This is a genomic window from Paraburkholderia sp. Cpub6 (assembly GCF_014201065.1).
GTDB lineage: Bacteria > Pseudomonadota > Gammaproteobacteria > Burkholderiales > Burkholderiaceae > Paraburkholderia > Paraburkholderia tuberum.
The window spans coordinates 115,344-230,686 of the sequence record NZ_JACHDM010000010.1; the positions used below are offsets into that span (position 1 = coordinate 115,344).

Sequence of the window (115,343 nt, forward strand, 5' to 3'; positions counted from 1 at the left end):
CGCGGTCGCCCCGCACTACGCCGCATCGATGCTGCAGGAAGCCGGTCAGCGTGTCGACCTCGCGCCGCAACTGCGCGTAGCTCATCGCGGCGCCGTAAAAGTAGATCGCGGTTTTGTCGGGATAACGAGTGGAGGCCACCTCGAGGTTGTAGTAGAGCGACGTTTGTGGCGCGCTCAGATGTTGCGAGAGTCTGGCCGGCCAGAATGGTGATCGACTCACAATATCCCTCCATGGTGCGATCGGATACGTTAGCGGTTATCGCCGGGTACGAGGTGTCACGATAGCCGCGCCCCCTTCGCGACAAATCCGTTCGCGCAATCGCTGTCACGCTGGACGTAGCGCGCCGTTCCCCACCTGAGAACGAAGAAACGGAACGACGGCGCCCGCGACCGCTTCGGGATTATCGATGAACGGCCAGTGTCCGCTGTCGGGAAAGACCGGGACCTGGGCGCGCGGAAATACCTCCCGTTGCCGCTCGGCGTGGCTGAAGGGGATGTAGCAGAAACTGGATAGTGACAGTATAATACTGTGTATTCATACAGCATGGATCACGGATGACGATGGACGCGAAACTCGAAACCTGAGTTCGATTTCTTACCGCTTTTGTCCGGTGGCGGTCCAGCGCCGGGCAAATCAGCCCATTCCGCATCGTGACCGATGGAGCGTCCATGACAACACAAGCAGACAAGGCGCGGTCGTTTCACGCGCTTCACGAGGCAAGCGCGCCGTTCGTCATTCCCAACCCGTGGGACATCGGTTCCGCACGCCTGCTCGAAGCGCTCGGTTTCAAGGCGCTGGCGACGACGAGCGCGGGCTATGCGTTCTCACTCGGCCTGCCGGACAACGCCGTCGGCCGCGAGCAGACGATGCGCCATCTTGCAGAACTCGCGCCGTCGACGGATCTGCCCGTCAGCGCGGATCTCGAAAACGGCTTCGGCGACGCGCCGGAAGACGCGGCCGAGGCCATCCGGCAGGCGGCTGCGGCGGGTGTCGTCGGCGGTTCGATCGAGGACGCGACGGGCCGCGCCGGCGATCCCATTTACGTGCATGATCTCGCCGTCGAGCGCGTGCGCGCGGCGGTGGAAGCGGCGCGTGCGCTGCCGTTCCCGTTCACGCTGACGGCGCGCGCGGAGAACTATCTGGTCGGCCGCGCCGATCTCGCGGACACGATCCGCCGTCTGCAGGCGTTCCAGGAAGCGGGCGCCGACGTGCTCTATGCGCCGGGCCTGAGGACACGCGAGGACATCGCGGCCGTCGTCAGTTCCGTCGACCGGCCCGTCAACGTGCTGATGGGCATGGCGGGCATGCCGTTTTCCGTCGACGATCTCGCGCAGATGGGAGTCAGGCGCATCAGCGTCGGCGGGGCGCTCGCGTGTGCGGCGCTGGGCGCGATGCTGCGCGCCGCTCAGGAAATGCTCGGGCGCGGCACGTTCACTTACACGAACGAAGCAGCCTCGATGAAAGAGATTACCGATCTGTTCGCCGCCGTGCGCAAGACGGCTTGAGCCGATGCGAGCCTGACGGCGCGCGGCGGACCCGGTTATGGCGCCTGGACCTGTACGGGCGAGCCAGGCTTATCCGTCCCTTGGGGACGTGTCAGGAATTTCGTGTGCTGAGGTTGGTTAGAAGTCTCAGCTGATGGCGGCGGTGAATCAGTCTCAGCTGATGGCGGCGGTGAATCGCTCGCCGAACAGGATGGCGAACTGATTGACTGCTTGCCGCCAAGTGATAGGTGGCATCTTCCAATCCTTTTCAATGTTGCGCAAGGCCAAGTACAGCAGTTTGCTGGCGGCTTCGTCGCTGGGGAAGTGACCGCGGTTCTTGACGTTTTTGCGCAACTGCATGTGCATGCTTTCGATCGCATTGGTCGTGTATATGATCTTGCGCACTTCCGGCGGATAAGCGAAGAACGGGATGACCTGCGGATGTGTCGCGATCAGAGAAGTGAGACGCGTGCAATGCGGTATGAATAGGAATGCTTACATGATCAGCGAATAGAACTGCTCGGCCGCAGTTTTGATATCGCGCTCGTCCCGCATCTGTCTTTTGCGAATCATATGCATCAGCTCGATTCCGGACAGGATGATGCGCGCGCACCGGAAACTCTTGAACCCCGTCATCGGCTTGACGATGCGTTTGACGGCACGATGGTCCTGCTCGACGACATTGTTCAGGTACTTGTTCTGGCGGACCTTGATCGGCGTCCCCCGTTCGGTGTTGAGCGCTTCCAGCGCGGCCAGATTGGCGCCGCTCTTGTCCACGGTGATCGTTTCAGGCTCACCGTTGTGCGCTATCGCCTTCTCGAGGTAGCGGCGGGCAGCGGCCTTGTCCCGATGGGCGCGCAACAGGAAATCCACCGTGGCGCCCTCCTTGTCGACAGCCCGGTACAAGTATTTCCAGTGGCCTCTGACCTTGAGTGGAGTAAGAGACAGGGCGTAGTCGAACTATTTCCCTGCCTCTCCTCCCCGAACCGGACGTGCGCCTCTCAGCGCATCCGGCTCTCCGCTGAAGTGTCGTTCTAATCGAAGGCGACACCATGCCATCGTGCCACCAGTTTGCTTTGTATTTCACTGATTATCGAAGGTCTTCACCTCACTACAGTCAGTTAATCAACCAGGCAAACCACTTCAACTGCCTCCCTTCGCCATGTAGCCGGCTTTCCCGACCTCGGACTACTACGGAGGCTCCGCCAGCTTGCACATCATCGGGGGCACACTCCCTTAACATCTGTGCAAGCCTTCCCCAGTTCACATGCTGGACTCAAGCGCACGGGCGAGGCTGCCTGTCGCAGTCTTTATCCTTGCTGGCCGCAAGTCGTCGCGAATACCACGGCCTAGCTGCGCGCTCTCCATGGCTCCCTGCTGATGGGCCTGCATATCCAGTCAGCATTCGCGTTGCCGGGCCGTACATATGATCGGCAACAATCCGCGTCCTGCCTGTTAAGCGGTGTAGGCAGGGGTGACGATTCAACCCTCAGATGCGTTCAAACAGGTTCGTGTTCCTCAACCGTCCCATGCTCAGCCTGGAGGCTCATCTTGGCGTAACCGCTTCGCCGCAAGCCCCGTTTCCCACGGACTTCGTCACCTTGCCAGTGTCGGCAAGTCACCGCCGCTTCGGCTCACTTTCTCTCGCAGCAGAGAAAGGGCATACCCCGGTACCGCAACGACAACTTCTCCGGGTTTTTTGCATTCCAAACATGCTCAAGCAACTTCACCCCCGTGCAGGCAGGCTACGTTGGCTGGGCGTACTGTAGGTCTCGTCCATGCGCCAGCTCTTGCCCACCGCGCGCTTGTTTCGTCGGAATGCCTTATCGAACAACGGCACGAGTTTGATGACCCAGCGGTGCACGCTCGAGTGATCCACCTCGGCTCCACGCTCGGCCATCATCTCCTCGAGATTACGCAGGCTCAACGAGTAAGCCACGTACCACCGAACACACAGCAGGATCACGTCTAAGGGATAGGATAGTGCAGTCGCTTCAGAACTTTGCCAATGCCTGCCGGCAGCGCCTTCCGTGCTGTCTTTGTTTTTCCCATCAGGCTTCGTCGTGCGTTGCGCTTCGACAGATTCTACGGGATCGCGTTAGCGCGACAGAACCATACAGGCTTGGCGGAGGCTGCACATCACCTGCTTTCGCCAGACACAGTCAGAAAGATCAACATCGCACAAAAAATACCCGTCGCCGACAACCATATCATTAGGTCCATCAACTTGAGGAAACGCTCTTCAATAGATTCACGGCATGACGGCGCTGGCGTTTCTTTGGCCTTATATTGCCGCTTACCGTCCCACCCCAGATATTTGCGGAGACCGTGCATACTTGTCCCGTTTTGTGGTCTGAAGGTATTTGTAAGAGTGACAATAAGTAGTCGGCCGCCTGAGACAGAGGCCGATTGAAAATAACGCTACAGCAGTAGAACACTAGTCGACCACTTTCACGGCATAGGGTACACACATCGATGTAATAGACGCCGTGCTTTTACGCCGTAGCGATATTCGACCTGATGGGTAGCGCGGCATACGGGCTGTTTGTCGACGATAGATCGAGCTCATATTCGCGGGCTGGTTACCGCATTTCATCTTTCCATCACGGGGTTGCCTCACTCTTAATAAAGGAGATCACGCAGTCGCTTGCTCAAAAAAACCGAGGATTCTCTTCATCGTACGCGGTGCCGCGTTACCGATCAGACGGAACACGTCAGTTCTGCAATAGCGCCTCCGGAAATCAGTGAATGGAGAAGGGAGCTGCGCGAACGCTCAGGCTTGCTGCAGTCGCGTTCGGATGTCCCAGATGAAGCCGAGTAGCTCGCGGGCGATGGCTGCACACGTCTTGTTCTGGTGAAAGACCTCGAGTTCGCAGCCGGCGGAATCTGTGACAGAGCCGAAGCTGAGCTTTCCGCGCAATGTCAGAGTCGGAACCACGACGGTCCCGACGACCAGAACCAGTCCGAACAACGAAAGGTTATCGCGCCAAAGAGCACGAAGGGATCGCGAACGTGCAAACCAATGACACCGGAACGGAGACAACCGGAATTATCGTGGCGCGCCAGTTTTGTTGGAACAGATACACACCGCGCCTACCACCAGCGGAATGGCAACGCCGATAATTTTCGCGCGCCTCATTCCTTAGCAGGTTGTTGAAAAGCGCCTTGTCATGAAGACGGACGCAATGTTCGGGAGTGTTTCGCGTGCGATTTTCAGCTGAAATCCAGCTGCGTCAGTCAGTTTGTGCAGGCAACCCGCCTGTGCGGCGGTGCGGTGCAAAAGATGGCCACGAAATCCGGGGCGATTCATGCGCAACCAAATCGTCACGGGCGCGAAACATATGGCGAGTACAAGTCCGTACCATGATGAAACGTCCACCTTAGAACGGTGAAGGACGAGGACAGACGGACCTTGTTCGCGGCTAACGTTGGGATAGGTTACATTGCGCGTCACCGCGCGGTGCGTGAAATGAAGACGGACCGGTTTCCGCCAGCGGGCACGAAAGTGCGACCATCGAAGTATCTGAACAACCTGATTGAGCAGGATCATCGCAACAATGCAATGCTCGGCTTCAAACGCTTCCGGAATGCGGCCATTACGATAGCTGGCATTGAATTGATGCATCGCATACGAAAGGTCAGTTCGATCTTTCACGGTTGCGGCTCAAAGATACCATTATGTCCGCTGCTTGAATGGCCGTCCTTTCGGCACGCTGATGCAACAATGAATCGCCCGTTTTTCGCTCGCGAGCAGCAATTTGCACCACAGCCCAAAAAATCAGTCGACAGCTTTCTGATCGTCGTCACACCTGCAGTTGTACCATTCCACTCTTGACCATGCCGCGTGCGCGGCATGGTTGAAAGGGTAGGCGATACATAGGATTCGATCTCTGCACGCCTGAACTGACATGGCCCAGTCCCGCGATGGTTTTTTGACCCTTCTGGCCGCTCCAGCGAATCGATATCGTGTGTGGGATGCAGCCTGGGCGCGCGTCTTCGACGTCATGAAGGGTCGGCCCGGGAGTGTGCGCGCCGCCCGGATTTCCTGACGCCGTATGTGCGTTACGCGTTCAGTTCGATCGCACTGAAGCGTCGCGGTTCGGTGCTCCAGAAGGGACTCGTGCGCGACGTCGAAGCCGTCGAAGCCCTGCTTGGCGGTGACTTAGGTACCGAGTTCGTGCGACTTCGCGGTGCGGTATCTGTGGTGGATGGCGTCGAACTTCATGTGCTGATGTCTTGGCCTCCGGTGCCGCGGCTTGCTGGGATCAACGCAATCCTGATTGATCAAGCTGTCAATCGGCGCGAACAGGAGCGGTTGCTGCGTCTGTCAAGCACGGACGGCAGTACCGGACCGCTCAAACTGTGCCGGCTTTATAAACGCATCGAACAGGCGCTAGCAAATATCGTGTTCCCAGCAACTGCTCTGGCAATGCGAGAGAACTTGGACGGCGTATGACAACGCAACACTTGGAATAAGCGGTACCAGGTACGCGTTAGGATCACGCGCTGCCCGTTTAATGGTCTTCGGTTAATACCAACCTGGTCGAGTCAAAAATGTCAACGGCAGATGAAGAGATGAAGTTCCGAGATTGTCTCCCGTTGTATATAGGATGTGAGCCGCAGTTTGATGATCTGAATGGATATTGTCGCCGCCCGGTGGTTGAGATGGAGTCTCATGCACGGGCCTTTTACGAGAGCATTTGCCGGCGGCGGACCGTGCGTGAGTTTTCGGCGGACCCGGTGCCTGACGAGGTGATTCGACTCGCATTGCGAGCAGCCGCTACGGCGCCCTCGGGCGCCAATCTTCAGCCATGGCATTTTGCGGTTGTGAAAGATCCGGCTTTGAAACGACGTATAAGAGTGGCCGCTGAAGAGGAAGAAAAGGCTTTCTATGAAAGTGGAGCGCCGCAGGAATGGCTGGATACGTTGAAGCCGCTAGGTTCAGACGAAAGCAAGCCCTTTTTGGAGATTGCGCCCGTTCTGATAGCAGTGTTTTCCGTTAATCATACCAGCTTGGATGATGGTCGACGTATCAAACATTACTACGTTCCGCACTCAACTGGTATCGCGACGGGATTTTTGATCGCCGCTCTGCACGAGGCAGGCTTAGCGACTCTGACACATACGCCCAGTCCAATGGGATTTCTTAACGATATCTGTCAAAGGCCGGCCTGGGAAAGGCCCTTTTTGCTTTTGGTTACGGGATTCCCTGCCGACGGTTGCACTGTGCCCCGCTTCGGTGGCATGAAAAAAACGGAGGAGGAGTTCTCAAGCTGGCTATGCTGATTGCGATCGCGGCGTGGGCTGCCCGTTAAGTTACCTCTGCACGATGCGTCGGGAAGAAATGTGCTCCGTCAACGGCGTCTTCGCAGATAGATAGCGTCACATTCCCGACCGCGTGCCGAGCGATTCATGGTACAGAAGACATATTCATTCTTGGTCCTTTCCCGTGACTTTCCGGAAAAATAAAATCCCACCGTCGAAAGCAGAAACACCCCACCGTCAAAGGTAGAAATCAACAGCTCTCGGGCGGCGGTCTCAGGATACGAGCCATGCAGCATGGGACCACTGCGATGGAAAGCGGGGTCGGGCTGCCTTTGGGTGACAACACATTGAAGGCTGGCGTTGAAGAGCAAACTGGATTGAGGACAAGCATGTTGAGTCTTGGCCTTCTTCACGCTCGTATCCTGGAGGCTTTGCGTCACTACCCGATGTTTGGCGACATGCTAATTTAGATCGAACGCGCCGGTCAGCGAAAACGAAGCGGTAGACGTTCTGACGCAGCAACGGTATGGAAAATATGTTCGGTAGTGACGACGTGAAAGACAGTCAAGCGTGGTGTCGGACGCTTGAGATGCTGTCGTCCGGCAGTGATGGCAGGCATGACAGAGTCCGGAGCCGCGTCAGCGCAGAACCAGACACATCATCGGCGTACCGCACGGGCGACAAAGTGCAGGTTCGTATTCTCGAACGACCGACCAACTCCACTCTCATCGTTCTCTGGAGCGATCCAGGTCGGTGCTTCTACGGCCATCAGTCTTGGCGCGTCACCAAAGCGCGACTGGCTGGTCGTTGCGCATTCAGCCAATCAGTCATCCGCGAAGGTGATGAGGTCTACCGGCCGGTCTACACAAGTGTCGAGCCACAAAACTCACAGGCTATGATTCTCGCCTCTGCTGTATACGGAACAGTCGGCCGCCATGCCGAGTAGGCAGACCGGATATGGTGGTCCATTGCAGCTTGCGCAGTGCAACGGCTTTGCTACTAAGCGCTAGGCACTGACGCCCGACGCTTTTTGAGACACGATTTTCAGGTCGATCAATAGTTGTTGTGACCGTTCCTGCCGCTTGATCCAGCCGCAAAGGCCTGCCCTTCCGACGCGTGGTCCGACACCAATCCGGTATTCATGCGCGCGAGCCAAATTGTAAATGCCGAGAACAGCGGCGTTCATCGCACAGTCGCGTGAAGCCGACGAGCGCGACCGTGTCGCCAAGACGTGTCTGTGTGCGCTGTTCGGATACGTCACCGCCGCCCTCGCTAACGAAGGTTTCACTGTCTATGCGCCGGAACGCTCGCGCCTCGAAGCGGCACTGGGGGCGGCGAAGCAAGCCGCTGCGCCGCTTGACGATTCGGAACTGCGTTCCCCGCATCTTTGGCGCTTTATCACGAATCGCTCAACGACGCTCACCACGTTGCGCTCGATCGGTGCGAACGCTGGGTGTCTCGCCCAATCTTTAGGCGTAACACAGACTCCGGCATATCTAGGCTTCTTTGAAGACGACGTCCGGTCGGCGGATGCCTTTCGTTGTGACTCGCCCACCTACAGTCAATCGATGCGCGGTGGCAGCGCAACCCACGACTAAAGCCGCGCTATCAACCTGAAGCCGCCGATGAGCTAACATCATTTGCAATACCCGATGTACAGTCAGTCGCCAGCTCGCCGCTTGTAAGGTGCCTGCGCAGGCGAATGGCCGGGGTGAGCCGACCGCCATCACGAGCCCATCGCCGGCCCGCTCGCCGTCGAGAGCGCACGCACGATGTCGAGCGCGCCTTGTGCTTCCAGCTGGCTTGCTACCTCGCGGCCCAGTTCGAGCGCAGCGTCTATGGTTGCCGCGGGTGCCGATGCTTGCGCGGTCAGCACGCGCTGGCCGTCTGGCGTCGCGACGACGCCACGCACATGCAATGCGCTGTCGCGCCACGTCGCATAAGCAGCGAGCGGCACTTCGCAGCTGCCGCCGAGCGCGCGCGACACCATCCGCTCCGCTTCGACCGCAGCGGCCGTGTGCTCATGATGCAGCGGCGTAAGCCACGCGGCGAGGTCGTCGCGGTCCGCGCGAATCTCGATGCCGAGTGCACCCTGACCCGCAGCGGGCAGGCTGTCGATGGGATCGAGCAGCGAACGGATCCGGTCGCCCAGACTGAGACGCTTCAGGCCTGCCGCAGCGAGAATGATGGCAGCGTAGTCGCCGCGATCGAGTTTGCCAAGCCGGGTGTCGAGATTGCCGCGCAGCGGCTTCACCGCGAGCTGCGGATAACGCGCGCGCAGCATCGCTTCGCGGCGCAGGCTCGACGTGCCAACCACACTGCCGGCCGGCAGTGCGGCGAGCGAGTCGAACGCGTTCGAGACGAACGCGTCGCGCGGATCTTCCCGCTCCATGATGGTGGACAGCACGAAGCCCTGGGCCAGTTCCATCGGCACGTCTTTCAGCGAATGAACAGCGAGGTCGGCACGGCCGTCGGCGAGTGCGTTCTCCAGTTCCTTCACGAACAGCCCCTTGCCGCCGACCTTCGACAGCGTGCGGTCGAGAATCTGATCGCCGCGGGTTGTCATTCCGAGGATCTTTACGTCACAAGACGGATATAACTTGTGCAGAGCACACCGCACATGCTCTGCCTGCCACATTGCCAGCCGACTTTCCCGCGACGCGATGACAAGCGTCGCGGGCGGCGTGGGCGCAAGCGTCTCGGAATTCATTGCTTGAGTGGATAATGACGGGATGTGATAAAAAACAATGTTAGCATGCGCCTCGGCAACCTCTCGCTGGCCGCACGGCCATGCCGAGGCAGGATGGAGCAAACGCCGGCGGGCAGATGCTTCGCGGGCTACTTCAAAGTGGTCGCATCGATCGTGACTCGCGTGGGCGTTTCCCGGCAAAGGAAACACCGCGAACCTGAAGTTCCTTGTATGGCCGTCGAGGGCAACTTCGGGCAGACCGCGCTTCGAATTCGATTCATCTACGCCTACGAATCGTTGGCATCCACTTTTTTCAGCCGAGTCATACTCTTCTTGACAACGTTTGGCGCCAGAACCCGCTTGCGCGGGATCGAAATCAACGGCCTGTTCTGTTCAAACATACCTCGATTGTCGCGATGCGTGCCGGTCAGTGCCGCGACATGTCGCAACCCGAAAAAAACCGCCCGGATTTCAAAAATTCCGTTACGCAGTAACCGATCAGCTTTCGCGGTATCGGATAGCATCCAGCTAGCAGGCGGCTCTTTCAGCAAGACTATCAGTCCGGCGCTGCGGCTTGGATTTGTTGTGGCGCCAATCGGGCTGGCTAACGCATCCTAGGAGGTAGCCGCAACGCTTTGCCCACCGGTAGTGCAACTCGCGGCGGCCATAATGGCCGGCGCGCGCGCGTCGGCTCAAGCGTCGCTACTCCTGGCAGCGTGACCCGTTGTGCGAGCAGTTGCGAATGTGCGAGGCGGAGCGGGTTAATGCCGGCCTTGCGGTACTGCTCAGACGCCCTGACGGCGCACCCGACGCGCGGATCGTTCGGGAGGCAATGGCCGTTGGCATGCCGCCATCGCCTTTGTCCGCATGGTTCGGAACCCCGCCTGGGCGTTACCCGGCCTCTTGCTCGGGGTTGCTACCACGCCTGAACAGCATCTCCGCGCGGCGTGCCGCCGGCTGTTCGAGATCATCCGCCGATATCGGTAACCGTCCCCAGTGGTGGCCTTCCGCTATTCCCGTTTCGAATAGAAGCGCCCGGATCTTTGATTACCGGCGTAATTTCGGTGCGTCTAGACTCGGCTCCATATTGGGCACGTCGGATATTCGCCGTGCCGTAAGCGACATTTCCAATGACGTCGGACGGAGCAGGGAGACAAGATGAATTATGAATCCATTGCCCATGGCGGGCCGGTGGCAGTATCGAGACGCGAAGAGTTGAAGGTGGTAGTCGGCGCATCGGTGGGCACCGTACTTGAATGGTATGATTTTTTTCTGTACGGAAGTCTCGCGGTATTCTTCAGTGGACACTTCTTTCCGGCAGGCAGCGCGACCGCCGGTTACCTCGCATCGCTTGCGACGTTCGGCGTGGGCTTCGTCATCCGGCCAATCGGCGCCGTGGTGTTCGGGCGCTTCGGCGATAAGGCCGGACGCAAAGCGACCTTCCTCGTGACGATCGTGGTGATGGGACTTTGCACTGCCGGCATGGGAGTCTTGCCGACGTTCGAAACGATCGGATGGGCATCACCGGTGTTGCTCGTCGTGCTGCGGATGCTGCAGGGGCTCGCGCTCGGCGGCGAATACGGCGGTGCGGCCACCTACATCGCCGAACATTCGCGGCCGGGGCGGCGTGGCTTCACGACTGGTTTTCTTCAGACCACCGCCACGTTCGGTTTTCTGCTATCGCTTGGCATTACGCTGCTGTGCCGGGCATTCGTGTCGGCCGAAGCGTTCGCTGACTGGGGATGGCGTTTGCCGTTTCTCATCTCCCTCGTCCTGCTGGCGATTTCGACTTATATCCGGACTACGCTTTCCGAGTCGCCGGTGTTCGCGAGGATGAAAGCCGAGCATCGGCTCGCGGTTTCTCCCGTCAAGGAAAGTCTGCTGGTCTGGGCCAACGTGCGCAAGATGCTAGCAGTGATGCTTGGCGCGCAGGCGGCGGTTGGACTCATCTGGTACACGTGCAACTTCTATACGCTGTATTTTCTGACCTCCACAATGAAGGTGCCGCCGGCACTCGCATATGGGTTCATGGCCATCATGCTGGCGATAAGTCTGCCGCTTTATGTGTTCTTCGGCTGGCTCTCCGACAAGTGTGGGCGCAAGTGGATCGTGCTTGCGGGATGCGGTCTCGCGGTCCTGACGTTCGTTCCGATCTATTCGCAACTGTCGAGGGCGGTGAATCCGGAACTCGTGGCATTCGAGCAGTCGGCGAACATTCGCATCGAGGCCGGCAATTGCAACACGGAGCTGTTCGGCTCGCCGTCCACGGCCTGCGATCGTGCACGGGACTTTTTCACGCAGACGGGGCTTTCCTATACCGTCGTGCCGCGCCATGATGGAGCGTTTTCGATCGAGGTTGGAGGCCGTACATTCGACCGCTTCGACGCAGTTGTATTGAAGGCCGCGCTGGTCGAAGCCGGCTATCCGGCGAGCGTCGCGGCCGGCAAGATCAATCGTCCGCTGATGTTCACGCTAATCGCGCTGCTGATGGTCTGGGGGGCGATGGCATACGGTCCCATGTCGGCATACTATGTAGAACTCTTTCCTGCGAAGATCCGCTATACGTCGATATCGATTCCTTATAACCTCGGCGCGGCGGTGTTCGGCGGGCTCGCGCCATTCATGATGACGGCGGTTGCGGTGAAGACCGGAAACGTCTACGGCGGCATCTGGTATGCGGTCGTGGTGGGCGGCATCGCCGTGCTGATCGGTGCGATCTGCATGAGAGAGACCCGCGATACGGACGTTACGCAGTGAGCGCGGGCAGGACCTGTGAACACCGACACGAAACGATAATACGGAGTTTTTGATGAAGCATGTACCAATGGCGGGACTCAGCGAAATGCAGAAGTACTGGCTGATTACAGGGAGTGTGGGCCCGCGCCCGATTGCGTTGGTCACGAGTCTCGCTGCCGATGGCCTGTGCAATGCGGCGCCGTTCAGCGCGTTCAACTACATGGGCGAAGATCCGCCGTTGTTCGCGATCGCCATCGTGCGCTATGGAGAGGAAAGCCATCGTGTCGGCGAGGAAAAGGACACGCTCGCCAATATCATGCGGCGCGAGGAGTTCGTCGTGAACATGGTCGACGATGCGATCGTCGATAAGGCCGTGCTGTGTGGCAGCGATTTTCCCGCTCACGTTTCCGAGCCGGAAGCGGTCGGACTGACGCTCGAGCCTTCGACGATGATCGGTGTGCCGGCCATTGCCGAGTCGCCGATTTCCTGGGAGTGTCGGCTGTTCCGCCTGCTCGATATTTCCGCGCAACGTGCGATCGTATTCGGCGAGATATTGGCGATGAACTTCCGCGATGATCTGCTCGACGAAGAGCGGCTGCGCGTACAGGTCGACCGCTTCTTTCCCACGGGTCGTCTCGGTGGTCCCAACTACTGTTCCACCGGCGAGCGAAAAAGGATTCCGGTGCCGACCTGGCTGCCGTCCGCGGGCAAGCCTCGCGAGTGAGATGGGAGGATGATTGCGGATCGTCGGTGATACCATGCGACCTGATTAAGCACAGCGACGGATGATAACGTCATGAAACCGCACCGGCTTAGCCAGATCGGATTGAGTCGCAGCCTCAAGCTGAACCAGCTGCTGATATTCGACCGTGTGATGGAGACGGGTTCAATCCTGCGGGCCGCCCACGAAATGCGGCTTTCACAGCCCGCGGTGACCAAGGTGATCCAGGAACTCGAAACGAGCTTTCAGGGCGCGCTGTTTTCCCGATCGAATCGCGGCGTGTTTCCCACTGAACTGGGCCATATGGTCGCGCGGCGCGTGAAGTCGCTGCTCGCGGAGTTTCGCTATCTGACCGAAGAACTCGATCAGTTCCGCTTCGGCGAGGCCGGCCATATCGTTGTCGGCACGCTGATTTCGGCTTCGGCGCATCTGTTGCCGCTTGCGATCACGAAGCTCAAGGCACGCTCGCCGCGTGTGCTCGTCACCGTGCGCGAAGGCCCCACCGCGCATCTGTTCCCGGCGCTTGCCACCGGAGAACTCGATGTCGTCGTCGGCCGCCTGCCCGAGACCGGGCTGCCGCTATCCGACGCTTTTCCTCTCGATCATCACGCGTTGTTCGACGACTCGCTCGCGGTCGTGGTGGGCGCCGGTCATGACATCGCGAAAACGACCAGTGCAACGCTGCGCGATCTGGCGTCGTTGCCGTGGATTCTGCCGACGTCCGAATCTCCGTTGCGGCAAGCCGTCGAGCGGATGTTCCGGGCAGCGGACCTGTCGCTGCCGGCGGATCTGGTGGAGTCGATGTCCGTGCTGACCAATCTCGGCCTGCTGCTCGACGCACCGAGAGTCGGTGTGATGCCGCACGTGGCCGCGATCCAGTTCGTCGGGTCGGGACTGTTGACGATTCTGAATATTCGCGAGACCGGCGCCTTCGGCACCGTCGGGTATTCGGTCCGTTCCGGGAAGGTGCTGACGCCGGCTTGCGAACTATTCATCGAATGTTTGCGGGAAGCTGTGCCTTCATAGCGGAAAAGGCGAGCGGGCCAGGCGGGCGGTTCATCTCCATACAAAGGTGACGATGATGTTTCTGGCGTATTCCACGCTCGTGCGCGATGGAGACGGTCGCTCGCGGCGCGCCGTCGAGCGCACGAACGATCTTGATGCAATCGTGGGCGCCGTAACGGACGTGTATTGCGAACACACGGTGAGTCTGAAGTCGGCCTCGTTCGATGCCCGTCTGAAGATCGAGGGCAGCGATGTACAGCCGGTCGTTTCATTGCAGTACGGGGCGCCGGTCACGATCAATGCAGGGCGTTTTCCAGATCTGTTGCTGATGATGACCGCGCAATCCGGCGCGGCGCGCGTCGTGCAGAACGGAACTCCCGCGATGTGGAAGGCAGGGCAGGTCATGCCGCTTTCTCCGGAGCGCGAGACGATTCTGGACTTCGACCGGGCCTTTGCGCAGCAGTCGCTGCGCGTCGATATCGAACGGCTCGAACAGGTTTGTGCGGCGTGGCTCGGCTATCCGCTCGAACGGCCCATTGCGTTCGATCTGCGGGCGGTGCCCGAGCCATTCGAGCGCATCTGGCGCGATTCAATTGCTCTCGCCATTTCGCTCGCGGCGGCGCCTGGCTCCGCTTCGAGACAGGCGCGCGCCGCCTTCGACGAATTCCTGATCTCGGCCATTCTGAACTCGATTCCTCACAACTTCAGCGCCGAGCTGGCGAAGCCGGCGCCCGCGTCCACGCCGCGACTCGTAACGACCGCCAAGCAGATGTTCGAGGACGGCGTGGATGCGGGCGTGGGCGTCATGCAGGTTGCCAACGCGCTTGGCGTGAGCGTGCGCAGTCTGCAGGCGGGCTTCAGAAATGCGGGGGAGACGACTCCGTCCGCGTGGCTGCGCAAGCAGAAGCTGCAGGCGGCGCAAAAGGCGCTGACGGAAGAGGCGTGCTCGGTCTCGGTGACGGATATTGCGTTCCGCTTCGGCTTCAGCCACCCTGGGCGGTTTAGCGCGGCCTATCAGGCGTTGTTCGGCGAATCGCCGGTCGTTACGTTGCGACGCAATCGCCGACGCCGACAAGCCTAGTTGGCACTCCGCAGACCAGCCGCGATTCACGCGGCGAAGGCGGGCGGAGGCGGGGCGCGCCTCGCGATCCGCGCGGCGCGCCCTCGCGCTGATGATCAGAACTTGTGCCGGATGCCGATGCGTGCGCCCAGCTGCCTATCGGTGGACGATGGACCGAATCCGCTGATGTTCGCCACCGCCGATTGGTGGAGCGAGTCGATACCTGTCGCGTGTTGAGCGACGAAGACCGCGTACAGATCCGTCCGCTTGGAGAGGCTGTAGATCGTGCCCAGATCGACCTGCAGATACCGCGCACCGCCGTCACCGTTCACGGAGTTTCGCCGCGTGTAGTCGAATGCGGCGCCGACCAGCCACGACGGAGTGACGCGCACGCTGGCGTTGATTTCGGCGCTCAGGAACTCGGCGTTGCCCGAGTAGTCGACGGGATTCGGACCCGCGGACGAACCGAGATGCTCGAAGCGGGTATCGGTCAGCACGACCCCGACCGTGGTCGAAGAGATCGTGTAGGCCGCCGCGAGCGCCGCGAGTTGCAGCGTTTTTGCCGAAGCGTATCCCGCGAAGACCGGGTTGGACTGCGGCGACGTCGCGGAACCGAACGAGCCGATGTTGTTGGCCGTCGCGCCGCCCTTGTTCGGGGTGTTTCCGTAGAACGACACGTTGGGATTGCGAGCATTCAGGTAGCCGGCGCCGACGCGCAAGCCACCGCCTTCGTAGCCCACGCCGAGTCCCCATATCTGGTTCTGCGTGAAGTTGCCGGCCACGCCGCCAAGGCTGTACATGACGCCGGCGCTGACACCGCCGAACTTCGCCGTGGTGAACTTGATCGCGTTGTTGATGCGGCCAGAGTTGTTCAGGTTGTCGAGGTCATCCGGGTGCGAGCCCGGGAAGCCGGCGAACACCGCATTGGCGCCGAACGGTTGAACGAAGTCGACATACGGATCGTACATGCGGCCAGCGACGGCCGTGCCATAAGGGGACGCGATACCGACGTAACTCTGGCGGCCGAATTCGGCGCCGCCTTGGCCCAGCGTGCCGTTGTTGATGTTGAATCCATTCTCCAGAACAAATACCGCCTTAAGTCCGCCCCCAAGGTCTTCCACGCCGCGCAGGCCCCACCGGCTACCGCTCAGGCCAGTGAAGTTGCCATCCGTCAACGCAAACTGGCTCGCGCCGCGTGGCCTGCCGCCGGGCACTGCCGCTTGCACATTATTCGCGTATTGAAGGCCGGCATCGATGACGCCGTAAAGAGTGACTGAACTCTGCCCGTGCGCGAGCAGACAGGTACAGGCGAGAGGCAACCCCAAGGCCCAATGTTTCATAGTGTCTCCAGAACTTTGTCGAGTGGAATGCCTTCTGGAGGGCGGATCGGCGCCGCACCGGCATCGGGGACGATCGCCCGGATGCTCGGAATTGCCTGATGCGGAGACGGACAGAAGATCTTCCGAAATAAATATCGCGTGAGCACCTGGAATTGTTTGAATGACTGAAATGGCGCCCACGGGTTTATGTTCCGGTGGAAAAATTGCGGGCGAAAGGACGTTTTGCGAAACGATGGCTGAAATGCGCAGCGTCGACACAGAAATCTGCTGCGTCGGGTCGCTGAGCGAGACAAAGACCCCAGGGCGTGCGGTCATGAACGCGCTGGTATTCCGTGTGTGAATACTCGTGATCCGACATTTCATTGTGCAGCGGATGCGCCTGTGTCTAGACTCGAATGGAAATCCAAATACAGAGCGGTATGATTCATTACGTGAGGTGACAACGAATGGACAAAGCAGTACAGGGGCAGCTTCTCGCCCACAAAGCCAGGCCACGAGGGCGCTTTCCGCACGTCGTGCGCGCTGGCGATTTTCTGTTTGTCTCCGGTACCAGTTCGCGCCGGCCCGACAATAGTTTCGAGGGCGGCCATGCCGACGAGATGGGCACCGCGAGCGTGGATATTCGCGAGCAGACTCGCGCGGTGATCGAGAACATTCGCGACATCCTCCGCTCGCAGGGAGCCGACCTGTCCAACGTCGTCGAGGTGACGTCGTTTCTCGTCAACATGAACGACTTCAACGGCTATAACGAAGTGTATGGCGAATACTTCGACGAGACCGGTCCCGCGCGCACCACGGTGGCCGTTCATCAACTGCCTCATCCGCTGCTGGTCATCGAGATCAAGGCCGTGGCCTATCTGCCGCGCGAAGTGGGTACCACGCGGCAGGGCCGCGAAGGAGTCATCGAATGCTGAAGCACGGCAAGCCGTTCAATTTCCACAAGTGGATCGATGATAACGAGCATCTTCTGCGGCCACCGGTTGGCAACCAGCAGGTCTATCGGGATGCGGAGCTGCTCGTCACGGTGGTGGGCGGCCCGAACCAGCGCACTGACTATCACGATGATCCGCTCGAGGAGTTCTTCTATCAGATCAGAGGCAATGCGTATCTGAATCTGATGATGGACGGCAGGCGCGACCGCGTCGATCTGAAGGAGGGCGACATCTTCCTGCTTCCGCCGCATGTTCGCCACTCGCCGCAGCGGCCGGAAGCGGGCAGCGCTTGCCTCGTCGTCGAATTCCAGCGCCCGCACGGCATGCTGGATGCGTTTGAATGGTATTGCGAGCAATGCGACGGTCTCGTGTATCGCGCGGAGATTCAACTGCAAAGCATCGTCGACGATCTGCCGCCAGTTTTTTCGAGCTTCTACGAATCGAAGGAAAAGCGCACCTGTCCGCACTGCGGCGCGCTGCATCCCGGCAAGGAGGCACGGCGCGGTGCTGGGGCGTAATTGATCGCCGAGTGATTGCTGAACAATCGCTGATCTGCCGCACAGCGGCGATTGCTGGAAATAGAGGGCTTGGCCTGCATTCTCGAGGATGCAGGCTTTTTTTATTCTTCAGCTTGCTATTCCCGTTACGAATACCGACGAGTCGATCTTTGATTATCCGTGTGCAAGAGGCTTGCCTACACTAAGGTCGATACATAAGCAGGTCCTAGCACGAACTCTACGCATAGCAGGAGATCACGTGAATTACCAATCGTATGCCGAGATCGCGTTGCCGACGCGACTGCAGCATTTCATCGGAGGAACGTTCGTCGATTCCGGCGACACGTTTGCCAATCACAGCCCGATCGACGGACATGAGCTGTCGCGTGTGTGCGAGGCTCGCCAGAGCGATGTAGAGCGTGCGGTCGAAGCAGCGCGGTCCGCGCTGCAAGGACCGTGGGGCACGATGAGCGTAGTCGAGCGCGCGGCATGGCTGCATCGAATCGCCGATGGCATCGAGGCCCGGTTCGACGAGTTCGTCGCGGCCGAGGTCGCCGACACGGGCCGTCCGATCCACCAGGCCCGGACGCTCGACGTCGCGCGTGGCATTGCCAACTTCCGCACCTTTGCGGATCTGATCAAGACATCGAGCGGCGAGTGCTTTGATACCGTCGGCGCCGATGGTGACGAGTACCTGAACTACGTCACGCGCAAACCGCTCGGTGTGGTCGGCATCATTTCACCGTGGAACCTGCCGCTGCTGCTGTTCACGTGGAAAGTCGCACCGGCGCTCGCGATGGGCAACTGCGTCGTGGCGAAGCCGTCCGAGGAGACGCCGACTTCCGCGACGCTGCTTGCCGAGGTCATGCGTGATGTCGGCTTGCCTGCCGGTGTGTTCAATCTCGTGCACGGTCATGGCCCGAACGCTGCGGGCGAGTGGCTGACGCGTTCGCCCGGCATCGATGCCGTCACGTTCACGGGCGAATCCCGAACGGGCAGTGCAATCATGAAGGCCGTCGCCGACGGCGTAAAAAACGTGTCGTTCGAACTCGGCGGCAAAAACGCGGCCGTGGTTTTCGCGGATGCGGATTTCGACGCGGCGGTGGACGGTGTGGTGCGATCGAGCTTCACCAACGCAGGCCAGGTGTGTCTGTGCTCTGAACGCGTGTACGTCGAGCGGCCGATCTTCGATCGCTTCATCGCCGCGTTCAAACAGAAGACCGAGACGCTCAGAATCGGCTCTCCGTACGAAGCGGGCACGACGACGGGGCCGCTCATTTCGCGAGGCCATCGCGACAAGGTACTGAGCTACTGCCGATTGGCTGTCGAGGAAGGGGCCACTGTCGTAACGGGCGGCACGGTGCCCAGCTTCGGCAACGCATGCGACGACGGCGCGTTCATCCTGCCGACCATCTGGACGGGTCTGCCCGATACCGCGCGCACGGTCACCGAAGAGATCTTCGGACCCGTGTGCCACGTGGCGCCGTTCGATGCGGAGGACGAAGTCGTGCGGCGAGTCAACGACAGCCCCTACGGCCTTGCGGCGAGCGTGTGGACATCGAACCTGTCACGCGGTCATCGCGTCGCGCGGCAGATCGAGACGGGAATCGTCTGGGTTAATGCGTGGTTCGTTCGCGACCTGCGCACGCCGTTCGGCGGCGCGAAGCTTTCGGGATTCGGAAGGGAGGGCGGCCGTCATTCGATGGACTTCTATTCCGAGCTGACCAACGTATGCGTGAAGGTGATCTGATGGCTCGCGTCGATCAAACGCTGGAGCGGGTCGCCGAGGAACTCTGGCAAGCGCAGGTGAATGTTCCCTTTGCGCCGATTGCGCCGGTACGTGACACCATCGTGTCGCTCGGCGGCGACGCGATCGCCAATGCGTATCGCGTTCAGCAAATCAACACACGGCGCCGCGAGGGCGCAGGCCGGCGCGTGGTCGGCCGCAAGGTCGGGCTCACGTCGAAATCCGTGCAGGCGCAACTGGGTGTCGATCAGCCCGACTTCGGTGCGTTGTTCGACGACATGGCCTTCGTCGACGGCCAGGAGATTCCGCTGCACCTGACGCAGCAGCCAAAGGTGGAGGCGGAAATCGCACTCGTACTCGAGCATGACCTTGGCTGGGAGCGTCACACACTGGTCGACGTGCTGAACGCGACCGCCTATGCGCTGCCCGCCATCGAGGTGGTCGGCAGCCGCATCGCCAACTGGGACATCAGGCTCGTCGACACCGTCGCCGATAACGCATCGAGCGGGCTGTTCGTGCTCGGCAGCCGACCCGTCAAGCTCGGCGATTTCGATCCGGTGAACTGCGGCATGTTGATGGAGTCGCGCGGCGATCAGGTGAGCAGTGGTATCGGCGCCGCGTGCCTCGGCCATCCGCTGAACGCGGCCATCTGGCTCGCGGACACGATGGTGCGGTACGGCACGCCGCTGCGCGCCGGCGACGTGATTCTGACGGGCGCGCTCGGGCCGATGGTCGCAGTACGGCCTGGCGACGTAATGACAGCGCAAATCGAAGGGCTTGGGTCGGTCCGGGCCGTGTTCGCGACAGAGGAGTAAGGCGAAGCGATGAAAGATAACGCGAAAATTTCCGTGGCGGTGATCGGCTCTGGCAACATCGGCACCGATCTGATGATCAAACTGATGCGCCACGCGAAGCATCTGAAAATGGCGGCGATGGTCGGCATCGATCCACAGTCCGAAGGATTGGCGCGCGCCGCGCGTCTGAATGTGGCGACGACGGCTGACGGCATCGACGGTCTCGTGGCGATGCCCGTGTTCAAGGACATCAAGATCGCTTTTGACGCGACTTCCGCCGGCGCACACGCGCAGCACGCGCAGGTGCTCGCGCGGCATGGCGTGAAGGTGATCGATCTGACGCCGGCGGCGATCGGGCCGTTCGTCGTTCCCGTAGTCAATCTCGACCAGCATCTGGATGCACCGAACATCAACATGGTGACCTGCGGCGGCCAGGCGACGATTCCGGTCGTCAAGGCCGTCTCACGCGTGCGTACCGTGCATTACGCGGAAATCGTCGCGTCGATTTCGAGCCGGTCCGCCGGGCCCGGAACGCGCGCGAACATCGACGAATTCACCGAGACGACCGCGCGTGCCATTGAATCGGTTGGAGGCGCGAGCGTCGGCAAGGCGATCATCGTGCTGAATCCCGCGGAGCCGCCGCTGATGATGCGCGACACCGTGTACTGCCTCACCGACGAGGACGCCGACCAGGCACTCATCGACGGCTCCGTGAGCGAGATGGTGAAGGCCGTGGCGACCTACGTGCCCGGCTATCGCCTGAAGCAGCAAGTCCAGTTCGATCGCGTGCCGGTGCCGCCGCAGTTTGCCGCGCGGCTGCCGGGTCGCGAATACGCGCTGAAAGTCAGCGTGTTTCTGGAAGTCGAAGGCGCGGCGCACTACCTGCCTGCCTATGCCGGCAATCTGGACATCATGACCTCCGCCGCCGTGCGTGCGGCCGAACAACTGGCGCTGACCGGTCTGCAGGCGTAAAAGGAGATCTCCTATGAATCAGGGTGGAAAGAAAATCTACGTTTCCGACGTGACGCTGCGTGACGGCATGCATGCGGTGCGCCATCGCTATAGCGTGGCGCAGGCCGTACAGATTGCACGCGCACTGGATGACGCTGGTGTGGACAGCATCGAGGTAGCGCACGGCGACGGCCTGGCCGGCTCAAGCTTCAACTATGGATTCGGCGCGCACACCGACCTGGAGTGGATCGAAGCGGTTGCATCGACGGTCCGTCATGCAAAAGTCGCGACACTGCTGCTGCCTGGCATCGGCACGGTTCACGACCTGCGTAACGCGTACGACGCGGGCGCGCGCGTCGTGCGGATTGCCACGCATTGCACGGAGGCGGACATTTCGAAGCAGCACATCGAATATGCGCGCAAGCTCGGCATGAACACCGTGGGCTTCCTGATGATGTCGCACTGTACGGACCCGTTCTCGCTCGCGAAGCAGGCGAAGCTGATGGAGCAATACGGTGCGCAGTGCGTGTACGTCGTGGACTCCGGCGGTGCGTTGAACATGGAGGAGGTCAGACAGCGCTTCCGCGCATTCAAGGACGTGCTCGATCCCGCCACCGAGACCGGCATTCACGCGCATCACAACCTGTCACTGGGCGTCGCTAATTCAATGGTTGCGCTGAACGAAGGCTGCGACCGTGTGGACGCGTCGCTGACGGGCATGGGTGCGGGTGCCGGCAATGCGCCGCTCGAAGTGTTCATTGCCGCGGTGGACCGTGCGGGCCTCAATCACGCTTGCGATGTGAAGAAACTGATCGACGCGGCCGAAGACATCGTGCGCCCGCTGCAGGAGCGGCCCGTGCGCGTCGACCGTGAGACGCTCGCGCTCGGTTATGCGGGAGTGTATTCGAGCTTTCTGCGCCACACCGAAGCCGCGGCGGCGAAGTTCGGTCTTTCGGCATTTGACATCATGGTCGAACTTGGTCGGCGCCGGATGGTGGGCGGCCAGGAGGACATGATCGTCGACGTGGCACTCGATATGCTGCGCGCGAAATCGCGGTCCATGGAGGTCGCCTCGTGAATTTCGCCCTGCTGGCCGAACGTGTGGACGAAGCCGCACGTCACGCAACCGCGATCGAGCAACTCACACTGACCGAATCGTTCTCTGTCGACGAAGCGTATCGCATCCAGCGTGCGTCGATCGAAAGGCGAAGTGCACGCGGTGAGCGTGTGATCGGTATCAAGCTCGGCTTCACGAGCCGCGCGAAGATGGTCCAGATGGGCGTGGACAGTCTGATCTGGGGATGGCTTACCGATGCGATGCTCGAAGAGGACGGCGCGCCCGTCGATCTTGGACGCCTGATCCACCCACGCGTCGAACCGGAAGTGTGCTTCCTGACGGGACGCGATATCTCGGTGCCGCTGACGGCGCTGGAGGCGGCCCGACATCTGGATGGCGTCGCGCCCGCGATGGAGATCATCGACTCGCGTTACCGGAATTTCCGTTTCACGTTGGAAGACGTCGTGGCGGACAACTGCTCGTCGGCAGGGCTAGTGGTCGGGCCATGGTCGTGCCGTGTCACGGGCCTGCGCAATGCGGGCGTGGCGCTGCGCTTCGACGGCCGTGAAGTGCAGACAGGATCGACCGGAGCGATTCTCGGCGACCCACTGCGCTCGGTTGTGCAGGCCTCGCGGCTGCTGCATCGCGCGGGGCTGACGCTGCCCGCAGGCAGTCTGATCATGGCGGGCGCGGCCACTGCCGCGCAGCCGCTTCGCGCGGGTCTGCACGTGCAGTGTATGGTGTCGGGAATCGGCCAGGCCGAATTCACGACGACCCTGATCAACCGTTGACGTCTGTACCGGACGCAAGCGACAAAGGCAGTTCAATCATGTTAAGAAAAATCGACATGCATGCCCACTTCTTCCCGCTCATTACGCGCGAAGAAGCAGCCCGGCTAGGCGCCGACGACGCTCCGTGGCTCACCGTGGACGATGACGGCGAAACCGGCATGATCATGGTCGGCAACCGGCGCTTCCGGCCGGTTGGGCGCGCGCTGTGGGATCCGTGCCGGCGCGTCGAGGAAATGGACCGCCTCGGCATTGACGTCCAGGTGATGTGCGCGACGCCGATCATGTTCGGCTACCGTCATGAGGCCCGCTCAGCCCTCGAATGGGCGAGACGCATGAACGACCACGCGCTCGAACAATGCATTGCCGCGCCAGACCGGCTGAAGGTGCTCGCGCAGGTGCCGCTGCAGGATCTGGAACTCGCCTGCGAGGAAGCATCGCGAGCGTTTGCACAGGGGCACATTGGTGTGCAGATCGGCAATCACGTCGACAAGCGTGACCTGGACGACGACATGCTGGTGGCGTTCCTCACGCACTGTGCTTACGAGGGCATTCCAGTGCTCGTGCATCCGTGGGACATGATGACCGACGGCCGCATGAAGAAATGGATGTTGCCGTGGCTCGTTGCCATGCCGGCGGAAACTCAACTGGGCATTCTTTCATTGATACTCTCCGGCGGTTTCGAACGGCTGCCGCGTAGTCTGAAGCTGTGCTTCGCGCACGGCGGCGGCAGCTTCGCGTTTCTGCTTGGTCGTGTCGACAACGCATGGCGCGAGCGCGACATCGTTCGCGAGGATTGCCCCCATCTGCCGTCGTCCTATGTGGAACGCTTCCATGTCGATAGCGCGGTGTTCGACGAAAAGGCGCTGGGGCTGCTGATCGATGTGATGGGCGAGGACCACATCATGCTCGGGTCGGACTATCCGTTTCCGCTCGGCGAGCAGGAGGTCGGCGGCCTGATCGAACGCCACGACGGCTTCAGCGAAGACACCAAACGCAGGCTCTGCAGCGAGAATGCGATCCGCTTCTTCGATCTCGTGTCCGAACCCGTAACTACGCGCTGAACGGACACGCACAGTCCGCTTTAACCAACCCAACACGATATCCGCCATACTGACCATGGTTCCAAAAGTACTTTCCCTATGCGGCAGCGTCCGCCGCGGTTCGTTGAACCGCCGGCTTCTCGATCTGGCAGCGCGAGGCGTGACGGAAGCGGGCGGCGAAGTGACATTCGTCAATCTCGCCGACTATCCTCTGCCGTTTTATGACGCGGAACTGGAGGCCGATCAGGGCGTACCCGAAGCGGCCCGGCGGCTTCAGCAATGCTTTGCCGAACATCATGGGCTGCTCGTCGCGTCGCCCGAATACAACGGCGGCTATACTGCGCTGCTGAAAAACGCCATCGACTGGGTCAGCCGGCCGCTTCCCGATGGCTGCTCGGGCGTGACGCTGGTATCGGGCAAGGCCGCCGCAATCGTTTCGGCGTCGCCCGGACCGCTTGGCGGACTGCGCTCGCAAAGCGCGCTGCGCACCGTGCTGGACAAGCTCGGTATGCTGGTCGTTCCCGAAAGCTTCGCGCTTGGACTCGCCCACGAGGCGTGGGGCGAGGACGGGAGAATGAGGAGTGAACTGGTGGAGCGCCAGGTGGTTGCCGTGGGTGCGGCTTTGCACCGGGTGGTCGGCCGACTGAACTGAACGACGCTTCTGGACGCTTCGAAAGAACAATCGTCCCGAACACAAACCATAGGACCGGCGCTTGCCGGTTTGCTGATGAAGGAGAACGCCATGTTACCTGGCGGAGACCACAAGCAGGAATTTCTCGACGTCGTGCATGAACTTTGCGACGCGATTCGCGGCATGCCGCTGGATGCCAATCTGCATGCTTATCTGAACGAGCATTATGGTCCGCAGACGGCCGGCTATAAAACGCTCACCCGTCTGCTGAAACTCGGTGTGGAGGAGCAATGGGCAGCCTATGTGGAAATCGAAGGCCCCGATTATCGGCGCGGCCGAATTTCCGAACCGGTCGGGCAAACGGCTGGCATGAGCGTCGAAAGTGGCTTGCTGCGCGACGTAAAAGGTCAATACCACTGCCATACGAACGGTGAGATCAACATGATCATCCCGCTCGAACCCGGCGCCACTTTCTGCGGCACAGGAGCCGGCTGGCGCGTTTTTCCGCCGCTGAGCGAGCATTTCCCGACAGTGCAGGGTCGCGCGCTGATTCTGTTTTTCCTGCCGGGCGGGAAGATCGAATATAAGGTGCCGCCGGCGGAAGGTGTCTGAGCTCGGCTTTTGCTGTTGTTATCGCGGTGCATCCGCCGGATTTCTCTGCTCGTTGCTCTGCTATGAAACGGTCCACTCAAATACGGTGGTAATGCGGCGGCCGCGTTTCGTGCCGAGAACATAACTGGGCGTGGGTGAGCGCGAGCGTGCTCAGTGCACTCATGGCCCATAGGGCCGCAATAGACTTTCTCTTCATACATTGTTGCCCAGATGAAATGAGCGTTGCGCACTGAAGCCGTGGTGCTCATATTGGCAATCACTTAACTGCCCAAGTACGGATTACAAAATCTCGCAGGGCCAACACAGTCATTATTTCATGGGTGTTGTCCGTCGCATCCGCAGCCTGTCGGCCCGTGTCGCTGCTTCCTGCGGAGGCCGGTCCGATACCGCTGTGCTGCATCTTCAGGCGCTCGACCTGCTGCCGGCAGATCGGATCGAAGTCTGGATAGGACGTGTCAGTAACGAAATTCAAGCCGTTGTTCTGCGCATCGACGAATTTTAGGCGAACCTCGGCACGCGTCGCAGCGCGACCTGGCAGATATTCCAGTTTTTTATAGCGAAAACCGAATAATTAATTATGCGGGATGTAATGTCCACTCGTAGAGTGGATGTACTCACGCTTGATTTTCGAAGAAGGGTCCGCCGCTTACGCGCATGTTCCGGCCGCGGGTTGCCGGCGCGGTCGAACTGCAGAGCCGTCTCACGAAATAAAAAAGAACAAATGAAACTGTCCTTCGCAAGAAAGCTTTGGATCCCGCTCATCTTGAGCCTATTGTGTCTCGCCGTCGTCTCGACTTCAGATGCCTACAGGACAAGGGCAATCTCCTTTGATGCGCGAAAGCAGGATCTCGTACATGCGACAGAGTTGGCCATATCGGTTGTCAGGACGTATGCCGATCAGGCCGCGAAGGGCCAAATAACCGTGGACGACGCGAGGAAGAGAGCGGCTGATGCGCTACGCGCGATGCGTTACGGAGCGGATGGGTCCGGCTATTTTTCGATTGTCAGTTCGAAGGGCGTAGTGATCATGCACCCTTTCCGTCCGGACTTCGAGGGAAAGTCGGCTAACGACTCGTCCGCTCAAGGCGGTATCGAGCTTTACCGGTTGGTCGTTAACCAGGTCGAGCACGGCGGCCCGGGATTCGTTCGTTTTTCCTTCGCAAAGCCTGGGTCCAACAAAGTCGTCCCCAAAGTTCTTTACTGCGACACCTATCCGGCGTGGGATTGGATCTTCACAACGGGTTTGTATGTTGATGACATCGATGCGGAATTCCACGCCACGTTGTATCGAAGCCTGGGCATCTTCGCGCTTGTGGCCGTGATGCTTAGTGTCGTCGTAGTGCTGCTGAATCGCGGCACTCTGCGCACTTTGGGTGGCGAGCCCGCCTATGCAGCCGAGATTTCGAGTCGCATCGCCACTAATGACCTGACAGAAGCAGTGAAAACCGCGCCGGGTGACAAAGACAGTCTGCTGTGCTCGATCAGGCGCATGCAAGAACAGTTGTCGTCGACGATCGCCAGGATCAAGACTTCGTCGGAGTCTATCGCGCTGGCCACCAGTGAGATAGCAGCGGGCAACCAGGATTTATCGCGGCGCACGGAAGCGCAGGCTGCATCGCTTGGGGAAACGGCGGCCAGCCTCGAACAGTTGACTGCGACCGTGAATCATAACGCTGACAATGCACGCCAGGCGAGCCAGGTCGCATCTCAGGCGGTGGAGATCGCCCAGCGCGGGCGTGACGTGGTATCAAAGGTTATCGATACGATGACAGGAATACACGGAAGTTCGGACAAGATTTCAAGCATCGTCGATCTCATCGATAGCATTGCATTCCAAACCAATATCCTCGCACTCAATGCAGCGGTGGAAGCTGCCCGCGCAGGTGAGCAAGGACGGGGTTTTGCTGTCGTGGCTGCGGAAGTGCGTTCACTCGCGCAACGTTCTGCGTCTGCTTCGAAGGAAATCAAGGATCTGATTAACGACTCTGTGGAGCGGGTGAAAGCGGGCTCGGAATTCGTTAAGGCCTCGGGTGAAACCATGACGGAGGTCGTACGTTCGGTCGGGCGCGTGACTGACATCATGGGAGAAGTCGCCGCTGCTTCCGTTGAGCAGAGCAAAGGAATCGGGCAAGTGAACGCGGCAGTCTCAGAGATGGATTCGATGACCCAGCAGAACGCGGCGCTTGTCGAGCAGGCCGCTGCCGCTGCGGCTTCACTCGAGTCTCAGACGGACGAACTCCGGTCAACCGTGTCGACCTTCAAACTCCCGTAGTCGTCGTTCTATACGGCACATTCGATGCGGCGCGTCTCGGATTGCCGTCCACTTACACGCGCCGGCTTGCAGTTTTTAGCGAGGCAGACATAGGTGAGTAATTGGTATGGAAACGGCGAATTTGAGGCTTCAGCGCATCAAGCGGTCCTCTGCGTTGCCTGCACCCCGCTTTCGATATACGCCAGCGATCGTGGCTGGCCCGTTCGTGTTCGTTTTCGGTCTGGTTGGCCTCGATCCCGAGACCGGCAAGCTGGCGGTCTCGGGCACGGCGGCCGAAACCGCGCAAATACTGAGAAATCTACGATTGCTTTGCGAAGAACATAGATGGTCCATTGAACGCATTCTGTTTGCTCGCGTGTTCTGTGTCAGCGATGTTTCGGCGGAAGTCAACAGCGCCTGGGAAGAGTTTTTCGCGATCGCCGAACCGTCCGCGCGGAGTTTCATGGTTGTGAATGCATTGCCACTGTCTGCCGCGGTTGAGATCGAATTTCAATTGTTGGTTTGACGAGCCTGGCTCGATCTGAATTCGCGAGCGTAACCTCCCTGCCAGCATGCGTCCCAGAAAAGGTCGTTGGGAATGCATTCGGGCGGGACGCGTTTAATTTTTCGGAGGTTACGTGCCCCAGGTCGATCGATGGCCTGCGTCGCCGCGACTAAGAGGCGCTTCCAGTGCTAGTCCCTCCCTCCAAGCATCGGCAAAAAGGATGGATGTACGCGCGTAGTTACTTCACTGTTTTCCGAGAGCATGCCGTGCAGAGCGTCCGCCACGTTCGATCAAGCAATTCGTCGTAAATTTAGCGTCCGCTGCTGGACTCGTAGGACGCCCGAACGTCTGGGCAGAGAGGGCAGTCAGAAGCCATCGAAGGGCGCAAGCGCGGGGAAAATGCGCGCCGAGGCGACGGGTCGAGAAATGGAGTCGCGAGGCAGGAATTGAACCCCAAAAATAAGCGGGTGATGCGAGCGTAACGATCTGCCCGGGGACGAAGATACGAAGCGTCTGGGTCGCGGAACCTCGTAGGTCAACTTCAGCTAGTTTGCACGCATTCAGGCGCAGCTGAAACTTTTGGCGCGGCGGGCGAGAATAAGCGGAGGGCAATGCCCTCCGCGAATGAATAACATCTCCAGATGTCTTTAGCTTGCCGGCTCAACCACGAAGTAATCGAGCATCTCAATCGCGTCGTCCTGATGTTTGTGCTGGCTCGCTACTTCGTCGCCATGTCCGGATTCATGTCGGTGGCCGTCAGCGACCATTGCCGTTGCCGAAAACCACTCCTCGGCCTCCTCATCGTAGGGATAGTGGCGAAGCGCGGACATCTCGCGGAACATCCACAGTACTGTCAGTCGCCCTGCGTGTAGCGGTCGCGCGTCGTTGAGTGCAGATGCGTTTACGGCGACCTGCCCATTGGCGAGAAGGGCGCACGCGACAGGTGTTCCATCAGGACGTGTGCGTACCTGCGGCGTGACCGACGGCGCACAGTATTCGACGTCGCTCGAGTCACGCGCAGGCATCGCAACTACAACGCAAATTTCATCGGTTCCGATTGCTTCCCCGATAACATGCGAAACGGGAGCTACGTAGACAGTTGGGCCACCCTGAACGATGGCGTGCTGTCGAGTTGACTCAACGAACTCGGTGTTCAGCCGCAGTGAGCGTGTTTGACCATTTGCCGCAAAAAATTGAACCTCTTGCATGAGTTTTTCCTCCGTTATCTCTAAGTTGAATACGTCAACGCTGCCCTGACAAAACGTATAGCGACAGCCAATCGGTGCTTGTCGGTGCTCGCTCGTTTTAACGGACGATTCCACGGGTCACGTTGGTCCACCCAACATGAGGTCCATTCTGTCGCGAATGTAGCCAATGGCCTTAACGCCATCAAGTTCCAGATACCTGAGGTGCGCAGAGTTGCCGGTGCGTTTGAGGTGGTCGTGCAGCAACTCGTAGACGGCGCTATCGTCGTCGTTTGATACCAGATCTTGCGGCAGGGACAGCAGCCACCTCGCAGAATATTCGTCGAATTGTCGGGTGCGAATCGAGTTCACGAGATCTTCGTGGAACGAGCCGCATCCAACGCCCTGCCACGCCATTTCGACGGCCCTCATGTACGCAGGGTGCTGGTTCTCCAGTTCGCTGACGAGTCGCTCTGCGTCGATATTGAGCCAGAAGATCGCGGCCGGTGAGTACGCCCGCGTGATGGCTTCCACAAAATTTCCCGGCAATACCATGTCAGGACTAGTGTGCTGCGGAATGGCTCTCTTTGCGAGTTCTGTCTCGGAGATGGCGGTTGCGGCAACTGGGATGCTCGCGGCGTTCGGAGATGTCGATTTACAGAGTTGCTTCAATGCATCGTCGGGCAGATAGGACTTCAGTGCGATGGCGCGCTCTCGTGCGGCTTCTCGCAGACAAATCGCAAATGACGACCTGTTAGAAAGACGGCTACCGGAAAGATCTGCAAACATTCGAGCGGCCTCGCGTTTCATCCCCGCGATTTCCATGCAGTACGCGTAGTTGAACGAGAAACCGAGCTGGTTGTGGCCCAGTAGTGACGGCCCGGTAGACAGATCATCATTCACGGTGGTGTAAATCTGGTCTGCCGATTGAGTGCTGTTGAGCAAGTTCACCAGCTGACGTCGAACGCCGTTCAGGCCATTTTTGATATCGCCCTCGGTCAACGAGTCAAACATGTGAAGGACTCTCACATAGCCGCTGCAAGCCGGCTTGTGGCCGTCACTCGCCGCAGCATGAGAGATAGCGTCGTCGACGTGGTGAGCGTAGGAAAGGCGGACATCCAAAACGAACGTCGAGGCCGTGCCGAGCTTGGAGAAATGCCAGCTAATCATCTGCCTGAAGCCGGAGAGAACGCGCTCCGCCAGGGAGGATGTGCGCGGGACGAAGCCGAGCGGCGCGAGCTGCCTTTCAAGGAATTCGTTAAACACGGAAGCGACTACCTGTTGATTCATTTCTGTATAGATTCGTCTCGAAAAGCTATTCTTCCGTTCGAACTTTGGAAGTTGACTTCATCGAAGTGATTGTCATGTGATTGCATCGCGTGGCAATGTAGTTCACTTTGTTTGCGCGCGTCAACGTATAAATTCAGGCGCTTGGATTTCCCTGGTGCGTGTATTTGTATATCCATTGATTTCAAACGATATTAGCTTGTTTAACATGACTAACTTAATGCCAAAATGAAATAAAGTTTTTATGGTATATATTGATAAAGGTAGGTCGAGCATGGAGTTGAATCGATATTAGGGAGCAATTGAGACGGTTGCTCAGATTGCGAGTATCTGACGGGAGGCGGTGGCCATGCGTGTGCGTGAACTGATAGCCCTATTGAGTCGCGTCGACCCAGATAGCGTCGTGCTCCTACTCGACGACTACGCCGATTTGTGGGAATCAGAGGAGGTCTTTGACGTCATTATTCCCGCGCAGCCGTGGACACACGAGCGCGGGGAGTGCAATGGTGATGAATATAGCGTGCGATACCCTGATGAGTACGAGCCGCGCGATGAGCGGTACACCGATGTCACGCACGATAGGGAGCGCGTGGTCCTGATTACGAACGGGCCGACGAACTACCGACGTCAAAGTCTTCCAGAGGAGCCGGGCTAATGACTGTTCACGACTCGAGCAGGAAATGTTAGGGGGGAGTCGACCATGTCGAAGGAGAAGGTCATGTCAGACAATCAGCAACAGGAGCCGCCAACGAATCCGATACAGGTATCGGATGGACTGACAATTGAGCAGGCTGCACGACTGCTGTTCGTTTCTCAGGCTCATGTTCGGACACTGCTGGCCGACGGGACATTGATCGGCGCGCGTACGACCCAAGACGGTGACGTGCGGATACCTCGCGCGACCGTGTTGTCCTGCAAGACCCAGATTCGGGCAGTGCAACAAGAGGGGCTCGACAGAATGATAGGGGCCACCGATCGTATGGGCTTGTACGACGCCGAAGCGGCGGACATTCCCAAGCATAGAAAGAAGTAGCGAATGTGAACAATTGGGAAAGTGTGTGGAAGTTTCGGCGCCGAAACCTTAGCGTAGGCGTGGCACACATGTGACTATTTCGACTGACACGTTGGACATGCGACTATGAAATTTAGCCAGATCAAACCCGTCAGTCACCTGAAGACCCACGCGGAGGAGATGGTCAAAACTATCACCGAGAGTGGCGAGCGTTACCTCATTACACAGAACGGTGAGGCGACGGTCGTAGTGCAGGCTGCGCAGGTCTACGAGGGACAGCAGCAGACGCTCGCCCTACTTAAAATTTTAGCCCTCGGGCAGAAAGCCATCGATACGGGCAAATTCCGTGAAGTCGACGATGTTTTCACAGAGCTCGACGAGGAAGACGCGAAGCATGCGTTGTAAGAGGATCTCTGGTTTCGGGGGGCGCATGCAGCCCGCCTCGGTATCATGTTTGCGATGGTTTTTCGGAAGAAGGAAGGGAGTATGCTAGTGTGAGCACGCGGAACAAGCACGTCAGCAGTGGCTGCGGCGCAAACATCCCTTCTGTGAGCTATCATTTGGCCGCGTCATATCGATACCCGGTTATAGATAACGGATTCGAACGTTTCTAGCTATTCCTGAAATCGAGCTCGAGTACGGCTAGTCTTCGATGCCGAGATCGATACCTTTCAAGACTCCTTCTACAAGACGCCTTCTTTCTGCTGTGAGCAGATAGTAGTAAGCGCGGTGCATGTTGACCCATGTGTGCTTGTCAAATGCGTTATATCTGCTCTCCATTATCGGCCGCTGTAAATCGATTGCTTCGCAGATGAGCTCAATATGTCGTCGCCACGAATTATCGGGAGCTGGGGTATATGTGCGGGGTTCCGGAGTGCCATCCCAAGGGTCTTCTCCATTGGCTATTTTTCTGTTGTGTTCCTCGGCCCAAGCCTCGGCAGTATCAAGAAAATTTGTGGTCTTGTCGGTTTCGTCGCTCATATCTGAACTAAGTGATTGCATGGAGGTAACGTTTTTGTGTTTTACAGACACGGGATGCATGATTTGGAAAAAGCTCGATTGTTCATTCTTACGAAAACATATTCGTATCGGAAAGTTTGTTGATTTGTGGCGTTGTGGGTCTCCTGTGGCGATGACCGCCATATGTGAGTCAGCCCTAAGGCGAGCTCGTTCAGATTCGGGCGCAGTCATGCCACGTTCGGCGTGCAGCTTCTATTTGTGGTGTGCAGCAAGAAATGTATCTTTCAGCGTGGTTGTTCCGCTCGTCGTTCGAAGGTCAGTAATATTCGGCAGAACCGCTAGCGGACGATTTCCGGCAAGTCTATTGCTGACCGCAACGTACGCCGAGGAAGCGATGCCTGCATCCTGGGTAGCAGAAATGCTGACAGTTGGCCAATGTCGTGCCGGTGTGTCACTTACGCGGCGCAGGTCGATGAAATGCCTGAAAACATGAAGAGCAAAAGCGCATCGCTCTGCAAAGACGTACATAACAGGAACGTGGCGGCGCCAAGTAAACATCAGCGGCCAGAGAGCATCATAGTCGCAACAGAACGCATGGCTGATGCTTAGAGAGGACAAGCATTGGCCATTCGAGGTGTCTTTGCGGAAAAAAGGCTCCAGCCCGTCATAGTGTGCGAGCGCGTCCAGGTCTTCAAGCCACGAGTCTGGCAGTCGAACAACCAGAGCCTGTTTCTCGTCGGCCACGATGCGGAACACATCGGGCAGAGATGTAACGTCGACCAGGTGACACGTAGCTTCATTTGCCGGCGCTGAACGAACGGCTTCGACCAGCGCATTGGTGGCATCAGACGTATATACCCGCGAGTGCTCTGCGGGGCAGTTGCGCCGTTTGACGATTTCCCAAAGGAGAGCAGCGTAGGTGGAAACTTCAAGCTCGCATTTTGCGAAATTCTCAGCGAATTTACGCAGTAAGTTCAGGGCTTCGTGCTCTCCCTTAACTTGGAGGAGGAGAGCTCGAAGCGGATGGCTGAGGTCTTTCCACATCTCCTCGACGGATATCATGGTTGAACGAAAGTCGGTGATGGCCGCCACGTACAAGGAACTTAAGCCCTTTTTGACGATTTCAGCTGCGACTTCCGGCGCGTCCTGTTCAAGCCAGTCGCAGATTGCGGATGTGTAGACCGCGTCCCAGAAGCTGCCATAGGCAACGTTGTCGCACTGCGTTAACTGGTGCGTGGCGTGAGCCAATGCCGTCCTCGGCAACGAGGCAAGGTCCGAAATGCGAGTAGCTGTGAGCTCGAAAGCTACCTGATTCACCGTGTTATCCGGGAACCATTGTGTGTCGATGCTCAGTTCTATTTCCGGCTCATCGCAGTTGTATTGTTCCGCTAGAGCAAATGCCGCGCGCTGAATCAGAGATTTGGCGGCGGGGTCGTCGCAAGACCAGTCACCGGAGCCAAAAGCTTGCACGAGGTCGTCCGGGGTCAGGTAGCCGAAGTCGTCGTTGTAAATTTGTTCGGCTTCGCAGCTCGCGAAGTAGCGCTCGGATCGTAGTCGTTCTGCTGCGCCGCGCAGTGAACAATATTGAGAGAGCAGTTCCCTAAGTTCGACCGCTTTGCCATGCTCGTTAATCCCCTCAATCAATTCCGGATGCCGTTGTCCCATTGCCCAAATGAGGACCTCCGGGAAAACGGCGGCATTGCCCAGCCCCAGATAGCGATTTGAGTGGTCCATTTCTGTTGCAAAAAGCATCGAGCGTAGGAGGGCTGTGTATAGGAGATTCGGCTCAAAGTTGGGCACGGTGGTATTCACTTTTATACAGACATGGGATTGAGATTCGGGTTGATCCGGTTCGGTGTTGACGATGGTTAATTGCCGCAGAAGTCAACGTAGTCGAAGATGCCTACATAGGTAGCCTGTGTAGCGACGCGCTGCCACGCTTGAACCTCCTCCTCCGTCAGAGGGTTGTGGTCATTGGCAATAGCGTTTGCAATTTTTAGCTCGTCATAGAAATCGTCATTCACTTCATGGCTTGAAAGAAGCGCGTCATCGTCAAAGAGCCAAATAATATGAAATTCGTCATTACGACTCATGTCAGCCCAGTGAGGAGCCATTGACGCGAGGGCGACTGTCTTGTCAGCAAGCATGATGCACGAGACACGCGTGCCGTTTGGACGTGGTACGACTTCGCACGAGAAATACGATTCGACGTTGCCGATGGAGTCGGCATTTTTGCCAAAAAGCGGGATGACGATAATTTTATCGTCTGAGAATTTCGTTTGAACGTTGGTCAGTGCGCTTCCTTCGATAATAAAGCTTGCGTTGACGACTCCGTCGCGCGAAGTGATTCGTATGTCTTCAAGCAACGACGTATTGAAGTCGGGAGCATCGCATTTCATGCCTGTGCAAAGATTCTCGAAATACTTGTTCATTTAAGACGCTGAATTTTACGGTGGTTGAAGATGTTGACGTGTGGCAAATCGTTGCGGTGTCAGTTGATGTTGGGAGATTAGTTTCATGATGCATATAAATCAATAGGTTTTGAGAAATATCCAACTATTTATACGTTTTTCTTGTTATATAAATTAATAGATTTCGACGCCGATATATTGCTGGGCGCGTCGGTTTTCGGCGCAACCGGAGGCCTTCATTGCGCTTGTCCCAGTCATTTGGACCTGTGCGCAAAGGAAGCGCATCTCATGCTGCCCGAACGGGCCTCCACCGTTGGGAAGTGTGTGAATCGGTGTTGCCCTGCGGCGGCATACCATCCGGACCGCGGCGCGACGGCTAGTTTCCGGCGGAAATCTAGAAATTGATTATGCGACGACCGCGAATCTGTGAGTTTCGAACATCCAGGGAAGAATTTCTGTAGCGGGTGCAGATTAATGCCACCGTTATTCGCAGGAATGGCTCAACCATTCGAAGCCCTGCTGACCGATGATGAAGTCGAGAGTGAGATGGATGGACAGAACTGCGCGCAGTGACCCGTGCGAGGTAGATCGTCGCGCCTGCTCGGCGCGAATTGTTCGCTTGTTGGCAAGCGCTCTGGCGATAACCTCTAGTAACAGCGGCTCTGTCGCCGCGAGGCGTTGCTTTTCGCTCGAGCCACTGCGCTGGCGCAGCTATCAGCGTATATCACGGACTTTGATATATATCGCCGACGCGGGTTCGGCCAAGTACGCGGCGTAATGAAGTCGGCGCTTTCGAGTTGCCCATCTCCCCAAGGCGGAGTCGACAAATTCCTCGTAGCTCGGACGTTCTTTATAACCGTCGGTGCAGAGGAGGCGCTATCGCTCGTCGATGCAGTGCCCCTGCGCGGTCGTGCTCGTAAATTCTTCAGTTCACTCGAGTATCGTTCAGAAAACGACCTTTTTGCGCTCGCGACTCGAAATCTGTTCACAAATCGACGCTCGAGGCATCGGCATTCGGAACCTGTCCACTGGTCCGGTATTAGGGTCGTTTCATCGACGTCCTCCCCGCCCTCAGCCTACGGCTGCCGCGCCAGGCGCGGGAAGGACGGGGATTCCTACTGCCAGATGGCGACGTCCCGCCGCGAGAATGTTCACTGCTGCACTGATGTCGCGATGATGATACGCGCCACATTCAAAACAGGCCCATTCCCTTATTCCAAGACCTTCCAGGCCCTTCGGGCCCGTGCGCCTGTTACAGCAGATGCAGGTCTGGGTTGAGTAGCGTTCATCGACCTCCTCGAACCATACGCCGGCGTCATCGCACTTGTACTGCAGCATGGTCCGGAACAGGCTTCAGCCTGCGTCGAGCACGGATTTCGCCATCCGTGTTCTCGCGAGTGCCGAAGCGTTCACGTTGCCGATGAAGATCGCGCCGTACTCCTCCACGAGCGCCGTGGAAAGCTTGTGCAACTGGTCTTCCCGTGAGCTTTTTGATCTTTGCGTGAAGGGCACGTACGCGCTCCTTTCTCTTTGCACGCTGAGCCTTCGCCTGCGCCGCTTCGAGCTTTCGGTAGTGCCGCGCCAAGGTGATGACCCGGCCGTCGCTCGTGGCGGCGAAGTCCTTCAGTCCAAGGTCAAGCCCGACGGACCTCTCGACCTCGCCAGTCGCTGGCTTCGGCGTCTTTTCGATCTTGATCGTGACGTTCAGGTACCAGCGGCCACGCGCGTCCTCGCTGAGGTTACCGGCACCGAGCTTATATCTGGACAGGCCGTAGCTGTCCCACAGCGAAAGCGCCGTGCCGGCGAAGAATAGCTGCCCGTTCCGGTAACGGATGGCACTCGCCTTGAACGGAATCCATCCGAGTGAGCGGCGCGGGCCACCGGACACACGCCAGCGCAGCCTGGTCCTCTGGGCCTGCTTCCGGCGCACTGCGTATTCTTCGCCGATGGCCTGGATGGTCTTCGAATGCAGCCCCAGTCCCGCTTTCGCCTTTGGTGAACGGATGGAAGTAGTAGCCCGACAGGACCTGTCTGAAGCCGACGAGGTGTTCGATGTCATCATTCCAGAACACGCGTGGACCCGCGAGCGTGGAAGTTGCGGTGGTGAAAAATACACTGCCCGTGCATTTGAGCCCCCGACGAGAGTTACACCGACGTCACTCGCAATTCGGAACGTGTTGTTTTGATCACGAATGGACCGACCAACTATCGAGGTATGAATCTGCCTGAACGACGGGATACGTGAGCGTTCGAGTTAGGTCAATGCGTGAGCGGAAATCCAGAGGCGGGAAGGTTGTCGAATCAAAAATTTGTCTGGGAACAGTGATTCTCATGCCCGTTCGAGACATATTTCGCTGGCGACGTCCATCAGGGCGTGATTCCGGAAGCGAGAACTGGGGCGGCGACGTTTCGGAATTTCACCGGATTCAGCAATTTCGACTAATGCTGAAAATGATCAAAACAACGAAACATATATTTTTTGAATTTCACCTCAGAATGACAGCGACAAGTTCGGAACGGGGGAATGCTGATATATCCCGATTGAGGAGTAACATCCAAAGAGATTCTAAGTAGCGGGAGGCTATCCGTGAGTGAGTTTGTACCGAGCGCCGAGCAACAAGCGAAAATTCAGCAGACGCTGAAATCGCGCCGCAAAGCGCAGAGGCATGGGAAACACGCCCCCGCGAAGGCTGGTAGAACGTTGGAACTATGAGGTCGGAATCGAGCCCCAAAGACGCGTCGAACCCGATGCGTGTGAGTCAAAGGCCGAGACGGATATGAAATCCGGAGGGGGACTAGCGCGACTGGTGCGTGGAGGGTTCCGTGTTTAGGCAGAAACGTAGGAGGCGAGGATGACGTTTCGCGAGCAGGTCCAGCTGCAGGCGTCCAAGGAGAGACGGAAAATGGTCCGCACTGGAGCTCTGCTGACGCAGCACGAATTCCTCACACTGCTCGGCATGGACGAGCGGCGGTTCGAGAGGTTGGTCGCAGCGGGAAGTGTGTTTGCACTCGAGGTCGATGACGCGAAGTACTTTCCGGCCGTCCTTGGTGACGCAAAGCGGGACCTCAAGCGGTTGCATTCCATTTGCCGCATTCTCGTCCCAGCGCCGTCAGCATGTCGGCTCGTTTTCCTCGAAGGCAGACAGGCGCCCCTGGGCAATCTTTCTCCGCTAGACATGCTCGACGATCCGCAGCTTTATCGCTCTCTGCGGAAGTTTGCTCGTGCGTGGGCCGCCGAGTGGTCTCGGACCTTCGTGAAGATCTATGCCGCCAACTATCTCGAAGAGCCCGAAGATGTCGAGCCGATACACACAGCAGTGGATGAGGTAGACCCGAGGACGAACCTGTGGACGCGCGCACTAGGTGCCTTGCAGGCCGGTGCCTACATCGTGCCCGTCCGAGGTTTGCAGGCTTCCGAGGCAACGGTTTTCATCACACGAAACGATGTCGGCAATCGTCCGGCGGTGCTGGAAGCGCGCGTTGCATTGAAGATAGCTAGCCACGTTGCTCACGTGGAGGTAGATGTTCCCGGTGCGACCCATGGCGGACTATCTGTTCCATTAGCGCGAAGTGACAATGTCGTCGACGTTGTGATGCAAGCCGTTGAGGTGATTCGGAAATCCGACGGACAACCGGATTGACCATCAGATAGCGTGATTGGTTGTACGCACAAGCAGGCGGAGAGGATATCGCTAATGGAAGGGGCCGGCTGGAATATTTTGAGGCCGTCCGTAGCGTGGATGCCGAGACTTGCCACCGTTGTTGCAGGCCAAACCGTTCAACCTGCAAAACCTTCGATGCAAGAAAACCAACAACATGGCTCCGTCGACGTATTCGTTGGCGTCGGTGTTGGCAAAGGCCACATCATGCCGTCGCTCTCGATCGGACCGGAAAGCGCCTGTACAACAAGGCGCGGTCCAACGATGAAGCCAAATTGCGCGCGCTCATTACGGAACTCAAGGCGCACGGCCAACTTCTGTTTGTCGTCGATCAGCCCGTCACCATTGGTGCGCTGCCCGTGGCAATTGCACGTGATGAAGGGACACCCGTGCGTCCACCTGCTGCGTCATCGCCTGTGCGATTTCGCGTGGCTCCAGTTCTGTCCAGATGCTTCGGTGGCAAACCACCACTTCGACGCTGCAAGCCATGTGACCCCAAAAAATTTTTTTTCCGTGGTGCAGCATGAACGATGATGTGCATAAAGGAGAATTTTCCTCACATAGCGATTGTTATATATAAACATAATGAAATAGTTCCCTCATCTGAATCGGGCTAATAAAGGGAGCGTGCCAACGCATCATAAGCAGGAACGCTGCTCCACACGACGGCGGATGCGAATAACGTTGATAAAAATCACTGAGTTGAATTTTCAATTGCGCTCGGATTGCTGCGCTTTGACCGCACGCGCGCTACAGCCTTGTTTTCAATTTCTAAAATTCCAGGTATGTCCGTCAGCGACCTTCAGTGCGGGACGAAGAGACTACGCCAGGTAAGCGAGCGGATATATATCCGGATCCCCGTCATGCGGATCGAAAAAGCACCTTCGTGACTACATCGATTTGGTTCCACTGAGAAAGAGTTTCACATGTCATAGGTCGCTATAGTGCACTCGCTTGGTGAGACGCGCCTTGATTCATCGATCACAGATACCCGTCATCGCTCACCGGGCAACACGGCGTCGCAGTACCGTGTTGACGAGTGGACTTGATAATGCGAAGCACCTGAAGTTTTCAATGCTGAGCGGATTGCTCTGCGATGAAGATGATGCATCTGCAGCGATGTTTTCAATGCCTGAGATAGTCCACTCGGGGAGGCAGAGATGCTCGAAGGGCGAGGAATAGATAACAGCTCGTGCACGACGTTGGGATGTCGTGGTGCACGGGAATGCAGGTCGTGACAGAACTACATCTGTACCCACCTTCCTCCTCAGTTCCAAGGAGACTACGTGTCGCATATGTCGAGTAGCACCAGTGTCCGCCTAGCAGGAGATTGATGCAGGCCACAATCGAAACATATTGCACTTGGCTGGTTGCTTACTAGATTCCTCTTATCGCACATGCAGGAGCAATGACATGTCACTCGCGAATGAGGTAAGCGCCATCCAGTTGTATGCCAACCTAAGGCGGGTCCGCGAAGTCGAAATGTCAGAGGCTTCGCGAGTGTTAGCGTCGACGTTCAAGGCCTTGGACGCGGCACTCGAAGTCGCAGGAGCGACGCCGTGTGACTCTGTCGCGGTCGGTGACAGCGGAGGAAGGGAACGCGATACAAAAGACAGCGGCGCCACGCCACAGTATCGCGAAGAAGAGACCTTGAAGAGGATCGATGAGCACATCGCAGCTAGAGACGTAACAGCCCGGTCGGTTCGAGAAGATGCCGCTAGCGCTGAGGGTGTAGGCCACCACGACGCGCCCTCGTTTCTCGAAGTCATCCCCATGCCGAGGGTTCCACCTCGCCGGTTCGTTTTGGCGCGGAAAGCGTGCTACGAGCTGGCCGAGCGCCTCGGATATAAGTTGAATTTATCAGGCGATCCGGCGTCGGCACCCAGCATCGCGGTGTTCGGAGATTCAATTCAATCGCGGGGAACCCAGCGGACGGCGAACCAAATGGAGGTTGGCTGCGAGCATCGGTTAGCCCGTCTGGAGCGCCGATTGCAGGCGGCCGCCTCGCTTCGACCAGCCAGTGCTGAATATTTCAGTGCACAACGCACCTACGATCTCTTTTTAAGCCAGACACGAGGCGCTCAAATGTGCCACGCGGAAAATCCTCTCATGCCGCCTGTTGGAATTCCCTTCGGAAGTCGTCTTCAATTCCAGCGTGAAAACGGCAAAACAGGTCTGGCATCGATTGCGGCACTCGGGCTTCGGAGGCCCACGGAGCGGAAGAGTCATGTGGACCAGAAGGTAGCGAATCCGCGTCGGTCCTCGCGTTTGCTCGAGTGTGAACTCCGTAACCACATGGAGTACTTTCATGCTGACCCTTCGTGGGACTCCGATGCATACGTCAAAGCGATGGCGGCAAGCAAGAGTGGGGACAAAAGGACGCCTAAGGAAGCTCGGCAACTGACTATGCGGCCGTCTATAGTAGCCCAATGCCAAGCGAGTATCGGGGCAGCGTGGAATTACTGGTACACGCGACGTGTCGTCGTCGCCCCGCGCATGGACATTCGCGGACCGGCGACCAGTACAAACGACGACGAGACGTTGGCATCCTCCTCAGCGGAGTACACGGCCCCAATCTGAGCCTGCGGCTAAAGAGTTCAAGCCCGTTCGCCGTTCTGACATCCGTCGAGCAAAGAAAGAGCTGTGCCGGTCGCTGTTGTCAGCGACGAGTGACGCATTTGGCACGGATTGCTCTTCGATAACTGAAGACGATCGAAACAAACACCGGCGTGTTGGAGGAGTGTGTAACGCTCTTGGAGGCATGCAAAGCATGACAATACCGAGCATCATGGAGTCGGAGTCGGTCGCTGGCTACGCCAAACGGAGCGCGTTGCTCAGACTGGAACGGACGGCTGCTCCGTTCATGCGCGAAGCGCTTGGCGTTAGTCGGCCTCGTGCAAGTGCACCAACGGGGAATCTTGCAAAGCTTGCATCGGTAACGGGTGGTGTGCTCGGGTCCGTCATCGATATTGTGGAAAAGCACACCCCTATTGCGGCTTCCATGCATCTCACGATGCCACTCAACCGCCGTCAGGAGCTTTTCGAGCGCCTGCAGGGTGGGGATTGCTTTGATCGCGAATTGCGTTACGCCGCCTTGGGAAAAGGCCCACACCGAATTCACTTTCCCGCTGCTTATTGCCAGATATGCGCACGGTCGGACGAGGAGAGGTGCGGGTTCCCATACTGGCACATTGAATGGGAGTATACCGGCGTAGCTGCCTGTCCCATTCATCGGGTGTCTCTGACTCTTGGATGTGGCCGCTGTAGGGAAAGCCAGCTATTCTGCAGCGGGCTAAGGCTTCCTTCGACGGAATGCTTCTGCGGAAATCATGCAAAGCCTTTATTGCCGGTGGACAGTCGAGAGCTAGAAGCGCACGTTCGCATAGCGACTCTTTTAATGCAAGCGCAGAAATCAAAGCGCTTTTATGCGGACGAGTGTGACCTGGGAGCCATGTTCCGTCAACGAGCACGCGATTTGGGATTCACCCGAGGTCCACTGCTAGATCGCGTCTCGATGTTCGAGCATTTCCGGGATCGATATGGAGACGAACTGCTGAAAAGTCTCGGCTTCATCGAGTCTGGCCGAAAACCAACATTCGTGCACGAGTTGTCAGCGGCCCGGAAACAGACGGGTCTATTGCGCGTCGCATATCTCATTGATTTTTTCTACGAACACTTCAATGAATTTGAAGCAAGCGTCACGGCATTCGCATCGAGCGGTGCCGAACCAAAGCTGTGCGGTAGGCCCCCGAGGGGCCGCACGTTCTCAGGACAGAAACTTGCTTTGGCGACGGGCCGGGTTAAAGACTACCTCCGCGAAAATCCAGAGACAACGCGCACCGAACTCCTCGCAAAGTGCCGCCATGCCGCCTGCTATCTGATGCTGCACGACCGGGAAACATATGAGGCAGTTATGCCGCCGACTCGGCGGCGAATCGGTTATGGCGCGAGTCGCGCGCAACGGATGGCTCAACTAGACGACGCTTTGCTCAAGCATATCCAGATGAGGCGCGAGTTGTTGCGTTCGGGGCCGATGCACGAATGGCGCAGGCTGTCTGTGTGGACATTGTTAATGGGTCATCCTTCAGCGCGCTCTTTCTACAGCTTAAAGCAAGATTTGCCAAAATCAAGCGCGGCGATTAAGTCTATTCTGATCGACCCAGTGTGAATAGCAATAATAACGCACGTCACGTCTCACACGCGAGTTGCTCCGACCGTATTAAGTCATTCTTAAATAGCAGGTTACGGAGAGAGGCGGAGACAGCCATATCGTCAAACGGAAAGGTTTGCATGCGAGCAGATCTTAAGGGCGATTTTTTGCGAATCACGAATTCGGAGGTGGGGAATGAAGGAACTCATTGTGACTCTTCCATTCTTGATGCAAGAGGAGTTAATCCGGTCGTATATTATTCGGGCCGCTTTTCTCTCAGGAATTTCATCCGTTCAATCGCTTTGGAAGCTATTCAGCGGTGTGAATTCTCTTCCAACAATTGCATATCCGACGGGCCTCGATAGACTTGGGCAGGCGTTGGGCATGAACGATGGTAATTCTCTTTTGCGGAATAACACCGGAGTACCGGCTTATAGATTTTTTTCGAATCCGAGATTATATGCCAGAGCGGTTGATTTCATGTGCGGCTTTAAGAATAGGGGAAGCGTAGTTTCTTCCTCTTTTAATAGGGATGGGAATCATTATGCCTTGCGCTATTGTACGAAGTGTGCCGTCGACGACTTAGAGGCCCATGGCATCTCTTACTTTCGAAGATATCATTGCGCTCCCGGAGCCTTGGCATGTCCGATCCATAAAGGTGCGCTTACCTTGGGCTGCGTTCGTTGCGTAATGTGTTACGGCGAGTCGAACAAGCCATGGCTCCCCTCGGCGATGTGCAGGTGCGGGTGCCCAGCCGAACCCTGTGTGCCTGACGGATTGTGGATCGAGCCGATTGTCCGTGTAGCCCAAACAATTCGTCGATTTCTTCTCGCAGACGACAGGGAGATTGTTTCCAGGCAGATGGTCGGCGCTACTTATAAGCAGGCGATGGAGAGGCTGGGCATAAGCGATGCCAAATGTCTCCGGGAGCAACTGATCGCCAGATACGGCAAAGATGTGCTTGCGTTATTAAATATTGGGGTCGATTCCGATTGGCTGAGGCGAGTTGCACAATGCCAGTCTCCCCCCATTGGTCTGGCGAGAAATTCTCTGCTGATAGATTTCCTCTTCGGCTCCTACAACGGTTTTTTGAAATCCATAAAGACAATCGAGGTGGACTTATCTGATATTAAGATCGACGAATGCAAGAAAATCATATTGCGGGAAGCTAAAGCCCGGCCAGGTAATGGATCGCGGTACGTCTCTGAACGATTTCCGAATGAATATGCTTTCATCAAGAGGTTTGACAGTGCGTGGATACGAGGGGTTTTTTATTCGAAAAAGTCGACTCGACCTTATTCGAAGCGCAGAGGGGAGATCGACGACGCACTGGTTCGACATATGAAGGATCGACTGGTTAAAATTTGTGAAGAAGATTGTAGGCCGATAAAGATAACGCGACAGAGGCTTATGCATGGTTTTAAATCTCGCAATCACATTTCAAGAGATATTCAGCTGTATCCTCAGTCGGCCGCCTTCATAGACAGTGTTGTCGAGACATCGGAGCATTATGTTTGCAGGCTTGCGAGATATCTATGGTTAGCTGGGGAGACGGCCACCCAGATCCATCAAGCTACCGGCTTGCCACTTGCCGACGCTGCATCTTTGGCGCGTAGACCAATTCCGAAGAAGGGGAAAGAGCCCACATATGTGTTACAGACTATACAGGCTAGACGTCTGAGTCGCGTAAAAGCACGTTGATAGATTGTGGACGACGGTTTTTTTGGCCAGGCACTCGGATTCACCTCTCATATCACATACCAAGGAGACAGGTTATGGTGCGCGATGGAAACGATGATCGAGTATTGCTTGCTCCGTGGCTGCGGGATCGGTCGATAAACAGGCTAATTGAAGTGGCGCAGTACCGGACTGATGAGCGTAACCCGATATTCAGAAATAATCCTCTTGTGACGTGCTTTCCGGGTCCTCTGACTCACATCGGTGCGCAAGCCGTGTTGGCAGCGGAGCCGGAGAAGCGGCCCCGCGACTTCTTCTCCCTTCCTGTGGAAATCCGAAAGGAGTATGCCGAAGAGGTCAAGTATGTCTTCGTACCTGCTCCACCACATATTAAGGCGATCCAGCGAATCGTGGGAATCGTGAGAGATTCATACAGGTACCGTAACCCTAACGATTCTGCTTTCGAGCGGTCCCTTTGGAGAATAGTGATGGCACAGGCTCCAATAGCGCTCTCACCGAGCAAGGGCGCACTTGGCCCGGCTAGTGGCGCCGTTATGATCGGCCCCACTGGCAGCGGAAAATCGACAACCATAGCCCGTAGCTGCGAGTATATAGGCTACCACAGGAGGACGCACGAGCAGTTCGGTGGCAGGCCATGCTTATGGCCATCGTTTCCAATCCTTCGCGTGAGCGCAGCCGGGAGAACCTCGGAAAGGCAACTCGCCGTCGCGATTGCGGCCGAGCTTGATTCGTTGAGCGAACCGCACTTCGAAAATCTGTTCAAAAAATCTGCAGACCATGTTTTGCAACTTTCACAGATGTTGACCGCTAATCTAGTGGGGGCTGTTCTGATTGATGATGTTCAGCTTTTGAGTCGTGTCGGTCAGCGATTGCGTGAGGGGATGCTCAATCTGATCGTTGGCACAATGGAGACATCGGGGGTTCCCTTTATCTGCGCAGGGACAATTCTTCTACAGGATGTTCTGCAAAGACATCGGTCGCAATCTGAAAAGTTGTTTGCACAGGGCGTGTTGGAGATTCCGCCCGTCAGAGCTGGAGAAGAAATGCATGATATCTGCATGAAGATGTGGCAGAGACAGATTGCATCACTAAAAATGGAAATGCCACCATGGTTTCCGAATGAGGTGACCCGTAAAACTGCTGGTATCCGGCGTTATATAGCTGAACTTTGCGGTCCTTTGTTTGTGCAGATGGCGGAAGAAAATTTAAAAGCAATTTCGGTGGGATATGTGCGTGATTTTGCGGATCAGCAGTTGTCCGGAATTGCTGTCGGCGTTGAAATAATGAATCGCGCGTATAAGGGACAGTCCGTTGACAGCTATCAACTGAAAAAATATGAGGAGTATATCGATAGTGATGCGTACCGGCGTCAGGTACTGATACGTGCGGCTCGGGTGAAGGCAGTCAATGAACGTCGGGCGAAAAAGGAGATGGAGAGGCAGGCTACAAAAAAGACTAGCCGAAAATGAATGAGCTGAACCGGGTGGCGTCGAGGGCAGATCTGTCGACTCTGTAGTTTGAACCAGTGAAAGGCCGGTCGTCGTTGCCGAGTTCCTGCGGAGGCGACTCGGAAGAAGACCACATGGCCTACGAACTTCGATTTCCTGCTATTTACCTGGAGCCTGATCCGCTCGGCGTACCGTATGGCCCTGACTATGTGCCGGTCGTGCGTGCGGGAGTGGAATCGTCCTATACAACCGACTACCTATTTACCAGTCGAAAGAATGGTCGGACTTGCGACTGTCTAGGCATGGGCGAGAAATGGATGGCTTGGCTCCTTGAGATCTCGCCGTTTGTGCTCGCTTACCGCTGTCAGTATCCACTACTTTTGCAAGCCGGCAGGGATGCCGCGGACGAGTTTGTTTGCGGGATTCGTTCACAGCCACCGAAATTGCGGCGGCGAGACATAATGAGTTTAGACATCGTCGTCACTGGCATCAATAAGCATGACCGGCTCGACTACACGGTTCTCTCCCACAAAACCGAACAGGATCTGGGGAAGCCAAAAGTGAAACGTAGGATTGCCCGCGAACGAACCGAGGCAGATATCGCCGGATACAGGTATATCGTGTTTTCTCGCGACCGCCTGCTCGACGAATGTGGAAAATCAGCGAGGCAAATCAGCTTGTGGGGAGGAAAACTTGACTTCAACTCAGCATCTTCAGTATCCCGAGCGATCGCAGAGATATTCTATCGAGAATATGATTGCCGCCCCCTCGATGCTTTCATGCGCAAAGTCGGTAGACGGCTGGATCTCAGCCTAGATCAGACGTACGAATACTTTTCCGCCGCAGTGAACCTTGGATTTATCTATGTCAATCTGTCATATCCGGTGCGAACTGAATTTCCAGTTTGTTTGATTCAGCCCAACGAAGCGGTGCCGCCATGGATTTCCTATTGTGGGACGGTCAATTACTCCTTGGTAGCCTGAAGGGTTTCCGAGGAAACAATTACTTTCGTACGGTATGGGTTGATAAAAAAAACGATACGGTATTCATCCGGAGGGTCTATCCTGAAGTCCCAGCCAACAGCTCGAATGCGAAGAAATATTCGATCAAGGAGATAGAGGCTCGCTTACGCTCGGGGAAGCTAACTGAGCAGGACGAATGCATTCGACCCGCTAGCATGAGTGAGCGGAAGGATGATGTAAACGAGGAACTCGCGGCCCGCGCGACGCAAGCATACAGACAGCGTCTACTGGGTTCTTTGATTACACCAGAGGGGCGACGTAGGTTCTATACCGATATCCATGAACGATCCAAACTTCTCCACGCGCAGGCTAAAGTATCGGGTGTCTCTATCCAACGCCTTCTGAAGCTGATTACTATCTACGAAAACTTCGGATGTGATTTGGTCGCATTACGACCTTATCCGTTGGCAGAGACTCGGCGGAGGAGAGCAGTGTTGCAGAAAAGAGGCGCGAAAAACGTCTACGAGAAGTGCAACGCCGCGAGCCCTATGAAGGGTTACCCTGTCACAAGGTGGGCATTGCGCCATATTCAATGGGCTGTCTGGAATCTGGTAATTTTGCTGGGCTTTTCGTACGAGAATGCACGGAAAATTATGCATCGGCGATTCTGGCACCAAGACAATGGCGCGAAGTCGGAAGGATCACGTGTGCGTTATCCCGTGAAAGAGTCGAAGATGGTCACGGCAGCGCAGTTTGCCGCATACGCGCGACGGTACAAGAAAAGTCCCGAAAAGCTTAGACGCCTCGTCGGCGCGCGAGAGTGGCGAGACCGGTACGCGGCCGGTCGTGGAACAGCGGCTGACCTCGCGTTGGGCCCGGGGGACATCCTCATTATTGACGGAACGGTTGCGAAGTTCGAAATTGTCGATTCTATCTCGCGTCGCCCGATTGGCCGTCCAACTCTCATGATAGTAGCGGACGACTATTTGGGAACCATTTTGGCGATCCACATCACGACAAAACCGGAAAGTGCGGACACGTACAGGTCTGTTTTGTTCAGGGCGTGCACCTCACAGCGCCGCCTAATGAGGCGATTGGGCTTGCCGGAGAAGTCCTTTGACTTCGATGTGAGGCCAAACGACATTCTGGTTGATCGTGGACCGGCAAACTCGATGAAATTTCGCGAGCCGCTCGTTTCTCCGGACGGTGCTGACATAGCTTTAATGATTGCACCGATCGCCTGCGGTCGCGCCAAGGGGCCTATCGAAGGCTTAATGAATGTGCTCATTCGACAACTGAGAAATTTGCCAGGCGCTTTTACCCGGGAAAGGACAGAGCTTGCAAAGGATGGCCGTCGACGCTCAAAGCTAGTTGCACGCGTGACGCGCAGTGAACTGCTCCGCTATGCGTACGAGGCTGCCAAGGAGTACAACGAGCAGTTGATATTTAAGCGTCACACTCCTGAATCGCGTCGGTCGAAGGAATCGAGGGACAATCCTTCGCGTGAAGTACTTTTCAAGGAGGGAATGTCGCGCCGGAGGGGCGGCGAGAACCGCCGATTTTCGGAAACTGATGCGTATACCGCGTTACTTCAACGGCTTCCGCCACGTAGGATGTCGAAGGAGGGTGTTAGATATCAAGACGCATACTTTACGAGCGAGCGGTATCAACAGGCGTATGAGATGGAGATTTCGAAGTGTCTGGGCGATCCCGGGAAGCTTCCGATGATCACGCCGCTCAAGGATCCGGATGATCCGACTGTTCTTTTTTGGAAGCGAAGTCCCGGTGACATGATTCTTCTTGAATGTTCTCCGACGGATACGCGGCGATGGCACGGATTGCTCCGAGAAGACGTCGAAATTGATCTCCGAATACAAGATCTCAAAACGAAGGTTAGGGACGAGAGGAAAAAGACATTTACAACGCCACTAAAGGGCCTCGTTATGGATGCGTTACTCCAATCTCGACGTACGGTACGGAACCGTGTGCGTTCGGAGGATCAGGCTGCCGCGCGAGCAGCGGAAAAGAGACTTGAGCGCTGCCAAGAAACAGAAGAGGCTCGACTTCACGCCGACCATGTCGCGGCTAGAAGTTGGGGCGGCGATGAGGGGCAGAAAATTGGGAATGTAGAAAATGTCGAATGCCAGCAGAGTAATGAACAACTCAGTGCGGAGGACCTCATGGTTGAGCAACAAGTTCGCGAAGCGAGAGAACGGCTCAAACGGGAACTTCGAGAAGGAATGGATAAGATAATTGGTGGGTCAAAATCATGACAGCCATATTTCACCATAGTAGGCGCTGCACTGGCGACGTCTTGATTAGAGTGGGACCTTGAGACTGCGGTGCGGATTTGATCGACGAAAGCTCATCGATGAGGTTAATTCTATGAGGCACACGTGCGGACGCAAAGCGCTGGTACGTCTTAGGATCGGTGTTGTTGATTGTTTGGCTGGGCAACGAGGCTGTAGATTTCAGCGGCGCGTTCGCCGGTCTCGGCTGCTCGGGCGCACAGACAGTCACGGCAACCGACGCCCGCCCGGCGTAGCTCGCGCTTGACGGGAGGACTGTCGATTGCGCGCTGGCCTTCATCCCAATAGGGTGTGAGCGCTTTCCACCGGTTCAGCGGAAAGAAGATCACCCGACTCGTGTCCGGTTTGCATTAGAGCGCTTCTAGTGTTGCATTAGAGCGTTTCTAGTGTCGTTGTGAGCCGCGCATGGCGTTGATCGGGTACCGGCGCCGCGTGCACTCGGCTAAGAGCACGGCGCTCGTCGAGCGGTTCGCCGTTGGTCGTTGCCTCAATCCCGTAGAGCGCACCGATACGCTCGGGCACTTCGGTGTTCAATGTGTTAGGGCGCGCTGCAAGCAACTCATAGAACTATCGTCGAGCGTCTACCCCAACAAGCCGCCTCCGTGACGCGCCCGGTTCCGTAGATGGCTTAGTAGCCACCCCACATCTTGGCTTGCAGCGTACCATTCAACGATTTGAGGTGCTGCTACCGGCGAATGGCCTTGAGATCCGGCGTATAGACCAAGCGCACCGCCGGCGGACCTATATCGGTCGACGCACGATCATCGCCCAGACCCGCTCAGGTTCCTCGGCAACGCTTTCGCACAGCGACTTCATCTCGGCACCATGCTCTGGAACTTCCCGGTGGATTGTGGGAGTACGTTCAGGGTTTTGCGCGGCAGATGTTCGGGCAGTGGCTCTCTAGTCTTGCTGTGTCACATAATTAGTTGCGCGCCCTATTCCCGTAAAGAGATCCATCGTTGCATGAGCTTTCAGTCCGGCAGGATGCGCAATGTGGTAATGGAATCAGGAATGTGGCGCTGAGCGCGCTGGACTGCTCCGGGGATGTAATCGTGGGAAAGCGCAGGCAGCGCGCGTTCGAAGAAGTTTTTTTATGGCGTCCATCTGAGCGCATCTTGAATCGCTGAGCCATCAGAAACCCATATGCAGCGACACTCAGCGTGGCGGGGTGGGTGAAAGCCACGCCAGCCTCGCCCTTCGTAATGACCGAGTCCGAACTCCCGCTTCAGGTCCTGATAGTCGCTCTCGATGCGCCAGCGCATTTTGGTCACGAGTACAGGCTGCTCCAGTGTCGCCTCCCCGGGGGCGGTAGTGAGAAAGTATTTGAGTGGCTCCGTATCGCCATCGGGCCATTCAATGAGCAACCATTCTTCGTCACGTACGGTACTTCGCCAATAGTCGCGATGTGCGGGACGAACCCGTACGGCGGCAAAGCTTGGGGAAAGTGCTGCGTTGCTAGCTTCCCGCCAGGTAACGGTTTGCCAGGCATTCACGGGTAATTGCATGGCCAGCTCCTTGACCGCGATCGGCTGGTGACCGGGCGCACGGCGCAATAGTGTGGGCGGCTTGCCACGCCCGCTCCAGGGCCTGGGCGGAAGTGGTGCCGTGCCAAGCGCCCAAACTGAGGCGCTAGGTCTGAGCCCGACCGCGTACAACAGACCCAGTTCAGTTACGCCATCCCGGAAAGCGGTTTGATCACCGTACCCGGCATCGGCCAGCACGATGCCCGGTGCAACACCGGACGCCAAAGCCTCGCGAAGTTGTGCCAGCGCAATCTGGGGCTTGGTCTCGAAAGCCAGGTCGTCGGGAATGCCTGCACGACGTGCACGGTCCCGGTCGTCAAGCCATTCCTTGGGGACATACAGCTGCCAGGCAATCGGCAGGCTGCCGCGTTGCGTCGCGATTGACAGGCTCACGGCAGCCTGACAGTCGTCCTGTTTTCCGAGCTGCCCACAATACTGACGTGCGACCCCTACCGAATGACGCCCCTTCTTTGGAAAACCGGTGTCGTCTAATCCAGTAGTAGGCGATTTCTTCAGCTGCGTGCGCGCCTAACGCGGGCATCGCCCATTCGCGTACCCGCTGCAAGACCGCACGGTCAGACCAGTCGGCCTTGGCCACAAAGTGGTGGAGTGACTGATGCTTCGCACTCGCGTGAAAGTGGGTCAATGTGTGCGGCCATTGGCTCGACGCTATTGCGCGACAGCGGCAACACTAGGCCCGAACGGTAACCCTTGAAGCCGGCATGGCGATCGGACTGCCGTAACGCCTGCCCAAGATGATCCTCTGTGTTCCAGGGTCAGTCGTGCGACGGAGACACCCGGCTCACATGCCGGCAATGCAAGTTCTCGCCGGAACTCAAGAGGAGTGGGACGGTATGCGTTCGTCTCCCAGCCTTCGCTTTCGCTATGCGACCCGGTAATCTGTTTGGTAACGCGCAAGGTGGTCACTTTTGGCGCTATCGGCTTCGACGTTACAGCGCAAGCTTCGTCATTGAGCCGACATGAGGGGGTTAGAATCTCATTTCGCGTGTCAGGTAGTGTCCGTCTGTGCACGCGGCTAAGGCCATCCCATCGGCTATTTCGGTTATGCTGCATTGCAGCAAGTGGTTCCAATGGTGTTTTTTTAACTGGCTTAATTGTATTGGAACACGCCGGTGTCGGCATCGGCGTCGAACTGGTGACGATCGGCACGTACATCTCCGAGCTGGTGCCGAAGCAGATCCGCGGCCGCGCGTTCGCGTGCGAGCAGGCGGTCGGCTTCACGGCCGTGCCGGTGGTCGCGTTTCTATCGTTTCTGCTGGTGCCGCGCACGCTGTTCGGTCTGGACGGCTGGCGCTGGGTCGTGCTGATCGGCGCGCATGGCGCGCTATTCGTCTGGTGGATTCGCCGCGCGTTGCCGGAAAGCCCGCGTTGGCTCGCGCAGCAAGGACGTCTCGCCGAAGCCGACCGCGTGATGAACGCGCTCGAGGCGAAGGTACGTCACGAATATGGCCGCGAGTTGCCGCCGCCGGCGCCGCCGGTACCGATCCCACCGCGCGGCAGCTTCCGCGACATGTGGGTACCGCCGTACCGCAGCCGCACGCTGATGATGACGATCTTCAACATCTTCCAGACGGTCGGCTTCTATGGCTTCGCGAACTGGGTGCCGACGCTGCTGATCAAGCAGGGCATCACGATCACGACGAGCCTGATGTATTCGAGCGTGATCGCATTGGCCGCGCCGCTCGGTCCGATCATCGGGCTGTTTATCGGCGACCGCTTCGAGCGCAAGACGGTGATCGTCGTGATGGCCGGCGTCAATATCGTGTGCGGGTTGTGGTTCAGTCAGGCATCGGGTGCGGTGCTCCTCGTGAGCCTCGGGGTGTGCCTGACGCTGGCCGGCAACATCATTTCGTACAGTTATCACGCGTACCAGGCCGAACTGTTTCCGACCAGCATCCGGGCGCGCGCGGTCGGCTTCGTCTACTCGTGGAGCCGCTTTTCCGCGATTTTCACGGCCTTTCTGATCGCGGCCGTGTTGCGCTACTTCGGCACGACCGGCGTGTTCGTGTTCATCGCGGGCGCGATGCTGATCGTGATGCTGGCGATTGGCTTGATGGGGCCGAAGACGAAAGGGCTCGAACTCGAGAAGATATCCGCATAGCGAAGGCCGGCTGTCGAGCCGGCCCGCCGCCATGTGCCGCATTGGCTATGCCGTCAATGGAATGCACGGTCAGAGCGCCGGCCTTCCTGCAAAGCGGGGTCCAGGACTGCTTCAGGTGCCCACAGGACGGATCGACAGCGCGTTCCTGACCGAAGTTACGCCAGGTACCCCTTTCGCCACCTCGGTTGCCCGGTCGCTTTCTGCCTGAAGCGGTACGCTGCCCTGCAGCGTGACAGCACCATCGCGGGCGCGAACTGTGATATTGGCCGTTGAGATGTTCCTGTCTTTCACCAGCGCATTTCGAACCTGACGCTGTAGCGCCCGGTTCGCTGCTTTCATTGACTTGTAATGCGATCGGGCTTCGGGCGTCGTGGTCGGGGCAGACTCAGGGGCGTTAGCGTTGCTCGCCTGCGCATAGGCGTGAATCGAACCCGAAATCAGAAGGGCGGTACCGACCAGTTTGACGGCGTGGATTGCTTTCATGCATCTTCTCCTGTCGTTGCAGATCGTTGGGGCTACAGATTCAGGGATATCACACACACGCCCCCACAATATTTCTGAGGCGGATCAAATGGCACTATAGGACAATAAAGGGTTAGGTCAAGCAGCAATGCAAACCGGCAAATTGCGCGGACAACCGAAGAAATTACAATACTTCAAATTACGATGGCGCTCTGATTCCGTTGATAGGATTTCAAATCGAAACTAAGGATTAGTTTTTTTCCGCCTTTAATCACGGATCACCGGTGCCTGATTGACATTTTTAGCCATCCCCGATGTAGCGGCACAGTTACTCGCGCCGTCGATTTACGCCGGCCTCGAGAGCGCGGAGCATGCGATACGCGACCCGCGCCAACTCGCCCTGCCGCACCTTTGCTGTGCATAACACGCACTCCGATGAAGAGGCCGAGCCCCCGTCCATGGTGAAGTAGGCAATTCGTCCATGCTCGCAGCCGCGCGTTCGCCGCCCCGATCAGAACAACTGCTTCTGCCCCGACATCAGCGTCGTGAAATCGTCGCGTAGCAACGGCAGAATCGCGTCGGCAACCGGCTGCAATTGCCGCGTCAGATAGTGCTCGTAGTCGATCGCCGAGCGCAGCGTTTCGAGCGGCTCGGGGCCGGCCACCGTCATCACGTAGCTGATCCAGCCGCCGTTCTGATATTGCAGCGGACGTCCCTGCCGGCGATTGAACTCATCGGCGACGCGTGCCGCGCGCACATGCGGTGGCACGTTGCGCTCGTAAGCGTCGATCGGTCTGCGCAGCTGCTTGCGATAGACGAGCTGATCGTCGAGCCGGCCGGCGAGCGTATCGCGCACATAGTCGCGCACGTAATCCTGATACGGCTGCTGCTTGAAGATGCGCCGATACAGTTCCTGCTGAAACTGCTGCGCAAGCGGCGTCCAATCGGTGCGCACGGTTTCGAGCCCTTTGTAGACCACGTCTTCGCGGCCGTCCGGCAATACCGTAAGTCCTGCGTAGCGTTTCTTGCTGCCTTCCTCGGCACCGCGCACCGTCGGCATGAAAAAGCGCCGATAGTGCCGCTCGAACTGCAGTTCCAACGCGCTGTCGATACCGAAGCGCGCCGGCAGCTTCTGCCGCCACGCCGCGTTGATATGTTCGACGAGCGCGCGGCCGATGCGCGCGGCGTCTTCCTCGTCATGCGCGTGCCTGAGCCAGACGAAGGTCGAATCGGTGTCGCCGTAAATCACCTCGTAGCCTTGCGCCTCGATCAGCTCGCGTGTCGTGTGCATGATCTCGTGGCCGCGCATCGTGATCGACGACGCAAGCCGCGGATCGAAGAAGCGGCAGCCGGTCGAGCCTAGCACGCCATAGAACGCGTTCATGATGATCTTCAGCGCCTGCGATAGCGGCTTGTTGTGCTCGCGCTTGGCCGCTTCGCGTGCCTGCCACACCTGCGCGACGATCGACGGTAAGCAGTGACGCGTGCGTGAAAAGCGCGCGCCGAGAAAGCCCGGCACCGAGCTCGCGTCGTCGGGATGCAGCATGCCTTCGACCAGACCGAGCGGGTCGATCAGAAACGTGCGGATGATCGACGGATACAGGCTCTTGTAGTCGAGCACGAGCACCGAGTCGTAGAGCCCGGGCCGCGAATCCATCACGAAGCCGCCGGGGCTCGCGGCGCCGGCCACGTCGCCGAGATTCGGCGCGACATAGCCCTGCCGATGCATGCGCGGCATGTACAGATGCGTGAACGCCGCGACCGAGCCGCCGCTGCGATCGGCGGGCAGGCCGGTCACGGTCGCGCGTTCGAGCAGGAACGGCAGCAACTCGGTCTTCGCGAAGATACGCGTGACGAGCTCGCAGTCCTTCAGGTTGTAACGCGCGAGCGCGGGCTTGTCTTCGTCGAAGCGGCGCTGGATTTCGTCCATGCGCTGATACGGATTGTCGATCGCCTTGCCTTCGCCCAGCACCGAGCGCGACACGTATTCGAGGCTGAACGACGGGAAGCTCCACGTCGCCGAACGCAATGCCTCGATGCCGTCGATGACCCAACGACCCGCCACGCCCGCGAAAAAGTGATTGCGCGTGACGCCGTGTTCGCGCCACTCCATCACCGCGCCGCCTCGTCCGATGCGCAGCGGCACGCGATACTGCTCGGCATGTTGTTGCAGTACCTTCAGATCGAACTGCACGAGGTTCCAGCCGATGATCGCATCGGGATCGTGCCGCTCCATCCACTCGATCAGCTTTTCGAGCAACTGTGCGCGGGTTTCGCAGTATTCGAGCTTGAAGTCGATGGCGTCGGTGACGTTGCCGATGTTGCCGATGTTGCCGTTGTTCCCGATGTTGCCATTCGGCGGCCCAAGCATATACACCTGCCGCTCGCCGCAGCCTTCGAGCGCGATCGAATATAGCTCGGCATGTGCGCTCGTTTCGATGTCGAGCGACACGAGCTTCAACGGCGGACGATAGTCGTGGGACGGTTTGAGTTCGCTGTCGAGCCAGGGGCCATCGAGCCCCGGACCATTCTGCTGCGGCACGCCGCTGAACCACACCGGCGCGGTGATGAAGCGCTCCATCATGTAGCGCTCGGGCGGCTGGATATCGGCTTCGTAGACATCGACACCGCCTTCTCTGAGGCGCTTCTCGAAGCCCTTCAATTGCCGGTATTGCGCACAGTAAAGCCCGCTGACCGGCCGATGCTGGAAGTCGCGCAATTCGAGCGAACGCAGATCGAGCGGCGCGTCGCGGCGCAGGATCGTTTCGGCGCGTTCGCGATGTTCGGCCGGAATGAAGGCGACGGACGGCTGAGGGCGCAGACGGATGTGGCGCGGCCCGCTGTCCGTGGCCAGCCAGAACTCGATTTCCGTGCCGGCGGGCGTGTCCCGCCAATGTCGGGTCAAAATGAAACCCTGCTCGAACTCAGTCAAACTTCCACCTTTAAAGCGGCGCAATCGCCTTGCGCGATTTTACCGCCGCAGGCAGGGACTGTTGAACGGGCAATAAAAAGGGCGCTTCGCATTGAAGCGCCCAACCAGCACGGCTTTATCTCTTCAAAGCCGGTTCAGTTCGTTCCCGGTTCGCTCAAGCTTCGAGCGCCAGCGTCGCGAACGTGGCGAGCCAGTGCTCGCCCATGTAGTCGCCGGTCACATGCGGCAGCGCGCTGTGCAGATGACGCTCGGCCGCATCGAACAGCACGGTGCGACGCACGTCGCCGGCGGGCAGCGCACGCGCGAGCGCACGCTGGCACCACGCGCGGCTCAGATTGAGGCCGTCCAGATGCGCGATCTTGCCGTCGCTGCGATCGGTCACGGTGACGGGCTCGAACAGCGTCGCCGGTTTTTTCGCGCCGAGGTCAGGCAGGAAGCGTCCGAACCAGTCGGCGAACTGCGCCGACGGCAACACACGCCGCATCAACTCCGCTTCCATCAGCGACGGCGACAGGAACTCGTCGCCGGCCGGCTCCCACGCCTGACACGCGACGTCGTCCAGATACCAGCGCTCCGCGGTGCTGACGATCAGCGCCTCGAGCGATTCGCGCGAGGTTTGCCGCGCGAAATCGAGCGTCAGCGCGAGCGCGAACGCCATGTTGAAGTGCGTGCCGACGCGCAGCGGATAGGTTGCCTTTGGCAGGAACTCCGCGAAGCGCTCGACGAACGCCTCGGTGAGCGGCGCGAACGTCTTCGCCCAGCGCGCGGCTTCGGAGATTTTCATCGACTGCAACTGCGCGCCGAGCGCGAGCAGCCACGCCCAGCCATACGGCCGCTCGAAGCCGCGGTTGTGCGGCAGCTCCAGATACGCGAGTTCGCCGGCGACGTTCGCCGCGGTGAAATGCTCGTCGACCACGGCGACGATGCGCGCGGCCTCGGGCAGATCGGGGAAGCGTTCGAGCAGATGCAGGATCAGCCAGTAGCCGTGCACGCACGAATGCCAGTCGTAGCTGCCGTAGAAGATCGGATGCAAGGCGCGCGGACCCTGTACGTCCTGCGGTCCTCCAAGCGAATGCGTGAGCTTGTTCGGATATTCGCGCGTGAGGTGGGCGAGCGCGACATTGGCGAATCTGGACGCGAATTCGCGGGTGAGCTGGGTGGTCATCGGCGGCTCCTCAGAAGCGGAATACGAACACGTACAACAGTATGGTGTTGACGATCAGCAATAGTAAAGCGGTCGGCCATTGCGCCTTGATCACGCCGTTCTGGTCCTTCAGTTCGAGCAGCGCGGCGGGGACGATGTTGAAGTTCGCCGCCATCGGCGTCATCAGCGTGCCGCAGAAACCAGATTCTTCGTTTCGACGAAGGGCGCGTACTTGAGCGTCAGCGTACCGACCAGCGTGATCAGAGCACGCGGCCGGTGGTGGCCGCATGCAGGCGCGAGATCAGATGCCGCGCCTGTTGCTTCAGACCGTTGCGTTCGAGCAGCGCGATGACCGGCAGCGTGAGCCAGATCAGGCCCATGTAGCGGTTATCCGCGAATGCCTTGCCGAACGCGCTGACGATCTCCACCGTCTGCAAGCCGGCGGCTATCCCGGTCGCGACGCCCGCGATCGTCACCACCAGCAGCGCGTTGAAGCGCAATGCGAAGCCGAGTACCACGATCGGCACGCCAATCAAAACCCCCATCCGGCTCTCCTTGCTTCGTTTCCCCGACGCATGGCGACGGAATCTAACACGAGACTTTATTGATAAATAGTCGATAAAATCTACTTATCGGGTAAACGCCGAGAAAGTGGCAGCGTGTGCGGGAAACGATCAACCCGCGGTCATGCCCTCCGCCGTCAACTGCCGCAACTGCTCCAGCAGCTTGACCGCCGGGCTCGGCAGAATCCCCTGGCGCCGCCGGAACGCGGTCAACGTGCGCCGCCCGACCACGCCTGGGACGCCGAGCGTATCGAACACGCCGGCCTTGCTTTCGGTCACGTACATCGTCGAAGCCATCCAGCTCAGAAAACCCGAACGCGCGACCAGGCTCTTCAGCGCCGTAACCGAGCGCGTTTCGACGACGACGTTCGGCAGTCCCAGCCCGCGCGCGGCAAACACGCTCTGCATGTGCTCGAACGGGCCGGTGCCGCGTGGCGGAATCGCCCAGCGTTCGCCCAGCGTGTCGGCGAGCGTGAGGTCGGGCTTGCGCCGCAGCGGATGATCGAGCGCGGCGACCACGTAGCTCGCGTCTTCCCAGCGGCAATCGGCGATCGCGGTGATCTCGTCGGTATCGGGCACGGCCATGCTGAGCGCAAGATCGATCTGACGTTTGACGAGCGCATCGGCGAGCCGGTCCCACACGCCCTCGATGATCTCCACGCGCAGGTTCGGCCACTTCGTCAACACGCCGCTCACCGCGAGCGGCAGCACGAGGCTCGCGATGCTGCCGACCGCGCCGACGCGGATCGTGCCGCGCGCGAGGCCGCGCATCGCGTCGATTTCCTCGCGCGCCTGTTCGGCTTCGCGTTGCAACAGGTTCGCGTGCGGCAGCAGCGCCTCGCCGACCGCGGTCAAATGCATGCCGCGCGAATGCCGCTCGAACAGCGGCGCGCCGACCTGTTCCTCGAGACGTCGGATGGTCCGGCTCAAGGCCGGCTGTGTGATGTGCAGCGCTTCGGCGGCGCGTCCGAGGCTGCCGCTCTCGACGATCACCGCGAACGCCTGCAGTTGTTGCAGGTTGTAAGTCATGCCGAAAGGTAATGCCTTTTTGCGAATTGGGCAATTTTCGGCTACCCGGGCGGCCGTGATAATGGCCATTCGATTTTTCGCGCTCACCAGACAGGAGACTTCGCATGACAAGCAGCGCGCCGCGGCAGAATCAGGCACACGCAATAGAACAGAGCACGCCGTGGACCGTACGCGACGCGGTCATCGACTTCGCGCGCCGCGTCGGCATGACGTCGATCTTCGCGAACCCGGGCTCGACCGAGCTGCCGATGTTCCGCGATTTCCCCGCGGATTTCCGCTACGTGCTCGGTCTTCAGGAAGCGGTCGTGGTCGGCATGGCCGACGGCTACGCGCAGACCACCGGCAACGCGGCGCTCGTGAACCTGCATTCGGCGGCGGGCGTCGGCAATGCGATGGGCAATATCTTCACGGCGTTTCGCAACCGCACGCCGCTCGTCGTCACCGCGGGTCAGCAGGCCCGCTCGATCCTGCCGTTCGAACCGTTCCTCGCCGCGACCCAGGCCACCGAATTGCCGAAGCCCTACGTGAAGTGGAGCATCGAGCCGGCTCGCGCGCAGGATGTGCCGCTCGCGATCGCGCGTGCGTACGCGATCTCGATGCAGGAGCCACGCGGCCCGGTGTTCGTGTCGATTCCCGCCGACGACTGGGATCAGCCTGCCGAGCGCGTGGCCGACCGCGAGGTCGCGCACATCATGCGACCCGATCCGGCAATGCTCGAACGCATCGGCACGGTGCTCGACGCGTGCGAGCGGCCCGCGTTCGTGGTCGGTGGCGCGGTCGATCGCGCGGACGCGGCGGCTGAAGTCGTGCGCCTCGCGGAGCGGCATTCCGCGCGCGTCTACGTCGCGCCGATGACAGGACGTTGCAGCTTCCCCGAAACGCACCGCCTGTTCGCGGGCTTTTTGCCGGCGCTGCGTGAGCGCATCGTCGAGTTGCTCGGCGCGCACGACGCGATCTTCGTGATCGGCGCGCCAGCGTTCACGTATCACGTCGAAGGCAATGGTCCGCATGTGCCGCCGGGCTCGCGGCTGTGTCAGTTGATCGACGATCCGGGCATTGCCGCATGGACGCCGCAGGGCATCGCCGCGGTCGGCAACGTGCGGCTCGGCGTGCAGGATCTGCTCGCGCGCGCCGCGCCCAAAGCGCGTGAGTTGCCCGCGCCGCGCGCGGTGGCGCCGCGCGCGCTGCCGCCCGCGCGGGGCGAGCGGATGTCGGTCGCGTTCGCGTTGCAGACACTCGCCGAAGTGCGCGATCCCGATGGCATCGTCGTCGAGGAAGCGCCGAGCTCGCGGCCCATCATGCAGACCTATCTGCCGATCGCGCGCGCCGGCACGTTCCTGACGATGGACAGCGGCGGCCTCGGCTACGGCATGCCGGCGGCGGTCGGCGTCGCGCTTGCGCGGCCGGGCGAGCGCGTGATCGCGCTGATCGGCGACGGTTCGAGCATGTACTCGATTCAGGCGATCTGGAGCGCGGTGCAGATGCAGCTACCGATCACATTCGTGATCCTGAACAACACGCGCTACGCGGCGTTGCAGGATTTCGCGCCGGTGTTCGGTTTCGCGCCTGGCGAGACCGTGCAGGGCACGGACCTGCCGGGCCTCGACTTCGTGACGATCGCGGCGGGCATGGGTTGCCCTGGCGCGCGCGTCAGCGAGGCGACTGAACTTGCCGACGTGTTGCGTCGCGCGCTGACCGAAGGTGACGTGAAAAGCGGTCCCACGCTCGTCGAAGCGATCGTCGCGTAACGGCGCTTCCCATTCACGAAAAGGAGAGAGACCTACGATGAAAAACGTACCGATGCTGATCGGCGGCGAGCAGACACAGGCGCGCAACGGCGCGACCTTCGAGCGCCGCAGTCCGCTCGACGGCGAAGTCGCGACGCTCGCGCCGGCCGCGACCGTCGAAGATGCCGTGGCCGCCGTCGCTGCCGCCGCGGCCGCATTTCCGGTGTGGTCCGCGCTCGGACCGAGCGAGACATGCGCATCTATCACGACGAATCGTTCGGGCCGGTCAAGCCGATCGTGCGCGTGCGTGGCGAGGAAGCCGCAATCGCGTGTGCGAACGACAACGAATACGGCCTGTCGGCGGCGGTGTTCAGCCGCGACACGGCGCGCGCGCTGAACGTCGCTAAATGCATCGAGTCGGGCATTTGTCACGTGAACGGCCCGACCGTGCACGACGAAGCGCAGATGCCGTTCGGCGGCGTGAAGGCGAGTGGCTTCGGCCGCTTCGGCGGCAAGGCGGGGATCGCGGAATTCACCGATCTGCGCTGGGTCACGCTGCAAACGACGCCGCGTCACTATCCGTTCCGATGAGGAGCGTCGCGATGGGCTTGCTGTTCGGCGGCCAGCTCGCCGAAGCGGGCCATCGCGTCGCACCGTACTGCCGACAGCAAAAAAAATCGAACAACGCGCGTGCAGCGCAAACAACGGAGACAGGTTCATGAGTTTCGTTCCTCCCGCTTCGGCCGCGGCCTCGACCGCGACCGCGACCGCGCGCGACGACGCGGCGCTCGCCGGCATCGCGCGCGGCGGCAACACGGTCGACATCGGTCATGCACTCGACGACGGCCCCTACACGTTGCTGCAGAAAATCGCGGTGGTGCTCGCGGCGCTGTCGATCGTCGTCGACGGCTTCGACAGCCAGCTGATCGGCTTCGCGATTCCGATGCTGACCAAGGAGTGGGGCATCACGCGCAACGCGTTTGCGCCGGTGGTTGCGTCGGGGCTGGTCGGCATGGGTATCGGCAGCGCGTTCGCGGGGCTGTTCGCCGATCGCTTCGGCCGCCGCTGGGCCGTGATCGGCAGCGTGTTCGTGTTCGGCCTGGCGACCTGCGCGATCAGTCTCGCGCCGAACGTCGCGGCCATTGCGGCGCTGCGCTTTATCGCGGGGCTCGGCATCGGCGGCGCGCTGCCGACGTCGACGACGCTGACCGCCGAGTTCACGCCCGCGCGTTTTCGTACCTTCGCGGTGACGGCGACCATTCTGTGCGTGCCGCTGGGCGGTATGGTCGCGGGATTGTTCGCCGGCCAGGTGCTGCCGGTTTATGGCTGGCGAGGTCTGTTCGTAGCGGGTGGTGTGCTGCCGCTCGTGCTCGCCATCGTCCTGCTCGCGGCGCTGCCGGAATCGCCGCGTTTTCTGGCACGCCGTCCGCATCGCTGGCCCGAACTCGTGAAGCTGCTGCGGCGCATGGCGCGCGACGTGTCGGCCGATGCGAGCTTCACCGATGTGCGCGAACAAAGCGCTGAGAAACACGTCGGCTTTGCCGCGCTGTTCCGCGATGGCCGTTCGCGCGACACCGTCGCGATCTGGGGCGCGTTCTTCATGTGCCTGCTCGCGGTGTATGCGGCGTTCAGCTGGCTGCCGTCGATGCTGACGAGTGAGGGCTTGAGCGTGTCGCTCGCGGGCTATGGCCTGAGCGCGTACAACCTCGGCGGCGTAATCGGCGCGGTGCTGTGCGCGCTGGCGATCGGACGCTACGGCTCGCGCTGGCCGCTGCTGCTGTGCTGCGCGGGCGGCGTCGCGAGTGCATGGATGCTGCTCGGCGTCAGCGCGACGCAGCATACGGCGTTGATGATCGTCGGTCTCGGCTTGCACGGTCTGTTCGTCAATGCGGTGCAATCGACGATGTACGCGCTGTGCGCATACGTCTATCCGACCAGCGTGCGGGCGACGGGCACCGCGTCGGCACTCGCGTTCGGCCGCGTCGGCGCGATTCTGAGCGCATTCGCCGGTGCCGCGGTGATCACGGCCGGTGGCGCATCGGGCTATCTGCTGATGCTCGGTATCGCAATGGTCATCGTGCTGATCGCGCTGGCGGTGGTGCGGCGGCATATTCCGCGTCGAGGCGCCGCGAGCGCGCGCTGATCGACGCGACGTCTCTCGCGGTGCGTTCGTATCGCGAGGGACTTTTGCGCGCGATCTGATTTTCCCCTTTGCAAGAACCTGTTTCTCGCGCATCGCGGCGGTTTCCACTTGCCCCATGCACGAGCGATGCTATCAACCTCGCTGAATATAAACGGGCAACGCCACTGCATTCGCCGCCGGATTGCCGGCCGCATTGGTCGGCAAATACTGTGTCTGAAACGCGGTAAACATCGCGGCAAACCCATCGGCGCGCTGCACGATCACCGCGCCGTCCTGGAACGCGCCGTTTTCGTTGTAATGCGGGCCGCGCGGATTGCCCTGATTCATGTGAGTCTCGTGAAGACCGTCCTTCTTCGGCAGAAACAGAAAGCCGAACCCATAGACAACGATGCCCGCGGTGGTCGGTGTCCAGAAATCGCGGTTGTGCAACTGGCCGCTGCCGTTGTCGTAGGGCAGACTTTGCGACGGCTTGCTTTCGTCGATGGTGAGGATTTCGTCGATGATGTCGTTGACGTCGGCGCGGTTGCCGTTTTGATCCTCGTAGGGGACCGGCCGCATGCGGTGAATGTCGAGCAGGCTGCTGTCCTGGAAGTAATCAAGCCGTGGAAAGCCGCTCGTGTAGAGGCCGAGGTTCAGGGGCTGCAGTTTCGCGGTGAGTGGATCGGCGAAGTTCAGATCGGCATGGAAGTACACGTCGTCGTTACCGCTTGCGCCCGGTTGCGTCGACGCCGAATTGACGACGATGTTGAATGGTGTGTTGTCGTTGCCAGTCACCGTGATCACATAGTGCGGACTGCCTATATACGAATCTTTGAAGGGCGCCGCGCGCAGCAGTTTTCCCTTGAACATGCAGTATTCGTTCATGACTGAATGACCTTCTCGAAGTTGACGAACGGAAAGCGACGTATCCAAGCATACGGTGCTACACGTCGATAAACAACCGCGCCCGCTGTCATACGCCTGCAATGTTTTTGTCCCAACGCTATTGCGGTGTGCGAGCAATGATCAACGAGCCGGCCGCCCACCGAGCCCGTTTGACCAGCGCAAATGTCATGCCGCCGACGTCGATAACCGGCCATTCGTAGCCATGGTTCGGCCGTTTCGGACACTTGTCAGTAATCAATCGCCCTTTCGTGGACGCAATGCGTTCAGGCAGTCCGACGACAGCCAACTGTAGTGCGAACGACTCTCCATGTTCATGCAGGAACCCTAAGGTCTTACCGTTGTAACCAACGGTAAGGAGACGGCAAATGGCGACATTCCACCTGTCACAACGATGCAATAAGCTGTACCTACGACTTTCGATGTCAGCAGTTGCGGGCGCGGCCGCGCTCGCATTCGCTACGATGCCCACAGGGGTGTCTGCGGCAAGGGACGATCATGCGGCCCAGACCCTAACGCCAATCAAGCATGTGATCATCGTTGTCGGCGAAAACCGAACGTTCGACCACGTGTTCGGCACCTACAAACCCCCGCAAGGCCAATCAGTGTGGAATCTGCTGTCGCAGGGCATCGTCAATGCTGATGGTTCGCCGGGCCCGAACTTCAACAAGGCGCAGCAATACGAAGCGCAACTGGTTGGACCGGCAAAATTCGCGGTAGCCCCGCCGAACAAAACCCCGTACATGCCGCTGCCGGCCCCCAATACCGGCGGTGCGCCGACGGCGGCTAGCGACGCAAGTCCGCCACCTTTCGCGACTCACGATGCGGCCGTGCAGGCCGAAGGCACGGCACTCGAGGCGTCCGACATCGATCAGTTGCTGAGCGGCGCGACCGGACTGCCGAAGGATGTAAAGGATTCGCGGGTGGCCAACTACAACGCGTTGCCGAGCGGTCCATATCTGTTGCAGCCGCCACTCTACGATGCGTACATGGGCGGTCCGGTGCACCGCTTCTATCAGGCGTGGCAGCAAGCGGATTGTGCCGTCGCACATGCGAGCCGCGAGAATCCGAGCGGGTGCCTCGGCGATCTGTTCGCCTGGGTGGAGACCACCATCGGCGCGGGCAGCAACGGCAAGCCGCAACCGACGCCTTTTACCGATCAGACCACCGGCGAAGGCTCGAATGCGCTCGGCTTCTACAACGTGAACAACGGCGACATGCCGTACTTCACGAAACTGGCCCAGCAATACGCGATGAGCGATAACTATCACCAACCGGTGATGGGCGGAACCGGGGCGAACAGCATCATGATCGGTGCGGCTGATGCGTACTACTACACCGACGGCAGCGGCAATGCGGCAACGCCGCCGTCGGATCAGATCGAGAACCCTGATCCGTTGGCCGGCACCAACAACTGGTACACCCAGGACGGTTACTCGGGGGGCAGCTATAGCAACTGTTCGGATCCGGGCCAGCCCGGCGTCGGCGCGATCCGCCAATACCTTGAATCGCTGCCCTACGATCCCAAGCCGAACTGCGCGCCGAAGCACTATTACCTGCTCAACAATTACAACCCGGGATATAACGGCGACGGCACGGTGCTCGACACAACGAAGTCGCCGTTCACGATCCCCCCGTCACCCGTGCGCACCGTCGGGGACACGCTGCTCGATCGCGAGATCCCGTGGAAGTACTACGGGGAGGGCTGGAACAGCTTCATCAAGGATCCGTCGACAAGCGTCTACTGCAACATCTGCAATCCGTTCCTGTACGAGACGTCGATCATGACGAACAAGCACGTCCGGGACACACATCTTGCGGACTTGCCAGACCTGTACGCGGATATCCAGGCGGGCAAGCTGCCAGCTGTGTCGTTCGTGAAGCCAGGCGGACTGCTCGATGGGCATCCGACATCGTCGAAGTTTGGGCTTTACGAGGCATTCGTGAGAAAACTGGTCGACGCGGTGAAGAGCGATCCGAAGCTATGGGCCACTACGGCGATCCTCATCACCACCGACGAGGGCGGCGGCTACTACGATTCCGGCTATGTGCAGCCCGTCGACTACTTTGGTGACGGCTCGCGTATCCCGATGATCGCAGTGTCGAAGTATTCCGCTGGCGGGCGCATTTCGCACGGCTATGCGGATCACGCGTCGTTGGTCAAGTTCATCGAACGCAACTGGGGGCTGCCACCGATTACCGGGCGTAGTCGTGACAACTTGCCGAACCCGGTCCAGCACAGCGACAACCCATACGTGCCGGTCAATGCGCCCGCGATCGGCGACCTGTTCGATCTTTTCGACTTCGACCGGGACTCCGACGAGCACGGGCATCATGACGGGTCGCACCCGGACCATGATGCAGGCAACGGCGGTAAGGGCTGGTGGCCTTTCTGACCATAACCTGGAATGCTCGCGCGACCGGTACAACGTAAAGTAGGACCGCCGCGCGTTCCGGCGGCGGTCACGGGGGGCAGATGATTGGTGCGATCCTGCGGCTGACCGGCGATTTGAAGGCTGTGCGGGCACTCGAGGGCTGAGGGAAACTGAATCGCAACCACGCAGTGCTATCGGATGCCCACCTGTCGCGCGGTCGCATCGATCGCCGCCTCTGCCTTCGAGACGATTTCGTCGATTTCCGGCCGGCTGACCACGAGCGGCGGCGACAGCAACATCCGGTCGCCGCTCGCGCGCATGATCAGATTGCCGTTGAAGCAGAAGTCGCGGCACATCGTACCGACATCGCCGCCATTCGCGAAGCGCTTGCGCCCGAGCGGCTCCTCGGCGAGTTGCACGCCCGCCACGAGGCCCGCGCCGCTGATCTCGCCAACGATAGGATGACCGGCGAACGTCTCACGCAGTTTGTTCTGAAAGTACGGACCCGTATCCACTTTGACGCGCTCCACGATCCCCTCGTCGCGCAGCAGTTTCAGATTCGCAAGCGCGACGGCCGCCGCGACCGGATGCCCGGAGTAGGTGAGGCCATGATTGAAGTCACCGTTGTCGATCAGTGCGCGGGCGACGCGATCATGTAGACCGACAGCCCCCATCGGCACGTAACCGCTCGTCAGTCCCTTCGCGAGCGTGATCAGGTCCGGCTCGAAGCCGAAGTGCTGATGCGCGAACCATTCGCCGGTTCGGCCGAAGCCGCCGATCACTTCGTCCGCGACGAGCAGCACGTCGTACTTGCGGCAAATGCGCTCGATTTCCGGCCAATACGTGTCAGCCGGAAAAATCACGCCGCCCGCTCCCTGGAAAGGCTCACCGATAAATGCGGCGACATTGTCCGCACCGAGTTCGAGAATCTTCGCTTCGAGCTGCCGCGCGCGAGCCAGTGCGAATTCTTCCGGCGTCTGATCGCTTGCCGCTTCGCCGAAGAAATAGGGCTGATCGATATGTACGATGTTCTCGACTTTCGATGGCATCTGCTCGTGCATATAAGCCATGCCGCCGAGCGTGCCGCCCGCGATCGTCGACCCGTGATAAGCGTTTTTGCGCGCGATGACGAACTTCCTCGCGGGCTGTCGTTGCGTCGCCCAGTATTGATGGACGATGCGCAGCACGGTGTCGTTGCCTTCCGAGCCGCTGTTGCAGTAGAAGAAGTGATTGAATGGCGCGGGCGTCAGTTCGGCGAGCAGGGCAGACAGTTCAATCACGGGCGGATGCGTCGTCTTGAAGAACGTGTTGTAGTACGGCAGTTCCCGCATCTGCCGGAATGCGGCGTCGGCCAGTTCCTGGCGGCCGTAGCCGATGTTCACGCACCAGAGTCCCGCCATGCCGTCGATGATCTTGTTGCCCTCCGAGTCCCACAGGTACACGCCTTGCGCCTTGACGATCACGCGAGAACCCGCGCGATTGAGCGAGCCCATATCCGAGAACGGATGGATGTGATGCGCGGCATCGAGCGCGCGGTATTCGGCGGTGCTGCGCGATGTGGCTTGCGAGGTCGGCGCGTCCTTCGTGCCGCCATGCTGCGACGTTTCCTTTTCCGCATACATCAAGTCTTCAGTCTTATAGCTCATACTGCCCTCCGTCTTTTCAAGGTTCTCATTGACCGATTGGCCCGCAGCACTCAAACGTGCAGCAGCAAATGCCGGCGTTCCCACGAACTGATCACGCGGAAAAACGCTTCGTATTCGGTCTCTTTCAAGGCGAGATATGCTCGGACGAACTGTTCGCCGAGTACTTCGGCAATCGGCTCGCACGCGCTCATCGACGTCAAGCCTTCTTCGAGATTGCGCGGTAATTGATAGGGCAGGGCATAGCCGTCGCTCGCCAGCGGTTCGGTCGCGGCGAGCCGCTGCGTGATGCCGAGATAGCCCGCCGCCAAGGTCGCGGCAATCGCCAGATACGGATTGCAATCGACACCCGGAATCCGGTTCTCGATGCGGCGCGCGACCGGCGCGGAATGCGGAACCCGGAAGCCGACCGTGCGATTGTCATAACCCCACGCGACATTGATCGGCGCGGCCATGAAACGCGACAGACGCCGGTACGAATTGATGTACGGCGCGAAGATCGGCATTAGCGCCGGCGTGTATTTCTGCAAGCCGGCGATAAAGCCGGTGAACAGCGAGGTCGGCTCGCCGTCGGCGGCGGTGAAGAGGTTGCGGCCGGTTTCCATATCGACGAGGCTTTGATGCATGTGCATCGCCGAGCCCGGCTCACCTTCCATCGGCTTCGCCATGAAAGTCGCGTACATCTTGTGACGCAACGCTGCTTCGCGCACGGTGCGCTTGAAGAGAAACACACTGTCCGCGAGCTTGAGCGGATCGCCGTGCATGAAGTTGATTTCCATCTGCGCGGCGCCGACTTCGTGTATCAGCGTATCGACTTCGAGTTCCTGCACGTCGCAGTACTCGTAGATGTCTTCGAACAACGGGTCGAATTCGTTGACCGCTTCGATCGAATACGCCTGGCGTCCGGTTTCCGCGCGACCCGTACGTCCGACCGGCGGTTGCAACGGCAGATCGGGATCGCGGTTCATGTCGACCAGATAGAACTCGAGCTCCGGCGCGATTACCGGTTTCCAGCCGCGCGCCTTATATAGATCGAGCACGCGCCGCAACACACAGCGCGGCGAGATTTCGACCGGGGTGCCGTCGAAATGCACGCAATCGTGAATCACCTGCGCGGTCGGGTCGACTGCCCACGGAATCATCCGGATCGTGCTCGCGTCGGGTACGCACACCATGTCGGGATCGGTGACGCCGGTCAGCGAATCGCTTTGCGGATAGTCGCCGGTGACGGTCTGGATCATCACCGCCTGCGGCAGACGCATCGATTCGCCCGATTCGAACTTGCTGCGCGGAATGATCTTGCCGCGCGCGATGCCGGCCATGTCCGGAATAATTGCTTCGATTTCGGTGACATGATGCTTTTTCAGAAATTCGTCGATGTCATGCATGATTGTTCTCTCTGTTCTGGTCCGCGACCTGGGTCATGTGTGCAGGGTTTCGTGTATTCATGCGCTGGCGACACGCGTCGCCGAAGGCGCGAAATATCGCGCGGCGAGGTGGGAAAACGCGAAGGCGAGTCGACGCCACAGCGAATCCGCGCAATAACGCGCAGCGCTTACCCGATTAGAAGCGGTTCGATTGAATCCGTCGCGATGCGCGGTGATCAGTCAGTGCCGCGCGGACGCAAGCAGCCAGCTCGCGAAAACGCGTGCAAACGGACGAATCGAGCAGCGAAAAGAGATGAAAGAGGAGAGGCGCTACGGCAGCAGCGAAGCGACTTCGTCTGTGCGCACCGCGATGAACGCGCGCGTGGAGAGGACGTTGCGGCGTCGAACGGAACGACGCGACAGGACTGTGATGACGGACAGAAAGCGGCGAAACGCAAGGCTGCCGTTGCTGCCGTCGGCGCTGGCGCCGTCAGCGCAAGTACAACGCGCCTGACTGCGATTCCAATTCACCAAAGGGCCTCGGACTCTCACGATGACACTCGACTGACGTAGTTGAGGGTATTGAACGGCCTGTTTCGAATCCACAGCGGATATTGAAGAAACAGGACACGGGTTGATCGAGAAGAAACGGTACTGGACGGTAGTAGCTTAATTCGCCGCGCCGCCCACAAGATCTCCCACTAGCTAGGATATACGAGCTAAAAATGCCGTCAATTTATTTTTAGATTTTGGCAAAGCGGCATCGAGCGTGATGCCGCGTGTTTCGTCTACTGTTCATTCACTCCGCGAGACGTGCGCGCACCGTGTATTCGCCTTCGTTGCCCTTGTCTTCGAGCATGTGTGCCATCGCCATATTGAAGTCGGCCGGCAGTGGCTCGACCGGATAGCCGCGCTTTTCCCACGCATCGAGACCGCCATTCAGCGCGCGCACATGATGAATGTTCTTCCGATGCAATTGCCTGACGATGCGCTTCGCGGTCGCTTCGTTGGGACACACGCAATAGACGACGATCGGCCGCTTCAGGTATTCCGGATGAATCGGATCGGGCGACTCGAGATCGAGCGGCCGGGCGCCGGCAATGCGGTGCGATTCCTTTTCGCGCACGGTGCTCGGGCGCGCGTCGAGAATCAGCGGCGGTTCGTTCGACTTCATCATCGCGTCGAGCTGATGGGCGTAATGCGCGTATGCGCGAGCCAGCGACGAAACTGCCAGCGGCGCAGCCAGCGATACACCAGAACCGCCGCGAAGATCACCGCGCGTCGACGCGAAAGACGGATTTAAGCACAGGTGCCGAGTCGGCGTTGTGAAAGAACGCCGACGAAATCGCGCGCGACCGACGAATGGGCGCGGCGCACGACGCGGCGCGGCCTGCATGCGCCGCGCGGCAAGTGGATCAAACCGGTTTGAGAAGCATGATTTGCCTCGCTTCAGGCGAGGCGGTCCGGCAAGAGGCCCGTTGCCTCATGCATCCTCGGACGGATCATAGGGCACCACGCGCTCATGCTCGTCCGCGTGATTGCGCGCGACGATCGCGCGCGCCGCGGCGTTCGCGTCGAGATTGAACGCCTGATGCGGCACGCCCGGCGGAATGAACAGGAAGTCGCCCGGCTCGGTGATGACCGACTCGCGCAAGCCCGGGCCGTAGCGCGTCTCGATCTTGCCTTCGAGCATATAGATCGCCGTCTCGTAGTCGGCGTGAAAGTGCGGCTCCGCATGGCCGCCAGGCGGGACCACGACCATGTACATCGACAGCCCGGTGCTGCCCGCGGTGCCCGCCGAAATGCCGACGAAATAGGGCAGCCGCTGCATCGTCGCCATTTCCCGTTCGGGCCGCACCTTGACCACCGGGGCCCGCGCGTCGTGCGTAACTTTTGACATGGTCGCTCCTTTCGTCGCCGCCGTGCCGGGCGGCTTCACGCATGCCGAACTGGAAGTCTAGACGATACGGGCGGCAATGTCGGACGTGATCGAGCGGACCTGGTGAGGCGCGAGCGACCGCGAAATCGCGTTGCTACAATGGTCGGCATACCCCGGCAGATATCACGGAGACAGCGCATGGCCACGCTTCAGCCCATCAGCCGCTACCCGGTCCCCGAGCCGAGCGAGTGGCCCGAAGACATCAGTGCCCGCATTCTCGAAGTGCAGGAGAAAGCGGGTTTCGTGCCGAACGTGTTTCTGACGCTCGCGCATCGGCCCGACGAATTCCGCGCGTTCTTCGCTTATCACGATGCGTTGATGCTGAAAGAAGGCGGTCTAACGAAAGGCGAGCGGGAGATGATCGTGGTCGCGACGAGCGCGGTCAACGATTGTCTTTACTGCGTGGTCGCCCACGGCGCGATTCTGCGCATCTACGAAAAAGCGCCGCTGCTCGCCGATCAGGTCGCGGTCAATCACCGCAAGGCCGACATCACGGACCGCCAGAAGGCGATGCTCGATTTCGCGCTGAAGGTGTGCCGCGCGTCGGGCACGGTCGACGAAGAAGACTTCCAGACACTGCGCGGCCACGGCTTCACCGATGAAGACATCTGGGACATCGCGGCAATCACCGCGTTTTTCGGGCTGTCGAACCGGATGGCCAACGTGATCGCGATGCGTCCGAACGACGAGTTCTATCTGATGGGGCGTGTGCCGAAAGCCGCGGCGGATACACCGAAAAAGTAGCCTCGACTGGAATCGCTTCAGCATCTCTATCGGCAATTCGCATCACGCCTGCGCGAGGCGAGATGAACACCGCGCGGGCGTCATCACCACGGTGTCGTCGATCGGGAAATGCAGCAGTGCCGCGATCAATCCCGCCGCGACCGTCGCTACCCATAGCAGTGAGTACGAGCCCGTCAGATCGAACACGAGGCCACCGAGCCACGCGCCGAGAAACGAGCCGATCTGATGGCTCAGAAAGCACACGCCGAACAGGCTGCCGAGGTGACGCGTGCCGAACACCTTGGCGACTAGCCCGCTCGTCAGCGGTACGGTGCCGAGCCACGTGAGGCCCATCACCGCCGCGAAAATCACCACGGACACAGCGCTTTTCGGCAGCGCGAAGAATGCGGCGATCGTCGCGCTGCGAATCTTTTAGCAACCAAAATAAACTGTCAAAACGAAGGCGGTGTTTGACCTTATTCTGTTTGTCGTTAATAAATCCTTGCACCGATTCAGTGAGCCATAACAATTGCCTAAAATGGAAAGATCGGTGCATTTCGTATCTTGTCGGTTACTCGTTCAAATGACCTGACGAATCGCAGTCTGATATATCTTCGTCAGCCCTCATCCAGAGCAGTGCTATGAGAGGGTCTAAGCCAGGATGCAATTTTCTCGTGGGTCCGTCGCCGCATCCACGGCTTTTTTCGAGCGGTCATTACCGAAGTTGATGATACTCGCGCACGAGTCGACGTTCTGCCAGACCGGGTTGCAGCAATCGTTTCGCACGTAGTCGCATCACAACATGATGCTCAAACGTTTTGCTATCGGCAACCGATCTGCGTCATGTCTTCGGGCCATCTCGCCATGTGAACGCTTCAGGGGAAACAATTGCCGTGGGCATCATCTTGCCGGCGCTTGTTCTTGGACAGACGACTACTATCGGGTGGCTGGTGGGTTCGCGCGTGCGTCGCAACTGGGTTGCGCAATCGAGCGGGGAATCGGCACGGGAAGAAGTGCCGGCCCATGCAGTGGCGTCTTGGGTCTCCAATCTCCGTGCTCGACGGGTTTCCTTGTGGTCGTGGAAAGCGTCCACCAACGTTTACGCGACATCAAAGCTGCTCCCCGTATCGGAAGGATCAGGCGGTGAGTCACGTCCCAATGATGTGCCGGGTATGGAGAAGATGCTGTCTCCCCGCGCACAGCATACGGAGCAACCGTTTGCGGGGAGGTGCCGCGCGGCGACAGTTCGGGCCATTCATTGGGCTACGCCTACGCGCCGACAGTCTCGTACCCGTCACGATGACAAGCCGCGGCGGCATGTTCTGGCTGGGAAATTCCCCGCGCGAGGGTTTGGAAAGGACTATTTTTCAAAGCTTTGGGAATTGTTGCCGCTCGGCATTCTCGTGCTGGACGAGCGAGGGGTGATTCTGCTCGCAAACGCGCGAACGGAACAGAATTTCGCCTACGAACGCGGCGAATTGATAGGAGAGCCGATCTCCAGACTCGTCCCTGAACTGTGGGTCAACGGCAAGTCCGCCTATCAGGACGACTTCCTGTTGGCTTCAGGGGGGCTGCCCGCCAGTTCTTTACACGACCTCAATGCAAGACGCAAGAATCTATCGGCCTTCCCGTGTGAAATTCGCTTCCTTAGGGTTTCCTTTAAAGGCGAGGGGGCAGTCCTCGTGTTCCTCGAGGATAAGACGGATCACTACGCACTGTTGCGAACTCAGCGGGATCTGACGCACATTACCCGCGTTTCGACCATTGCCGAACTCGCAGGTTCGCTTGCTAACGAACTTAATCAGCCGCTTACTGCGATCCTCAGCAACGGGCAGGCGGCGCTGCGCTTCATGACAGTAGATTCAATCGACCTGGCGGAGGTGCGCGATATTCTCAACGACGTCATCCAGGCTGACTATCGCGACAGTGAAGTCATCCGGCGCATTCGTTCGGTAGTCAAGAAGGGAGACGCAGAGTTCGCATTACTCGATCTTCCCGATGTGATTCGTGACGTCGTTCTTCTTCTACGGCACGGTGATTCGATCTTGCGCCAGACCCGGGTGACACTTGATATATGCGACGATTGTCCTGCTGTATACGCGGACAGGGTACAGTTGCAGCAGGTCACGCTCAATCTTCTTCTTAACGCATCCGGCGCGATGAGCGACGCATCGCCGTCCGAGCGTGAGGTATCGATTGCGCTTACTCGGGAACCTCGCAATATAGCCTGCATCGCCGTGCACGACTGTGGCCACGGGCTCACGGTAGGCAAACTGGACACAGTCTTTAAACCGTTCTATACATCCAAACCCCATGGCCTCGGGCAAGGATTGTCAATTAGCCGGTCTATCGTGGAGTTCCACGGGGGGCGGTTATGGGCCGAGAACAATATTGATCGAGGCGCGACGTTCTACATCACGTTGCCAGCAGGGAACGAGGCAGAGCATAAAGAGTCGCGGCAATAGCCATGGAATACCCTGAACCGGTGGTATTTGTCGTCGACGACGACGATTTCGTACGTACTGCACTTGCGCGATTGATACGGTCAGCAGGCCACCGGGTCGAGGTGTTTGCCTCGGCAGGCGAATTCCTGGCCGGCGTCAACGCGGCTGCATGTCCTGCGTGTCTGGTGCTGGACGTTCAGTTGCCGGACATCAATGGTCTTCAGTTGCAACGCAAACTGGACGGTGCAGTGCCGATCATTTTCATAACGGGGTACGGCGACATTCCGATGAGCGTCCACGCGATGAAAGCTGGCGCGTCCGATTTTCTCGCGAAACCTGTGAGTGAGGCGGATCTGCTGAGTGCGATCGAACTGGCACTCGGCCGTGCCAAACAGCTTCATGCCAGCCGCCGTGAACGGGACAAGCTGTGCGGCCTCCTCGACAGGCTGACGTCGCGCGAGCGGGAGGTCCTGGCGTTGATCGCTACCGGACGCCTGAACAAGCAGATAGCCGACGAACTAGGTACGGTAGAACAGACGATAAAGGCGCACCGGGCGCGCGTTATGAGGAAGATGGAAGTCACGTCGCTGGCTCAGTTAGTCCATACGCTGGACAGGTTCGACATGCTTTCCGCAGCCGACAGTCGGCGGCCTGACTAGACGCTGATGGCCGCGCCGTTCCCGAGCGCGCACCGCGAATGTCTCGTGCGACGTTCGTCTACAGGACCAAAGTTCAATAGCGCTATCCGGTCACGTCCCGTAGTCTAGTACTCAGAGGGAGGCGATTGATCGCTTATTCCCGACACTGGGCCATTCAAAATGGGAAGCACCAAGCCATTTGTTGTCGTCGTCGATGACGACGAGCCGGTATGCCGTGCGATCAAGCGACAATTGCGGTCCGTCGGGTTTGCGACCGACTCGTTCAACAGCGGGGAGCAATTCCTCGAAACGCTGTCGTCCATGCCGTCGTATCGTCCGGACTGCGTGATTCTCGACGTTCAGATGCCTGGTCTGAATGGACTGGAGGTGCAGGAGCGGCTCGCTGGCAGCGGATTGCCTGTCATATTCATCACGGCGCATGACGACATTAGCGTGCGGGAGCAGGCGCTCTCGGCGGGCGCGATAGCTTATTTGCGAAAACCGTTCGACGACGAACTGTTCATCAAAACGGTGCGTGCGGCCTTGCAGAGCACGCCGTAGGAACGCCGCGCTCAAGTGCAACAGGTCGCCGTATTGCACCAAAGTTCAATTGTTTTTGAGCACCGCCGCACCCAATATTGCTTATATCGGAGTCAGGCGGCGGCGACAGTTATAGCGCGGGGTTACGGATCGACAGGATCGTAAAGAACTTTGCCTGTCTTTCAGCTTCATCCGGAACGTGTGACGGATGGCGTTGCGTCACGCGTCTGGAAAGCGCTAACCTCGGTCGCCGAGTTCGGCGACAGGTCGTCACACGGATAAGGACGTGCCGAATTCGACCCGCGGGCCGACGGGTGGCAGCAGGTGTTTGGCATGCGACAGCGCACCTGACAGGACTCCACAGCAAATAGTGAGGAGTATTTCGGATCTGGATGCTGATGCGGGTTATTTTGACCTCCCGTTTGGCTGGTTAATGGCCCAGCGCTCGGCGAACCAGCCTGACGCTCCGCAGCCTCAAGGCGAACGGGTGAAAAGGGCAGCCGGCGGTGCCGCGGTTGGCGCGATAGTGGGGAATGCAGGAAAGAACGCTGCCATCGGAGCAGTCACCGGAATGGTAGGAGGCGGAATGCGTCAGCGCCGCAATGCGCGGGCGGCCGCCCAGTAGCAACAAGCCGTGCAGCAAGACACATCGCAGCAACTTGCGACCTACAACCACGCTGTTTCGGCATGTGTGAGCCGCCGATGCTACACGGTTCAGTAGAGGTTCACAACGGGCGGTGGAACGCGGAGACACAGTCATGAAGAAGAATGTTCAATGCGCAGCAGTTGCAGCGGTTGACTGCGTGAGTCCATTGACCGCGACAGCCGCGGACTTTGACGGCAGCAAGCCGCTCTTCTGCGGGGCCGTCGACGCTCATGCCTGCGATCCAGGCATCACGTGCGATCGCTCACTGCCGTCGGAATCAGGCGCGCCGCAATTCCTGCGCCTCGATTTTGCTAAGAAAACGGTAACGAGCCACGCACGGGCAACGCCGATCCTGTTCATTGACAAGGGCGGGAGTCAGATTCTCCTGCGGTGCGCCGAGCTTGGCTTCGCACGGACGATCGCTCTCGACGGTACGGATGGTGCGATGTCGGTGGCGCCCGTAAGTCGCGATGATGTTTTCGTGCTGTTCGGCGCTTGCACGCCTGAACAGCTGCGACGGGTGATCCCATGAAATGCGCGCCACTGAATGCATGCCTGCAACGAACGTCACTGGGCAGATGGAGACCGATGCTCGCCTGTTCAACGCTGGAGGTGCAGATTCGTGCGCCCGTCGACGGCTTTCTCGACAAACGCGTGTACATCGAGGGGCGACTGGTCCACGCCGGTCAGACGCTCTTTGTGATGGATACCAAGCCATTCGAAGCGGCGCTGCAGACAGCGAAGGGGCCGCTTGCCGAGCAACCAACAAGGTGCGATGTGCCGAAAGCCAATCTGGCGCGGGTGATCCCGTTCGCGAAGCAGAACGCCTTGAGCCAGAAGGATCTTGACGACGCGACGGGCAATGAAAAGCATGCGGAGGCTGCCGTGATCGCCGGTCAGGGCGAGGTCGAGACAGCACGACTCAACCTCAGCTATACGACTGTCAAGTCGCTGCTCAACGGCATGTCGAGCATCGCCAAACAGCAGGACGGCAGCTATGTGACTGTCGCCGCGACTGGCCTGCTGACTACCGTCGATCAGCTCGACCTGTTGCGGAACTGACGCCATGACAACCGCACGCCTGATCGCTTGCCACGAATGCGACCTGTTGCAGCGTGAGTCACCACTGCCGCGCAACGGCGTGCTGCGCTGTTGCCGGTGCCGTGCGGAACTGTACCGGAGCCATCCCGATAGCCTCGACCGGGCGCTGTCCTTTACGTTGACATCCATCGTTCTGTTTTCGATCGCCAACGCGTACCCGATCGTGGGCCTGGCGGTGAACGGCGACCTCGTCCAGACCACGTTGTTTGGAGCGGTGCGCGTGCTCTACCAGGACGGCATATGGCCGCTTGCAGGCCTCGTGTTTATCACCACCATGTTGATGCCTGCGCTGCAGGCAGCCTCGATGGCGTATCTATTGGTGCCGCTGCGATTAGGCCGTGTTCCATATCGGGCCGATCTGGTCTTTCGCCTGCTGCATCTGGCTCAACCATGGGGCATGACCGAGGTGTTGATCCTCGGGCTGCTGGTCGCGCTCGTCAAGCTGGCCCATATCGCGAGTGTGGTGCCAGGCGTGGCGCTATGGTCGTTTGGCGCATTGATGATATTGCTGGCTGCTGCCAGCGCAGCGTTCGATCCGCACGAGCTGTGGATGCGGATCAATAGTGGGCAACGCGCCAGCTTCGATGTGGTCGGCGCGTCAGCGCTGCCTGCTGCCACGGCGGCCGGCTGTGGCTTGATGGTCTGCCACAGCTGCGGGTTTATTTCGAAGCCCGTTGCTCATGCGCACGACGCACGCTGCCCGCGCTGTAGTGCCTGGCTTCATTTTCGCAAGCCAGACAGTATCGCACGCACCTGGGCGTTCCTGATCGCCGCCATCGTTCTATACATTCCGGCGAACGTGCTGCCGGTCATGAATACCAGTTCGCTGTTCGGCAGCGAAAAAGACACGATCCTGAGCGGTGTGGTGTACCTGTGGACGTCGGGCTCCTGGCCGCTCGCGATCGTCGTGTTCATAGCGAGTATCGCGGTGCCGATGCTCAAGATCATCGCGCTCGTGTATCTGACGGCGTCAACCCAGTTTCGCTCGAAGTGGCTGCCAGCGCAAAGAACGCGCATCTATCGTCTGGTCGAACTGGTCGGACGCTGGTCGATGCTCGACATCTACGTGATTACGATGCTGGTTGCTCTTGTGCAGTTCAATGCGCTCGCGACCATCCAGGCGGGTCCGGCAGCGATCGCCTTTGGCTCGGTTGTCGTTCTGACCATGTTCGCCGCGATGTCGTTTGACCCCCGCCTGATATGGGACGTGGCGGAGAAAAATGATGGCTAAGCCGCCCGATCGAACTGATTCTCCGGATATCCCCGAGGCGATTGCGACACCGCGCCCGCGCTGGCGGCTGCAATTGATCTGGCTGGTGCCGTTTGTTGCCGTGCTGATCGGCGGCTGGCTCGCCGTGAAGTCGGTCCTCGAGCAGGGACCGAAGATCACGATCACCTTTGCAACCGGAGACGGCCTGGAGGCGGGCAAGACGAAGATCAAATTCAAGAACGTGGACATCGGGGTCGTCAAAAGCGTGACCCTGTCGAGGGATCACAAGCGTGTCGTGGCGACCGCCGAAATGGTCAAGGATGCATCGGAACTGCTCGTCGACAACACGCGCTTCTGGGTCGTGCGTCCACGCATTTCCGGCGGCACGGTGTCCGGGCTTGGCACACTGCTGTCCGGCTCCTTTATTGGCATGGATTTGGGCAACTCGGCGACCAAACGGAGCGACTATGTCGGCCTCGAAGCACCGCCGGTGTTTGCGAGCGACGTTCCGGGCCGGGAGTTCGTGCTGAAGTCCGAGGACATGGGCTCGCTCGATGTCGGCTCTCCCATCTTCTATAGACGCCTGCAGGTCGGCCAGGTGACGGCCTATCACCTCGACAGCGACGGCAAGGGGGTGACGCTCAGCGTATTTGTCAACGCGCCTTACGACAAATTTGTGACCGGCAACAGCCGGTTCTGGCACGCAAGCGGTGTGGATGTCTCGCTCAGTGCGACCGGCGTCAAGGTCAATACCCAATCGTTGGTGTCCATCGCGATCGGGGGCCTTGCATTCCAGTCGCCTCCTGATATGCAGGACGCTTCCGAGGCCGCCGCGAAGACGCAATTCCAACTGTTCGATAACTACACCGAAGCGATGCAGCGCCATGACACCATCGTCGATACGTACGTGCTGGATTTCAACGAATCGGTGCGCGGCCTGACGGTCGGCGCACCCGTCGACTTCCGCGGGATCACCGTGGGCGAGGTGACGGCGATCTATACTCGCTTCAATCCAGCCACCAAACAGTTCAGCATTCCAGTCGAGATCCACCTCTATCCGGAACGGTTTACTTCGCGTTACCAGAAGGGTGCAGGAGAGGGCGGCAGGGTCGCTCAGGAGCGCCACGCGCTCGCAAAGATTCTTGTCGACCGTGGACTGCGCGCGCAGTTGCGAACTGGGAGCCTGCTGACCGGGCAGTTGTATGTTGCACTCGATTTTTTCCCCGCTGCGCCGAAGGCTTCGATGGACTGGAGCAAGACCCCGTCCGAGTTGCCGACCACTCCTGGCAATCTGCAAGCGCTGCAGGACTCGATAACGAGTCTGATGACCAAGCTGAACAAGATCCCGTTCGATGCGATCGGCAAGGATACGGAACAGACACTACGCGCGGCGAAGACCTTGCTCACACGACTGGATACCGAGGTTGCGCCACAGGCTCGTGACGCGCTCAGTGCGGCTCACAGGGCGCTCGACTCTGCCGATAGCGCACTGCAGCCCAACTCGCCGTTGCAGACGAGCGCCGGAGACACATTGAGCGAGCTCGCGCGCACGGCGGCGGCCTTCCGGACGCTCGCGGATTACCTCGAACGACACCCGGAAGCGCTGCTGCGAGGCAAACCGGAGAACCAGAAATGATGCGGTCGATCCTGTTCTTTATGGCCGCTTTCGCGGGCGGGATGCTTGGAGGCTGCAGTTCGCCGAACGCTGTCTTTTACACGCTGAGCTCCGATACCGCGCTCGAGCGCACCGGCCCTGTTCTTCCGATCAGCATCGTGGTTGGTCCGGTGACCGTGCCGGAGCTGGTCGACCGTCCGCAGATGGTGACGCGCGTCTCAGCCAATGAGGTCGCGCTCAACGAATTCGCGCGTTGGGGCGAATCGCTGAAGAGCAATATTCCTCGAGCCATTGCGGGCGACCTTGCACGGTTGCTAGGTACCGCAAATGTGTTCGTTTATCCGCAAGGGACGGTCGCCGGAGCCTGGCAAGTTAGCGTTGCCGTTCTGCGCTTCGAGTCCGTGCCCGGCGACTCAATTACGGTGGATGCGTCATGGACCGTGCGTCCTCCCCGAGCGGGCACGCCGGTCATCGGTCATACAAATGCCCGAGAACCGCTGACGGGACAGGGATACGCTGCCATCGCGGCAGCTCACAGCCATGCGCTGGCGGCAGTGAGTCAAGACATTGCGGCTGCGATCCGGCTCTCGCTGCCGCGATAAGTCGCGAGAGAGAAAGTTCGGGCATGCGGACGCGGCAGCGCGTTTCGTCACGCGCATAGTGGACCAAGGTTCAATTTCAGCGTCGCCGCTGGAGGCCTATTCTATAACTCGGGCGGATGCGTTAAGTCGCCCGAGCGAGGGCAGAGATGCACGACGGAAAACCGGAACGAGGCTATGCCTGCGAAAGCACCGCTCCCGGCTTCCAGGCCGATGACCGTTCTTACCACCGTTGAGGAAACATCATGACCAGGCGTATTTTGCGGCTTGCGCTGGGGGCGGCGCTGCTGTTCTCGAGTGTTGTCAATGCCCAGCAGTACCCGATCCTGGACCAGGTTGCCGGCAAGGTCGTCCAGAAGTACCAGCAGTCATCCTGCGAGCAGCTATGGCAGGAAAAAGCCCAAAAGCAGGGCCAGCCGAAGTCAGAGAAGGAGCAGCGTGCCGTGCAGTTGCTGCGCAACGATCCGCAGATGCGTGCCGAGTTCATCAACAGGGTGGCGGCGCCGGTTGTCAACAAGATGTTTGAGTGCGGCATGATTCCGTGATCGTCTCCGGGCATGCCGAGAAATGGGTTACTCAGCGAGGCTGCGATGACCTTTGAGAAACTGAAGTGGGGTATCAGCGCCGTGGTGCTGGGCATGTTTCTCGCAGCCAGCGGCCACGCCCAGCAGACGCACAAGGCAGCGGCAAGACCCGCGGCGAAGGCTGCAGCGCCGGCGTTCCAGGCCGGGCTTGAGCCACGTGCGATCGAGATCCTGAAGGCGGCGAGCGCCCGCCTTGCGGCTGCCCGGTCAATGTCGTTTACGGCAGTCGTCTCCTATGAGAGCCCGAGCCGTCTCGGCCCTCCGCTCATCTATTCGACCAAATCGGAGGTCACGATGCAGCGGCCCGACAAGCTCAAGGTCATCACCCTTGGCGACGGGCCACCTTCGGAGTTTTATTACGACGGTAAGACCATGATGGCATTCGCACCGAAGGAGAAGCTGGTCGCCATAGCCGACGCGCCGCCGACCATCGACGCCGCGCTACAGGCGGCCTACGTTCAAGCGTCGATCTATTTCCCGTTTACCGACGTGATCGTCGCGGATCCCTACAAGGATATCGCCGACGGGTTGAAGCTTGCGTTCTATATCGGTCAATCGATGGTCGTAGACAACACGACCACGGACATGGTGGCCTATATTACGGGCGATGTCTTCGTGCAGGCCTGGATCGGCGCAGAGGACAAACTTCCGCGCCGGATCTACGCTGTCTACCTCAACGACCGCGCCCGCCTGCGCCACGTGCTGGCACTCTCGAACTGGAAACTGGATGTCCCCGTTCCTGCGGACGCCTTTGTTTCGCCACTGGCGGCCGACGCGACGCGCATTGCGTTTGCGCGCCCGGACGCCACGAATGTGCCAGCAATGAAGCCTCCGCCCAGGATCCGGGCCGAGAAGACTCAATGAGGAGACGCGTCATGAGACAAGTCGTCATCTGTCTGGTTGCGCTCCTTGTGCCGGCGCTCGCAGCAGGGCCGGCCGGCGCGTGGTCGCACGCCGGCGCTTACGGCCGCAGCGTTTCGCATGCGCCGGGTTCGGATTCTACGACCCGCACCAACGTTGCGGGGGGCAGCGAAACGCATACGTATGGTCAGGGCACGACGGCGACCGGCCGCTATGGCGGCACGGCGACGCACGCTCAGGGATCGGGGCAGACGACTGCAAGTAATCAATACGGCAGCGCGACGCACACCTACGGTCAGGGCACGACCGCCACCAACAACTATGGCACTACGGCGACGCACGCGGCGGGATCTGGTTACACGACCTACACGAACTCCTCGGGCGCCACTGCCTATCACAGTACTTACCACGGCGCCGCATACCCTGCGTACCATCCGCCGGTTGTCGTGAATAACTACGGGTCCGGATGCTATAACTGTGGCGGCTGGTCCACGGCGGGGGCCGCCGCCGCGGGCGCGGCAGTCGGTGTGGCGGCCGGCGCGGCTATCGCCAACGCCAACAATGCTGCAGCGACATCCAACGCCTACAACGCCGGTGTTGTCGCGGGGGCAACGGCAGCACAGCCGGTAGCTGCGCCGGTCAGTTCGACATTTGCAATGGGTGCGATCTATGCCGCGCTGCCCGCCGGCTGCGCGAAGGTGACCGTCCATGGCAGCGCGTACTATTTGTACGGGAACACCTGGTTCCAGCCCGCCTACGGCGCCAATGGCGTCTACTACCGCGTGGTGCCTGCGCCCTGAGGAAGCCGGCATAGCCTTGCTGCGCGCGACAGTAAGGCGTGATCGAGCGGGTGTTCACTGTCCGGTTCAGGACTGCATCGCCCGCCGGCAAGTGTCAGATCCGCAGGACCACATTAATCCACCTCGGATACCAGTACACGACTACAGATCAAGAATAGAGGGATGAGCCGCCTCGTCATCGCGTTCATCGTGTTTGTGTGAGTATTCGGCAGCGCGCTACTGGGACGATATCTATATCTACGCTGTACTGCCGAAACACCACCTTAATGAAGAAATCAATCGGTCTCCTGAAGGTGACGGTCGGACTAAGCGCTACCATGGCTGCGTTAGTAATGGCTTGCCGATTTCCTCGGCGAAGGTCCAGTTCGACGCAGTGAATGGAGAGGTCGTCGAAAGCGCGGCTCAGCAGTCCAGCGGCTGCCGGACGGGAGGAAGATCTGCAGCGCAAGCTGAAGGCGCTCTCGCCGCGCAGCGACGAGCAGCGTCAACACCAGGCGGGCGCCCTCCGGATTGTCGACGAAGTGCTCATGGCACGATGGCTGAGGTTGCCGCGAGAGAAGGGCACCATCTCAGTGCCGCTGGCGGTCGTTCTGGTATCTCGGCTCGCCATGATCTTCGGCACGGTTGGCCTGTTTGCCCTTTTTAACGGGGCGATCGTCGCGATTGTGATAATGGGGGCGCTGTCAACTTCCGAGGCGCTTTTTCTCATCCTGGCAGATGACTGCGCCGCTCAGCGGCGTTGTCAAAATCTGGCGTACGCCGATGCGCGATGCGATCGCTCTTTTGAATCTTTAGCGGCGATCGGCGTCCCGTCGTTGACGGGCGCGCGGTTGCGCGTGCGGCTATGCGCGCGCCTGGCCCTACGGTATGCGGACGCAAAATGCGCGGCATGCATCAGCGATTGAACCAGCGGTATTGAAGCGCGACCGAGACGGTCTGGAAGTTGCCGCCGAAGCGTGTAGTCAAGCCGCGCGACCACGCAAGCTTCGCTGACCATTGCGTGGAAAGTGGAACCGATAGTGTGACGCCGTAGCGGGTATTGCCTTGCCGGTCCTGGTCCTTGACGCCATTTACGCTTGTCTCACCGCCCGTGAAATAGGTCAGATCCGCAGCGAGCCACAGGCCGGGTTTGAAAGTATAGCCTCCATGCCACTGGAAGGTCAGCAGCGGATTCTGACTGCGCCGCTTACCGCCAAAAAAATCCGCATTGTCAGTGAAGAGCCACACGCCCGCCGTGCCCTCCACGAACCAGTTGCCTAGCGGTTGCGACAGCCCGACCTCGGGCTTGAACGACCACCGGTTCGAACCCACGTTGATCACACGGGACGGCACGTACTGTCCCGTCGGCGCGATTACGGTCAAGCTGGTTCCGAGGATCGTGGTGGGCGTATGCCGAGCGAATTCCTCCGGTGCAAGCGCGGGACCACCCAGGATATTCACAGCAAACCTGAAATGGACGTCGCCGAGTCCCGACCGGTAGGCGTGTCCCGGCGCTCCCTCGACGTTGCCATTCAGGTCGGCATTAGAGTACGGCACCGATACAGCGACGCTGGCGACATGTCCCGCGACACCAAAGCTATGGGAATAGCCAAGCGAATACGTATTGATGGTCGCTTGGAGGTCAGTAATGGGTATCGCGGGGTCGAGCGAGACGCCGCCGCTCGATCGTGCATAGTCCAACACGACAAAGTTCGTGCCGACTGGAACAGCCGAATAGGTGCGCGGCTCCAGTTCCTGAGCAGACGCCAGCGTAGAGAAGAAAAGTGCCACACCTGAACTCATGTACAGAAAGCGGCGGAAGGCTTGCGACAGTGAGTCGATGTTCATATCGTGGCCAGACCTGTCCGCGCGATTCGAGTCGATCGAAGCCCCACATATTGTCGTGACCTTCGTTCCCGCGCGGGCGAAAACTGAGCGACATACGGAGTGTTCATTATGAGCCGAGAATGTCGTCTACCATTCAGTAACGCGCGTCGCTATACGACGGCTTCGCGTTGATCCCAGCCAGGAGGTGGCCATGAGAATCTTAGTTATGTTGGCATGTGTAGTGTTCTCGTCGAGCGTATTCGCGGAGTGCACCACTAACGCGCGCGGTATCACGACTTGCAACAACGGACAGACAGCCGGCGGCTATAACCCGAACACTGGTAGTGCATGGAAGGCTCAGAAGAGTCAGGCCGGCGTCACGACGACCCAGACAAGCAACGGCGGAAAGGCCAAGACCAAAAACGGAAAGGGCGTCTACAAGAGCCCGAGCGGGAAGACCTGCTATAAGAGCGCCAACGGTCAGGGGTGCAATTGAAGACGCAACGATGTGGTGCGGATTGTCCTTGCACGAAGGACGCAAATGCGGCGGACACTGAGGCAAGCGACAACTCGGCCAGCGCGTTGCTCCCGCCAGTCGCGAAAGAACCCGCAGCGCTGCATAGTTGACGGATGATCCGGCCGGGGACCGCTTCAAGCGCTGGCGAAGCAACTATTGCACTAAAGTCTAATTGTATTGAAGGCGAGCAAGTACCACTATTGACTTGACTCAAGACGAACTCCAAGTGGAAGTGCTTCGCATCGCCAGTTGATTTCCGGAATGGATCACGTGTCATGATCAAAATCATATAACTAATGGCAACGACTGGTCCGTTGGCGTGGGTCCGAGTATTGTGATCGTGGATGAGAGCGTGGCCAGGTCGATGACGGCCGATTCGCTGACATCGGATGTTTATGCCGTCATCTTTTGTCATCACGGATTGATGGCCGGACTAGGTGTGCAGGCGCAGAGGATATCGAAGATCAAATGATGTCCCACTCAGCACGTCCGAGCTTCTTTTTTATTTACGTGTCGTTCAAGCAATCCACGACGAGGGCCATTCCCGCATTCGTAGGAATATGCAATACGCTACACGACCGTAGATGCGGGATAGAAGGATGACCCACCTCTTCATCACATTGATCGTATTTGTATGTGTATTCGGCAGCGCGCTATTTGGGCTGTATCTACGGGGGGTGCTACCGGCCCATCATCTTAGCGATGACTCGATCGGTGTCGTGAAGCTGGCGACGGGGTTGATCGCGACGATGGCCGCATTGGTGCTCGGCTTGCTGATCTCGTCGGCGAAGAACTCGTTCGATACGCTCAACAGCGAGCTTGTGCACAACTCTGCGAACGTCATCAGTCTTGATCGCGCGCTGGCTCACTATGGGTCGCAAGCGCAGGAGATTCGCGACTTGCTCAAGAAGAGCTACGGCCAACAGGTGCAGATGCTCGCGTCCGGTGATCCCTCCCAGAGGGTGATACTAGGCGGCCCCAAGGCAGTGATCCGGGCCGAAGAGGTGCAGCGCAAGCTGGAGGATCTTTCGCCCACGAATGCCGAGCAGCATCAATTGCAGGCGCGCGCCATTCAGCTCGCGGATGAAATCCTGGCTGTGCGCTGGCTGGCGCTGCTGCAGGCGGAGAGCTCGACCCCGATACCGTTGCTGATCGCGCTGGTATTATGGCTGTCCATTATTTTCGGCGCTTTCGGCTTGTTTGCCCCGTTCAATGGGACGGTCATTGCTACGTTGTTCCTAGGCGCGCTGTCGACTTCTGGGGCGATTTTTCTGATCGAGGAGATGAGCACGCCGCTCGATGGGATGATTGGACTTTCGATAGCGCCGATGCATGCCGCGTTCGCTCTTCTCGGTCAGTAGCCGCAATCGGTCTGGCGAGCAGGAGGCGCGGCATAGTTGTGCCTACCTCGCTGATCGGCCGCAGCCATTTTTGCGTAAGTGGCCGAGCTCACCGCGAAGCGTTTCAATCTGCGTACAGTGATCGGGACATCGCTCGCGGCTGGCCCGCCGAGCTTGCCTTGTCGAGCGGGAGCACGCGCGGTTACCGATGCAGTCCTGAGTGGCTACGACAGCATTTCCAATGGAACCGATGATGTGCAGACGCGCATACCGAATCTCCAACAGTTCGAAAAAACGCCAATTAAGCGGGTCCCTTATGAACTTTGGTCCAATTGCGGCTGACAAGTACGCGTGCCATTCTTGTTGAACGATGGTACGACCAAGCGAGGAGGACACCATGCGTAAGACGATCTTTTCTGGTGCATCTGCGATTGCGACGGCAGCTTTGCTCGTTGCCGGATGCGCGAGCAATAATGTGCCGATGCAATCGGAGTACTCAGGCTTTCTGAAAGATTACTCCAACCTGCAGGACACCAAGGATCCCAATGGGGAAACGTTCCTGAGGTACGTCAATCCAAGGCTCAACCCGGCGAACTACAACGCGGTAATAGTTGAGCCCCTTACGATATATCCGAAAGCCGAGCCCACGGAACAACTGAGTCAGGCGACGCTCGACCAGATACGCAACTACGGCACCACTTGCCTGAAACAGGCGATAGGCGCGAGAGTACGAGTGGTGGAGACGCCCGGCCCGGGTGTGGTCAGGCTACAAGCAGCGGTAACTGGAGTCGCCAGCACAGCGGAGGGGCTCAAACCTTATCAGGTCGTGCCGATGGCGTTCGTCGCCACGATGGCTGTCAATACCGTGGCGGGTGCGCCGCAGCAGGCGAAGCTGCTGGTCGAGGCACTGGTAACGGACAGTGTCTCCGGGGAGGTCTTGTCCAAGGTCGTGCGCTCGCATACCGGTGAGCGTCTGCAGCGTGTTGCATCCAATATGCCCGTCATTACGTTCGATTCGGTCAAGCCGATCATGGACGACTGGTGTGACTCTGTTTCGAAATCAGTTGCTCAATTCGTGAAGCCGCGATAGTCGATCAAGAACAGTCTGGTTCCAATGATTGCTGACCGGCCGGCCGCCTGCCTGCGCGGCTGCGGTCGCCTCACGCAAGCGCATCGGAGCTGTCACCACTGGACCGTGTCAGGCAGTCTCCGGGGCATTGATTCGACGTGCCCTTATGAGGATTCCTGCAGTGCGGATCAGACAAATCTGGGGGTCGATATTTGCATGTAATCAAAGAGCTTGGTGCGTCAATGTGGGGGCTCACGTTGCTGGACCAGTCGAACGCGCCCTTTGACGAGCGACTGTTCGCAGCTATGTGGAACGCGGTCAACCTGACGACGAACCTCGTCGATTTTTCCGACTTCGACGAGCGCCAGAGGCTTTTTATAATCGCCGCGATGTCTGTGACGATGCTGGTTAGGGGCGACCAGCAGAACCGCGCCGGTCGATGATCGGCATGACAGCTTCGGCCGATGTCAAAGAGACGGCGGGACTTGATTTGCGTCAATGATCTGAGACGGGAAACGCTCACGATGAACCCAAGTTGTACATGTTTCTAAACCGATCGAAGACAAGGCCCCATCATTCTCTAGCTAGATAGGCATTCCGACGCGACCTCTGGATCGTGGCATTTCTTTCTCTCCGATTCGGCTACCGGGCTGCGGCACGACTTTATTAATGCATGCACGTAGCTCGAAGAGCACGGTTAAAAACGCCACACCGCCGAAGCTGAACGCATGCGACGGAGAAGACATCTGCAGCAAAATGTTGATGCGAACCTTGCATTTGTTCCGATTGAGACCGGACATTTATCACAGTAACGGTAGCCGCCCTTGGGTGGCTGGCTACCCGGACAGTCTCATCAACGGATGCCCGAGGAAGAATGTTGATCTACCGTGTCGATGAGCCCCGCCTTGGCGCAATGCGTGTGCGCGAATGGCGGCGCCGTGCCCTCCACTCGATTGGGCTGCTGCTGCTCGTATTGACGGGCGCGACAGCGGGTCTGGTGCTGCTGAACCGATCTCACACGTCGCTAGCGACAAAGGTCTTCAATGCCGTGTGGGACGGGGTCAACCTCATCACCACACTGGGCGATTTCACCGATTTCGCCAAAGACCAGAAGATCTTCATGCTGCTGGCGATGTTTGCGACCTTGTTGGTCGGCGGCTATGCGGTGACAACGCTTACCGGGGTTCTATCGGGCGATGACGTAATGGCCTATCGGGAGAACAGGATCATGGCACGCAAGCTTGAAAATCTCACCGGCCACGTCATCGTCGCCGGCTTCAGACCGGTCGGAGAACGGGTCGCCACCCGTTTGCGTGAGGCCGGCGAAACGGTGATGGTGCTCGTCGCAGATCAGACTCTTGCCGACAAGGCTGCCGAACAGGGGTATCTCGTCGTGCTTGGCGAGCCGGGCGTGTTTGACGATGTGCTGCGGCACGCGCGACTCGATACGGCCCGGGTGCTGGTAGTGACGTCTACCGACGCAAATGCCAATCTCGCGATCACATTGATGGCGCACAGGCTCAATCCCAAGCTCAGGATCGCAGTGTCCGGCGAAAACAGCCTTCGAAAAGAACTGCTGGAAAGCGCTGGCGCGTCAGACGTGGTGATAGCGGATGACCTGATTGCTAACGCGCTGGTGGCGCAACTCGGCATCGATCTCAAGGTAGCGATATGAAATCGACCGTACCGACGGATACCCGCTTGCCTCGGCTGCCTTTGCTGCGCGGGCTGTTGCCGCTTAACCGTGCTGCATTGCCGCATGACATTGTCGCAGGCATCACGCTGGCCGCGCTCGGCATCCCCGAAGTCATGGGGTACACCAAGATCGCCGGCACCCCCGCCGTCACGGGCCTCTATACGATTCTGCTGCCACTCGTCGCATTCGCGGTGCTCGGTGGCTCGCGCCACCTGGTCGCCGCAGCGGACTCTGCGACTGCCGCCATTCTCGCCGGCACGCTGGTGGCGGTGGCCGCGTTGGGCAGCCCCGAGTACGTGAGCCTCACTAGCACCGTGGCGCTTGCAGTGGCCGCAATGCTGGTGCTCGCCCGAATCTTTCGTCTTGGTTTTCTCGCCGACTTTCTGTCACGTAGCGCGCTCATCGGTTTTCTGACAGGCGTCGGCATCCAGGTGGCGGCAGGTGAACTCGCGGGTCTAGCCGGTTTGTCGAAAGAGGGGCACGGGCCTCTAGCGCAGATTGCATCGGTCTTCCAGCGCCTGGGGGATATGCAGTATGCGACGCTGGCGCTTTCTGTAGCGGTGCTTGTCGTAATTGCGGGGTGCAAGCGCATTGCGCCGCGCATTCCCGGTGCCCTCATCGCCGTGGTCGGCGCCATCGCAGCCAGTTCGGTCTTCAATTTCGCGCAGCATGGCATCGCGGTCATCGGCAACGTGCCAAGTGGATTGCCGTCGCTGTCCCTACCCGCATTTCACCTGGCGGATATCGACGTGGTCCTGACTACGGCGGCGTCCTGTTTCATCGTCATACTCGCGCAGAGCATCGCGACTGCGCGCGCATACGCCAACCGCTATAACGAGCGCGTCGACGCGAATCTCGATATCGTCGGCCTTGCGGGTGCAAACCTCGCCGCGGCCTTGACGGGCACGTTCGTGGTGAATGGGAGTCCGACCAAAACGGAGATGGTGGATGATGCGGGCGGTCGCAGTCAGGTCGCGCACCTGACTACCGCGGCAATCGTATTGCTGGTGCTGCTTTTCCTGACCAAGCCCCTCAGCTTCATGCCAGCTGCAGTGCTTTCCGCAATTGTCTTTCTGATCGGAGTGAAGCTGGTTGATTTGAAAGGCATGAGCGAACTGTACCGTCTTCAAAAAGACGAATTCGTCCTTGCATTGATCACTGCGGGCGTGGTCGTGTTCGTCGATGTCAAGCACGGCATCCTCATCGCCGTTTTACTTTCTCTCATCGATCATGCGCGCCATAGCTATCGGCTACGTACACGTGTGCTGACGCGCGATGCGGGTGGGCAGTGGCAGGCACACCCGGTGGCCCCCAACGTGTTTGCTGTGCCGGGTGTCGTCGTCTACCGTTTCGAAGCAGACGTTTTCTATGCAAACGCCAGTCGCTTCATGGAAGAGATCCTGAAGCTGGTGGAGGGCGCACAATCACCAGTCCGCTGGGTTGTGGTCGATGCGTCCGAAGTTCATAACATCGACTTTACCGCTGGGAAAATGCTGCTCCAGTTGCGCGACGAACTCCTCCGGCGCGGTATCGGTATTGCGTCGGTGGCCGTTGCGGAGGGGGTGCGAGTCGAGCTTGAACGCTACCGCGGATCCGGCGGGCCGGATGCTGCGCGCCAGGAAATTTTTCCGACGGTCGATGCTGTGGTCGACGCCTTGCGCGATGCTCCACCGCCACCGCCTGTGACCGGCGATAAGTCAGCGTGAAACGGCTTTTGCTGGTTAGTCCGAGTGAAGGAGTTACCGTGCCGAAAATCATGGACACGATACCAGGCGTCGCGCCTGTTTTGCACGCTGATACGAAGCAAGAAGGCGCAGAGGACTTGCCCAGCGAATTTAATGGCAGAGGTTCGCGCGCATCGCGGATCGCAGCTGGAAAGGCGGCGCGGCAGAGGGTGCCACGCGCCGAACTCGCTGTATGCAAACGCGTGGATCGTGACCCGATTGCTTTGCTCGAGGCATCCAACGTGGGCCGTTTGCCGAATCTCATCCCCATCCGTTACGGCCGCATGCTCACCAGTCCGTTCGCGTTCTATCGCGGCGCAGCAGCCCTGATGGCACATGATCTGTCAGGTTGGCCTCGCACGGATGTCATTGTGCATCTCAGCGGAGACGCCCATCTGGCCAACTTTGGGCTCTTTGCGAGTCCGGAGCGGCGGATACTGTTTGGTCCAAACGATTTCGATGAAACACTGCGTGGCCCCTTTGACTGGGATGTCCGGCGGCTTGCCACGTCCTTTTTGGTGGCCGCGCGCGAGCGGGGCTTTGGCGCGCGCACGCAGCGCGACGTGATACGTCGCTTGTGCTCCACCTTTCGGCAGCGTATCGACGACTTCAGCAAGATGGACACGCTTGACGTGTGGTATTACCAGTTTTCAGCGGACCAGATGCTGGCATTGGCCGACACGCGGGCGGAGCGCAGGAAAGAGCAGACCGTCATCAGCAAGGCTAGAAGCCAGTCGTCTCGCACCGTGGCGAGCCATACGACCGAACCGGTTAACGGGAGGTTGCGCATCAAGGATGAACCGCCACTTGTCTACCACTTTGCCCCAGCCAATCCGCGTGAAGCCAGTCAGTTCGATTCAACGATCCGCCGCTTTATTGCGGAGTACCGGGCAACGCTACTCATGGACCGGCGCGCGCTGTTCGACCGCTACGAACTGGTCGACGTCGCACTACGAGTGGTCGGTGTTGGTTCGGTAGGCACCCGCTGTTATGTCGCGCTGTTCATGGCAGACGGAACGAGTCCGTTGTTCCTGCAGGTCAAGGAAGCGCAGGCCTCGGTGCTGGAGAAATACCTTCCAGCCAGCGAGTTTGCAAACCACGGCGAGCGCGTAGTGACCGGCCAGCGCCTGCTGCAATCAGCCAGCGATATTTTCCTCGGCTGGTCCAGGGCGCGCGTGACGGGCATAGATTTTTACGTGCGGCAGTTGCGCGACATGAAGGGCGCATTCGATTTCAGCACCTTTGAACCCGAAGATCTCAGTGAATACGCGGTATCTTGCGGCCACGCGCTCGCCCACGCAATGGCAAAGGCAGGCGACCCTGCGCTGATTTGCGGATACCTCGGCAAGTCCGAAGCATTCGACGACGCTATCGAGGTGTTCGCGCGAGCGTACGCCGAACAGAACGAGGCTGACTGGTCGGCCCTGAAGGCTGCGGTAAGGGCTGGACGCGTAGCGGCCGCCCAGGGCAGATGATCGCCGTCGAAAATTATGTGCTCACATGGTTTGGGTCGGAAAGAGTCGACGCGCGCTACGTAGTCTTCCCAGTCAGTACTTCGCGTGCCCGAGAAGACCGACCACAGAATGACAGGTCCGCGCTTCGTAAATGGAGACTTGACTGATGGTTCTGATGGCGGCGTTTATCTTACTCATGTTTCTCTATAGCCTCATCGCGAGACGGCTGGAGCGGACCGTTCTCACCGCGCCCATTTTGTTTACCGCGGTCGGAGCGTTCATGGCGTCTTTTCCCGAAACGCTGCACGAATTGGCGCTCGACCAAAAGGACGTGCTGCTGGTTGCGGAACTCGGGCTCGTCATGACGCTTTTCACCGACGCTTCCCGAGTCAGTTTGCGGATGCTGAAGAGCTACACCAGCCTGCCTGTTCGTCTGCTGAGTACAGGCATGTTGCTTACCATCGCGCTGGGTGCGTTGTGTGCCAAGGGTGTTCTCTCGACACTGTCCTGGTGGGAGGCATGTATCGTTGCCGCAATTCTGGCGCCGACGGACGCTGGACTCGGACAGGTAATCGTGAATAGCCCGCTTGTGCCGCAACGGATTCGTCAGGCGCTGAACGTCGAGGCCGGTCTCAACGACGGACTCTCGGTTCCCTTCCTGATGTTCTTCATCGCGTTGGCGGTGGCCCGTGAGGAAAGCGCCGGCAGCGCAATGCTTGCCCACTTTCTGATCCGGCAGCTAGGCTACGGGGCGCTGATCGGACTCGGTATCGGACTGACGGGCGGCTGGCTGCTAGCCCTTGCCCGCCGCAAGGAGTGGATGACCGAACCCGTGGCGCAACTCGGCGTGGTGGCGCTGCCGCTTGCCTGCGTACTGGCGTCGGACGCAACTGGCGCGAGCATGTTCATTGCCGCATTCGTGGCCGGGCTTGCCACTCAGGTGGGCTTCAGCGAGGTGGGAAGACACAGTGTCGAATTCACGGAGGAATGGGGGCAGCTCTTCAATTTTTTCGTCTTCTTCCTCTTTGGTTTGATTGTCACGCGGTTCTGGGCGCAATTCAGCTTTGTCATCATCGCATACAGCGTGCTTAGCCTGACTGTGATACGCATGATTCCGGTAGCGATTGCGCTGGCAGGTACGGGTCTTAGCCGGCCGACCGTCCTGTTCATGGGCTGGTTCGGTCCAAGGGGACTCGCATCCATCGTTCTTGCACTCGTTTATCTCGAGGGCGAAACGGGCTTGCCGGGAGAGCCGACGATCAAGGTCGCAGTCGTTGCGACAGTGCTGCTCAGCATCATGGCGCATGGATTGAGCGCGCTTCACGGCATCAACCGCTATGCGGCCGCTATTGCGCCGCTGGGCGATAGCGCGCCGGAACATCAGGTGGTTGGGCCAAACAGGGAAAGTGGGCAAGAAGCCTGATTTGCTCTCCTTTCGAGAGGCGGTCCGTCTCCGGCTTGATGGTCATATTGCTTCCACAACGATGTTACGAAGGCTGATGCACAAAGCACTTCTGGCTGCTGCTTACAGGAGTGAACGCTTGCCTAAGCGGCACTAACCGCAAAAGCGGCGCAGTTGACGGCCAGCAATAGTGGTTCAATAACTTTTGGCCCCTGGAAGCTGCGGTTAAGCTGGCGCGCTGTTCAAAGGGTAAACGCCAGGCCGCTAACCAAGAAAAAGTGACGAGGATCAAAATAACCCCCTCGTATGCGGCTAAGGTTACTACTAGAAGAAAGCGACATCATGCAGAAAGCGACATCATGCGCATCTGTATCGACGCCGCGACTTTCGACGAGATTTATCAAACGACTTCAGCATTGACGATCACAAAACCGGCACCGTGTTCGGCCTCGAGGTCTGCCTTCCAACCTGGTACGTAAGCGTACGCAATAGCCAGTGAATGCTGCCGCTTCGAGCCCTATCGGAGACATTGGTCATGAAAGCCATTGAGTTCTGCCTGAATCTGGCCTCTTCACTCGTTACCATGCCACCGTCGTACGTTCCAGCATTGTCGATACAAGCGTATGCGTGCGCCACGCAGGTCAGCGCGTTACCATCGTCGCGCTATGCCGGTGACGACCAATACGCTGGGGTTCACATGTTGTCGGGACTGCGCAGTGCTGCTGGAGAGTCAGAATCCGGCCGGAGCCAGCCGATCGCCGGCAGCGGATCACGTTTCGGCATCGTGATGCGGCTCGCAGAAAAAGTCGACAAGCGCATTCGGTGGTTTGGCCGACGTATCAGGGAAAGCCATAGGATTCTGACCGAGGAGACCAGCCTTCGTGAGGCGTTTGAACTGGTTCCGCTGCCGATCGGCGCCATCAGCGCCGATGGCAAGATCGTGTTTGTGAACGCAAAGGCAATCGAGCTGTTCGGATACAGCAATGACGAACTGATCGGCGCGTCCGAGCACCTGCTGTTTCCGCATCTCCGGCCGGATGAAGCGGGCGCAGCGCTGGAGCGTGCTGGCAGTGCGCCAGCTTCATCCGCCCATGCAAGACAACCTCTCATTGCTCGACGTAGTGACGGGCACGAATTTCCCGTGGAAGTGACAACGAGCCGTTGGCGGGGAGAGCGCGGGTTGGCACGGCTTCTCGTGATTGTCGACGGAAGCGGCTGGCACGAGTTTCATCGTAACAGGGAGGAAATGGCTCACCTCACACGCATTTCTGCGCTCGGGGAAATGGCCGGGTCGTTGGCGCACGAGCTGAATCAGCCGCTCACCGCGATTCGCAGTAATGTGCAGGCGGCACAAAGGTTCATCGAGGCGGACCCGATGAATCTCGTCGAGGTACGCGAATGCCTGAGGGATGCCGTGTCCGACAACTGTCGCGCCGGCGAGATCATTCGGCGCATCCGTACGCTAGTCAAGAAAGGCGACGTGGAGTTGCAGTCGATCAGCGTGGGGAGCGTTGCCCGCGACGTAGTGCAGCTTGTGCACACCGACGCGCTCGTTCGCAAGATCCTCGTGACGCTCGACGTCGCGGTAGATCTTCCTGCTGTGCTGGGCGACAAGGTCCAGTTGCAGCAGGTTGTGCTCAACCTCATGCTCAACGGGTTCGATGCGATGCACGACTGTCAGGCCGACGACCGCGTGTTGACGGTGCAGGTCGCGCAAGGCAGTCATGAGACTGTCTGCATCGCGGTCATCGACCGTGGACAAGGGTTGACCGGGGACCAGCTGGACAAGATATTCAAACCGTTTTTTACGTCCAAGCCTCACGGGCTTGGGCTGGGCCTGTCGATTAGCCGCAATATCGTGAATGCTCACGGCGGTCGTCTTTGGGCAGAAAACAATGCAGACCGGGGCGCGTCGTTTTACGTCTCCCTGCCATCGGAGCGCGCGACGGTGTCGAACCGTCCCTGTCAAAAACCATAATGGATCCTGGTCCCGTTATTTTCATCGTAGACGATGATGCCGAAGTGCGGCGCGCATTACGGCGCCTCGTGAGCTCCGCCGGCTATCGGACCGAGGAGTTCGACTGCGCGACCGCGTTTCTGAATGACGCGGACCTGTCGAGTTACCCCGCCTGTCTTCTACTCGACGTGGATCTGCCGGATATGAACGGACTGGAATTACAGCGTCGACTGGACGCGGCACTGCCTATCGTCTTCATTTGTCGGGAAAAGCGACCCACCTGGGGATCTTGTCGAGGCAATCAGGAAGGTCGCTTGCGGCGGCATCGACGAGAGCCTCGCGACGGGAGTACGCTTCGCGGGGAAATTCGACGGGGCCGCAAACACGTTGGCCCATCTGCGCTTGTTCGACCGTGAGATCGACTTGTTTCTCCGAGTCGCATCGGGTCGGCCGATCTCGCTTTGCTCGAAGAGCACGGCATGGGCCTGCGCGCGGTCGTGGGGGCCGACACCCCGGTCGAATCGGAAGCGCTTGAACGGCGTCCGGCCTCGAAGCGGGTATTTCAGCCCAACGGGAGTGGTGCTGTAGAACGAATCGTTGCGTTAAATCGCTGCTTGCCACGCTCGAAAGCAAGTTAAGGCTGCCGTGTGCACGACGGGTAGCGGAAAATGCAGAGACATGAAGAACGTGCGCTACCGACATCGATCCGCCGGTCATCCAACGGCATGAGGCTTGGGAAAACATGATCCAGTCCGCACGTATTGTCGTGTCCCTGCTCTGTCTGGTTCTGGCTCCGCTTGCGAACGCGAATAGCAAACCCATCAGCCGTGATATCGAACTGACCGAGCAAGTCCTCGCTGTTAGCCAGTTGGCGGAGCAGGGGGATGCGCTCGCTCAGGAGCAACTGGGCGTTATCTACGCGGAGGGCCTAGGTGTCACGCGGGACGATGTCCGAGCTGTGTGGTGGTTCCGCAAAGCGGCCGATCAGGGATTGGCTGTCGCGCAGAACAGTCTCGGTGTTATGTACGCGAAGGGCACGGGGGGCGGGAAGAACGAGAACGAAGCGGCGATGTGGTTTCGAAAGGCGGCTGAGCAAGGCTTGGCAGACGCGCAGTTCAACCTGGGCGTCGCTTATGAGACGGGTAGTGGTGTCGTCCAGAATCAGATTGAAGCACTGTACTGGTGGCGGCGAGCGGGCGATCAGGGACTGGCCGACGCGCAAAACAAACTTGCCAATGCGTATAGATTAGGTGAGGGCGTCGGCAAGAATGATGCGCAAGCCATGAAACTGTATCGCCTCGCAGCTGATCAGGGTCTGCCGGTCGCGCAAAACGACCTCGGTTGCATGTATGCATCGGGTGCTGGCGCGCCCAGGGACGATGCCGAAGCGGTGAGCTGGTATCGCAAGGCCGCCGAACAGGGCTATGCCATCGCGCAATACAACTTGGGCGTCATGTACGAGAAAGGCTACGGCGTCGTCAGGAACGACGCTGAAGCAGCGAGGTGGTACCGCAAGTCTGCCGAACAGGGCAATGCCCGGGCATTGGAGGCGATCAGACATCGCGGCGCTCTTTAGTTTTTGTTGAAGATCTGGCGCAGTCGCGGCGCTGGCCGACGGGCCGGATAGCCTTGCGCGTGGAATCGTCGATGATGGAGAATTTGCCTTTGATCTGGCTCAATCGCACCTAGGAGGCTCGAACTATTCTGATAACTCGCACAAGTTCAGCACGAAGCGAAGGAGCGACGTAATGCACAGCACGGGCGGGCGTCTGGGGTATCGACTGCTAAAGAAGTTGCTTGTGGCGACGGCGTTGAGCGCACTGCTTGCAATCGCCATGACATGGGCCGGCTCGATATACGATAACCCGGCCGACGCCTCGATTATGGTTGGCATGGCGGCGCCGGAGTGTGCCGAGGTTCGCGATATGACAGCCGGCTCGCCGGGGCTCGCGGCGCAACCGCAAAGTGAAGTCTGCCAGACATTCTTCGTGTATCGGATCTCAGCACCGGATGCCGCAAATGACCCGGATTCCTACCGGGCATCGATCGTCCAGCATCGGACCGACGAGTTCAGTCAGGTGGTTCCCTACGCATGGCTGCTGTGCTTTACCGTCGTTGGAATCGCAATGACGCTGATGTATGTCTTTCGCGCCGGACTTCGTTGGCACCGGCGTTCCGCGTAACGGCAAAATGCCCATTGTGATTCAAAGCTGGCTGGTGTCTGTGTGTGCCAGGTTAAGGCAGCGTTGCGGATGGCGTGAGTGCTTCGAGCGGCGCGCAGCCCTCGTATATACATTATCCGTTACAGCGCAACCCGTTACTGGCCGTCGCAGAGAATTGCGGTAAGCAAAAAGGGAATCACTTGATGAACGACAGCGCTACTGCCTTCTTCGCGTGCGCGTGATTCCACCTGTTCGTTAGGGCCGCGCACTATAGCTCCATACGCTGAATGGTCAATGGGTTGACCGGTTCCCTGCTCAAATATGGCATCGTCGTGTGCATATCCTAAGACAGCGTAGACGTGAAAACCAAAGGCCGTCAATTTCCTGTCGTGAACCGCTCGAAATGCGTTGATCGAATTCGCTTCGACGTGCATGGGAATTGGCTCGATGTCGTGATTTTCCAGGAGCGGAGCGATAAAGTCATGTGCGCTCAGTTTGCAGTCCAGTTGCGCGTCGAGCGCCTGGGCGCAGGATACATTCGGGCTGAGTCCGGCACTCATCGCAGCGAGCACGGTCACCAGGATGCAAGGTGTAGAAGCCTTCATGAGTCTCTCCACTTCATCCAACCCGCCGCTAGGTGCGAGCGAACGGTATCGGGCACCCGGATGCGAGTGCAAGTTGCTGGCAGTAAAAGTTTGATTGACAGATAGGCGTCGCCGTGGACGTCACACACGTATGTATTTCTAGCCTATCGGCTTTCATCGTTGGGGTCTTGATACAAGTCAGAAAGGATCGGTCTTCAGTGGTGACATACATCTGCCTGCCGACTGGCGGGACCCGGTTCCGAAGTCAGATTTGCACATCGACGATACGTCGTCTCGCGTCATCGTTTGGACGAAGACTTGCGACCATCCTTATGCGGTATGTTGGCAGCTCGTAGTCGAGACGAGGGTTGCGTGACCGTAACGGTCAAGATCATTGATAGCGGCCCTCCAGGCGGCCGAGGCCGCGTTTGCTAGCGATCGCCTGACTGGACCAGCGACGAAGCAGCGGACCCAAGGGTGCGCACCAGCTCAACTTCGAGGTGATGGCATTAGTCGAATGACCGTTCGAATCCGATGGTGTGATACTTGCCCGAGCACAGTTGAGCAACTGGAATCGGAACTCCACAAACCCGGTCGTCCTCGCAATACCTAATGCGCGATCACGAGCAAAAAATGAAGACGACCGTCGAGGCCTTGCCCTTCGTGCAATGTTGACTGGTATCTACGGCGCCTTCAGCGATGCGGCTATCGACGGCCATGCTGGAATGCTGGGGCCGTCTGGGAGACACGCCCGTCGGAAGTGTGTCCATGGGTTGCGCCGGGTGTCGCTCGGCAGTGTTTATGGCTGCAGTTGACTTCGCAGGACGCAGCCAAGGGCGTTTCCACATTTGATACCGCTGACGTGTCAAATCAGGAATCGCGGGACGTTAGAGTATGTCTGCAGCCTCATTTGACAGGTATCAGGTTGCTAAAACCTTTCAGATAAAGCCAGCCGAGCACATGATGTTGGCGGAACCGGCCGCCGAGCCAACCACATGCCCAACTGCCCGCCATGTTGAACAGGCCGATCAGCGCAAGCGCGGTGGCGCCCAGCCCGATCGGCATATGACACAGCGTCAGATACTCGGGCAGATGCGTCGCGATGAACGCGAGCTGAAAGCCGCAGGTGAAGAAGCCGAGCGTCAGCAAGCGGTAGCCGCGATGGCGCATCGCTTGTGACAGAACCTCGCGCAGCGGCGCCGCGGGCGCGTCCTCGAACCGCGCCTGAGCCGTCGCGTGGATCGGCGCACGCCGGTCGAGCACGATGCCGAGCGGCGCGATCAGCAGCATGGCGAAAGCGAGCACGAATAGCGATGTCGCGATGCCCGAATGCAGCCGGATGCCTTGTACGAGCGGCACCATCAGCACCTGTCCGGCGGAGCCGCCGGCGCTGACGAGCCCCATCGCGACGCTGCGCTTCTCCGGCGACGCAACGCGGCCGACCGCTGGCAACACCACGCCGAAGGTCGCGCAGCTCACGCCGATGCCGACCAGCAATCCCATGCCGGTCACCAGCAGCGCACCGCTCGGGGCGACCGCCGACAGCGCGAGGCCGGACGCGAACGTCGAAGCGCCGAACGCGACGACCGGCGCCGAGCCATAGCGATCGGCGGCCGCGCCCGCGAACGGCTGCGCGAAGCCCCACACGAGGTTGTGCAGCGCGATCGCGAAAGCGATCAGCGTGACCGGCAGACCGCGATCGAACGAGAACGGGCCGATGAACAGGCCGAAGGTCTGGCGGATGCCCATCGCGGCGCTCAGGATCAGCGCACCGGCGACGATCACGAGCGTCGTGGTGACGGTCGTCGCCGGAGCGAGGGCGGGGGCGGGTTGCTTGCTATGGGTCGTCGACATGGCGGCTCCTCCTTGGCCACCATCGTCGCAGCCCGCCGCGCAGCGGGCAAAGGAAAAGATTTCGACGACAGGTGAGTGTGGCTCACCTATGCGCTGCTATGTCGTCGTCCGCCGCTGCGTCCGCATGCGCGTCGAAGGCCGCCGCTTCGTCGACGAGCCAACGTTTGAAATCGGCGAGCTCGGGCCGCCGGATCGCGCTGTCCGCATTCTCCGCGCTGACCAGCCAGTAGGCGGTAGTCGATGCGACGGTGGCCGCGCAAGCCTCGACCAGCGCGCCGCTCGCCAGATCGCCGTCGACCAGCGGCTTGCGGCCGAGCGCGACGCCGAGGCCCATGCTGGCCGCCTCGAAGGCAAGCTGGATCGTGTCGACGTGCAAGCCGCCGCCTGTATCGATGCCGCCGGTGCCGGTCGCGTCGAGCCACGCCTGCCAGTCTTCACTCGCGGCGTTCACGTGAATCAGCGTCGCGCGTGGCAGGCTCGGGACGCCGCGCTCGTCGCGCAGCGTTTCCAGATAAGCAGGGCTGCACACGGGCACGAAGCGCTCGCCGAACAGCCGCGTCCATGCCGTGCCGGCGACCGGCGCGCGACTCATGCGGATCGCAAAGTCGAAGCCGTCGACCGGAAAGCCGACCTGGCGACGCGAGGTGTCCACGCTCACGACGACATGCGGCCAGCGCGCGCGAAAACCGGCGAGGCGCGGTAGCAGCCAGCGCGACGCGAAGGTCGGCGCGCAGCTGAGCGCGATCGGCCGATCCGCGCGATGATTGGGCAGACGTTGCGTGCCGATCGCGATCAGCGAAAACGCCTCGGAGACGTACGACAGATAATCCGCGCCAATCGCCGTTAGCGAGATGCCGCGCGGCTCGCGCACGAACAGTTCGACGCCGAGCGCTCCCTCGAGTCCGACGATGCCGTGACTGATCGCGCTCGGCGTGACGTTCAGCTCGGCGGCGGCGAGCTTGAAACTTTGATGCCTGCCGGCCGCTTCGAAAAAGCGAAGCGCGGGCAGGGGTGGCAGACGAAGCGGCATGTGCGTTCCCCAAGGCGCCGCGTCGTGCGTGGCGCGCGTGCCGGGTGGTGTTGGCGGGTGTAACGAACTTGCTGGTTGGCGCAAGCATACCTTGCGCCGGCACCTGGCGAGTGGGTGGTCAAACCGCCGGCAAAATCGCCGCAAAAAGCCGCCGCTGCAAAATCATGGCGAGGCCTGTCGATTTTCCGCGGCCTCGTTCGTCGTCCCTACAGGAAGGGCGGCAAAGCGACGATGCCCGCTCGTCTTCCGTCCGTTTTTCTGACGATTTCTCGCAAGGAGATGACTGATGAACGACGCAAACACTTCGATGCATACGCTGAAACCGGCCCGCGAACTGGCCGACTTGCCCTCGCGCTTTCCCGGCGAGAGCTCCGAATATCGACGCGCGCGCAACGCGTTGCTCGCCGAGGAGATCGAGCTGCGCCGCCAGATCGAGCGTGTCGCCGCGCAGCGTCGCGCGCTGCCGGCGGGCGGCGTCGTGCCGGAGGATTACCGCTTCGACGGCGAAGCGGGCCCGGTCACGCTATCGCAGATGTTCGGCGCGCACGACACGCTCGTGACCTACAACTGGATGTTCGGACCGCAACGCGCGCGGCCGTGCCCGATGTGCACGTCGCTACTGAGCGCGTGGGACGGCGAAATGCCCGATATCCTGCAGCGCGTCGCGTTCGCGGTGATCGGCCGCTCGCCGATCGACAGGCTCGTCGCGTTCAGGCAGGAGCGCGGCTGGCGGCATCTGCGGCTGTATTCGTCGGGCGGCAACACGTTCAATCGCGATTACGCGGCCGAAGATCCCGCCGGCGACGACTTTCCCGCGCTCAACGTATTCACGCGCACGGGCGGCGTCGTGCGGCACTTCTGGGCCGAGGAGATGGGGCCGTCGACGTCGGACCCCGGACAGGACCCGCGCGGCGCGCCCGATCTGATGCCGTTGTGGACGATCCTCGACATGACGCCGGGCGGCCGTGGCACCGACTGGTATCCGAAGCTGGCGTATTGAGCGGCGCTGCCATGGAGCGATCGAGCGCTACGAATGCGTCTGCGCCGCGTGGCTCTGGGCGAGCGAGGTCCACAGAAACGTGCCGACCGCGCTCGCCCGCATCGGCAGGCAGAACAGATAGCCCTGCACCGCGCGCGCGCCGAGCGCCTTCACGACCTGGGCCTGCAACGGTGTTTCGAGTCCTTCCACCACGCATTCGAGCCCGAGGTTGCGGCATAGGTCGATCACGGATTTGATGATCTTCTTCGAGGCGCTATTGGTATCGACGTCGCTCACGAAGCTGCGGTCGATCTTGATCGTGTCGAATGGCAGCCGATGCACGTAGCTGAGGCTCGAATAGCCGGTGCCGAAATCGTCGAGCGACAGCCGGCAGCCGGCCTGCTTCAGCATCGTCATCGCGCTGTGCGCCTGCTCGAAATCGCGCGTCAACGCGGTTTCGGTCATTTCGAACGTCACGCGATGCGGCGACACGCCGCTTGCCGCGACAATGTCGATCAGGCGGCGCGCGCGCGCCGACGTCGAGATATCGATCGCGGACAGGTTGAACGACAGATACAGATCGGCGGGCCAGTGCGCGACCTCGGCGAGCGCCTGGCGCAGCAGCACGTCGGTGATGCCGAGGATCAGCTCGGTCCGCTCTGCAATCCGAATGAATTCCTCCGGCCTGACCATGCCGAGCCGCGCGTTGTGCCATCGACCGAGCGCTTCGAGGCCGATCGGCCGGCGCGTGAGCAGATCGTAGATCGGCTGGAACTCGAGGAACAGTTCCGCTTCGAGGTCCGCATGGCGCAGCTCCTGCGTGACGAGGCTTAGACGCCGCATCTGCGTTTCGTGTTCGGTCGAGAAAATCACCGGCATGCCGCGGCGGTTTTCCTTGCCGACATAGAGCGCGGCGTCGGCGCGTTCGAACACCTGCGCGACCGTCGAGCCCGCGTCGGGAAACGCGGCCCAGCCGATCGTGCCCGACAGCTCCGCGACATTGTCGGCGACTTGATAAGGCTGGCTGAGCGCATCGCAGATACGCTGCCCCAACTCGACCAGCGCTTCGTTCGACACCTTGTGGCGCACGAGCACGCCGAATTCATCGCCGCCCAGACGCGCGAACATCAGGCCCGTTTCGCCGATCAACACGAGCCGCGTGCCGACTTCCTGCAGCACGAGGTCGCCGCTCGCGTGACCGTAAATGTCGTTGACCTGCTTGAAGCCGTCCAGATCGATGAGGCCGACGTTGAAGCCGCCACCGGTTTCGAGCGCCTGCTCCGATATCGCGTTCAGCGCCGCGAAGAAACTGCGCCGGTTCGGCAGGCCGGTCAGACTGTCGATGCTCGCGAGCCGGTAGTTGTCGTCGCTGAGCCGTTGGGTGTTGTGCTGGCTTGCCTGCAGTTCGCGTTGCGCGTGCACCGCGTCTGCAAAGGTGCGCCAGTAAAGCTGGATGACCGCCGCGAGCGCGACGCCGACCAGCGCCATGTCGACGGCCATCGCGAAGAACACCGGCGAGCCGCTCGACACGAGGAAGCCGGAGAAACTCAGGATGACGATGCAAAGCAGCAGAAGTGCGGGCTTGCGCAGATGGATCAGGCAGAACATGCTGCCGACCAGCGTCGTCGCCATATAGAACGCGACCTGCCCCTGCTGGTAAGCGGTGCCGTACGGAAACAGCAGCACCGACCAGCCGCTGAACGCGACGCCGAACACGCCGACGATCCATGTCACGCTGCGCAATTCGCGGACCGCCTGAGCGTCCGTCATCTTATGGTTGCGTTTGCGCCACCAGCGCACGCAGCGAAACACACACAGCGCGCCGAGCGTGCCGGGCACATACATCGACAGCCAGGCCGGCGCGCTGTCCAGATGCGTCGCCGCCACCGCCGCTGTGTTGACGAGCAGGATGAAGTAGAGAAGCGGTACCTGGCGGCGGAACGCGTGCAACTGCGCACGCATCAGCTCCCGGTCACCCTCGGCGACCGACAGTACCCTTTTCAATCTCGCAAGCCAAGCCATCGCCATCCCTTTAACGTTTGCGCGCTAAACGCAGCTGTTTATATCGGCGCGAGGCTGATTAACTTGAGCGCTCAAAGGGGGAACGGAGCATCGCAGTCAAGGGTTCGTGAACCCGGCTGCGCGCTTACGGATAGTCGGGCGGTAAGTACTACCTGGCGGCGCGTGTTGGCGGCGCCGGAACCAGACGTTTGTGCCGGATGCCGATCGCGAGACTCGAGCAAAAGGCGGCCTTCGCGCATGCTCAAAGCGTGGGGCACGACAGCACCCGCTGCGGCCGCATGGCGGTGCCGGGCTGGCCGGCCGGCGCGGGCGTGCCACGCGGCGCGGCCGAGACGAGCCGGACCGCGTCGGCGCCAGCATTCGCGAGCACGTATTTTTCCGGGCTGTCATCGGGCTGCCAGTACGCGCGAAACACGTCGCCGTCGCTGAACACGAGCAGCTTGCCGTGCACGGTTTTTCCGCCGCCAACGAAGTCGACCGGTTCGCCGTCGCGTAGCGAAAAGCTCTGCGCGGCGCTGGAGTTCGTCGCACCGACGAGGGTCGCGCACGCGTTGTCGTCGGCCGCGGCCGCCGCCGACGACAACGCGGCGAGCAGCGCGCATGTTGCAAAGTGGCGAATTCTCACTTCTTTATGTCTTGCCGATAGTTAACTTGTGACATGTGACGCAAATGGCGCGCCCGCGCATCGCGAAAAGGGCTATCGTCATCGGGAAGCCGGCGCGGGATCGCGTAACGCGACCTAAAGTACTGAAATTGCAACGGATTGTGATGCACGGCGAACGCTCATAAGGCGGCGCGCGCGCATAAGCTCGCGATTCTTATGGCAGTTTGGGGCGCAAAAACGTCAAACCCGCGCCTCCGCCTTGATACAAGCCTTACACCAAGGGTTTGCGCGAAGGTGCGCCTATGCGTTAGTGTGTCGGTCCCGGCGCCTCAGATGGCGCCGGTTCCATGATTACCATACGGGAAGTGCTATGAACAAACAGGAACTGATTGATGCAGTCGCCGCAGCGACGGGCGAAAGCAAAGCGGCAACCGGCCAGACCATCGACGCGATCGTCGAGGCAGTGACCAAGGCCGTGGTGAGCGGCGATACGGTGCAACTGGTCGGTTTCGGTTCGTTCTCGACCGGCGCGCGCGCGGCACGCGTGGGGCGCAATCCGTCGACGGGCGAAGAGATCCAGATCGCCGCGGCCAAGACGGTGAAGTTCACCGCAGGCAAGGCGTTCAAGGAAGCCGTCAACGCGTCGTAAGCAACGCGCTTCACGCCGGAGCATTCGCGATGCGCGCCGCAGCCCCGCTGTGAGGCGCGCGTGAGTGATGCGTCGGGCGTGAGGATCACGCGCTGCCCAGCCCGGCCAGGCGATTCGCCGGCAGCTGGTGCGGCGCGTGTGTCTGGCTCCTTGAGCCAGGCGTTCGTGGGCTCGACCGGCTTCGATCGAGTCTAAAGCGGACCCGCCGCGGCCATCGCGATCGGGCGGTCCGTGCGTTGCCCTGTCAGCCCGCGCGACGCTTGCGGGTTGCCTCGGCGAGCGTGGCGAGCACCGGTTCGGTCTGCGCCCAGCTCACGCAGGCATCCGTGATCGACACGCCGTAACGCAACGGCACACCGGCCTTCAGATCCTGACGGCCTTCTTCCAGATGACTTTCGAGCATCACACCGATGATGCGGCGCTCGCGCTCCGACAGTTGCCGCGCGATATCGTCCGCGACCTCGATCTGCCGCAAGTGCGATTTGTTCGAGTTCGCATGCGAGCAGTCGATCATCACCTGCTCGCGCAGACCCGCTGAACTCAGCGCTTCACAGGTCGCCTGCACCGACGCGCTGTCGTAGTTCGGCCCTTTCTTGCCGCCGCGCAGGATCACGTGCGCGTCGTCGTTGCCGCGCGTTTCGAAGATCGCGGCCATGCCCATTTTCGTCATGCCCATGAACGCGTGGCTCGCACGCGCCGCGACGATCGCGTCGGCGGCGATCTGCACGCCGCCGTCGGTGCCGTTCTTGAAGCCGATCGGGCAGCTCAGGCCCGACGCGAGCTGACGATGACTCTGGCTCTCGGTCGTGCGCGCGCCGATCGCACCCCACGCGATCAGATCGGCGATGTATTGCGGGCTCAACAGGTCGAGAAACTCGGTCGCCGTGGGCAGGCCCAGACCGTTGATGTCGAGCAGCAATTGCCGGGCGAGACGCAGGCCTTCGTTGATGCGGAAGCTGCCGTCCAGACGCGGATCGTTGATGTAGCCTTTCCAGCCCACCGTCGTGCGCGGTTTCTCGAAGTACACGCGCATCACGATCAGCAGATCGTCCCGGTAGTGATCGGCGGCGGCCTTCAGCTTGCGCGCGTATTCGATCGCCTGGTCGTGGTCGTGAATCGAACAGGGGCCGACGATCAGCACGAGCCGGTCGTCGCGGCTGTGCAGAATGTCGGCGATTTCGACGCGAGTCTTCTCGACCAGCGACTGCACCGCGGGCGGCACCGGCAGTTCGTCCTGCAGCAGCGCGGGGGAAATCAGCGGACGGACCGCGCCGATGCGCACGTCGTCAATGCGCGTGGTGTCCTGGGTGGCGTCGGCCGAGCCGACTTCCTGATCGTGCAGGGGATTGTCGAGGGCGCTCAAGATGTTCTCCGCAATCGGTTGATGAGGCGGCCTTGCCGCCTGATTATGCGAGCGCCGCCGCGATGAGGGCGTGCGGGCGCCGCGTGGGTTTGACGTGGACCGTGCGGGTTGGGTTACTGCGTGCCTCGGGCGAGGTTTGACGCAAGGTCTTGCGTCGGGCTTGACGCGAAGCCGACGCGACCGCGCACGGATGCGCTGGCGCGATTATGACACCCGCGCCGGCCTCATGGCAGGTGGACCGGCGGGCAGGCGGCGCGGCGGATTCAGAGCTTCTTGAGCAACGCCATCGCGGCGGCCGGATTGCGCTCCTTGAAGCCGCTGATCACATATAGATAGACGTCGCGCGTGGCGGCTTTCGCGGGCGGCTCCGCGCAGGTCTCGAGATCGTCGGGCGTGATGCCCGCGGCGAGCTGGCGCGCGCGTTCGGCCCATGCGTCGAGCGCTTTCGTCGAATAGCCGTTGGCTTGCTTTTCGCTCGTGCCCATGATGCGCGCGTAGACGAACGGCGCGGTGATGTCGGCGATCTGCGGATACTCGCTGTCGGCCGCGAGCACGACCGCGACCTTGTACTTGCGCGCCAGCGCGATGAGTTCCGGTGTCCTGAACGACTCGTGACGAACCTCGACCGCGTGCCGCAGCTTCTGTCCTTCGATGCTCGCGGGCAGCAGCTTCAGAAAGGCCTCGAAATCGTCGGCGTCGAATTTTTTGGTCGGCGCGAACTGCCAGTTGATGGGCCCGAGCTTCTGCTTGAGCAGCAGCACCCCGCTTGCGAAGAATCGCTCGATCGTGTCGCCGGCTTCGGCGAGCACCTTGCGGTTGGTCGCGTAACGCGGCGCCTTTAGCGAGAACACGAAATCGTCGGGCGTCTCCTGATACCACTTCTCATAGCTGGCCGGTTTCTGCAAACCGTAGAACGTGCCGTTGATTTCGATCGACGTCAGATGCCGGCTCGCATATTCGAGTTCGCGGCTTTGCGTCAGGTCTTCCGGATAAAACGGCCCGCGCCACGGCGCATAGGTCCAGCCGCCGATGCCGATGCGAATGCGTGCGGCGGACGTGGATCTGGACGACGTTTCGGTTGATTTTTTCGTTGGCGCTTTCTTTGCGGCTTTCGGTTTGTCGCCGCGTTCTTCGCCAGACTTCTCGCTTCGCTTGTTGCTTTCCTTCGCGCTTGTCGCTGCGGGCACTTGGGCTCTCCTTCCGGCTGCGGCGGGAAAGCTCGTAGATTAGCCGCTTTTCTCGCGGCGCGCGGCGCTGGCTTCGTCGAAACGACGGCTCGCTGCGGCCACTTCCACGCGAAAGCGCTGCAACGCGCCGAGCGCGAGGTCGGGCGGCGTCAGCGCGACCCACAGCACGTCGATCAGCTGATCGGCGGTGGCGTCGATATCGATCTGCCGGTTCGTCAGCGTCGCGTCCCACAGCACGTGCTCCATCGGGCCGAACACCATCGAGCGCAACAGGCGCAGCGGCATGTCGGAGCGAATCTCGCCGCTTTGCTGGCCTTGCGCGAGCACGCGCATCAACGGCGCGGTGTAGCGGCGCTGCAGTTCGGTCAGCGCTTCGCTCAGTTCGTGATGCCGCGTGCGGCCTTCGGACAGCACCAGCGCGCACAGATCGGTGCCATTCACGAGCATCAGCCGCAGATGCATGCGCACGATGAACGCGAACTGCTGGCGCACGTTGCCGTCGCGCGGCAGGCCCGCTTCGATCGCGTCGATGATCTCGTCGTACCAATCGCCGATGACACGAGCGCACAACTCGCGCTTGCCGCGAAAGTAGCTGAACACCGTCGCCTCGGAAACGCCCAGGCGCTGCGCGATTTCCGCAGTCGTCGCGCGTTCGTAGCCCTTTTCGGAGAACACGTCGCGCCCCGCCTGAAGAATCTCCTTCACGCGCTGCTGCGACTTGCGCCCGGCCGGCTGGCGACGCGAGACAGGTAATCCGGCCTTCTCGGCAACCGTCATATGAGTAAAATTCAGATTTTTGATGCGGATTGGGGCTCGAGCTGGCGATTGAACGCTGCGTCTGTGCCCGATGAACGCGATCGTAGCACCGAATCGGCCGGCTGACGCGGGTTTGTAAATTTCTGAGTAACACTCAAAAATACCTATTGACGCTTACGTCAATCTGGCGTGAAATGCGCGTTGACACGCTTTCGCGTGCCGCTTCGCGCTCCACCAGCGGCCGCCCACGAACTCAGGAGACACCGCAATGCCCAATCTGCCCGGTTTGCAGTTCCCGCTCGGCGAAGAGATCGAAATGCTGCGCGACAGCATTGCGTCGTTCGCCGCCAAAGAAATCGCGCCGCGCGCCGGGGAAATCGATCGCACCGATCAGTTCCCGATGGACCTTTGGCGCAAATTCGGCGACCTCGGCGTGCTCGGCATGACGGTTTCCGAAGAGTACGGCGGCGCGAACATGGGCTATACCGCGCACATGGTCGCGATGGAGGAAATTTCGCGTGCGTCGGCATCGGTTGGCCTGTCGTACGGCGCGCATTCGAACCTGTGCGTGAACCAGATTCATCGCAACGGCACCGACGCGCAGAAGCGCAAGTATCTGCCGAAGCTCGTGTCGGGCGAGCACGTCGGCGCGCTCGCGATGAGCGAGCCGAACGCGGGCTCGGACGTGGTCAGCATGAAGCTGCGCGCCCAGAAGAAGGGCGATCGTTACGTGCTGAACGGCACCAAGATGTGGATCACCAACGGCCCCGACTGCGACACCCTGGTCGTCTATGCAAAGACCGATCCCGAAGCGAATTCGCGCGGCATTACCGCGTTCATCGTCGAGAAGGGCATGAAGGGCTTCTCGGTCGCGCAGAAGCTCGACAAGCTCGGCATGCGCGGCTCGCACACCGGCGAGCTGGTGTTCCAGGACGTCGAAGTGCCGGAGGAAAATATCCTTGGGGCATTGAACGGCGGCGTCAACGTGCTAATGAGCGGTCTCGACTACGAACGCGCGGTGCTCGCGGGCGGCCCGACCGGCATCATGGTCGCGGTGATGGACGCGGTCGTGCCGTATATCCACGACCGCAAGCAGTTCGGCCAGTCGATCGGCGAATTCCAGCTGATCCAGGGCAAAGTCGCCGATCTGTACACGACGCTGCAGGCATGCCGCGCGTATCTGTACGCGGTGGGCCGCCAACTCGACACGCTCGGCAACGACCATGTGCGCCAGGTCCGCAAGGACTGCGCGGGCGTGATTCTGTACACGGCCGAAAAGGCGACCTGGATGGCTGGCGAGGCGATCCAGATTCTCGGCGGCAATGGCTATATCAACGAGTATCCGGTCGGTCGTCTGTGGCGCGATGCGAAGCTCTATGAAATTGGCGCGGGCACGAGCGAAATTCGTCGCATGCTGATCGGCCGGGAGCTGTTTGCCGAAACGCTGTGATGCAAGTGCGCGTGAGCCCCCTCAATACGCCGCACTTTGGAGAAGCGACGTCATGCCGATCATCGAATCGAAACTGAACCCACGCTCGGACGACTTTCGCGCGAACGCGGCGGCGCTCGAAGCGCTCGTCGCCGATCTGCGCGCGAAGATCGAGCAACTCGCGCAGGGCGGCGGCCAGGCCGCGCGCGACAAGCACACGAGTCGCGGCAAGCTGCTGCCGCGCGAGCGTATCGCGCAACTGCTCGATCCGGGCACGCCGTTTCTCGAACTGTCGCAACTCGCTGCGTACGGCATGTATAACGACGACGCGCCGGGCGCCGGCGTGATCACCGGCATCGGCCGGATCGCGGGACAGGAGTGCGTGATCGTCTGCAACGACGCGACCGTGAAGGGCGGCACCTACTATCCGGTCACCGTGAAGAAGCACGTGCGCGCGCAGGAAATCGCCAGCGAAAACCGCTTGCCGTGCGTGTACCTCGTCGACTCGGGTGGCGCGAATCTGCCGAATCAGGACGACGTATTTCCCGATCGCGATCACTTCGGCCGCATCTTCTACAACCAGGCGAATCTGTCGGCCGCGGGTATTCCGCAGATCGCGGTCGTGATGGGCTCGTGCACCGCGGGCGGCGCGTATGTGCCGGCGATGAGCGACGAGTCGATCATCGTCAAGAACCAGGGGACGATTTTTCTCGGCGGCCCACCGCTCGTCAAGGCCGCGACCGGCGAAGTGGTCAGCGCCGAAGATCTCGGCGGCGGCGACGTGCATACGCGTCTGTCGGGCGTCGTCGATCATCTTGCGCAGAACGATGCGCATGCGCTCGGGATCGCGCGCAGCATCGTCGGCCATCTGAACCGCGTGAAGCCGGCGCCGCTCGTATTGCAGGAGCCGAAGCCGCCGCGCTACGACACCCAGAGCATCTACGGCGTGATTCCGGTCGACACGCGCAAGCCGTTCGATATCCGCGAGGTGATCGCGCGTATCGTCGACGATTCCGCATTCGACGAATTCAAGGCGCGCTACGGCACCACGCTCGTCACCGGCTTCGCGCATATCTGGGGGCATCCGGTCGGCATCGTGGCGAACAACGGCATTCTGTTTTCCGAGTCGGCGCTGAAGGGCACCCACTTCATCGAGCTGTGCTGCCAGCGCAAGATCCCGATCGTGTTCCTGCAGAACATCACCGGCTTCATGGTCGGCCGCAAGTACGAAAACGAAGGCATTGCGAGGAACGGCGCGAAGATGGTCACCGCAGTGGCGACCGCTAAGGTGCCGAAGTTCACGGTGATCATCGGCGGCTCGTTCGGCGCGGGCAACTACGGCATGTGCGGCCGCGCGTATTCGCCGCGCTTCCTGTGGATGTGGCCGAACGCGCGCATCTCGGTGATGGGCGGCGAGCAGGCCGCGTCGGTGCTCGCCACCGTCAAGCGCGACGGCATCGAAGCGAAGGGCGGCAACTGGAGCGCGGAGGAAGAAGAGGCGTTCAAGCAGCCAATCCGCGAGCAATACGAGCATCAGGGCCATCCGTACTACGCGAGCGCGCGGTTGTGGGACGACGGCGTGATCGACCCCGCGCAAACTCGCGACGTGCTTGGGCTGGGTTTGTCGGCGGCGATGAACGCGCCGATCGAAGACACGCGTTTCGGCGTGTTCAGAATGTGATGGCCCGCGTCACCGCGATGCGACCGCGTAAGGCAAAGGAGTGTTACGCATGCAATACGAAACGCTGAAGGTCGAGTTTTCCGGCCAGATCGCGACGGTCGCGCTCAATCGTCCGGACGTGCGCAACGCGTTCAACGAAACGATGATCGCCGAGCTGACCGCCGCATTCACCGCGCTCGACACGCGCGACGACGTGCGCGCGGTCGTGCTCGCCGCGAACGGCAAGGCGTTCTGCGCGGGCGCCGACCTGAACTGGATGAAGAAAATGGCCGGCTACTCGGACGACGAGAACCGCGCCGATGCGATGCGGCTCGCCGGCATGCTGTCGGCGGTATATCGCTGCAACAAGCCGGTGATCGCGCGCGTGAGCGGCGACGCATACGCGGGCGGCATGGGCCTGATTGCCGCGTGCGATATCGTGGTCGCGGTCGACAGCGCACACTTCTGCCTGTCCGAAGCGCGGCTCGGGCTGATTCCCGCGACGATCGCGCCGTACGTGATTCGCGCGCTCGGCGAGCAGGCGTCGCGGCGCTACTTCCTCACCGCCGAGGCGTTCGACTGCGCGACCGCGTTGCGGCTGGGTCTGGTCAGCGAAGTGGTCACCAGTGCGGAACAGCTCGATGCAACGGTCGCGCAACTCGCGCAGACGCTGTGCGCGAACGGCCCGCAAGCGGTGCGCGCCTGCAAGCGGCTCGTGCAGGACATCGCGGGCCGCGAGTTGAGCGACGCGCTGATCGAGGACACCGCCGTGCGGATTGCGAAGACGCGGGCCGGCGCAGAGGGCCGCGAAGGCGTGGCGTCGTTCCTCGAAAAGCGCACGCCGGGCTGGCGCAACTGACATGCTCCGCTAACAACCATCGCCCCGTACCGCCCATTTCATCGAGACACTCATGTTCAACAAGATCCTGATCGCCAACCGGGGTGAAATTGCGTGCCGCGTCGCGGCGACCTGCAAGCGGCTCGGCATCGCGAGCGTGGCCGTCTATTCGGACGCCGACGCCAACGCGAAACACGTCGCCGCCTGCGACGAAGCGGTGCATATCGGCGGTTCGACGGCGGCGCAAAGCTATCTGCGCATCGAGCGGATCATCGAAGCCGCGCGCGCGACCGGCGCGCAGGCCGTGCATCCGGGCTACGGCTTTCTTTCGGAAAACGAAGACTTCGCGCATGCGTGCCAGGCGGCCGGCATCGTCTTTATCGGACCGCCGGTCGAAGCGATTGCCGCGATGGGCTCGAAGGCCGCCGCGAAAGCGCTGATGCACGCGGCCGCGGTGCCGCTCGTGCCCGGCTATCACGGTGACGACCAGGAGCCGCAGCTGTTGCAGCGCGAGGCGGACACGATCGGCTATCCGGTGCTGCTGAAGGCGAGCGCGGGCGGCGGCGGCAAGGGCATGCGCGTGGTCGAGCGCAGCGCGGACTTCGCGGCCGCGCTGCTGTCGTGCAAGCGCGAGGCGGCGAGCAGCTTCGGCAACGATCGCGTGCTGATCGAGAAGTATCTGACCCGGCCGCGTCACGTCGAGGTCCAGGTGTTCGCCGATCAGCACGGCGGCGCCGTTTATCTGTTCGACCGTGACTGTTCGGTGCAGCGGCGTCATCAGAAAGTGCTCGAGGAAGCGCCCGCGCCGGGGCTCTCGGCCGAGGTCAAGCGCGCGATGGGCGAAGCGGCCGTGGCCGCCGCGCGCGCGGTCAACTACGTTGGCGCGGGTACGGTCGAGTTCATCATGACGCCGACCGGCGAGTTCTATTTCATGGAGATGAACACGCGGCTGCAGGTCGAGCATCCCGTCACCGAGATGGTGACGGGGCAGGACCTCATCGAATGGCAGTTGCGCGTTGCCGCGGGCGAGAGTTTGCCGCTCACCCAGCAGCAGTTGAAGCTCGACGGCCACGCGATCGAGGCGCGCATCTACGCAGAGCATCCGGCGCGCGGCTTCCTGCCGTCCACCGGCACGCTCAAGCATCTGCGCACGCCCGAAGGCGTCGAGTTCGCGATCGACGCGGCCGGGCTCGGCGAGCCGGGCCGCAAGGCGCCGGTGCGTATCGACAGCGGCGTGCGCGAGGGTGACACGATCACGCCGTTCTACGATCCGATGATCGCCAAGCTGATCGTGCACGGCGCGACGCGCGAGGAGGCATTGGCGCGCCTCGCGCGTGCGCTGCATGCCTGCGAGGTGGTCGGGCCGCACACGAACGTCCAGTTTCTGCGGCGCATCGTCGCGAGCGAGCCGTTCGCGAGCGGCGAGCTCGACACCGGTTTGATCGAGCGTCATCACGACGTGCTGTTCGCGCCGGCACAGAAGCCGTTCAAGGAAGCGCTCGCGCTCGCGTGCGCCGCATTGTTGACGCGCGAGGGCGGCACCGCGCACGGCGCGTCGCCGTGGGACGCGCTGTCGCACTGGCGGCTCAATAGCGGCTACACACAAACGCTCGGCTGGCGCGTGATCGACGACGGCGCCAACGACGACAGCCCCGACGCGTTCACGGTCGTTTTCGCGCGCAACGGGGACACGCAAGCGCTCGTGCAAACACTCGAACACGACGGCGTGCGCGAGGACTTCACATGGTCGGTCGGCGCGGGCGCCCATGAATTCCGCGCGACGATCGGCGATGCGCGCGTGACGGGGCGTGTATTCGTCGACGGCGACAGGTTCCACGTGTTCTGCCATGGCGAGACGCTCGCATTCGAATGGCAGAACCTGCTCGCGCATGCCGCGGATGCCGAGCACGGCGAAGGCCGTCTGACCGCGCCGATGCCGGGCAAAGTGATCGCGGTGCTGGTCGAACCAGGCGCGGTGGTCGAGAAGGGCGCGCCGCTGATCGTGATGGAAGCGATGAAGATGGAGCATACGATCGGCGCCCCGGCGGCGGGCACGGTCGCCGAGGTGCTGTATGCGGTTGGTGATCAGGTCACCGACGGCGCGCAACTGCTGGTGCTGGAGGTGCAGCAGGCGGGTGAATAAGCGCGTCGAGTGGCAGATGAGCGAGTAGGTGAATCAAGCGAGCCGCGCGTAGCCCGCGGCGCGCGCTTCGCTTTCCAGCTCGCCGATGCGCGCGTAGTCGGTCAGCGGCAACGTCGAAAAGCCCCTTAAACGCAGGCGTTTTGCGCGCTCGGGGCGGACGCTCAGCGCCTCGTTCAACGCGTCGCGCAACGCGGCGATCGTGGCCGGCGGCACATTGGCCGCGGCGATCAGCGGCAAGCCCGGCGAGGCGGCGGTCATGCCGATCGCGCGCACGCGCCCCGCGAGTTCCGGCAGCACGTCGCAAACGAAGGCGAAGG

General features: G+C 60.0%; 95 protein-coding genes and 17 pseudogenes (2 of these 112 cut by a window edge). 72 read left to right on the forward strand and 40 right to left on the reverse strand.

Annotation, left to right across the window (positions count from 1 at the left end; translation table 11 throughout):
* On the reverse strand, nt 1–220 hold the beginning of the coding sequence (locus HDG33_RS18765; protein ID WP_311548343.1) for a long-chain-fatty-acid--CoA ligase. 1,448 nt of this gene lie to the left of the window's left edge; the window shows 220 of its 1,668 coding nt (coding positions 1–220); it begins with the start codon at nt 218–220; the stop codon falls past the left edge of the window.
* A gap of 449 nt (nt 221–669) precedes the next feature.
* On the opposite strand from HDG33_RS18765, the gene HDG33_RS18770 reads away from it, so the two are divergent.
* Nucleotides 670–1,506, forward strand: a complete 837-nt coding sequence (locus HDG33_RS18770; protein ID WP_184032072.1) for an isocitrate lyase/phosphoenolpyruvate mutase family protein — start codon at nt 670–672, stop codon at nt 1,504–1,506.
* Nucleotides 1,507–1,659: 153 nt separating this feature from the next.
* Here HDG33_RS18770 and HDG33_RS18775 read toward each other — a convergent pair.
* From HDG33_RS18775 to HDG33_RS38300, 4 genes and pseudogenes are all read right to left on the reverse strand, one after another.
* Nucleotides 1,660–1,923, reverse strand: a pseudogene (locus tag HDG33_RS18775) (transposase); the annotation flags it as partial.
* 57 nt (nt 1,924–1,980) lie between these two features.
* A pseudogene (locus tag HDG33_RS18780) lies at nt 1,981–2,424 on the reverse strand (IS6 family transposase); the annotation flags it as partial.
* 826 nt (nt 2,425–3,250) lie between these two features.
* A pseudogene (locus HDG33_RS18785) lies at nt 3,251–3,537 on the reverse strand (IS6 family transposase); the annotation flags it as partial.
* A gap of 926 nt (nt 3,538–4,463) precedes the next feature.
* Complete coding sequence (locus HDG33_RS38300; RefSeq protein ID WP_184032073.1) at nt 4,464–4,571, reverse strand: efflux RND transporter permease subunit; 108 nt, start codon at nt 4,569–4,571, stop codon at nt 4,464–4,466.
* A gap of 419 nt (nt 4,572–4,990) precedes the next feature.
* Here HDG33_RS38300 and HDG33_RS38305 point away from each other — a divergent pair.
* From HDG33_RS38305 to HDG33_RS18805, 3 genes and pseudogenes are all read left to right on the forward strand, one after another.
* Nucleotides 4,991–5,178, forward strand: a pseudogene (locus HDG33_RS38305) (DDE-type integrase/transposase/recombinase); the annotation flags it as partial.
* 364 nt (nt 5,179–5,542) lie between these two features.
* On the forward strand, nt 5,543–5,941 hold the full coding sequence (locus HDG33_RS18800; RefSeq protein ID WP_221311468.1) for a hypothetical protein: 399 nt from the start codon (nt 5,543–5,545) through the stop codon (nt 5,939–5,941).
* Nucleotides 5,942–6,039: 98 nt separating this feature from the next.
* Nucleotides 6,040–6,771, forward strand: coding sequence for a nitroreductase family protein (locus HDG33_RS18805; RefSeq protein WP_260330490.1), 732 nt, complete (start codon nt 6,040–6,042; stop codon nt 6,769–6,771).
* Nucleotides 6,772–6,839: 68 nt separating this feature from the next.
* Here the strand turns inward: HDG33_RS18805 and HDG33_RS18810 are convergent, their stop codons facing one another.
* Nucleotides 6,840–7,163, reverse strand: a complete 324-nt coding sequence (locus HDG33_RS18810; protein ID WP_184032075.1) for a hypothetical protein — start codon at nt 7,161–7,163, stop codon at nt 6,840–6,842.
* A gap of 113 nt (nt 7,164–7,276) precedes the next feature.
* Here HDG33_RS18810 and HDG33_RS18815 point away from each other — a divergent pair, with 113 nt between their 5' ends.
* Entirely contained in the window at nt 7,277–7,696 is a 420-nt protein-coding gene (locus tag HDG33_RS18815) for a DUF3331 domain-containing protein (RefSeq protein WP_260330491.1), read from the forward strand.
* 217 nt (nt 7,697–7,913) lie between these two features.
* The gene (locus HDG33_RS18820; RefSeq protein WP_184032076.1) at nt 7,914–8,348 is read left to right on the forward strand and encodes a hypothetical protein; all 435 of its coding nucleotides are present in this window, start codon (nt 7,914–7,916) and stop codon (nt 8,346–8,348) included.
* Nucleotides 8,349–8,476: 128 nt separating this feature from the next.
* Here HDG33_RS18820 and hemC read toward each other — a convergent pair whose 3' ends face one another.
* Entirely contained in the window at nt 8,477–9,460 is a 984-nt protein-coding gene (hemC, locus tag HDG33_RS18825; RefSeq protein ID WP_184032077.1) for a hydroxymethylbilane synthase, read from the reverse strand.
* 266 nt (nt 9,461–9,726) lie between these two features.
* Nucleotides 9,727–9,990, reverse strand: coding sequence for a hypothetical protein (locus HDG33_RS18830; protein ID WP_184032078.1), 264 nt, complete (start codon nt 9,988–9,990; stop codon nt 9,727–9,729).
* On the opposite strand from HDG33_RS18830, the pseudogene HDG33_RS37465 reads away from it, so the two are divergent.
* The 5 genes and pseudogenes from HDG33_RS37465 to HDG33_RS18850 form a co-directional block, all read left to right on the forward strand.
* Nucleotides 9,977–10,426 (forward strand): annotated as a pseudogene (locus tag HDG33_RS37465) (PLP-dependent aminotransferase family protein); the annotation flags it as partial. The gene HDG33_RS18830 and the pseudogene HDG33_RS37465 sit on opposite strands and share 14 nt — an antisense overlap.
* A gap of 171 nt (nt 10,427–10,597) precedes the next feature.
* Nucleotides 10,598–12,196 (forward strand): MFS transporter, encoded by a 1,599-nt coding sequence (locus tag HDG33_RS18835; RefSeq protein WP_184032079.1) that lies wholly within the window; start codon nt 10,598–10,600, stop codon nt 12,194–12,196.
* A gap of 52 nt (nt 12,197–12,248) precedes the next feature.
* Nucleotides 12,249–12,899: a flavin reductase family protein gene (locus HDG33_RS18840; protein ID WP_184032080.1), complete on the forward strand. Its 651-nt coding sequence runs from the start codon at nt 12,249–12,251 to the stop codon at nt 12,897–12,899.
* A gap of 72 nt (nt 12,900–12,971) precedes the next feature.
* Nucleotides 12,972–13,922, forward strand: a complete 951-nt coding sequence (locus tag HDG33_RS18845; protein WP_184032081.1) for a LysR substrate-binding domain-containing protein — start codon at nt 12,972–12,974, stop codon at nt 13,920–13,922.
* Between the two features lie 55 nt (nt 13,923–13,977).
* Nucleotides 13,978–14,982 carry an AraC family transcriptional regulator gene (locus HDG33_RS18850; RefSeq protein ID WP_184032082.1) on the forward strand — a complete coding sequence of 335 codons (1,005 nt, stop codon included), beginning with the start codon at nt 13,978–13,980 and terminating at the stop codon, nt 14,980–14,982.
* 95 nt (nt 14,983–15,077) lie between these two features.
* On the opposite strand, the gene HDG33_RS18855 is transcribed toward HDG33_RS18850, so the two are convergent.
* Nucleotides 15,078–16,616, reverse strand: a complete 1,539-nt coding sequence (locus tag HDG33_RS18855) for a porin (protein ID WP_311548344.1) — start codon at nt 16,614–16,616, stop codon at nt 15,078–15,080.
* Nucleotides 16,617–16,747: 131 nt separating this feature from the next.
* Here HDG33_RS18855 and HDG33_RS18860 point away from each other — a divergent pair, with 131 nt between their 5' ends.
* From HDG33_RS18860 to HDG33_RS18920, 13 genes are all read left to right on the forward strand, one after another.
* Nucleotides 16,748–17,215 (forward strand): RidA family protein, encoded by a 468-nt coding sequence (locus HDG33_RS18860; RefSeq protein WP_184032083.1) that lies wholly within the window; start codon nt 16,748–16,750, stop codon nt 17,213–17,215.
* Nucleotides 17,209–17,751 (forward strand): 3-hydroxyanthranilate 3,4-dioxygenase, encoded by a 543-nt coding sequence (locus HDG33_RS18865; RefSeq protein WP_184032084.1) that lies wholly within the window; start codon nt 17,209–17,211, stop codon nt 17,749–17,751. The genes HDG33_RS18860 and HDG33_RS18865 overlap by 7 nt, the downstream gene beginning before the upstream one ends.
* A gap of 238 nt (nt 17,752–17,989) precedes the next feature.
* Nucleotides 17,990–19,480 (forward strand): 2-hydroxymuconic semialdehyde dehydrogenase, encoded by a 1,491-nt coding sequence (locus HDG33_RS18870; RefSeq protein ID WP_311548345.1) that lies wholly within the window; start codon nt 17,990–17,992, stop codon nt 19,478–19,480.
* Complete coding sequence (locus HDG33_RS18875; protein WP_184032086.1) at nt 19,480–20,292, forward strand: fumarylacetoacetate hydrolase family protein; 813 nt, start codon at nt 19,480–19,482, stop codon at nt 20,290–20,292. The genes HDG33_RS18870 and HDG33_RS18875 overlap by 1 nt, the downstream gene beginning before the upstream one ends.
* A 9-nt stretch (nt 20,293–20,301) precedes the next feature.
* Entirely contained in the window at nt 20,302–21,243 is a 942-nt protein-coding gene (locus tag HDG33_RS18880; RefSeq protein ID WP_184032087.1) for an acetaldehyde dehydrogenase (acetylating), read from the forward strand.
* A 13-nt stretch (nt 21,244–21,256) separates the two neighbouring features.
* Complete coding sequence (dmpG, locus tag HDG33_RS18885; protein WP_184032088.1) at nt 21,257–22,300, forward strand: 4-hydroxy-2-oxovalerate aldolase; 1,044 nt, start codon at nt 21,257–21,259, stop codon at nt 22,298–22,300.
* Nucleotides 22,297–23,070, forward strand: a complete 774-nt coding sequence (locus tag HDG33_RS18890; protein WP_184032089.1) for a 2-keto-4-pentenoate hydratase — start codon at nt 22,297–22,299, stop codon at nt 23,068–23,070. Before dmpG ends, HDG33_RS18890 begins: the two co-directional genes overlap by 4 nt.
* A gap of 38 nt (nt 23,071–23,108) precedes the next feature.
* A complete protein-coding gene (locus HDG33_RS18895) occupies nt 23,109–24,131 on the forward strand; it encodes an amidohydrolase family protein (RefSeq protein ID WP_184032090.1) in 1,023 nt (340 codons plus the stop codon).
* A 55-nt stretch (nt 24,132–24,186) separates the two neighbouring features.
* Nucleotides 24,187–24,762 carry an NADPH-dependent FMN reductase gene (locus HDG33_RS18900; protein WP_184032091.1) on the forward strand — a complete coding sequence of 192 codons (576 nt, stop codon included), beginning with the start codon at nt 24,187–24,189 and terminating at the stop codon, nt 24,760–24,762.
* A 75-nt stretch (nt 24,763–24,837) separates the two neighbouring features.
* Nucleotides 24,838–25,353 (forward strand): DUF4863 family protein, encoded by a 516-nt coding sequence (locus HDG33_RS18905; protein WP_260330501.1) that lies wholly within the window; start codon nt 24,838–24,840, stop codon nt 25,351–25,353.
* 316 nt (nt 25,354–25,669) lie between these two features.
* The gene (locus HDG33_RS18910) at nt 25,670–25,855 is read left to right on the forward strand and encodes a hypothetical protein (RefSeq protein ID WP_184032092.1); all 186 of its coding nucleotides are present in this window, start codon (nt 25,670–25,672) and stop codon (nt 25,853–25,855) included.
* Nucleotides 25,856–26,074: 219 nt separating this feature from the next.
* Complete coding sequence (locus HDG33_RS18915) at nt 26,075–27,625, forward strand: methyl-accepting chemotaxis protein (protein WP_184032093.1); 1,551 nt, start codon at nt 26,075–26,077, stop codon at nt 27,623–27,625.
* Between the two features lie 106 nt (nt 27,626–27,731).
* Entirely contained in the window at nt 27,732–28,130 is a 399-nt protein-coding gene (locus HDG33_RS18920; protein ID WP_184032094.1) for a RidA family protein, read from the forward strand.
* A 626-nt stretch (nt 28,131–28,756) separates the two neighbouring features.
* On the opposite strand, the gene HDG33_RS18925 is transcribed toward HDG33_RS18920, so the two are convergent.
* Together HDG33_RS18925 and HDG33_RS18930 are read right to left on the reverse strand one after the other, a co-directional pair.
* Nucleotides 28,757–29,317 carry a hypothetical protein gene (locus tag HDG33_RS18925; RefSeq protein ID WP_184032095.1) on the reverse strand — a complete coding sequence of 187 codons (561 nt, stop codon included), beginning with the start codon at nt 29,315–29,317 and terminating at the stop codon, nt 28,757–28,759.
* A gap of 117 nt (nt 29,318–29,434) precedes the next feature.
* Nucleotides 29,435–30,583: a hypothetical protein gene (locus HDG33_RS18930; protein ID WP_184032096.1), complete on the reverse strand. Its 1,149-nt coding sequence runs from the start codon at nt 30,581–30,583 to the stop codon at nt 29,435–29,437.
* Nucleotides 30,584–31,280: 697 nt separating this feature from the next.
* On the opposite strand from HDG33_RS18930, the gene HDG33_RS18935 reads away from it, so the two are divergent.
* Complete coding sequence (locus HDG33_RS18935; RefSeq protein ID WP_184032097.1) at nt 31,281–31,613, forward strand: helix-turn-helix domain-containing protein; 333 nt, start codon at nt 31,281–31,283, stop codon at nt 31,611–31,613.
* A gap of 105 nt (nt 31,614–31,718) precedes the next feature.
* Nucleotides 31,719–31,997, forward strand: a complete 279-nt coding sequence (locus HDG33_RS18940; protein WP_184032098.1) for a type II toxin-antitoxin system Phd/YefM family antitoxin — start codon at nt 31,719–31,721, stop codon at nt 31,995–31,997.
* A 237-nt stretch (nt 31,998–32,234) separates the two neighbouring features.
* Here the strand turns inward: HDG33_RS18940 and HDG33_RS18945 are convergent, their stop codons facing one another.
* The 5 genes from HDG33_RS18945 to HDG33_RS18965 all read right to left on the reverse strand — a co-directional run bounded on the left by HDG33_RS18945 (nt 32,235) and on the right by HDG33_RS18965 (nt 37,025).
* Nucleotides 32,235–32,783, reverse strand: coding sequence for a hypothetical protein (locus tag HDG33_RS18945; protein ID WP_184032099.1), 549 nt, complete (start codon nt 32,781–32,783; stop codon nt 32,235–32,237).
* Between the two features lie 21 nt (nt 32,784–32,804).
* Nucleotides 32,805–34,286 carry a hypothetical protein gene (locus tag HDG33_RS18950; RefSeq protein WP_184032100.1) on the reverse strand — a complete coding sequence of 494 codons (1,482 nt, stop codon included), beginning with the start codon at nt 34,284–34,286 and terminating at the stop codon, nt 32,805–32,807.
* A gap of 134 nt (nt 34,287–34,420) precedes the next feature.
* A complete protein-coding gene (locus HDG33_RS18955) occupies nt 34,421–34,984 on the reverse strand; it encodes a hypothetical protein (protein WP_184032101.1) in 564 nt (187 codons plus the stop codon).
* Between the two features lie 1,050 nt (nt 34,985–36,034).
* Complete coding sequence (locus HDG33_RS38310) at nt 36,035–36,301, reverse strand: zinc ribbon domain-containing protein (RefSeq protein ID WP_221311469.1); 267 nt, start codon at nt 36,299–36,301, stop codon at nt 36,035–36,037.
* A complete protein-coding gene (locus HDG33_RS18965; protein WP_184032172.1) occupies nt 36,279–37,025 on the reverse strand; it encodes a transposase in 747 nt (248 codons plus the stop codon). The genes HDG33_RS38310 and HDG33_RS18965 overlap by 23 nt, the downstream gene beginning before the upstream one ends.
* A gap of 790 nt (nt 37,026–37,815) precedes the next feature.
* Here HDG33_RS18965 and HDG33_RS18970 point away from each other — a divergent pair.
* From HDG33_RS18970 to HDG33_RS19000, 9 genes and pseudogenes are all read left to right on the forward strand, one after another.
* Entirely contained in the window at nt 37,816–38,604 is a 789-nt protein-coding gene (locus HDG33_RS18970; protein WP_184032102.1) for a hypothetical protein, read from the forward strand.
* A gap of 156 nt (nt 38,605–38,760) precedes the next feature.
* Nucleotides 38,761–39,014 (forward strand): annotated as a pseudogene (locus HDG33_RS18975) (transposase); the annotation flags it as partial.
* A 2,396-nt stretch (nt 39,015–41,410) separates the two neighbouring features.
* Nucleotides 41,411–41,854: pseudogene (locus HDG33_RS38315) on the forward strand (hypothetical protein); the annotation flags it as partial.
* A 165-nt stretch (nt 41,855–42,019) separates the two neighbouring features.
* A complete protein-coding gene (locus HDG33_RS37470) occupies nt 42,020–42,790 on the forward strand; it encodes a hypothetical protein (RefSeq protein WP_260330492.1) in 771 nt (256 codons plus the stop codon).
* 210 nt (nt 42,791–43,000) lie between these two features.
* Nucleotides 43,001–43,426, forward strand: a pseudogene (locus tag HDG33_RS38320) (TniQ family protein); the annotation flags it as partial.
* Nucleotides 43,427–43,537: 111 nt separating this feature from the next.
* Complete coding sequence (locus tag HDG33_RS37475; protein WP_260330493.1) at nt 43,538–44,473, forward strand: hypothetical protein; 936 nt, start codon at nt 43,538–43,540, stop codon at nt 44,471–44,473.
* A 74-nt stretch (nt 44,474–44,547) separates the two neighbouring features.
* Nucleotides 44,548–45,939 (forward strand): ATP-binding protein, encoded by a 1,392-nt coding sequence (locus HDG33_RS18990; protein WP_184032105.1) that lies wholly within the window; start codon nt 44,548–44,550, stop codon nt 45,937–45,939.
* Between the two features lie 113 nt (nt 45,940–46,052).
* Nucleotides 46,053–46,901, forward strand: coding sequence for a TnsA endonuclease N-terminal domain-containing protein (locus HDG33_RS18995; RefSeq protein WP_184032106.1), 849 nt, complete (start codon nt 46,053–46,055; stop codon nt 46,899–46,901).
* On the forward strand, nt 46,856–49,153 hold the full coding sequence (locus HDG33_RS19000) for a hypothetical protein (RefSeq protein WP_184032107.1): 2,298 nt from the start codon (nt 46,856–46,858) through the stop codon (nt 49,151–49,153). Before HDG33_RS18995 ends, HDG33_RS19000 begins: the two co-directional genes overlap by 46 nt.
* Before the next feature lie 1,007 nt (nt 49,154–50,160).
* On the opposite strand, the pseudogene HDG33_RS19005 reads toward HDG33_RS19000, so the two are convergent.
* A pseudogene (locus HDG33_RS19005) lies at nt 50,161–51,473 on the reverse strand (IS701 family transposase); the annotation flags it as partial.
* Between the two features lie 368 nt (nt 51,474–51,841).
* Between HDG33_RS19005 and HDG33_RS19010 the strand changes: the two are divergent.
* Nucleotides 51,842–52,834 (forward strand): annotated as a pseudogene (locus HDG33_RS19010) (MFS transporter); the annotation flags it as partial.
* Nucleotides 52,835–52,945: 111 nt separating this feature from the next.
* Here HDG33_RS19010 and HDG33_RS19015 read toward each other — a convergent pair.
* The 6 genes and pseudogenes from HDG33_RS19015 to HDG33_RS19040 all read right to left on the reverse strand — a co-directional run bounded on the left by HDG33_RS19015 (nt 52,946) and on the right by HDG33_RS19040 (nt 58,964).
* A complete protein-coding gene (locus tag HDG33_RS19015) occupies nt 52,946–53,317 on the reverse strand; it encodes a BON domain-containing protein (RefSeq protein ID WP_018423351.1) in 372 nt (123 codons plus the stop codon).
* A 490-nt stretch (nt 53,318–53,807) separates the two neighbouring features.
* Nucleotides 53,808–56,228 carry a DNA polymerase II gene (locus tag HDG33_RS19020; protein WP_184032108.1) on the reverse strand — a complete coding sequence of 807 codons (2,421 nt, stop codon included), beginning with the start codon at nt 56,226–56,228 and terminating at the stop codon, nt 53,808–53,810.
* A 154-nt stretch (nt 56,229–56,382) separates the two neighbouring features.
* On the reverse strand, nt 56,383–57,393 hold the full coding sequence (locus tag HDG33_RS19025) for a DUF2891 domain-containing protein (RefSeq protein ID WP_184032109.1): 1,011 nt from the start codon (nt 57,391–57,393) through the stop codon (nt 56,383–56,385).
* A 10-nt stretch (nt 57,394–57,403) separates the two neighbouring features.
* Nucleotides 57,404–57,577: pseudogene (locus HDG33_RS19030) on the reverse strand (5-oxoproline transporter, DUF979 family subunit); the annotation flags it as partial.
* 58 nt (nt 57,578–57,635) lie between these two features.
* Nucleotides 57,636–57,917 (reverse strand): annotated as a pseudogene (locus tag HDG33_RS19035) (5-oxoproline transporter, DUF969 family subunit); the annotation flags it as partial.
* 129 nt (nt 57,918–58,046) lie between these two features.
* Nucleotides 58,047–58,964 (reverse strand): LysR family transcriptional regulator, encoded by a 918-nt coding sequence (locus HDG33_RS19040; RefSeq protein WP_184032110.1) that lies wholly within the window; start codon nt 58,962–58,964, stop codon nt 58,047–58,049.
* Between the two features lie 104 nt (nt 58,965–59,068).
* Between HDG33_RS19040 and mdlC the strand changes: the two genes are divergently transcribed.
* The 4 genes and pseudogenes from mdlC to HDG33_RS19055 all read left to right on the forward strand — a co-directional run bounded on the left by mdlC (nt 59,069) and on the right by HDG33_RS19055 (nt 62,834).
* Complete coding sequence (mdlC, locus tag HDG33_RS19045; RefSeq protein WP_184032111.1) at nt 59,069–60,712, forward strand: benzoylformate decarboxylase; 1,644 nt, start codon at nt 59,069–59,071, stop codon at nt 60,710–60,712.
* A 52-nt stretch (nt 60,713–60,764) separates the two neighbouring features.
* Nucleotides 60,765–60,859: pseudogene (locus HDG33_RS38325) on the forward strand (hypothetical protein); the annotation flags it as partial.
* Nucleotides 60,860–60,907: 48 nt separating this feature from the next.
* Nucleotides 60,908–61,282, forward strand: a complete 375-nt coding sequence (locus HDG33_RS19050; protein ID WP_311548349.1) for an aldehyde dehydrogenase family protein — start codon at nt 60,908–60,910, stop codon at nt 61,280–61,282.
* Between the two features lie 127 nt (nt 61,283–61,409).
* Nucleotides 61,410–62,834 (forward strand): MFS transporter, encoded by a 1,425-nt coding sequence (locus HDG33_RS19055; RefSeq protein ID WP_184032112.1) that lies wholly within the window; start codon nt 61,410–61,412, stop codon nt 62,832–62,834.
* Between the two features lie 132 nt (nt 62,835–62,966).
* On the opposite strand, the gene HDG33_RS19060 is transcribed toward HDG33_RS19055, so the two are convergent.
* Nucleotides 62,967–63,698 (reverse strand): DUF2278 family protein, encoded by a 732-nt coding sequence (locus HDG33_RS19060; RefSeq protein ID WP_184032113.1) that lies wholly within the window; start codon nt 63,696–63,698, stop codon nt 62,967–62,969.
* A gap of 548 nt (nt 63,699–64,246) precedes the next feature.
* On the opposite strand from HDG33_RS19060, the gene HDG33_RS19065 reads away from it, so the two are divergent.
* A complete protein-coding gene (locus HDG33_RS19065) occupies nt 64,247–66,112 on the forward strand; it encodes an alkaline phosphatase family protein (protein WP_184032114.1) in 1,866 nt (621 codons plus the stop codon).
* Between the two features lie 170 nt (nt 66,113–66,282).
* Here HDG33_RS19065 and HDG33_RS19070 read toward each other — a convergent pair whose 3' ends face one another.
* The 5 genes and pseudogenes from HDG33_RS19070 to HDG33_RS19085 all read right to left on the reverse strand — a co-directional run bounded on the left by HDG33_RS19070 (nt 66,283) and on the right by HDG33_RS19085 (nt 71,001).
* Nucleotides 66,283–67,737 (reverse strand): aspartate aminotransferase family protein, encoded by a 1,455-nt coding sequence (locus HDG33_RS19070; protein WP_184032115.1) that lies wholly within the window; start codon nt 67,735–67,737, stop codon nt 66,283–66,285.
* 50 nt (nt 67,738–67,787) lie between these two features.
* Nucleotides 67,788–69,122, reverse strand: coding sequence for a glutamine synthetase family protein (locus HDG33_RS19075; protein WP_184032116.1), 1,335 nt, complete (start codon nt 69,120–69,122; stop codon nt 67,788–67,790).
* A 309-nt stretch (nt 69,123–69,431) separates the two neighbouring features.
* Nucleotides 69,432–69,635, reverse strand: coding sequence for a hypothetical protein (locus HDG33_RS37480; protein ID WP_260330502.1), 204 nt, complete (start codon nt 69,633–69,635; stop codon nt 69,432–69,434).
* Nucleotides 69,636–69,900: 265 nt separating this feature from the next.
* Nucleotides 69,901–70,379: pseudogene (locus HDG33_RS19080) on the reverse strand (rhodanese-like domain-containing protein); the annotation flags it as partial.
* A gap of 205 nt (nt 70,380–70,584) precedes the next feature.
* Nucleotides 70,585–71,001, reverse strand: a complete 417-nt coding sequence (locus tag HDG33_RS19085; protein WP_184032117.1) for a cupin domain-containing protein — start codon at nt 70,999–71,001, stop codon at nt 70,585–70,587.
* Nucleotides 71,002–71,178: 177 nt separating this feature from the next.
* On the opposite strand from HDG33_RS19085, the gene HDG33_RS19090 reads away from it, so the two are divergent.
* Nucleotides 71,179–71,784 carry a peroxidase-related enzyme gene (locus HDG33_RS19090; protein ID WP_184032118.1) on the forward strand — a complete coding sequence of 202 codons (606 nt, stop codon included), beginning with the start codon at nt 71,179–71,181 and terminating at the stop codon, nt 71,782–71,784.
* 42 nt (nt 71,785–71,826) lie between these two features.
* Here the strand turns inward: HDG33_RS19090 and HDG33_RS19095 are convergent.
* Nucleotides 71,827–72,192 (reverse strand): annotated as a pseudogene (locus HDG33_RS19095) (MFS transporter); the annotation flags it as partial.
* 743 nt (nt 72,193–72,935) lie between these two features.
* Between HDG33_RS19095 and HDG33_RS19100 the strand changes: the two are divergent.
* The 12 genes and pseudogenes from HDG33_RS19100 to HDG33_RS19160 all read left to right on the forward strand — a co-directional run bounded on the left by HDG33_RS19100 (nt 72,936) and on the right by HDG33_RS19160 (nt 83,706).
* Entirely contained in the window at nt 72,936–74,228 is a 1,293-nt protein-coding gene (locus HDG33_RS19100; protein WP_184032119.1) for a sensor histidine kinase, read from the forward strand.
* A gap of 2 nt (nt 74,229–74,230) precedes the next feature.
* Nucleotides 74,231–74,866, forward strand: coding sequence for a response regulator transcription factor (locus tag HDG33_RS19105; RefSeq protein ID WP_184032120.1), 636 nt, complete (start codon nt 74,231–74,233; stop codon nt 74,864–74,866).
* 159 nt (nt 74,867–75,025) lie between these two features.
* Nucleotides 75,026–75,406, forward strand: a complete 381-nt coding sequence (locus HDG33_RS19110) for a response regulator transcription factor (RefSeq protein WP_184032121.1) — start codon at nt 75,026–75,028, stop codon at nt 75,404–75,406.
* Nucleotides 75,407–76,143: 737 nt separating this feature from the next.
* Nucleotides 76,144–76,563, forward strand: coding sequence for a hypothetical protein (locus HDG33_RS19120; RefSeq protein ID WP_184032123.1), 420 nt, complete (start codon nt 76,144–76,146; stop codon nt 76,561–76,563).
* A 56-nt stretch (nt 76,564–76,619) separates the two neighbouring features.
* A pseudogene (locus HDG33_RS19125) lies at nt 76,620–77,078 on the forward strand (efflux RND transporter periplasmic adaptor subunit); the annotation flags it as partial.
* A gap of 19 nt (nt 77,079–77,097) precedes the next feature.
* Complete coding sequence (locus tag HDG33_RS19130; protein WP_184032125.1) at nt 77,098–78,363, forward strand: paraquat-inducible protein A; 1,266 nt, start codon at nt 77,098–77,100, stop codon at nt 78,361–78,363.
* Nucleotides 78,356–79,978, forward strand: coding sequence for an intermembrane transport protein PqiB (locus HDG33_RS19135; protein WP_184032126.1), 1,623 nt, complete (start codon nt 78,356–78,358; stop codon nt 79,976–79,978). The genes HDG33_RS19130 and HDG33_RS19135 overlap by 8 nt, the downstream gene beginning before the upstream one ends.
* Nucleotides 79,975–80,559 carry a membrane integrity-associated transporter subunit PqiC gene (locus HDG33_RS19140; RefSeq protein ID WP_184032127.1) on the forward strand — a complete coding sequence of 195 codons (585 nt, stop codon included), beginning with the start codon at nt 79,975–79,977 and terminating at the stop codon, nt 80,557–80,559. The genes HDG33_RS19135 and HDG33_RS19140 overlap by 4 nt, the downstream gene beginning before the upstream one ends.
* Before the next feature lie 242 nt (nt 80,560–80,801).
* Nucleotides 80,802–81,101, forward strand: a complete 300-nt coding sequence (locus tag HDG33_RS19145) for a hypothetical protein (protein WP_184032128.1) — start codon at nt 80,802–80,804, stop codon at nt 81,099–81,101.
* A gap of 45 nt (nt 81,102–81,146) precedes the next feature.
* Complete coding sequence (locus HDG33_RS19150) at nt 81,147–82,004, forward strand: DUF2092 domain-containing protein (RefSeq protein ID WP_184032129.1); 858 nt, start codon at nt 81,147–81,149, stop codon at nt 82,002–82,004.
* Between the two features lie 11 nt (nt 82,005–82,015).
* On the forward strand, nt 82,016–82,801 hold the full coding sequence (locus tag HDG33_RS19155; RefSeq protein ID WP_184032130.1) for a hypothetical protein: 786 nt from the start codon (nt 82,016–82,018) through the stop codon (nt 82,799–82,801).
* Nucleotides 82,802–83,178: 377 nt separating this feature from the next.
* Nucleotides 83,179–83,706 carry a hypothetical protein gene (locus HDG33_RS19160; RefSeq protein WP_260330495.1) on the forward strand — a complete coding sequence of 176 codons (528 nt, stop codon included), beginning with the start codon at nt 83,179–83,181 and terminating at the stop codon, nt 83,704–83,706.
* On the opposite strand, the gene HDG33_RS19165 is transcribed toward HDG33_RS19160, so the two are convergent.
* Nucleotides 83,696–84,628: a transporter gene (locus HDG33_RS19165; RefSeq protein ID WP_260330496.1), complete on the reverse strand. Its 933-nt coding sequence runs from the start codon at nt 84,626–84,628 to the stop codon at nt 83,696–83,698. The two genes, HDG33_RS19160 and HDG33_RS19165, sit on opposite strands and share 11 nt — an antisense overlap.
* Nucleotides 84,629–84,818: 190 nt before the next feature.
* Between HDG33_RS19165 and HDG33_RS19170 the strand changes: the two genes are divergently transcribed.
* The 12 genes from HDG33_RS19170 to HDG33_RS19225 all read left to right on the forward strand — a co-directional run bounded on the left by HDG33_RS19170 (nt 84,819) and on the right by HDG33_RS19225 (nt 97,949).
* Nucleotides 84,819–85,103, forward strand: a complete 285-nt coding sequence (locus HDG33_RS19170) for a hypothetical protein (RefSeq protein WP_184032131.1) — start codon at nt 84,819–84,821, stop codon at nt 85,101–85,103.
* A 620-nt stretch (nt 85,104–85,723) separates the two neighbouring features.
* A complete protein-coding gene (locus HDG33_RS19175) occupies nt 85,724–86,485 on the forward strand; it encodes a hypothetical protein (RefSeq protein ID WP_184032132.1) in 762 nt (253 codons plus the stop codon).
* Between the two features lie 376 nt (nt 86,486–86,861).
* Complete coding sequence (locus HDG33_RS19180; protein ID WP_184032133.1) at nt 86,862–87,554, forward strand: DUF3313 domain-containing protein; 693 nt, start codon at nt 86,862–86,864, stop codon at nt 87,552–87,554.
* 221 nt (nt 87,555–87,775) lie between these two features.
* Entirely contained in the window at nt 87,776–87,976 is a 201-nt protein-coding gene (locus tag HDG33_RS19185; protein ID WP_184032134.1) for a hypothetical protein, read from the forward strand.
* Nucleotides 87,977–88,407: 431 nt separating this feature from the next.
* On the forward strand, nt 88,408–89,208 hold the full coding sequence (locus HDG33_RS19190) for a TrkA family potassium uptake protein (RefSeq protein WP_184032135.1): 801 nt from the start codon (nt 88,408–88,410) through the stop codon (nt 89,206–89,208).
* Nucleotides 89,205–90,935, forward strand: a complete 1,731-nt coding sequence (locus HDG33_RS19195; protein ID WP_184032136.1) for a SulP family inorganic anion transporter — start codon at nt 89,205–89,207, stop codon at nt 90,933–90,935. Before HDG33_RS19190 ends, HDG33_RS19195 begins: the two co-directional genes overlap by 4 nt.
* Nucleotides 90,936–90,973: 38 nt before the next feature.
* Entirely contained in the window at nt 90,974–92,428 is a 1,455-nt protein-coding gene (locus HDG33_RS19200; RefSeq protein ID WP_311548346.1) for a DUF2252 domain-containing protein, read from the forward strand.
* A gap of 145 nt (nt 92,429–92,573) precedes the next feature.
* Complete coding sequence (locus HDG33_RS19205; RefSeq protein WP_184032137.1) at nt 92,574–93,830, forward strand: cation:proton antiporter; 1,257 nt, start codon at nt 92,574–92,576, stop codon at nt 93,828–93,830.
* A 514-nt stretch (nt 93,831–94,344) separates the two neighbouring features.
* A complete protein-coding gene (locus HDG33_RS19210; RefSeq protein ID WP_184032138.1) occupies nt 94,345–95,787 on the forward strand; it encodes a nitrogen regulation protein NR(II) in 1,443 nt (480 codons plus the stop codon).
* Nucleotides 95,787–96,182 (forward strand): response regulator transcription factor, encoded by a 396-nt coding sequence (locus HDG33_RS19215; RefSeq protein ID WP_184032139.1) that lies wholly within the window; start codon nt 95,787–95,789, stop codon nt 96,180–96,182. The genes HDG33_RS19210 and HDG33_RS19215 overlap by 1 nt, the downstream gene beginning before the upstream one ends.
* Nucleotides 96,183–96,508: 326 nt before the next feature.
* A complete protein-coding gene (locus tag HDG33_RS19220) occupies nt 96,509–97,342 on the forward strand; it encodes a tetratricopeptide repeat protein (protein ID WP_184032140.1) in 834 nt (277 codons plus the stop codon).
* A gap of 172 nt (nt 97,343–97,514) precedes the next feature.
* Nucleotides 97,515–97,949 carry a hypothetical protein gene (locus HDG33_RS19225; RefSeq protein ID WP_184032141.1) on the forward strand — a complete coding sequence of 145 codons (435 nt, stop codon included), beginning with the start codon at nt 97,515–97,517 and terminating at the stop codon, nt 97,947–97,949.
* Between the two features lie 134 nt (nt 97,950–98,083).
* Here the strand turns inward: HDG33_RS19225 and HDG33_RS19230 are convergent, their stop codons facing one another.
* The 3 genes and pseudogenes from HDG33_RS19230 to HDG33_RS19240 all read right to left on the reverse strand — a co-directional run bounded on the left by HDG33_RS19230 (nt 98,084) and on the right by HDG33_RS19240 (nt 101,396).
* On the reverse strand, nt 98,084–98,533 hold the full coding sequence (locus tag HDG33_RS19230) for a hypothetical protein (RefSeq protein WP_184032142.1): 450 nt from the start codon (nt 98,531–98,533) through the stop codon (nt 98,084–98,086).
* 918 nt (nt 98,534–99,451) lie between these two features.
* A pseudogene (locus HDG33_RS19235) lies at nt 99,452–100,366 on the reverse strand (MFS transporter); the annotation flags it as partial.
* Nucleotides 100,367–100,448: 82 nt separating this feature from the next.
* Complete coding sequence (locus tag HDG33_RS19240; protein ID WP_184032143.1) at nt 100,449–101,396, reverse strand: LysR substrate-binding domain-containing protein; 948 nt, start codon at nt 101,394–101,396, stop codon at nt 100,449–100,451.
* A 286-nt stretch (nt 101,397–101,682) separates the two neighbouring features.
* Between HDG33_RS19240 and HDG33_RS19245 the strand changes: the two genes are divergently transcribed.
* Nucleotides 101,683–102,396, forward strand: coding sequence for a DUF899 family protein (locus tag HDG33_RS19245; RefSeq protein ID WP_184032144.1), 714 nt, complete (start codon nt 101,683–101,685; stop codon nt 102,394–102,396).
* A gap of 27 nt (nt 102,397–102,423) precedes the next feature.
* Here HDG33_RS19245 and HDG33_RS19250 read toward each other — a convergent pair whose 3' ends face one another.
* Both HDG33_RS19250 and HDG33_RS19255 read right to left on the reverse strand, forming a co-directional pair.
* On the reverse strand, nt 102,424–104,397 hold the full coding sequence (locus tag HDG33_RS19250) for a bifunctional diguanylate cyclase/phosphodiesterase (RefSeq protein ID WP_184032145.1): 1,974 nt from the start codon (nt 104,395–104,397) through the stop codon (nt 102,424–102,426).
* A 241-nt stretch (nt 104,398–104,638) separates the two neighbouring features.
* Nucleotides 104,639–105,022, reverse strand: a complete 384-nt coding sequence (locus HDG33_RS19255; protein ID WP_176078989.1) for a hypothetical protein — start codon at nt 105,020–105,022, stop codon at nt 104,639–104,641.
* Nucleotides 105,023–105,371: 349 nt separating this feature from the next.
* Here HDG33_RS19255 and HDG33_RS19260 point away from each other — a divergent pair, with 349 nt between their 5' ends.
* Complete coding sequence (locus tag HDG33_RS19260; RefSeq protein WP_013092091.1) at nt 105,372–105,650, forward strand: HU family DNA-binding protein; 279 nt, start codon at nt 105,372–105,374, stop codon at nt 105,648–105,650.
* A 244-nt stretch (nt 105,651–105,894) separates the two neighbouring features.
* Here HDG33_RS19260 and HDG33_RS19265 read toward each other — a convergent pair whose 3' ends face one another.
* The 3 genes from HDG33_RS19265 to HDG33_RS19275 all read right to left on the reverse strand — a co-directional run bounded on the left by HDG33_RS19265 (nt 105,895) and on the right by HDG33_RS19275 (nt 108,977).
* Nucleotides 105,895–107,013, reverse strand: coding sequence for a 3-deoxy-7-phosphoheptulonate synthase (locus HDG33_RS19265; protein ID WP_311539229.1), 1,119 nt, complete (start codon nt 107,011–107,013; stop codon nt 105,895–105,897).
* Between the two features lie 263 nt (nt 107,014–107,276).
* On the reverse strand, nt 107,277–108,200 hold the full coding sequence (locus HDG33_RS19270) for a DUF72 domain-containing protein (RefSeq protein ID WP_409259037.1): 924 nt from the start codon (nt 108,198–108,200) through the stop codon (nt 107,277–107,279).
* Nucleotides 108,201–108,239: 39 nt separating this feature from the next.
* Nucleotides 108,240–108,977 carry a TetR/AcrR family transcriptional regulator gene (locus HDG33_RS19275; RefSeq protein ID WP_184032146.1) on the reverse strand — a complete coding sequence of 246 codons (738 nt, stop codon included), beginning with the start codon at nt 108,975–108,977 and terminating at the stop codon, nt 108,240–108,242.
* A gap of 247 nt (nt 108,978–109,224) precedes the next feature.
* On the opposite strand from HDG33_RS19275, the gene HDG33_RS19280 reads away from it, so the two are divergent.
* From HDG33_RS19280 to HDG33_RS19295, 4 genes are read left to right on the forward strand one after another with little or no spacing between them, the layout of a single operon-like run.
* Nucleotides 109,225–110,406, forward strand: coding sequence for an isovaleryl-CoA dehydrogenase (locus HDG33_RS19280; RefSeq protein ID WP_018423017.1), 1,182 nt, complete (start codon nt 109,225–109,227; stop codon nt 110,404–110,406).
* A 52-nt stretch (nt 110,407–110,458) separates the two neighbouring features.
* The gene (locus tag HDG33_RS19285) at nt 110,459–112,066 is read left to right on the forward strand and encodes a carboxyl transferase domain-containing protein (protein WP_184032147.1); all 1,608 of its coding nucleotides are present in this window, start codon (nt 110,459–110,461) and stop codon (nt 112,064–112,066) included.
* A 49-nt stretch (nt 112,067–112,115) separates the two neighbouring features.
* Entirely contained in the window at nt 112,116–112,904 is a 789-nt protein-coding gene (locus tag HDG33_RS19290; RefSeq protein WP_184032148.1) for an enoyl-CoA hydratase/isomerase family protein, read from the forward strand.
* 52 nt (nt 112,905–112,956) lie between these two features.
* On the forward strand, nt 112,957–115,026 hold the full coding sequence (locus HDG33_RS19295) for an acetyl/propionyl/methylcrotonyl-CoA carboxylase subunit alpha (RefSeq protein ID WP_184032149.1): 2,070 nt from the start codon (nt 112,957–112,959) through the stop codon (nt 115,024–115,026).
* Between the two features lie 33 nt (nt 115,027–115,059).
* On the opposite strand, the gene HDG33_RS19300 is transcribed toward HDG33_RS19295, so the two are convergent.
* A protein-coding gene (locus HDG33_RS19300; protein WP_184032150.1) for a phosphate/phosphite/phosphonate ABC transporter substrate-binding protein crosses the window boundary here: on the reverse strand, nt 115,060–115,343 show its final stretch. It continues 508 nt past the right edge of the window; 284 of the gene's 792 nt are visible here — the last part of the coding sequence; the start codon falls outside the window, past its right edge — the gene reads right to left on this strand; the stop codon is at nt 115,060–115,062.

Bases quoted from the DNA above. Each gene is read 5' to 3' on its own strand.
- HDG33_RS19135 (WP_184032126.1), top strand. From the start codon at position 78,356: ATGGCTAAGCCGCCCGATCGAACTGATTCTCCGGATATCCCCGAGGCG.
- HDG33_RS18835 (WP_184032079.1), top strand. From the start codon at position 10,598: ATGAATTATGAATCCATTGCCCATGGCGGGCCGGTGGCAGTATCGAGA.
- HDG33_RS18860 (WP_184032083.1), top strand. From the start codon at position 16,748: ATGGACAAAGCAGTACAGGGGCAGCTTCTCGCCCACAAAGCCAGGCCA.
- HDG33_RS18880 (WP_184032087.1), top strand. From the start codon at position 20,302: ATGAAAGATAACGCGAAAATTTCCGTGGCGGTGATCGGCTCTGGCAAC.
- HDG33_RS19190 (WP_184032135.1), top strand. From the start codon at position 88,408: ATGTTGATCTACCGTGTCGATGAGCCCCGCCTTGGCGCAATGCGTGTG.
- HDG33_RS18950 (WP_184032100.1), bottom strand. From the start codon at position 34,286: ATGGACCACTCAAATCGCTATCTGGGGCTGGGCAATGCCGCCGTTTTC.
- HDG33_RS19055 (WP_184032112.1), top strand. From the start codon at position 61,410: ATGAGTTTCGTTCCTCCCGCTTCGGCCGCGGCCTCGACCGCGACCGCG.
- HDG33_RS18915 (WP_184032093.1), top strand. From the start codon at position 26,075: ATGAAACTGTCCTTCGCAAGAAAGCTTTGGATCCCGCTCATCTTGAGC.
- HDG33_RS19090 (WP_184032118.1), top strand. From the start codon at position 71,179: ATGGCCACGCTTCAGCCCATCAGCCGCTACCCGGTCCCCGAGCCGAGC.
- HDG33_RS19105 (WP_184032120.1), top strand. From the start codon at position 74,231: ATGGAATACCCTGAACCGGTGGTATTTGTCGTCGACGACGACGATTTC.
- HDG33_RS19225 (WP_184032141.1), top strand. From the start codon at position 97,515: ATGCACAGCACGGGCGGGCGTCTGGGGTATCGACTGCTAAAGAAGTTG.
- HDG33_RS19070 (WP_184032115.1), bottom strand. From the start codon at position 67,737: ATGAGCTATAAGACTGAAGACTTGATGTATGCGGAAAAGGAAACGTCG.
- HDG33_RS18925 (WP_184032095.1), bottom strand. From the start codon at position 29,317: ATGCAAGAGGTTCAATTTTTTGCGGCAAATGGTCAAACACGCTCACTG.
- HDG33_RS19130 (WP_184032125.1), top strand. From the start codon at position 77,098: ATGACAACCGCACGCCTGATCGCTTGCCACGAATGCGACCTGTTGCAG.
- HDG33_RS19220 (WP_184032140.1), top strand. From the start codon at position 96,509: ATGATCCAGTCCGCACGTATTGTCGTGTCCCTGCTCTGTCTGGTTCTG.
- dmpG (WP_184032088.1), top strand. From the start codon at position 21,257: ATGAATCAGGGTGGAAAGAAAATCTACGTTTCCGACGTGACGCTGCGT.
- HDG33_RS19140 (WP_184032127.1), top strand. From the start codon at position 79,975: ATGATGCGGTCGATCCTGTTCTTTATGGCCGCTTTCGCGGGCGGGATG.
- HDG33_RS19100 (WP_184032119.1), top strand. From the start codon at position 72,936: ATGGAGAAGATGCTGTCTCCCCGCGCACAGCATACGGAGCAACCGTTT.
- HDG33_RS18845 (WP_184032081.1), top strand. From the start codon at position 12,972: ATGAAACCGCACCGGCTTAGCCAGATCGGATTGAGTCGCAGCCTCAAG.
- HDG33_RS18940 (WP_184032098.1), top strand. From the start codon at position 31,719: ATGAAATTTAGCCAGATCAAACCCGTCAGTCACCTGAAGACCCACGCG.
- HDG33_RS37470 (WP_260330492.1), top strand. From the start codon at position 42,020: ATGCAAGCGCAGAAATCAAAGCGCTTTTATGCGGACGAGTGTGACCTG.
- HDG33_RS19000 (WP_184032107.1), top strand. From the start codon at position 46,856: ATGGATTTCCTATTGTGGGACGGTCAATTACTCCTTGGTAGCCTGAAG.
- HDG33_RS19285 (WP_184032147.1), top strand. From the start codon at position 110,459: ATGCCGATCATCGAATCGAAACTGAACCCACGCTCGGACGACTTTCGC.
- HDG33_RS18815 (WP_260330491.1), top strand. From the start codon at position 7,277: ATGGAAAATATGTTCGGTAGTGACGACGTGAAAGACAGTCAAGCGTGG.
- HDG33_RS19150 (WP_184032129.1), top strand. From the start codon at position 81,147: ATGACCTTTGAGAAACTGAAGTGGGGTATCAGCGCCGTGGTGCTGGGC.
- HDG33_RS18850 (WP_184032082.1), top strand. From the start codon at position 13,978: ATGTTTCTGGCGTATTCCACGCTCGTGCGCGATGGAGACGGTCGCTCG.
- mdlC (WP_184032111.1), top strand. From the start codon at position 59,069: ATGACAAGCAGCGCGCCGCGGCAGAATCAGGCACACGCAATAGAACAG.
- HDG33_RS18930 (WP_184032096.1), bottom strand. From the start codon at position 30,583: ATGAATCAACAGGTAGTCGCTTCCGTGTTTAACGAATTCCTTGAAAGG.
- HDG33_RS19160 (WP_260330495.1), top strand. From the start codon at position 83,179: ATGGAGAGGTCGTCGAAAGCGCGGCTCAGCAGTCCAGCGGCTGCCGGA.
- HDG33_RS19290 (WP_184032148.1), top strand. From the start codon at position 112,116: ATGCAATACGAAACGCTGAAGGTCGAGTTTTCCGGCCAGATCGCGACG.
- HDG33_RS18900 (WP_184032091.1), top strand. From the start codon at position 24,187: ATGGTTCCAAAAGTACTTTCCCTATGCGGCAGCGTCCGCCGCGGTTCG.
- HDG33_RS19040 (WP_184032110.1), bottom strand. From the start codon at position 58,964: ATGACTTACAACCTGCAACAACTGCAGGCGTTCGCGGTGATCGTCGAG.
- HDG33_RS18995 (WP_184032106.1), top strand. From the start codon at position 46,053: ATGGCCTACGAACTTCGATTTCCTGCTATTTACCTGGAGCCTGATCCG.
- HDG33_RS18920 (WP_184032094.1), top strand. From the start codon at position 27,732: ATGGAAACGGCGAATTTGAGGCTTCAGCGCATCAAGCGGTCCTCTGCG.
- HDG33_RS19205 (WP_184032137.1), top strand. From the start codon at position 92,574: ATGGTTCTGATGGCGGCGTTTATCTTACTCATGTTTCTCTATAGCCTC.
- HDG33_RS18965 (WP_184032172.1), bottom strand. From the start codon at position 37,025: ATGATGACATCGAACACCTCGTCGGCTTCAGACAGGTCCTGTCGGGCT.
- HDG33_RS19145 (WP_184032128.1), top strand. From the start codon at position 80,802: ATGACCAGGCGTATTTTGCGGCTTGCGCTGGGGGCGGCGCTGCTGTTC.
- HDG33_RS19260 (WP_013092091.1), top strand. From the start codon at position 105,372: ATGAACAAACAGGAACTGATTGATGCAGTCGCCGCAGCGACGGGCGAA.
- HDG33_RS19060 (WP_184032113.1), bottom strand. From the start codon at position 63,698: ATGAACGAATACTGCATGTTCAAGGGAAAACTGCTGCGCGCGGCGCCC.
- HDG33_RS19195 (WP_184032136.1), top strand. From the start codon at position 89,205: ATGAAATCGACCGTACCGACGGATACCCGCTTGCCTCGGCTGCCTTTG.
- HDG33_RS19120 (WP_184032123.1), top strand. From the start codon at position 76,144: ATGAAGAAGAATGTTCAATGCGCAGCAGTTGCAGCGGTTGACTGCGTG.
- HDG33_RS18770 (WP_184032072.1), top strand. From the start codon at position 670: ATGACAACACAAGCAGACAAGGCGCGGTCGTTTCACGCGCTTCACGAG.
- HDG33_RS18935 (WP_184032097.1), top strand. From the start codon at position 31,281: ATGTCGAAGGAGAAGGTCATGTCAGACAATCAGCAACAGGAGCCGCCA.
- HDG33_RS18910 (WP_184032092.1), top strand. From the start codon at position 25,670: ATGGGTGTTGTCCGTCGCATCCGCAGCCTGTCGGCCCGTGTCGCTGCT.
- HDG33_RS19250 (WP_184032145.1), bottom strand. From the start codon at position 104,397: ATGGCTTGGCTTGCGAGATTGAAAAGGGTACTGTCGGTCGCCGAGGGT.
- HDG33_RS19185 (WP_184032134.1), top strand. From the start codon at position 87,776: ATGTGGGGGCTCACGTTGCTGGACCAGTCGAACGCGCCCTTTGACGAG.
- HDG33_RS19275 (WP_184032146.1), bottom strand. From the start codon at position 108,977: ATGACGGTTGCCGAGAAGGCCGGATTACCTGTCTCGCGTCGCCAGCCG.
- HDG33_RS18895 (WP_184032090.1), top strand. From the start codon at position 23,109: ATGTTAAGAAAAATCGACATGCATGCCCACTTCTTCCCGCTCATTACG.
- HDG33_RS18805 (WP_260330490.1), top strand. From the start codon at position 6,040: ATGTCAACGGCAGATGAAGAGATGAAGTTCCGAGATTGTCTCCCGTTG.
- HDG33_RS19015 (WP_018423351.1), bottom strand. From the start codon at position 53,317: ATGAAAGCAATCCACGCCGTCAAACTGGTCGGTACCGCCCTTCTGATT.
- HDG33_RS19175 (WP_184032132.1), top strand. From the start codon at position 85,724: ATGACCCACCTCTTCATCACATTGATCGTATTTGTATGTGTATTCGGC.
- HDG33_RS19180 (WP_184032133.1), top strand. From the start codon at position 86,862: ATGCGTAAGACGATCTTTTCTGGTGCATCTGCGATTGCGACGGCAGCT.
- HDG33_RS19075 (WP_184032116.1), bottom strand. From the start codon at position 69,122: ATGCATGACATCGACGAATTTCTGAAAAAGCATCATGTCACCGAAATC.
- HDG33_RS18970 (WP_184032102.1), top strand. From the start codon at position 37,816: ATGACGTTTCGCGAGCAGGTCCAGCTGCAGGCGTCCAAGGAGAGACGG.
- hemC (WP_184032077.1), bottom strand. From the start codon at position 9,460: ATGAATTCCGAGACGCTTGCGCCCACGCCGCCCGCGACGCTTGTCATC.
- HDG33_RS19245 (WP_184032144.1), top strand. From the start codon at position 101,683: ATGAACGACGCAAACACTTCGATGCATACGCTGAAACCGGCCCGCGAA.
- HDG33_RS19110 (WP_184032121.1), top strand. From the start codon at position 75,026: ATGGGAAGCACCAAGCCATTTGTTGTCGTCGTCGATGACGACGAGCCG.
- HDG33_RS19085 (WP_184032117.1), bottom strand. From the start codon at position 71,001: ATGTCAAAAGTTACGCACGACGCGCGGGCCCCGGTGGTCAAGGTGCGG.
- HDG33_RS19295 (WP_184032149.1), top strand. From the start codon at position 112,957: ATGTTCAACAAGATCCTGATCGCCAACCGGGGTGAAATTGCGTGCCGC.
- HDG33_RS18990 (WP_184032105.1), top strand. From the start codon at position 44,548: ATGGTGCGCGATGGAAACGATGATCGAGTATTGCTTGCTCCGTGGCTG.
- HDG33_RS18905 (WP_260330501.1), top strand. From the start codon at position 24,838: ATGAAGGAGAACGCCATGTTACCTGGCGGAGACCACAAGCAGGAATTT.
- HDG33_RS18945 (WP_184032099.1), bottom strand. From the start codon at position 32,783: ATGACTGCGCCCGAATCTGAACGAGCTCGCCTTAGGGCTGACTCACAT.
- HDG33_RS38310 (WP_221311469.1), bottom strand. From the start codon at position 36,301: ATGCTGCAGTACAAGTGCGATGACGCCGGCGTATGGTTCGAGGAGGTC.
- HDG33_RS18955 (WP_184032101.1), bottom strand. From the start codon at position 34,984: ATGAACAAGTATTTCGAGAATCTTTGCACAGGCATGAAATGCGATGCT.
- HDG33_RS19230 (WP_184032142.1), bottom strand. From the start codon at position 98,533: ATGAAGGCTTCTACACCTTGCATCCTGGTGACCGTGCTCGCTGCGATG.
- HDG33_RS18855 (WP_311548344.1), bottom strand. From the start codon at position 16,616: ATGACCGCACGCCCTGGGGTCTTTGTCTCGCTCAGCGACCCGACGCAG.
- HDG33_RS18820 (WP_184032076.1), top strand. From the start codon at position 7,914: ATGCCGAGAACAGCGGCGTTCATCGCACAGTCGCGTGAAGCCGACGAG.
- HDG33_RS19280 (WP_018423017.1), top strand. From the start codon at position 109,225: ATGCCCAATCTGCCCGGTTTGCAGTTCCCGCTCGGCGAAGAGATCGAA.
- HDG33_RS18840 (WP_184032080.1), top strand. From the start codon at position 12,249: ATGAAGCATGTACCAATGGCGGGACTCAGCGAAATGCAGAAGTACTGG.
- HDG33_RS19170 (WP_184032131.1), top strand. From the start codon at position 84,819: ATGAGAATCTTAGTTATGTTGGCATGTGTAGTGTTCTCGTCGAGCGTA.
- HDG33_RS18865 (WP_184032084.1), top strand. From the start codon at position 17,209: ATGCTGAAGCACGGCAAGCCGTTCAATTTCCACAAGTGGATCGATGAT.
- HDG33_RS19215 (WP_184032139.1), top strand. From the start codon at position 95,787: ATGGATCCTGGTCCCGTTATTTTCATCGTAGACGATGATGCCGAAGTG.
- HDG33_RS18875 (WP_184032086.1), top strand. From the start codon at position 19,480: ATGGCTCGCGTCGATCAAACGCTGGAGCGGGTCGCCGAGGAACTCTGG.
- HDG33_RS19210 (WP_184032138.1), top strand. From the start codon at position 94,345: ATGAAAGCCATTGAGTTCTGCCTGAATCTGGCCTCTTCACTCGTTACC.
- HDG33_RS19240 (WP_184032143.1), bottom strand. From the start codon at position 101,396: ATGCCGCTTCGTCTGCCACCCCTGCCCGCGCTTCGCTTTTTCGAAGCG.
- HDG33_RS19155 (WP_184032130.1), top strand. From the start codon at position 82,016: ATGAGACAAGTCGTCATCTGTCTGGTTGCGCTCCTTGTGCCGGCGCTC.
- HDG33_RS19025 (WP_184032109.1), bottom strand. From the start codon at position 57,393: ATGACCACCCAGCTCACCCGCGAATTCGCGTCCAGATTCGCCAATGTC.
- HDG33_RS19165 (WP_260330496.1), bottom strand. From the start codon at position 84,628: ATGAACATCGACTCACTGTCGCAAGCCTTCCGCCGCTTTCTGTACATG.